106 protein-coding genes, 1 pseudogene and 2 riboswitches (1 of these 109 cut by a window edge) are annotated in these 115,343 nt (G+C 45.7%); of the genes and pseudogenes, 60 read left to right on the top strand and 47 right to left on the bottom strand.

Annotation, left to right across the window (positions count from 1 at the left end; genetic code table 11):
- The first annotated feature begins 99 nt into the window (after window positions 1-99).
- Window positions 100-1,062 carry a radical SAM protein gene (locus G9G54_RS11835; protein ID WP_165178204.1) on the top strand — a complete coding sequence of 321 codons (963 nt, stop codon included), beginning with the start codon at window positions 100-102 and terminating at the stop codon, window positions 1,060-1,062.
- A gap of 186 nt (window positions 1,063-1,248) precedes the next feature.
- On the top strand, window positions 1,249-2,223 hold the full coding sequence (locus G9G54_RS11830) for an aldo/keto reductase family protein (protein WP_165178202.1): 975 nt from the start codon (window positions 1,249-1,251) through the stop codon (window positions 2,221-2,223).
- Between the two features lie 16 nt (window positions 2,224-2,239).
- On the opposite strand, the gene G9G54_RS11825 is transcribed toward G9G54_RS11830, so the two are convergent.
- From G9G54_RS11825 to G9G54_RS11805, 5 genes are all read right to left on the bottom strand, one after another.
- The gene (locus tag G9G54_RS11825; RefSeq protein WP_165178200.1) at window positions 2,240-2,623 is read right to left on the bottom strand and encodes a hypothetical protein; all 384 of its coding nucleotides are present in this window, start codon (window positions 2,621-2,623) and stop codon (window positions 2,240-2,242) included.
- 186 nt (window positions 2,624-2,809) lie between these two features.
- On the bottom strand, window positions 2,810-4,750 hold the full coding sequence (locus G9G54_RS11820; protein WP_165178198.1) for an ABC transporter permease: 1,941 nt from the start codon (window positions 4,748-4,750) through the stop codon (window positions 2,810-2,812).
- Complete coding sequence (locus G9G54_RS11815; RefSeq protein ID WP_061829789.1) at window positions 4,740-5,501, bottom strand: ABC transporter ATP-binding protein; 762 nt, start codon at window positions 5,499-5,501, stop codon at window positions 4,740-4,742. Before G9G54_RS11815 ends, G9G54_RS11820 begins: the two co-directional genes overlap by 11 nt.
- Window positions 5,502-5,603: 102 nt before the next feature.
- Entirely contained in the window at window positions 5,604-6,608 is a 1,005-nt protein-coding gene (locus G9G54_RS11810; protein WP_165178196.1) for a sensor histidine kinase, read from the bottom strand.
- Entirely contained in the window at window positions 6,601-7,296 is a 696-nt protein-coding gene (locus G9G54_RS11805) for a response regulator transcription factor (RefSeq protein ID WP_165178194.1), read from the bottom strand. Before G9G54_RS11805 ends, G9G54_RS11810 begins: the two co-directional genes overlap by 8 nt.
- 219 nt (window positions 7,297-7,515) lie before the next feature.
- Here G9G54_RS11805 and G9G54_RS11800 point away from each other — a divergent pair, with 219 nt between their 5' ends.
- On the top strand, window positions 7,516-8,145 hold the full coding sequence (locus G9G54_RS11800) for a YfbR-like 5'-deoxynucleotidase (RefSeq protein WP_069290707.1): 630 nt from the start codon (window positions 7,516-7,518) through the stop codon (window positions 8,143-8,145).
- Between the two features lie 204 nt (window positions 8,146-8,349).
- On the opposite strand, the gene G9G54_RS11795 is transcribed toward G9G54_RS11800, so the two are convergent.
- Entirely contained in the window at window positions 8,350-9,534 is a 1,185-nt protein-coding gene (locus tag G9G54_RS11795; RefSeq protein WP_165178192.1) for an RCC1 domain-containing protein, read from the bottom strand.
- A gap of 116 nt (window positions 9,535-9,650) precedes the next feature.
- On the opposite strand from G9G54_RS11795, the gene G9G54_RS11790 reads away from it, so the two are divergent.
- Window positions 9,651-10,034, top strand: coding sequence for a hypothetical protein (locus tag G9G54_RS11790; RefSeq protein WP_238807981.1), 384 nt, complete (start codon window positions 9,651-9,653; stop codon window positions 10,032-10,034).
- Window positions 10,035-10,194: 160 nt separating this feature from the next.
- Here G9G54_RS11790 and G9G54_RS11785 read toward each other — a convergent pair whose 3' ends face one another.
- Window positions 10,195-10,902: a phosphodiester glycosidase family protein gene (locus G9G54_RS11785; protein WP_068939202.1), complete on the bottom strand. Its 708-nt coding sequence runs from the start codon at window positions 10,900-10,902 to the stop codon at window positions 10,195-10,197.
- Between the two features lie 240 nt (window positions 10,903-11,142).
- Here G9G54_RS11785 and G9G54_RS11780 point away from each other — a divergent pair, with 240 nt between their 5' ends.
- Entirely contained in the window at window positions 11,143-12,129 is a 987-nt protein-coding gene (locus G9G54_RS11780) for an aldo/keto reductase (protein ID WP_165178190.1), read from the top strand.
- A gap of 99 nt (window positions 12,130-12,228) precedes the next feature.
- Here G9G54_RS11780 and G9G54_RS11775 read toward each other — a convergent pair whose 3' ends face one another.
- The 6 genes from G9G54_RS11775 to G9G54_RS11755 all read right to left on the bottom strand — a co-directional run bounded on the left by G9G54_RS11775 (window position 12,229) and on the right by G9G54_RS11755 (window position 16,284).
- Window positions 12,229-12,528 (bottom strand): spore coat protein, encoded by a 300-nt coding sequence (locus G9G54_RS11775; protein ID WP_165178188.1) that lies wholly within the window; start codon window positions 12,526-12,528, stop codon window positions 12,229-12,231.
- Complete coding sequence (locus G9G54_RS25645; protein WP_238807980.1) at window positions 12,525-12,734, bottom strand: hypothetical protein; 210 nt, start codon at window positions 12,732-12,734, stop codon at window positions 12,525-12,527. The genes G9G54_RS11775 and G9G54_RS25645 overlap by 4 nt, the downstream gene beginning before the upstream one ends.
- A gap of 33 nt (window positions 12,735-12,767) precedes the next feature.
- The gene (locus tag G9G54_RS11770) at window positions 12,768-13,904 is read right to left on the bottom strand and encodes a zinc-dependent alcohol dehydrogenase (RefSeq protein WP_160788324.1); all 1,137 of its coding nucleotides are present in this window, start codon (window positions 13,902-13,904) and stop codon (window positions 12,768-12,770) included.
- The gene (locus tag G9G54_RS11765) at window positions 13,901-14,281 is read right to left on the bottom strand and encodes a spore coat protein (protein WP_165178346.1); all 381 of its coding nucleotides are present in this window, start codon (window positions 14,279-14,281) and stop codon (window positions 13,901-13,903) included. The genes G9G54_RS11770 and G9G54_RS11765 overlap by 4 nt, the downstream gene beginning before the upstream one ends.
- 40 nt (window positions 14,282-14,321) lie before the next feature.
- A complete protein-coding gene (locus tag G9G54_RS11760) occupies window positions 14,322-14,573 on the bottom strand; it encodes a spore gernimation protein GerQ (protein ID WP_165178186.1) in 252 nt (83 codons plus the stop codon).
- A gap of 172 nt (window positions 14,574-14,745) precedes the next feature.
- A complete protein-coding gene (locus G9G54_RS11755; RefSeq protein ID WP_165178184.1) occupies window positions 14,746-16,284 on the bottom strand; it encodes an FAD-dependent oxidoreductase in 1,539 nt (512 codons plus the stop codon).
- Between the two features lie 157 nt (window positions 16,285-16,441).
- On the opposite strand from G9G54_RS11755, the gene G9G54_RS11750 reads away from it, so the two are divergent.
- Entirely contained in the window at window positions 16,442-17,110 is a 669-nt protein-coding gene (locus G9G54_RS11750; protein WP_165178182.1) for a hypothetical protein, read from the top strand.
- A gap of 229 nt (window positions 17,111-17,339) precedes the next feature.
- Here the strand turns inward: G9G54_RS11750 and G9G54_RS11745 are convergent, their stop codons facing one another.
- From G9G54_RS11745 to G9G54_RS11735, 3 genes are all read right to left on the bottom strand, one after another.
- Window positions 17,340-17,633 carry a DUF1330 domain-containing protein gene (locus tag G9G54_RS11745; protein ID WP_016822569.1) on the bottom strand — a complete coding sequence of 98 codons (294 nt, stop codon included), beginning with the start codon at window positions 17,631-17,633 and terminating at the stop codon, window positions 17,340-17,342.
- 139 nt (window positions 17,634-17,772) lie between these two features.
- Window positions 17,773-18,144, bottom strand: a complete 372-nt coding sequence (locus G9G54_RS11740) for a winged helix-turn-helix transcriptional regulator (protein WP_185156292.1) — start codon at window positions 18,142-18,144, stop codon at window positions 17,773-17,775.
- A gap of 208 nt (window positions 18,145-18,352) precedes the next feature.
- Entirely contained in the window at window positions 18,353-18,976 is a 624-nt protein-coding gene (locus G9G54_RS11735; protein WP_069290703.1) for an acetate uptake transporter, read from the bottom strand.
- Window positions 18,977-19,193: 217 nt separating this feature from the next.
- On the opposite strand from G9G54_RS11735, the gene G9G54_RS11730 reads away from it, so the two are divergent.
- From G9G54_RS11730 to G9G54_RS11720, 3 genes are all read left to right on the top strand, one after another.
- Window positions 19,194-19,550 (top strand): nucleotide excision repair endonuclease, encoded by a 357-nt coding sequence (locus tag G9G54_RS11730; protein ID WP_165178178.1) that lies wholly within the window; start codon window positions 19,194-19,196, stop codon window positions 19,548-19,550.
- A gap of 108 nt (window positions 19,551-19,658) precedes the next feature.
- A complete protein-coding gene (locus G9G54_RS11725) occupies window positions 19,659-20,603 on the top strand; it encodes a helix-turn-helix transcriptional regulator (RefSeq protein ID WP_165178176.1) in 945 nt (314 codons plus the stop codon).
- 67 nt (window positions 20,604-20,670) lie between these two features.
- Window positions 20,671-21,192, top strand: a complete 522-nt coding sequence (locus tag G9G54_RS11720; RefSeq protein WP_165178174.1) for a DinB family protein — start codon at window positions 20,671-20,673, stop codon at window positions 21,190-21,192.
- Here G9G54_RS11720 and G9G54_RS11715 read toward each other — a convergent pair.
- The 4 genes from G9G54_RS11715 to G9G54_RS11700 all read right to left on the bottom strand — a co-directional run bounded on the left by G9G54_RS11715 (window position 21,125) and on the right by G9G54_RS11700 (window position 23,725).
- Window positions 21,125-21,661, bottom strand: a complete 537-nt coding sequence (locus G9G54_RS11715) for a Crp/Fnr family transcriptional regulator (protein WP_069290701.1) — start codon at window positions 21,659-21,661, stop codon at window positions 21,125-21,127. The genes G9G54_RS11720 and G9G54_RS11715 overlap by 68 nt on opposite strands.
- 36 nt (window positions 21,662-21,697) lie before the next feature.
- Window positions 21,698-22,438: an SDR family oxidoreductase gene (locus tag G9G54_RS11710; RefSeq protein WP_165178172.1), complete on the bottom strand. Its 741-nt coding sequence runs from the start codon at window positions 22,436-22,438 to the stop codon at window positions 21,698-21,700.
- 30 nt (window positions 22,439-22,468) lie between these two features.
- Window positions 22,469-23,047, bottom strand: coding sequence for a TetR/AcrR family transcriptional regulator (locus G9G54_RS11705; RefSeq protein ID WP_061829804.1), 579 nt, complete (start codon window positions 23,045-23,047; stop codon window positions 22,469-22,471).
- 132 nt (window positions 23,048-23,179) lie between these two features.
- Window positions 23,180-23,725 carry a glutathione peroxidase gene (locus tag G9G54_RS11700; protein WP_165178170.1) on the bottom strand — a complete coding sequence of 182 codons (546 nt, stop codon included), beginning with the start codon at window positions 23,723-23,725 and terminating at the stop codon, window positions 23,180-23,182.
- A 228-nt stretch (window positions 23,726-23,953) separates the two neighbouring features.
- Here G9G54_RS11700 and G9G54_RS11695 point away from each other — a divergent pair, with 228 nt between their 5' ends.
- Window positions 23,954-24,733 (top strand): YheC/YheD family protein, encoded by a 780-nt coding sequence (locus G9G54_RS11695; protein ID WP_165178168.1) that lies wholly within the window; start codon window positions 23,954-23,956, stop codon window positions 24,731-24,733.
- Window positions 24,734-24,848: 115 nt separating this feature from the next.
- Here the strand turns inward: G9G54_RS11695 and G9G54_RS11690 are convergent, their stop codons facing one another.
- A complete protein-coding gene (locus G9G54_RS11690) occupies window positions 24,849-25,559 on the bottom strand; it encodes an SDR family oxidoreductase (protein WP_165178166.1) in 711 nt (236 codons plus the stop codon).
- Window positions 25,560-25,721: 162 nt separating this feature from the next.
- Between G9G54_RS11690 and G9G54_RS11685 the strand changes: the two genes are divergently transcribed.
- Together G9G54_RS11685 and G9G54_RS11680 are read left to right on the top strand one after the other, a co-directional pair.
- Window positions 25,722-26,072, top strand: a complete 351-nt coding sequence (locus tag G9G54_RS11685; RefSeq protein ID WP_069290696.1) for a winged helix-turn-helix transcriptional regulator — start codon at window positions 25,722-25,724, stop codon at window positions 26,070-26,072.
- A gap of 161 nt (window positions 26,073-26,233) precedes the next feature.
- Window positions 26,234-26,722: a hypothetical protein gene (locus tag G9G54_RS11680; RefSeq protein ID WP_165178164.1), complete on the top strand. Its 489-nt coding sequence runs from the start codon at window positions 26,234-26,236 to the stop codon at window positions 26,720-26,722.
- An 87-nt stretch (window positions 26,723-26,809) separates the two neighbouring features.
- On the opposite strand, the gene G9G54_RS11675 is transcribed toward G9G54_RS11680, so the two are convergent.
- Entirely contained in the window at window positions 26,810-27,550 is a 741-nt protein-coding gene (locus G9G54_RS11675; protein ID WP_165178162.1) for an SDR family NAD(P)-dependent oxidoreductase, read from the bottom strand.
- Between the two features lie 157 nt (window positions 27,551-27,707).
- Here G9G54_RS11675 and G9G54_RS11670 point away from each other — a divergent pair, with 157 nt between their 5' ends.
- On the top strand, window positions 27,708-28,604 hold the full coding sequence (locus G9G54_RS11670; protein WP_165178160.1) for a LysR family transcriptional regulator: 897 nt from the start codon (window positions 27,708-27,710) through the stop codon (window positions 28,602-28,604).
- A gap of 102 nt (window positions 28,605-28,706) precedes the next feature.
- Here the strand turns inward: G9G54_RS11670 and G9G54_RS11665 are convergent, their stop codons facing one another.
- Entirely contained in the window at window positions 28,707-29,576 is an 870-nt protein-coding gene (locus tag G9G54_RS11665) for an AraC family transcriptional regulator (protein ID WP_165178345.1), read from the bottom strand.
- A gap of 316 nt (window positions 29,577-29,892) precedes the next feature.
- On the opposite strand from G9G54_RS11665, the gene rlmN reads away from it, so the two are divergent.
- The 3 genes from rlmN (at window position 29,893) to G9G54_RS11650 (ending at window position 32,748) form a co-directional block, all read left to right on the top strand.
- Window positions 29,893-30,990 carry a 23S rRNA (adenine(2503)-C(2))-methyltransferase RlmN gene (gene rlmN / locus G9G54_RS11660; protein ID WP_165178158.1) on the top strand — a complete coding sequence of 366 codons (1,098 nt, stop codon included), beginning with the start codon at window positions 29,893-29,895 and terminating at the stop codon, window positions 30,988-30,990.
- A 143-nt stretch (window positions 30,991-31,133) separates the two neighbouring features.
- Window positions 31,134-31,835 (top strand): dihydroorotate dehydrogenase electron transfer subunit, encoded by a 702-nt coding sequence (locus tag G9G54_RS11655; protein ID WP_061829811.1) that lies wholly within the window; start codon window positions 31,134-31,136, stop codon window positions 31,833-31,835.
- Window positions 31,816-32,748, top strand: coding sequence for a dihydroorotate dehydrogenase (locus G9G54_RS11650; protein WP_165178156.1), 933 nt, complete (start codon window positions 31,816-31,818; stop codon window positions 32,746-32,748). The genes G9G54_RS11655 and G9G54_RS11650 overlap by 20 nt, the downstream gene beginning before the upstream one ends.
- Before the next feature lie 652 nt (window positions 32,749-33,400).
- Here the strand turns inward: G9G54_RS11650 and G9G54_RS11645 are convergent.
- The 3 genes from G9G54_RS11645 to G9G54_RS11635 all read right to left on the bottom strand — a co-directional run bounded on the left by G9G54_RS11645 (window position 33,401) and on the right by G9G54_RS11635 (window position 35,344).
- Entirely contained in the window at window positions 33,401-34,144 is a 744-nt protein-coding gene (locus G9G54_RS11645) for an SDR family oxidoreductase (protein WP_165178154.1), read from the bottom strand.
- A gap of 284 nt (window positions 34,145-34,428) precedes the next feature.
- Complete coding sequence (locus G9G54_RS11640; RefSeq protein WP_165178152.1) at window positions 34,429-34,806, bottom strand: MerR family transcriptional regulator; 378 nt, start codon at window positions 34,804-34,806, stop codon at window positions 34,429-34,431.
- Between the two features lie 355 nt (window positions 34,807-35,161).
- A complete protein-coding gene (locus tag G9G54_RS11635; protein ID WP_165178150.1) occupies window positions 35,162-35,344 on the bottom strand; it encodes a DUF2524 domain-containing protein in 183 nt (60 codons plus the stop codon).
- 287 nt (window positions 35,345-35,631) lie between these two features.
- On the opposite strand from G9G54_RS11635, the gene G9G54_RS11630 reads away from it, so the two are divergent.
- Both G9G54_RS11630 and G9G54_RS11625 read left to right on the top strand, forming a co-directional pair.
- Window positions 35,632-37,218: an ATP-binding protein gene (locus tag G9G54_RS11630; RefSeq protein ID WP_238807978.1), complete on the top strand. Its 1,587-nt coding sequence runs from the start codon at window positions 35,632-35,634 to the stop codon at window positions 37,216-37,218.
- Window positions 37,215-37,952, top strand: a complete 738-nt coding sequence (locus G9G54_RS11625; protein ID WP_165178146.1) for a response regulator — start codon at window positions 37,215-37,217, stop codon at window positions 37,950-37,952. The genes G9G54_RS11630 and G9G54_RS11625 overlap by 4 nt, the downstream gene beginning before the upstream one ends.
- 50 nt (window positions 37,953-38,002) lie before the next feature.
- On the opposite strand, the gene G9G54_RS11620 is transcribed toward G9G54_RS11625, so the two are convergent.
- The gene (locus G9G54_RS11620; protein ID WP_075154953.1) at window positions 38,003-39,022 is read right to left on the bottom strand and encodes a 2-hydroxyacid dehydrogenase; all 1,020 of its coding nucleotides are present in this window, start codon (window positions 39,020-39,022) and stop codon (window positions 38,003-38,005) included.
- 17 nt (window positions 39,023-39,039) lie between these two features.
- A complete protein-coding gene (locus tag G9G54_RS11615) occupies window positions 39,040-40,095 on the bottom strand; it encodes an AEC family transporter (RefSeq protein ID WP_165178144.1) in 1,056 nt (351 codons plus the stop codon).
- A gap of 334 nt (window positions 40,096-40,429) precedes the next feature.
- Here G9G54_RS11615 and mmuM point away from each other — a divergent pair, with 334 nt between their 5' ends.
- The gene (mmuM, locus tag G9G54_RS11610; protein ID WP_165178142.1) at window positions 40,430-41,377 is read left to right on the top strand and encodes a homocysteine S-methyltransferase; all 948 of its coding nucleotides are present in this window, start codon (window positions 40,430-40,432) and stop codon (window positions 41,375-41,377) included.
- Between the two features lie 109 nt (window positions 41,378-41,486).
- On the opposite strand, the gene G9G54_RS11605 is transcribed toward mmuM, so the two are convergent.
- The 5 genes from G9G54_RS11605 to rhaB form a co-directional block, all read right to left on the bottom strand.
- Window positions 41,487-43,757 (bottom strand): GDYXXLXY domain-containing protein, encoded by a 2,271-nt coding sequence (locus G9G54_RS11605; protein WP_185156296.1) that lies wholly within the window; start codon window positions 43,755-43,757, stop codon window positions 41,487-41,489.
- 138 nt (window positions 43,758-43,895) lie between these two features.
- Window positions 43,896-44,789: an AraC family transcriptional regulator gene (locus G9G54_RS11600; protein ID WP_165178138.1), complete on the bottom strand. Its 894-nt coding sequence runs from the start codon at window positions 44,787-44,789 to the stop codon at window positions 43,896-43,898.
- A 197-nt stretch (window positions 44,790-44,986) separates the two neighbouring features.
- Window positions 44,987-45,832 carry a rhamnulose-1-phosphate aldolase gene (rhaD, locus tag G9G54_RS11595; RefSeq protein ID WP_061829820.1) on the bottom strand — a complete coding sequence of 282 codons (846 nt, stop codon included), beginning with the start codon at window positions 45,830-45,832 and terminating at the stop codon, window positions 44,987-44,989.
- A gap of 53 nt (window positions 45,833-45,885) precedes the next feature.
- On the bottom strand, window positions 45,886-47,142 hold the full coding sequence (rhaA, locus tag G9G54_RS11590) for an L-rhamnose isomerase (protein WP_165178135.1): 1,257 nt from the start codon (window positions 47,140-47,142) through the stop codon (window positions 45,886-45,888).
- Window positions 47,143-47,154: 12 nt separating this feature from the next.
- Window positions 47,155-48,636 carry a rhamnulokinase gene (gene rhaB / locus G9G54_RS11585; protein WP_165178133.1) on the bottom strand — a complete coding sequence of 494 codons (1,482 nt, stop codon included), beginning with the start codon at window positions 48,634-48,636 and terminating at the stop codon, window positions 47,155-47,157.
- Window positions 48,637-48,989: 353 nt separating this feature from the next.
- A riboswitch (purine riboswitch) is annotated at window positions 48,990-49,093 on the top strand.
- A gap of 157 nt (window positions 49,094-49,250) precedes the next feature.
- Between rhaB and G9G54_RS11580 the strand changes: the two genes are divergently transcribed.
- The 16 genes from G9G54_RS11580 (at window position 49,251) to G9G54_RS11505 (ending at window position 66,389) form a co-directional block, all read left to right on the top strand.
- Window positions 49,251-49,868, top strand: a complete 618-nt coding sequence (locus G9G54_RS11580) for a xanthine phosphoribosyltransferase (RefSeq protein WP_165178131.1) — start codon at window positions 49,251-49,253, stop codon at window positions 49,866-49,868.
- Window positions 49,862-51,169: a nucleobase:cation symporter-2 family protein gene (locus G9G54_RS11575; protein ID WP_165178129.1), complete on the top strand. Its 1,308-nt coding sequence runs from the start codon at window positions 49,862-49,864 to the stop codon at window positions 51,167-51,169. The genes G9G54_RS11580 and G9G54_RS11575 overlap by 7 nt, the downstream gene beginning before the upstream one ends.
- 751 nt (window positions 51,170-51,920) lie before the next feature.
- Window positions 51,921-52,124, top strand: a riboswitch (cobalamin riboswitch).
- A 217-nt stretch (window positions 52,125-52,341) separates the two neighbouring features.
- Window positions 52,342-53,922, top strand: coding sequence for an ABC transporter substrate-binding protein (locus G9G54_RS11570; protein ID WP_165178127.1), 1,581 nt, complete (start codon window positions 52,342-52,344; stop codon window positions 53,920-53,922).
- 15 nt (window positions 53,923-53,937) lie between these two features.
- Window positions 53,938-54,867, top strand: a complete 930-nt coding sequence (nikB, locus tag G9G54_RS11565; protein ID WP_039271928.1) for a nickel ABC transporter permease — start codon at window positions 53,938-53,940, stop codon at window positions 54,865-54,867.
- 14 nt (window positions 54,868-54,881) lie between these two features.
- Window positions 54,882-55,697, top strand: a complete 816-nt coding sequence (locus G9G54_RS11560; RefSeq protein ID WP_165178125.1) for an ABC transporter permease — start codon at window positions 54,882-54,884, stop codon at window positions 55,695-55,697.
- On the top strand, window positions 55,697-56,614 hold the full coding sequence (locus tag G9G54_RS11555) for an ATP-binding cassette domain-containing protein (RefSeq protein WP_165178123.1): 918 nt from the start codon (window positions 55,697-55,699) through the stop codon (window positions 56,612-56,614). The genes G9G54_RS11560 and G9G54_RS11555 overlap by 1 nt, the downstream gene beginning before the upstream one ends.
- Window positions 56,611-57,387 carry an ABC transporter ATP-binding protein gene (locus tag G9G54_RS11550; RefSeq protein WP_165178121.1) on the top strand — a complete coding sequence of 259 codons (777 nt, stop codon included), beginning with the start codon at window positions 56,611-56,613 and terminating at the stop codon, window positions 57,385-57,387. The genes G9G54_RS11555 and G9G54_RS11550 overlap by 4 nt, the downstream gene beginning before the upstream one ends.
- Before the next feature lie 142 nt (window positions 57,388-57,529).
- Window positions 57,530-59,155, top strand: a complete 1,626-nt coding sequence (nikA, locus tag G9G54_RS11545) for a nickel ABC transporter substrate-binding protein (RefSeq protein ID WP_165178119.1) — start codon at window positions 57,530-57,532, stop codon at window positions 59,153-59,155.
- A gap of 46 nt (window positions 59,156-59,201) precedes the next feature.
- Window positions 59,202-60,146, top strand: coding sequence for a nickel ABC transporter permease subunit NikB (gene nikB / locus G9G54_RS11540; RefSeq protein ID WP_165178117.1), 945 nt, complete (start codon window positions 59,202-59,204; stop codon window positions 60,144-60,146).
- The gene (gene nikC, locus G9G54_RS11535) at window positions 60,146-60,976 is read left to right on the top strand and encodes a nickel ABC transporter permease subunit NikC (RefSeq protein ID WP_165178344.1); all 831 of its coding nucleotides are present in this window, start codon (window positions 60,146-60,148) and stop codon (window positions 60,974-60,976) included. The genes nikB (G9G54_RS11540) and nikC overlap by 1 nt, the downstream gene beginning before the upstream one ends.
- Before the next feature lie 20 nt (window positions 60,977-60,996).
- Window positions 60,997-61,821: an ABC transporter ATP-binding protein gene (locus tag G9G54_RS11530; protein WP_165178115.1), complete on the top strand. Its 825-nt coding sequence runs from the start codon at window positions 60,997-60,999 to the stop codon at window positions 61,819-61,821.
- 38 nt (window positions 61,822-61,859) lie between these two features.
- Window positions 61,860-62,669 (top strand): nickel import ATP-binding protein NikE, encoded by an 810-nt coding sequence (nikE, locus tag G9G54_RS11525; RefSeq protein WP_165178113.1) that lies wholly within the window; start codon window positions 61,860-61,862, stop codon window positions 62,667-62,669.
- A gap of 143 nt (window positions 62,670-62,812) precedes the next feature.
- Complete coding sequence (locus G9G54_RS11520; RefSeq protein ID WP_165178111.1) at window positions 62,813-63,622, top strand: transporter substrate-binding domain-containing protein; 810 nt, start codon at window positions 62,813-62,815, stop codon at window positions 63,620-63,622.
- Between the two features lie 30 nt (window positions 63,623-63,652).
- Window positions 63,653-64,369 (top strand): amino acid ABC transporter permease, encoded by a 717-nt coding sequence (locus G9G54_RS11515; protein WP_016822612.1) that lies wholly within the window; start codon window positions 63,653-63,655, stop codon window positions 64,367-64,369.
- A gap of 4 nt (window positions 64,370-64,373) precedes the next feature.
- Window positions 64,374-65,141: an amino acid ABC transporter ATP-binding protein gene (locus tag G9G54_RS11510; protein ID WP_029518797.1), complete on the top strand. Its 768-nt coding sequence runs from the start codon at window positions 64,374-64,376 to the stop codon at window positions 65,139-65,141.
- Window positions 65,142-65,372: 231 nt separating this feature from the next.
- Window positions 65,373-66,389 carry an asparaginase gene (locus G9G54_RS11505; protein WP_039271910.1) on the top strand — a complete coding sequence of 339 codons (1,017 nt, stop codon included), beginning with the start codon at window positions 65,373-65,375 and terminating at the stop codon, window positions 66,387-66,389.
- Window positions 66,390-66,436: 47 nt separating this feature from the next.
- Here G9G54_RS11505 and G9G54_RS11500 read toward each other — a convergent pair whose 3' ends face one another.
- Window positions 66,437-67,384, bottom strand: coding sequence for a Gfo/Idh/MocA family protein (locus G9G54_RS11500; RefSeq protein WP_165178109.1), 948 nt, complete (start codon window positions 67,382-67,384; stop codon window positions 66,437-66,439).
- A 134-nt stretch (window positions 67,385-67,518) separates the two neighbouring features.
- On the opposite strand from G9G54_RS11500, the pseudogene G9G54_RS11495 reads away from it, so the two are divergent.
- Window positions 67,519-68,040, top strand: a pseudogene (locus G9G54_RS11495) (helix-turn-helix transcriptional regulator); the annotation flags it as partial.
- Between the two features lie 43 nt (window positions 68,041-68,083).
- Here the strand turns inward: G9G54_RS11495 and G9G54_RS11490 are convergent.
- The gene (locus tag G9G54_RS11490; protein WP_013312611.1) at window positions 68,084-68,329 is read right to left on the bottom strand and encodes a DUF6953 family protein; all 246 of its coding nucleotides are present in this window, start codon (window positions 68,327-68,329) and stop codon (window positions 68,084-68,086) included.
- Between the two features lie 213 nt (window positions 68,330-68,542).
- Between G9G54_RS11490 and G9G54_RS11485 the strand changes: the two genes are divergently transcribed.
- Complete coding sequence (locus G9G54_RS11485) at window positions 68,543-69,943, top strand: transcriptional regulator (RefSeq protein ID WP_165178107.1); 1,401 nt, start codon at window positions 68,543-68,545, stop codon at window positions 69,941-69,943.
- A gap of 210 nt (window positions 69,944-70,153) precedes the next feature.
- On the opposite strand, the gene G9G54_RS11480 is transcribed toward G9G54_RS11485, so the two are convergent.
- Window positions 70,154-71,890 (bottom strand): ABC transporter substrate-binding protein, encoded by a 1,737-nt coding sequence (locus G9G54_RS11480; protein WP_165178105.1) that lies wholly within the window; start codon window positions 71,888-71,890, stop codon window positions 70,154-70,156.
- A gap of 147 nt (window positions 71,891-72,037) precedes the next feature.
- Here G9G54_RS11480 and G9G54_RS11475 point away from each other — a divergent pair, with 147 nt between their 5' ends.
- From G9G54_RS11475 to G9G54_RS11460, 4 genes are all read left to right on the top strand, one after another.
- Window positions 72,038-73,624 (top strand): DUF4153 domain-containing protein, encoded by a 1,587-nt coding sequence (locus G9G54_RS11475; protein ID WP_165178103.1) that lies wholly within the window; start codon window positions 72,038-72,040, stop codon window positions 73,622-73,624.
- A gap of 13 nt (window positions 73,625-73,637) precedes the next feature.
- Window positions 73,638-74,204: a hypothetical protein gene (locus G9G54_RS11470; RefSeq protein ID WP_165178101.1), complete on the top strand. Its 567-nt coding sequence runs from the start codon at window positions 73,638-73,640 to the stop codon at window positions 74,202-74,204.
- A gap of 12 nt (window positions 74,205-74,216) precedes the next feature.
- On the top strand, window positions 74,217-74,363 hold the full coding sequence (locus G9G54_RS11465) for a hypothetical protein (protein WP_238807966.1): 147 nt from the start codon (window positions 74,217-74,219) through the stop codon (window positions 74,361-74,363).
- 161 nt (window positions 74,364-74,524) lie between these two features.
- Window positions 74,525-74,962: a hypothetical protein gene (locus G9G54_RS11460; RefSeq protein WP_069012257.1), complete on the top strand. Its 438-nt coding sequence runs from the start codon at window positions 74,525-74,527 to the stop codon at window positions 74,960-74,962.
- Between the two features lie 73 nt (window positions 74,963-75,035).
- On the opposite strand, the gene G9G54_RS11455 is transcribed toward G9G54_RS11460, so the two are convergent.
- Complete coding sequence (locus G9G54_RS11455) at window positions 75,036-76,151, bottom strand: WG repeat-containing protein (protein ID WP_165178097.1); 1,116 nt, start codon at window positions 76,149-76,151, stop codon at window positions 75,036-75,038.
- Window positions 76,152-76,345: 194 nt separating this feature from the next.
- Window positions 76,346-77,059, bottom strand: a complete 714-nt coding sequence (locus G9G54_RS11450) for an SAM-dependent methyltransferase (protein WP_165178095.1) — start codon at window positions 77,057-77,059, stop codon at window positions 76,346-76,348.
- A 317-nt stretch (window positions 77,060-77,376) separates the two neighbouring features.
- On the opposite strand from G9G54_RS11450, the gene G9G54_RS11445 reads away from it, so the two are divergent.
- The 5 genes from G9G54_RS11445 to G9G54_RS11425 all read left to right on the top strand — a co-directional run bounded on the left by G9G54_RS11445 (window position 77,377) and on the right by G9G54_RS11425 (window position 81,828).
- The gene (locus G9G54_RS11445) at window positions 77,377-77,694 is read left to right on the top strand and encodes a PTS sugar transporter subunit IIB (RefSeq protein ID WP_013312603.1); all 318 of its coding nucleotides are present in this window, start codon (window positions 77,377-77,379) and stop codon (window positions 77,692-77,694) included.
- A complete protein-coding gene (locus tag G9G54_RS11440) occupies window positions 77,687-78,019 on the top strand; it encodes a PTS lactose/cellobiose transporter subunit IIA (RefSeq protein WP_013312602.1) in 333 nt (110 codons plus the stop codon). Before G9G54_RS11445 ends, G9G54_RS11440 begins: the two co-directional genes overlap by 8 nt.
- 84 nt (window positions 78,020-78,103) lie before the next feature.
- On the top strand, window positions 78,104-79,432 hold the full coding sequence (gene celB, locus G9G54_RS11435) for a PTS cellobiose transporter subunit IIC (protein ID WP_023990964.1): 1,329 nt from the start codon (window positions 78,104-78,106) through the stop codon (window positions 79,430-79,432).
- 73 nt (window positions 79,433-79,505) lie between these two features.
- Window positions 79,506-80,915: a glycoside hydrolase family 1 protein gene (locus G9G54_RS11430; protein ID WP_165178343.1), complete on the top strand. Its 1,410-nt coding sequence runs from the start codon at window positions 79,506-79,508 to the stop codon at window positions 80,913-80,915.
- 202 nt (window positions 80,916-81,117) lie between these two features.
- The gene (locus G9G54_RS11425) at window positions 81,118-81,828 is read left to right on the top strand and encodes a GntR family transcriptional regulator (protein ID WP_023990962.1); all 711 of its coding nucleotides are present in this window, start codon (window positions 81,118-81,120) and stop codon (window positions 81,826-81,828) included.
- 95 nt (window positions 81,829-81,923) lie between these two features.
- On the opposite strand, the gene G9G54_RS11420 is transcribed toward G9G54_RS11425, so the two are convergent.
- A complete protein-coding gene (locus tag G9G54_RS11420) occupies window positions 81,924-83,465 on the bottom strand; it encodes a family 43 glycosylhydrolase (RefSeq protein ID WP_165178093.1) in 1,542 nt (513 codons plus the stop codon).
- A 404-nt stretch (window positions 83,466-83,869) separates the two neighbouring features.
- Between G9G54_RS11420 and hmpA the strand changes: the two genes are divergently transcribed.
- Window positions 83,870-85,099 (top strand): NO-inducible flavohemoprotein, encoded by a 1,230-nt coding sequence (hmpA, locus tag G9G54_RS11415; protein WP_165178091.1) that lies wholly within the window; start codon window positions 83,870-83,872, stop codon window positions 85,097-85,099.
- Window positions 85,100-85,400: 301 nt separating this feature from the next.
- On the opposite strand, the gene serS is transcribed toward hmpA, so the two are convergent.
- Window positions 85,401-86,690 carry a serine--tRNA ligase gene (gene serS, locus G9G54_RS11410; protein ID WP_165178089.1) on the bottom strand — a complete coding sequence of 430 codons (1,290 nt, stop codon included), beginning with the start codon at window positions 86,688-86,690 and terminating at the stop codon, window positions 85,401-85,403.
- A 717-nt stretch (window positions 86,691-87,407) separates the two neighbouring features.
- On the opposite strand from serS, the gene G9G54_RS11405 reads away from it, so the two are divergent.
- The 4 genes from G9G54_RS11405 to G9G54_RS11390 all read left to right on the top strand — a co-directional run bounded on the left by G9G54_RS11405 (window position 87,408) and on the right by G9G54_RS11390 (window position 94,834).
- On the top strand, window positions 87,408-89,960 hold the full coding sequence (locus G9G54_RS11405; RefSeq protein WP_165178087.1) for a DUF2339 domain-containing protein: 2,553 nt from the start codon (window positions 87,408-87,410) through the stop codon (window positions 89,958-89,960).
- A 162-nt stretch (window positions 89,961-90,122) separates the two neighbouring features.
- Entirely contained in the window at window positions 90,123-91,472 is a 1,350-nt protein-coding gene (locus tag G9G54_RS11400; protein ID WP_061829525.1) for a sodium-dependent transporter, read from the top strand.
- 274 nt (window positions 91,473-91,746) lie between these two features.
- Window positions 91,747-93,705, top strand: coding sequence for an acyltransferase family protein (locus tag G9G54_RS11395; protein ID WP_165178085.1), 1,959 nt, complete (start codon window positions 91,747-91,749; stop codon window positions 93,703-93,705).
- Between the two features lie 196 nt (window positions 93,706-93,901).
- A complete protein-coding gene (locus G9G54_RS11390; protein WP_165178083.1) occupies window positions 93,902-94,834 on the top strand; it encodes a polysaccharide deacetylase family protein in 933 nt (310 codons plus the stop codon).
- 78 nt (window positions 94,835-94,912) lie between these two features.
- Here G9G54_RS11390 and G9G54_RS11385 read toward each other — a convergent pair whose 3' ends face one another.
- The 3 genes from G9G54_RS11385 to G9G54_RS11375 form a co-directional block, all read right to left on the bottom strand.
- Window positions 94,913-96,040: a glycoside hydrolase family 88/105 protein gene (locus G9G54_RS11385; protein ID WP_103047202.1), complete on the bottom strand. Its 1,128-nt coding sequence runs from the start codon at window positions 96,038-96,040 to the stop codon at window positions 94,913-94,915.
- A gap of 49 nt (window positions 96,041-96,089) precedes the next feature.
- Window positions 96,090-97,622 carry an MFS transporter gene (locus G9G54_RS11380; protein WP_165178081.1) on the bottom strand — a complete coding sequence of 511 codons (1,533 nt, stop codon included), beginning with the start codon at window positions 97,620-97,622 and terminating at the stop codon, window positions 96,090-96,092.
- 112 nt (window positions 97,623-97,734) lie between these two features.
- Window positions 97,735-99,087: a right-handed parallel beta-helix repeat-containing protein gene (locus G9G54_RS11375; RefSeq protein ID WP_165178079.1), complete on the bottom strand. Its 1,353-nt coding sequence runs from the start codon at window positions 99,085-99,087 to the stop codon at window positions 97,735-97,737.
- 331 nt (window positions 99,088-99,418) lie between these two features.
- Here G9G54_RS11375 and lepB point away from each other — a divergent pair, with 331 nt between their 5' ends.
- Window positions 99,419-100,039: a signal peptidase I gene (gene lepB, locus G9G54_RS11370; protein WP_165178077.1), complete on the top strand. Its 621-nt coding sequence runs from the start codon at window positions 99,419-99,421 to the stop codon at window positions 100,037-100,039.
- 72 nt (window positions 100,040-100,111) lie between these two features.
- Here the strand turns inward: lepB and G9G54_RS11365 are convergent, their stop codons facing one another.
- Both G9G54_RS11365 and G9G54_RS11360 read right to left on the bottom strand, forming a co-directional pair.
- A complete protein-coding gene (locus G9G54_RS11365; protein WP_165178075.1) occupies window positions 100,112-100,942 on the bottom strand; it encodes a carbohydrate ABC transporter permease in 831 nt (276 codons plus the stop codon).
- Window positions 100,942-101,838 carry a carbohydrate ABC transporter permease gene (locus G9G54_RS11360; RefSeq protein ID WP_165178073.1) on the bottom strand — a complete coding sequence of 299 codons (897 nt, stop codon included), beginning with the start codon at window positions 101,836-101,838 and terminating at the stop codon, window positions 100,942-100,944. Before G9G54_RS11360 ends, G9G54_RS11365 begins: the two co-directional genes overlap by 1 nt.
- Before the next feature lie 122 nt (window positions 101,839-101,960).
- On the opposite strand from G9G54_RS11360, the gene G9G54_RS11355 reads away from it, so the two are divergent.
- The 8 genes from G9G54_RS11355 (at window position 101,961) to G9G54_RS11325 (ending at window position 110,782) form a co-directional block, all read left to right on the top strand.
- Complete coding sequence (locus G9G54_RS11355; RefSeq protein ID WP_165178342.1) at window positions 101,961-103,820, top strand: cache domain-containing sensor histidine kinase; 1,860 nt, start codon at window positions 101,961-101,963, stop codon at window positions 103,818-103,820.
- On the top strand, window positions 103,813-105,459 hold the full coding sequence (locus tag G9G54_RS11350; RefSeq protein WP_165178071.1) for a response regulator: 1,647 nt from the start codon (window positions 103,813-103,815) through the stop codon (window positions 105,457-105,459). Before G9G54_RS11355 ends, G9G54_RS11350 begins: the two co-directional genes overlap by 8 nt.
- A 106-nt stretch (window positions 105,460-105,565) precedes the next feature.
- Complete coding sequence (locus G9G54_RS11345; RefSeq protein ID WP_165178069.1) at window positions 105,566-106,870, top strand: ABC transporter substrate-binding protein; 1,305 nt, start codon at window positions 105,566-105,568, stop codon at window positions 106,868-106,870.
- 318 nt (window positions 106,871-107,188) lie between these two features.
- Window positions 107,189-108,217, top strand: a complete 1,029-nt coding sequence (locus G9G54_RS11340; RefSeq protein WP_185156291.1) for an NADH:flavin oxidoreductase/NADH oxidase — start codon at window positions 107,189-107,191, stop codon at window positions 108,215-108,217.
- Between the two features lie 173 nt (window positions 108,218-108,390).
- A complete protein-coding gene (locus G9G54_RS25640; protein WP_238807964.1) occupies window positions 108,391-108,915 on the top strand; it encodes an ABC transporter ATP-binding protein in 525 nt (174 codons plus the stop codon).
- A 50-nt stretch (window positions 108,916-108,965) separates the two neighbouring features.
- Entirely contained in the window at window positions 108,966-109,316 is a 351-nt protein-coding gene (locus G9G54_RS25635; RefSeq protein WP_238807952.1) for a hypothetical protein, read from the top strand.
- Complete coding sequence (locus G9G54_RS11330; protein WP_165178065.1) at window positions 109,309-110,019, top strand: ABC transporter permease; 711 nt, start codon at window positions 109,309-109,311, stop codon at window positions 110,017-110,019. Before G9G54_RS25635 ends, G9G54_RS11330 begins: the two co-directional genes overlap by 8 nt.
- Before the next feature lie 28 nt (window positions 110,020-110,047).
- The gene (locus tag G9G54_RS11325; protein ID WP_165178062.1) at window positions 110,048-110,782 is read left to right on the top strand and encodes an ABC transporter permease; all 735 of its coding nucleotides are present in this window, start codon (window positions 110,048-110,050) and stop codon (window positions 110,780-110,782) included.
- Window positions 110,783-110,986: 204 nt separating this feature from the next.
- Here G9G54_RS11325 and G9G54_RS11320 read toward each other — a convergent pair whose 3' ends face one another.
- Together G9G54_RS11320 and G9G54_RS11315 are read right to left on the bottom strand one after the other, a co-directional pair.
- The gene (locus G9G54_RS11320) at window positions 110,987-114,577 is read right to left on the bottom strand and encodes a family 14 glycosylhydrolase (RefSeq protein WP_165178060.1); all 3,591 of its coding nucleotides are present in this window, start codon (window positions 114,575-114,577) and stop codon (window positions 110,987-110,989) included.
- A gap of 307 nt (window positions 114,578-114,884) precedes the next feature.
- Window positions 114,885-115,343, bottom strand: the 3' portion of a protein-coding gene (locus G9G54_RS11315; RefSeq protein WP_165178058.1) for an alpha-glucuronidase family glycosyl hydrolase. 1,710 nt of this gene lie beyond the right edge of the window; 459 of the gene's 2,169 nt are visible here — the last part of the coding sequence; the start codon falls outside the window, past its right edge; it ends in the stop codon at window positions 114,885-114,887.

Raw genomic sequence — 115,343 nt, 5'->3', positions numbered from 1 at the left:
CCCCGCCGTTACCAATGTCATATCTACAAACCGCTCCTATTCTGTATAATCTCAAGGGGATTCAAGACTTAAGCCTGAGATTGGGAGGATCATGAGAAAGTGAGTATAGAGAACAAATATAAAGCACTTGAACTGGAAAAGCCGGGCATCTACGAGCTGGAGGGACTGGAAGTCGGGGTCACCTCTAATTGCAACTTCAAGTGTGATTACTGCTGCGCGTATCAGCGGAACGATGGGCAATGCATTAGCAGCAAAGAAGTCATTGATATTATCGATGACATTCCAACGTTAAAACGTGTGCGACTGTCCGGGGGAGAAGTGACCTTGAAATATGAGGATTGTCTGGACATCGTGAATCACTGTTCAAGCAAGGGAATCGCTACCCAGCTCAATACCAATGCCAGCTTGCTCAGCCCTGAACGAATTGAGAAACTACGTGATGCAGGACTTTCCAACATTCATATCTCTTTCAACTTCACGGATGCCGATAAATATGCAGCTTATTATCATGTTCATCCTCGCATGTATGAGAAAATTGTACAGAATATTCGGTTATGTACCGAAGCCAAGCTGGAAACGGTGCTGGAGACGTTGCTGTTTGCGGAGACGCAGAACAACATGCCCGCTATTAGCGAAAAGGTATATGAACTCGGTGTACGTATCCATGAAATCCAAAACAGCATCGTGATGGATCATACCAACTGGAACGCTATTTCTACCAAGGAAGCGCTCGTTCGTTCCGTTCATGACCTGATTGCGCATAAAAAGGACGATACTGTGTTGTATTTCACCTGTATGGACCGTTTTGCAGAAGCACTGGGCTTCAAGGAGCAGCCGGGTGTTTATTTTTCCAACTGCGTTGATGGTAAAAAACAACTCCATCTTCACGGGAACGGGGACATCCTGATCTGTGAGCTATGCCATCCTGTGGTCATCGGCAATATTTATAATGGAACATCCTTAAAGGATATTTACAAAAATAAACCGAAGCAGCTTCAGGAGTTTCTCGACAAACTGCCTTGTCCTGCCTATGATGCGCTTTTCCCTGTAGGAAGCAAGTAGACATGATTTGAGATTGTGAGGCTATGAGCGTCTACCATCCAAATAGGTTGGATGGTAGATGTCCTTCATGTAACTACATGAATCCTTTATTATTTCAGGATTTTGCAAAATCCTCATTTGTTTTAATGAAAGGGTTTACATGTTAAAATATAAAAATATGATCTTCTTATGAAAGAAGGAGTAGGTATGAAATATAGAAATGTAGGCAACAGTGGTCTTAAAATTAGTGAAATCGGTCTAGGGAGCTGGTTGACGTACGGTACAGCCGCCGAGCAGGAAGCAGCTCATACCTGTATTGCCAAAGCATTTGAACTTGGGATTAATTTCTTTGATACCGCGAACGCGTATAACCGGGGAGAAGGCGAGAAGGCTATGGGAGCTGCCTTGAAGCCTTATCGAAGAGAGAGCTATGTGTTATCTACCAAGGTGTACTTCCCTATGGACTCCGGTCCCAATGACAGGGGACTGTCACGCAAGCACATTATGGAGCAATGTGAAGCGAGTCTGAAGCGTCTTAGTACGGATTATATCGACATGTACTTCTGTCATCGTTATGATTCGGATACTCCTTTGGAAGAGACGCTGCGAGCGCTCGATGACCTTCAGGCTCAGGGTAAGATTCTGTACGCTGCTGTCAGTGAATGGAGTGCTGCCCAGCTCACGGATGCCTATGGGATTGGAAAAAGGCTGAATTTGCGCCCGCTGATTGCCAATCAGCCAATCTATAATATGTTCGAACGTTATATCGAACATGAGGTACTTCCTGTATCCGGGCAGATAGGTATCGGCCAAATCGTATTTTCGCCTCTGGCTCAAGGGATTCTCACGGGTAAATACAAGCCGGGACAGCCTTTACCGACGGGTAGCCGCGGGGCTGATGCCTCTGTCAATAATGTCATCAGCAGTTACATGAACGATACCGTTCTAAACTGTGTCCAGGAGCTAGAAAAGTTGGCGAAGGGCTTGGGTGTCACCCTGTCACAGCTCGCGCTTGCCTGGATTCTGAGAGAACCGGGTATCAGCGCTGCACTCATTGGGGCTACTAAACCGGCACAAATCGAAGAAAATGTGAAAGCAGTCGAAGTGACGCTACAACCGGAGACATGCGTGAAAATTGAGCGAATTCTGAAGCAAGCAGAGGGTTTTGCACCTTTGCGTTAAGCATTTTTAACTTGCTTCAAGCATGGCAAATACCTGAACCCACACTAAATACAATCCCGCTCACTAAAACAAGGATCTGCTTTTTACTGAGATCCAGCGGATCAAAAAAGATGGGCAACAGCCATTTTAGGCTGATGACAGCCCATAAACCCTCCAGTAATCCTAGCATCAACACCTTTTGTCCCCAGTGAAACTTCATTTGCGGTGTTAGCGGACCTTCAAGAAACAGGTCGCCTGAAGTATGGAGGTTCCAAGAAACGATAACTACGAATATAAGAAGAGTTAATAGGGTTGACATAATATAGGTGATATCTTTTTTAGCCTCCTTCGTAAGTCTCGGCGATTTTTTAAACTCAGGCAAGCCAATCAGGAAAAAGACGATTCCTACGATAATAGCCACGCCTACAGAGGAACCAAGTATGATATTGGCTAAGATACCGATGCCATTGATGATTAATAATAAAATAAGCTCTCTCCCTTTGGGGTTACGATGATAGTTATTTTATTGTACATGTAGGAACGAAAATGCTCAAATATTTGAAAAAGCCCCAGCACTTTCGCCTGGGACTTTTTTGCTTTTTACCAATTACAATGCTGATTTAATGACCTTTTTATAATACAGGATGGATAGTATCCCAAAAATGGAATATAAGGCGGTGTACAGCACCATAACGATGATCATAGGCATCCAAATTTCAGTTCCAAACAAGAACCAGCCGGATTGGACGGCGAAATAGCTATGTGAAAGGCCAATCACTAATGGGATGCCGAAGTTAAAGAGTTGTTTTATTTTAATGCCTCTAAGCAGGTCACTTTGAGTGAACCCTAACTTTCTTAACACGGTGTAATTGGCTTTTTCGTCTTCGCTCTCATCCATTTGCTTAAAATAAAGGATACAGCCTGATGTAATGAGAAAGGTGAGTCCTAAAAATCCAACTACAAACATGATCACTCCCATGTTCCGCTTCTGATTGCTGCTCATTTCAAGGCGTGATGTTTGTTGATCATTAAAATCCGCAGCTGCAAAGAGACGATTCGCTTCTTCAATCTGTTCTGCATTTATCATATCAATTCCAATATATAAGGATGATTTCTTTTGAATCTCAGGATTTACATCTTTCTTTAACCGCTCAAATATGGTTTCGTCTACAATGGCAGTGGGTAGTCCCCCGGCTGTAAAATAGTAGGGAATCACATACTCCTTTTTTAAACCCAAATATTGTTGATGTATGACTTCTTTTTTTCCCTTCAAATCCAATGGACCAAAGTTTTTCAAGGACATAAATTTCTGTAACAGATCATTATAGCCCATTAAAATTGCTTGACCTGGAGATACATCCGTACCCTCCACAGATTGATCGCTTATGACAGGCAACGTCATGGAATTCGCACCGATATTTAACCCTTCCAGAGGAGTCTCCATGATTTGCGCGGTGTCCACACTGACTTGAATAACTTCAATTTTCTTCTCACGATACTTTATGTCATGCTTCTGAAGTAACGTTTTGAATTTCTCAGCATCCGGTTCATTCGTCATTGCAAAATGGGAAGGTACATTGTCCTCAGCTGATTGATCCGCAGAATAATAGGCGATATAGCTTAAGGAAAGTAAACCGATGGCAAGTGCCGATACTGTTGTAATAATGGTCAACAACAAAGCATTGGATTTCATGCGGAACATAATGGATGAGAGAGATAGCACCTCATTAATGTTCAAATAGCCGCCTTTACTTTTTCTGATGATATTGGAAATAAAGCGGATAGATCCTTTGTAAAAAAGTAGTGTTCCGATGATGACAGTGCCCAAAATAAATACCATAGCCATAAACAACTCATTCATGGATGTAAAGTCTCCGCCAAATAATTTGGAGGAAACATAGTAACCTAAAGCGATGAGAGAGATGCCAATGATCCCGATGATCATCTCATAGATCGTTATTTTCTTGATTTTTCCTTCGGTGGTTGAGTTCACTCTGAACAAAGACAAAATACTTTGTCTCTTGATAAAGGAATAATTCATGAGCATGATCAACAGGTAGATGATACAAAAAACGATGAGTGTTTGAATCAGTGCTTGGTTAGAGAAATATAGAGTGGCAATGGCTTCGACGCCTGTTGTCTTAAATAAGATCATGATCACTAATTTGGAAAAGGAAAATCCAACTCCGATTCCAATAAACAGGGAACTGAAGTATAGAATTAAGTTTTCAGCACTCAGGATGCGAAAAATTTTGTTTTTGGTCATTCCGATCAATTGAAATAGGCCAATTTCTTTGCTGCGTCTTTTTATAAAGATATTATTAGCATATAAAAGGAAGATACAGACAATGGCGACCAGTAAAACGGAAGCTGCCCTTATGGAAGCTGCCCCTTTAACAGAACCCTTCACTTCGTCCATGGAAGGATCGTATTGTAATGTGACGAAAGCGAAATAGAGCGCAACACTAAAAATGAGAGCAAAAACATACAGGTAATAATTCTTTAGATTTTTTTTCAAATTCTTTAGAATGAGCAGATTAATGTTCATATTGGACCCCGCCTAAGACCCCTTGGGTTTTCATAATATCCTGGAAGAAGCTTTGTCTTTCCTGCTCGCCTTTATGAAGCTGCGTATACATCTGTCCATCCTTAATAAAAATGACCCGACTGCAATGGCTGGCTGCGACAGGATCATGCGTGACCATAATAATGGTCGCCTTGCGTTTTTGGTTCAACTGGCCCAGCTTATTTAATAAATCGGAAGCAGACTTGGAATCCAGCGCACCCGTAGGTTCATCGGCAAAAATAATACTGGGCTCATGAATAAATGCTCTGGCCGCAGATGTCCGCTGCTTCTGTCCACCCGAGATTTCATTGGGGTATTTGTCCTTGAGCTCATAAATTCCCAGTTCTGTAGCTACTTCCTGAAATTTTTGATTGGCTTCTTTTTTAGGCGTTTTGGTGATGGATAACGGTAAGAGAATGTTCTCCTTCACGGTTAGCGTATCCAGCAGATTATACTCTTGAAAAATAAAGCCTAAATGCTGTTTGCGAAATTCAGCCAGTTGCTTTTCTTTCATTTTCGTCATTTCGATATCATTGATTTTAATGGAACCTTGGCTCACTTTATCAATAGAGGAAAGAACATTCAGCAGTGTGGTTTTACCTGAGCCGGAGGCTCCCATAATACTGACAAATTCCCCTTCTTCAATGACGATATCAATTCCCTTCAAAACCTCCTGCATATTTAACTTATTACCGTAGCTTTTATGAATTTTATGGGCTTCTAAAATATTCACTTCGATGCACTCCTTATTGTTCTTGTAGCCTTATTATAAAAATAGAGCCGATGTTTTTCCTTTGATTGGGCGAACAATGCATAAAAGCATGTGACATCTCTGTCACATGCTCACCATGCTCACGAAATCATTTCGTTTGGGAAAAATTAAAGTGAAGCTTGTACCCACGTTCGGTTTGGAGTGCACATCTATATGTATGAGCAAGGACTGGGCTGCCTTTTTCGTTAAATATAACCCCATGCCCGTTGAAGTATGATCAGAATGTTGGGTTGTGGAGGTAAAACCTTTCTCGAAAATACGGGGTATATCCTTCGGATCAATACCGCGCCCAAAGTCTTGGATCTCAAGCTGTATTCGATCCCTCTGTTCATAGCTGTGAATGATAATATCACTGGCATCGCTATATTTGATGGCATTAGTTAAGAGCTGTCTGATGATAAAGGCCAGCCATTTGGCATCACTCAGCACTTCCATGTGCTCCAATTGGATGTCAAAACCGATCCCTTTTTGGATGCACCATGACTGTAATGCTTTGATTTCATTAAAAACCAGAGATTTTAAATTCACTTGCTCGACATACAGATCATTTTCAATAAAGGATATGCGTTTGTGATGGAGCTGCTGATCCAGCAGTAAGTGGATTCGTAGCCATTCATAGGTTAACTGAGCTTTTAGGGGCTTATCGTCCAACCGCTCAATCATCAAATGCATGGTGGTCAAAGGCGTTTTTACCTCATGAATCCAGGATAATAGTTCATCTTTTTCATGTTCAAGTGTCAATTGATTTTGCGAGATGATCTGTTGTAACCGTTCGGTCTGGTCAGTGATTTTTTGTTCAATGATTTGCTCAAACGGACTCTCCGGTTCGCCTATACCCGTTAGTTCAAGAGGGCTCCTCCATTCTTCTAGTGTTGTATAGAATTTGGTTTCCTTGGGATAGCGAATGATTAAAAAAACCAAGAAAATCATCATGGATAAGAAGACGATATAAAGGATGGGCATTAACGGAATTGCTGCATCCACATAAGCAATGAACAGGATCAGAAACTGCTGGCATACAAACAGTAGAATCCAGCTCCGCCTCTCTATAAGATATTTTTTAATCATAGGAAGGTGTCTCTTCTATAGCCATGTAGCCTTGCCCGACTTTCGTTTCAATGAAACGGCCCAAATCCAGCTCGTCTAATTTTTTACGCAGGCGGTTCAAGTTGACGGTCAGGGTATTGTCGCTGACAAAACGTTCATCATCCCAGAGGCTTTTAATTAATTCTTCTCGTGCGACAATTTTATTTTTTTGTTCGATTAGCAACTTCAAAATAAAAATCTCGTTCTTGGTTAATTCGATGGAGCCAGCCTCATTGGCTACTACATTTTTTTCATAATCGACCGTCGCTCCACACCATGTTTTCAGGGAGACGGGTTCTGTATTGTAATTATATACGCGGCGGAGTGTCGCCTGTAATTTTGCAATGAGTACATCAAAATGAAACGGTTTTTGGATAAAATCATCCGCTCCAAGCTGCATCGACATCACCATATCCGTAGGATGATCTCGTGACGATAAGAAAAGGATGGGGACGTTAGAGTGGGATCGAATCATTCGACACCAATGAAACCCATCAAATTTCGGCAATTGAATATCTATCACGACCAGATCAGGTTTTATCGTTGTGAATTCCTGAATGACTTTATTAAAGTCATGGATGCCATACACATCATAGTTCCATTGAGTTAACCGCTCCTTCATTTCATGGAACAAAGTTTCGTCATCTTCAATTAGTAAGATTTTGAACAACGATTTCACCACTTTTTACTTTTTTTTGGTTTTTGGAAAATTCGATTCCAGTCGCTTATTGGATTTTGCAAACTCCTCTTTTATAAAGTGTATAGCAAAAATTGTGTATGTGCTACATGGTGGACTCAACTTGATATTGCGATAATCTACTGTTAATAGTTGAGGTTTATAGTGGGTTTATATTGACTATCTCATATATTTTAAAGGATGGATGCAATGATGGGAATTCACACGTATTTTCGGTCGCTAAATGAGCTGGAAAGAATCATCCGTTGTCCAGGTAAGTTTAAATTTGAGGAACACAGCGTATCGGCTCATTCCTGGAAAGTGGTGCAATATGCTAAAACGCTGGCTGATATTGAAGAAAGAAATGGTGTCAGTATTGACTGGAAAAAGCTATACGAGATTACGAGCAGTCACGATTACGGGGAGATTTTTATTGGAGACATCAAAACGCCAGTTAAGCATTCCTCTAAGGAACTACGGCTATTAATCCAGCAGGTCGAAGAAGGTATGGTTGAGTATTTTATTGAAGAGAATATTCCCGAGGATTTTAAAGCCATTTTTCGCAAACAGCTAAGGGAGGGTAAAGATGATTCTGTAGAAGGTTTAATCCTTGAAGTTGCGGACAAAATGGATCAGGTGTACGAAGCATTTGCTGAGCTTCAGCGGGGAAATACGGAAAAGGAATTTATAGTCATGTATCGTAATGCACTTGTGAAAATCAAGAATATTCAATTACACTGCGTTAATTATTTTTTGGAAAATATCCTGCCTGATATGGTCAAGGAAGAAACGCCCTCATCTATTGATATCAAAAAGATTACGGAAGAAGCCTTAGCTCTGTAAATGAATTTCTCTACCGTCCAGAAGCTACTGAAGCGCTTCTGTTCATACATAATCATAGTTTTATTTGTAATAAAGTAGCTTCTATATGAAAATAAAGAGCAATAAGGGCAGTTGATTGAACTGCCCTTATTGCTTTTTTGGGGTTGGAAAAACGGAGGGCTAAGCGTATTCCTTAAACAATTTATTAAGGTATAAGAATATTAGTTATTCCGAAAAAGGATTTGGGAAATTCGTTTTCGTGGCAGCATATTGTTCCTTGGTGTTGCCGATTCCCAGTTCGCCGTTTTTGTTATATCCCCAAGACCAGACCGTTCCATCGGCTGTCAAAGCATGGGAGTGGGTTCCTGCTGCACTGAATGCTACTACATCGGTTAGTGGCGTGTTTGTGTCATCTACAACTTGGGATGGGACTTTAACAGAAAATACATCGGTCCCGTCACCTACCTGTCCCTCACTATTGGTTCCCCAGCCCCAAAGAGTTCCATCATTTTTAAGTGCAAAAGTTTGAGTTTTGCCTGCTTTCAGTCTACTTACATTGGAAACATTGATCAATACGGGTGATCTTCTAAAAGTAGAGGTTCCATCCCCAAGCTTTCCAGAAGTGTTACTCCCGGAAGCATATACTTCTCCGCTGTTCGTTAGTACATAAATGCGGTCAGCTCCGGCAGTAAAAGTTTTGATATCATCAATTCGATATTGAACAGGGGTAAGCTGGTTTTCTTTGTCATCCTGCCCCAGTGCGCCATCATAACCACGTCCCCATACCCATAGCTGATTATTTTTGTCCAGGGCTGCGCCAAAACTGTCACCAGCATCAATGGATACAATATCTTCTAAACCTTGTACCTGAACAGGCTTAACGGAAAAGGCGGAAACTCCTTTTGTGCCAATCCCCAGCTGTCCAAAGTTGTTTTCTCCATAAGCCCACACTGTGCCGTCATTTTTGAGCGCAAGTGTAAATTGACCTCCTGCTCTCACTTCCTTAACATTATCAATATATTTGTTTTTAACAGGTACTCTTGCCGTATCCCTCTTACTCCCTGTCCCTAGTTCGCCGTAACTTGCAAACCCCCAAGACCAGATGGTTCCGTCTTTTTTGAGCAGAGTTGAATGCAAATCACCAGCATCAATCATTGCGATGTCGGATACATCTGCTTTCATTGGGCTTGTTTTATTATTCCCTCCGCCAGCGCCTACGCCGAGCTTGCCATCACTATTACTTCCTGTTGCATAAAATGAAGATCCATCTTCCATGGCCAGGAAAGCGTTAGTGGTCCCTGCCGAGAGTAAATGATCGTAATTTACAGTAGAATCAGCGCTTGCCGTAATAGAGCTTCCTACTAAAAATGTTGATGCAGCGAGAGCTACCAAACTGAGTTTTTTTAACATATAATTGCACACCTTTCAAAATGTAATGGATAAATACAGACTAAAGCAACCAAATTGTTCCTGTCCGCGTCTTAATAGTGAACATATTCTATAAACCAGATTAGGGAGGATCACTTATGAAAAATAGAGTTTCTGCCCTTGTCCTTGTCTTGTTTGCGGCAGCATTACTGCCTGCATGTTCTACAACAGAATCGGCTACGCCGGTTAACGAATCTAATGGAGCGGTGGCTCAATCTATTTTTGACTTAGACCGTCTGGAAAGCACAACGGTATACACAGGGCGTGCCAAAATCGAAAGTATTGAAAGAATTGAAAAAGAAGTAGAACAACCCTTAGCAGCCCCCACCATGGACTATTTGGTCCGATTTGAACAGCCTGTTCAATTTGCTAAAGAACTACCCCAAAGTGATGATCCAACGGAAAAACCTATCCAATCGGTCTATATATCTGCCCAGATACACATATTTATAAGCAGATGGATGGTCAGCGGAGGCAATTAATCAATCCAGCAGAATTACAGGTAGGGCAACCGATTGAAGTTTCTTATGTGTATCCTGTAACACCTGTTTTCCTAGCATTGGAAATGGTCGTGCTGGATGAATTCTAGAGGAGGCCAGTAAGGCCTCCTTACTTCTATGAAAGCACGTCATATCATAAGGATTAGGTGATATTAATAAGTTTTACCATGTTGTAGATATAACGTGTTTGCTCATACTTAACCATAGTGCCTGCAGAGTTTTTAACTTGAATACCGGACGAGCCTCCACCATCAAGAAGAATGGCTTCAAAGCAATCCTGTTTAATAAAATAATTGCGAAGTTGTTTCAGTGTCGCATTTTCATGAACAACCAGGTAGACCTGCCAAACATTATTTACGACCTTGAAGCCCAGGCCAGTTCGCCCGGTGGAATCGGTGTATCGCAACGTTCCGTTCAAATCAAATTTTTCAATATCTTTTAAATCCTCAAGCCATGCTTCTTCCTCTTTCTTCAGCGACAGGCTTCCGCCGCTAATAATAGACTTATACGCAACCGAACTCCCCATTTGTTTTTTGAGATCCGTCACACTTGAAGCACGGGTAATCCCTATTTTCGTTTTGTTGCTCTCCGTGTATACAAATGCTGTACCACGGCTATTCCCTTTGGCATTCGCCTTAGTATCATGGGTATTATTAGGTGTGACCGCGATAGACAAACACTCGGTCGGCGCCTTTGTTGTGCTGATTGGGTTAAAGAAGCCCCCATTAATCCCGTAATCGGTTTGCTGTGTGATCCGGCTTCGAATATTTTTATTTTGAATATTCGAAGCTGGCGTGATGATAACATGGAAACCATCGGACGTTTTGGTGTAAGAGTAGTTTGCTGGCATGGGAAACCTCCAATTGGATTATTTTGAAACCGAATCTCGCGCGATAATTCGTTTCTCATATATATAGGAAATTTACAGCTGCCTCTTACAACCCGGAAATCAAATTTTTCTAAAAAATTTTGAAATAGCATATACAAGACAATGCTTGACTTCAAGTTAACTTTAAGTAGTAATATACGGGATGTGACGTGGTGATTAGGAAATGCGATGACTATTCTGATAATTTAGGAGTGATACAAATTGAAAAAGAAACAACTGAGTAACAGCGACCTTCAAGTATCTGCACTGGGTCTGGGCTGCATGGGAATGTCCGAGTATTACGGTGAGTTGAATGATCAGGAGTCGATCAAAACGCTTCATCGTGCGCTGGAGCTAGGGATAAACTTCTGGGATACTGCCGATGTCTACGGTGTGGGGAAAAATGAAAAACTGATTAGCCAAGTCCTGCGGAGCCGCCGTGACGAAGTGGTGTTAGCTACTAAATTTTCCATTATGCGTGGGGAAGATGGCGCATTTATGGGGGTAAGCGGTCGTCCCGAATATGTAAAAGAGGCATGTGACCGCAGCCTGCAAAGACTAGGAGTAGATGTGATTGATTTGTACTACCAGCACCGTGTTGATCCGAATGTACCTATCGAGGAAACGGTGGGTGCGATGAGTGACCTGGTTCAGGCGGGAAAAGTCCGCTATTTGGGGCTGTCCGAAGCTTCTCCTGGGCTCATTCGACGCGCTCACAAGGTACATCCGATTACAGCCCTGCAAACGGAATACTCCTTATGGAGCAGGGAAGCAGAAGATGAAGTTATACCGACGTGTAAGGAACTGGGCATCGAATTTGTGGCCTACAGTCCACTTGGACGCGGATTTTTGAGCGGGCAAATTCAGAAGTTTGATGATTTTGCAGAAGATGATTTCCGTCGCTCGGTGCCACGTTTTCAACCTGAGAATTTCCAGAAAAATCTGGATCTCGTGCAGCATGTTAAGGATCTTGCTGCCCAAAAAGGGGTCAAACCTTCTCAACTGGCGTTGGCATGGCTGCTTGCGCAAGAGGGAATTGTACCGATTCCAGGAACCAAGCGGGTTACGTATTTAGAGGAAAATGCAGGAGCCGTCGATGTGGTTTTATCCGCACAGGAAATGGAAGCTATTAACGCAATCATCCCCAAAGGAATGGCAGCAGGCCTTCGTTATCCTGCAGAACGGATGCCGAATTGGCAAGCTGAATAATGAAGATAATGAGATAAACCCAAAGCCGTCTTTCACGCGAATCGGCGTGAAAGGCGGCTTTGTGGGTTTCATAGATTAGCAAGAACGTACTTTTTCTTTTTACAAAACGGGAGCTTGCAATGCAGTATTGATATCTTGTAGATCCATCGAAAGCTGCTCTTTTACATTCCAAGGGTGATACCAGCCGCGTTCAATCATGTATGTGGAAATTTGCTCATGCGTATCAATAGCTTCATCCAGTTGCTTTGTAAGAATCGCCTTAATTTCTGGAGTTCCCGCTTCTGTTACGGCCATAGCGTAATTTCTCACACCGCTTTTGGCCGCGTTCAGAAAATCGGCTGCAATGACTTGGTCCGTTAAGGTATTCAGTCCGGTCAAATGCTCCAATAGTGTATTCATGGCTTAACCTCCTGTGAACTGGCTTGATCTAAGAGGGTGCCGAGTTCTTGTAATTGGCGGGTCGATAAGTCAACATCCTGCTGTAATATAGCTTTGAGAGTCGGATCAGAGATCAATGCTTGCATTGTTTTGGACTTGGTAAGACATACTGTTTTGAACGCTGACAGTTCATGGACTTCAAGGGTTTCGTGCAGGCCATACACCATATGACGTTTACCTCCAATACTCCAATATATAGTTTAAGGTTTAAGCACCACTTTGATGCAATTGTCTTGTCTGGTATCGAAAATTTCATATCCACGTTTGGCGTCGCTTAACGGAATGACGTGTGTAACAACGTCTCCTGGGTCCACCTTTCCCGTATCAATCAGCTCATACATATATGGCATATAGTGAATAACGGGAGCCTGTCCCGTACGTAAATTAACATTTCGCTGAAAAATGTCTCCCAAAGGAAAACCGTTATATCGTCCGCCGTATACCCCGGTAACTTGAATGGTCCCGCCTTTGCGGACAGCTTGTGTGGCTATGACCAATCCTCCTAAAGCTCCACCGTGAAGTTTGAGACCAGAAGCCAAGGATTCCAGCGGAGACATTTTACCGCTCATGCCGGAGCAATCAATAACTACGTCCGCGCCTCCTTTGGTCATCTCCTTCAGGTAGTTGCCAACGTTTTCTTGCGATTCCACATTAACGATCTCCACGTGATTGGTGCGCTTCGCGTGTTGCAGACGATAATCCAGATAGTCTGCGGCAATGACTCGTTTTGCCCCTTTGAACCAGGCGAACTTTTGCGCTAACAAACCTACCGGCCCACAGCCAATAACAATGACAGTATCCCCCTTCTTCACTCCGGCATTATCGACGCTCCAAAATGCAGTAGTCATGGCATCAGCAATCAGGCAAAGCTTCTCGTCAGGATGTTCACAACTCTCCGGAATTTTGAAGTGAGTGAAGTTGGCAAAAGGCACACGTAAATATTCAGCTTGTCCACCCGGATATCCACCAGTTGTTCCTGAATAGCCGAAAAAACCGCCCATATCTCCATGCTCATTAGAATGATCACATTGACTTTCCAATTGGTTTTTACAATAAAAGCATTCACCGCACGCTATGTTGAACGGAATGATCACGCGGTCTCCCTTTTTCAAGTTGGTTACGCCGCTGCCGACTTCTTCTACAACCCCCATCGGCTCATGCCCAATTACATAATCCTCTTGTAGATTCGGAATCATTCCATGAATGAGATGCAGATCTGAACCACAAATAGCGGTTGTTGTCAGTCTGATAATCGCATCATCGGCCTTTTGAATACTCGGGTCCGGAACATCTTTAACCACAACGTTTTTGATACCTTGGTAGGTCACTGCTTTCATGCCTGGTTTCCTCCCATATGTTCGTCCGGCATGCGATCAAACATACCCTTGCGGGTGGTATCGTCTGGGAACAGTTTCATTTTACTGATGTCCACCGTCTTGTTGGCTGATAGTTGATCCAATTGATACTGCTTTTGCAGATCATAGGGATGAAACCATTTTTTTCGTACCATAAGATCAGTGATTTCCTGATGAAACGCGATGCCTTGATGCAATTGATTGCGCAACAGAGTTCTAGCATCTGGAGAGACGGTTTCCGTCAAGGCTATGGCTGTATTTCGAACCCCTTCCTTGACGCGAATCAGAAAGTCCATCGCAAATGTCATGTCTGCCATTTCCGGCATATTTAATGAGTTTTTTGGATCCACATAATCCATTCTTGCGGACTGGGTCTGATTTAATGTCACATCATTCACCTCAATTTAAAATTGGTGTTGGTCGGAATTCTGGAACAGGTGCCTGAAACGGTGCTTTAACATACAATGCTTGCAAATCGGCAATAGCTTGTATAGATTGCTGAACATCTTTTTCCATTAAATCCTTTAGCTCTTGATCGAATACTAAGCCCTGCATTAATTTGGACTTGGCTAAGCATAACGTTTTGAAATTAAGCGCTTCGTGGATCTCTAGGGACTCATGCGCCGCTAATGTAGGCTCTTGGCTTATCATAGGATCACCTTTCTTTTATGATTCTCAAAGGTATGTTGTCCAGCGTAACTATGTTTATTCAGAGCTATGAAAAGGTTGGGTTGCCGAACGAGGGGGACTCTTTTGGAAGAACAGCGAGCGATTCCAGTAAGGCCTGTGCTCTTGAGTCTCCTTAAGCATACAAAGGTTGGTGCTATTCCCCTTCAACCTTGCCAAGCGATTTTTTGGCCGGACCTTCAATGACTTCGCCTTGATATGAAAAGCGTGAGCCATGACAAGGGCAATCCCATGTTCTTTCCGCCTCATTCCACTCGACTTCGCAACCCATATGGGTGCATGTTGTGTCCACTAGGTGTAATGCTCCTTGTGGGTCGCGGTATGCGCCCGCTCTTTTGCCGTTCACCCGAATGACCGCCCCTTCGTCGTGCTGCAGTTCTTCGGCTTTTTTGTAGTTGATCCCCAATTTCCCAGCAATCAAATGTTTAGCCACATTCGCATTTTGAGTCACAAATGTTTTAATGTCAGGGTCCATATGAAACCTTGAAGGGGAGAAAAGATCCTGATACGGGCTTTCCTCTCTGGTAATCAGATTCGTATTTAATAAAGCTGCCGCTACACTTGTGGTCATCCCCCATTTTCTATACCCCGTAGCAACGAGGATGTTAGAAGTGTTAGATAGTTCCTGCCCAATATAAGGGAGTTTGTCTAGCGTATACAAGTCTTGAGCCGACCAGCGATAAACAATTTCCTTTAATCCAAATGTTTGCTCTGCGAACTTTTGTAAAGCTTCATAGTACTGGAAAGTACAGATTCCTTGTCCCGTTTTGTGGCCTTCCCCACCGACGATAACCATCGGTTCTCCGTTAACCATTACGGAGCGAAGCGAACGTTTGGGGGTTTCCGCACTTAGGTACATACCACCCGGATAGGTTTTGTCCGTCTTGACCGCTAGTACATAAGACCGCTCGGCATGCAATCGCGCAAAATAAAGACTGTTTGGATCATTGAACGGAAAATGCGAGGAGGATACGACATAGTTGCAGGTGATTTTGTGCCCGTCGCTTGTATTAATAATGGAGGGGATTCCCTTATCCACACCCACAACGGTGGTCTGCTCATAAATCTTCCCGCCTTGCCGGATGACTTGATTGGCTAGATACCTTAAGAAAGGAATCGGATTAAACTGAGCTTGGTTTTCCATCATAATAGCTGCTTTAGTTGAAAAGGGCAGAGGCGTTTGTTCGACATAACTTCCCGGGATGCCAAGTTCCTCGTAGGCTTTATATTCGTCGTTGATTTTTTCCACATGCGTATCCGCACATGTATAAACGTAGGCATCTTCTTCTGTAAATTGACAATCGATATTAAACTCTTCTACCGTTTGCTTGATAAATTGAAGAGCATCACGGTTGGCTTCGTAATAGAGCCGGGTTTTTTCCTTGCCAAAATGTGAAAAAAACTCGCTGTAGATCAAATCATGTTGTGCGGTAATTTTGGCGGTCGTATGGCCCGTTGTTCCATGAAGTATCCGCCCTGCGTCGACGACTGCGACGTTTAGTCCTTTTTTAGAAAGTAAATAAGCAGTGGTAATACCAGTAATCCCCGCACCTACAATGGCAACATCCACCTGAATATCTTCACTGAGCTTGGGAAAACTGGGGATGTCAGTTGAAGCTAACCAATATGATTCTGGAAATTGCGGAAAGGCGACATGATTTTCATCTTGTTTCATTTTCACAAGCACCCCTTTGATTACAATTATTGTATACATTGTTATCATTCTATGATTTTATATACCCTAAAAAGGGATACTTTCAGCTAGCTTTCATCTTCTTTTCAGCTTGACCGGGTACAATCAAGGCAATTTTCCCGGGGAGGATGCATAACTAATGAAAACAAAAGTGAAAAAGAAGGTTTGGATTCCGGCGATTATCGCAGTTACGGTAGCGGCTCTACTCGTAATCTACTATTACTACATGTCCTCGGTTTCCGGCGGCAAGCCTGGCATGCGACCTCCGGGAGGCGGCAATCTACCAGAACACATGGGCGGACGGCCCGGCGGAAGAGATGGCGGGGGCAATGGGGAAATATTTAATACCTTGGGTACGATCTCCGTTTTTCTTGGAGCGGCCACTTTCTGTTGGTTCTGGTTTAAGAAGAAACTGAGATCGCCGTCGATGTTGGTTCGAAAGGCCGGAAAGTTGTTTCACTCCCTGCATAAACTGCTGGGTTGGGCGACCTTGATTCTTATTGCCGTTCATGGTCTCTATTTCCTGATTACCAAATTTCAAGACCACAAAACCTTTTCCGGACTGGCGGCTTTTGCTATTATACTGGCTATCTCCGGGTACGGCTTCTATATTAATAAAGTACGTAACAAGTGGATGCGAACCATCCATCGTATACTTGGACTGCTGTGGGTTCCCGTGCTGCTGCTGCATGTCGGCGGATCAGCAATTATGGCGGTCATCGCCACTCTTGCCGTGGGGGGACTAGTCTGGACACTCGAAAGAATGGCGGAGAAAACGATGAAGCCTGTCGCAGCGGACACTCTATAATTTTATGGAATGGTGTTACCTTCATCCGGGGGAGAACAAGATGCTGGCGAGGTGTACGGTTACATTTTTTACGTTGTACTAGAAAAACTGCTACGTCCTTAATAGGACGTAGCAGTTCCTTAATAGGACGTAGCAGTTTGTTTTATTTAATGACTATGAAATTAAATAAGCTAGTTACCTAATTCGAGTGCGAATTGTCCTAGTATATGAAAAGTAGCAGAACAGGAGTTTATGCTCTTCCGTTAACCAGAATAACGTTAGCTTGAGTTCCTGATTGGCGCAGCTTAATTAAGGGCGCGTAGTCATCGGAATAATAGAACTGCTTGGCAGCCTCGTAAGTTGGGAATTCGTGAACTACGACTATTGACGGCTTCCATGTGCCTTCCAGTGTCTCAGGCTGTGGATCTAGCGTAAGGTTGCGGAATCCCGGAACTTTCTGCAGCAGCGCATCTGCTAGCTCTGCGTATTGTTTGAAAACAGCTTCTTCCTCTACTTTTATATCTACGATAACATATGCGCTCATATCCATTCTCCTCTGTATGTCGGACGGTGATCATACGTCCTAGGATTTCGCCGGCGAGCATCTTTAGCTTAATCCGACACGCGGAGATTGTAAATTAGGCACTTTTTTTATCCTCAGTTTCATTTATTACACCGGTTCGTTATTTCAGGTTTGAAAAGTCAGAGAGATGATGTTTGGCCTGAAATCGTTCTCCCCAAGCCTTCATTTGGGTGAGTATTGACTCAAGCGAAGCTCCGAGCGGGGTTAGCGAGTATTCCACTTTAGGCGGAACAAGGTGATGAACTTCGCGGTGAATGAGACCGTCTGCTTCTAACTCTCTCAGTTGTAGGGTCAGCATTTTTTGAGTGGCCGTGGGAAGTGCCCGCCGCAGTTCTTGAAACCGCTTAGTTCCACCCAGCAATTCGTACAGAATGATTCCTTTCCACTTTCCGCCGATAATGCTTAAGGTTACTTCCACCGGACAGCCTTTAGTCGGCGTGCAATTAACTCCATTGTTCAGCCGTTTTCTCAACGGTATCATCTCCTTTCACTTTGTTATTATACCAATATTGCACTTGGCAGTTTAGTTCAGATACAGCGACACAAGGCAGCACTTGACTTCAAGTTAACTTTAATAAGCAGCATCTAGTAGCAAGCCGAGTAATTCCAGCCTTGTATCCCCAAAGCCGTCCTTAACGCGGATCGGCGCGAAAGGCGGCTTTGTGGGTTTACATATACAGCTAAGGACGTGGCTTGAAAATACCGAAAGGACGCCCGACGGGCAGGAATGTACGGCCAAAATGAGCATTCAGAACGGCAGCTCCTGTGCCATACAGTGAGAGTAGACCAATGCCCATTTCAGCATAAGCGGCGATGGTATGGAACACCTCTGGGGCAACGCCAAATGCATCGAAGCTAAGACCGAGGAACAGAAAATCAATCAACACAAAAATAAAGAATAAGACTTTATGCGTCTCCATCGCTCCAATGGTCATGAAAAGCGTAAAGATGAGATAGCCCGCAAAGGCAAAGCCGAGCTGTTTGCCATCTACAGCAGATGCCAGCTCTGAGCCGAATACGCCCATTTTAATCATCCAGCTACTGGCTACGGCCAACCAGAAGAAGGCGTAAGCACCAAATGCCGTCATGCCGAAGGTGTTGTTATGTTTTGCATCCTGAATGGAGGCAAACAGCTGTGCAAAAGCACCGAGAAATATAGCCCAAGGGATGATGAAGCTTAAGCCTTCGGTGAGGCCAAGCTTTTGGGATGAAGCCACAAGCGTTACAATAGCCAAGCCAAACAGGCCGATCGCACTCGGATCGGCCGTTATGATTTTTACGTTAGAATGAGATTCATTTTGCATGAAAAAATAGGAGCCTCCAATAATATTCAAGTACGCGTCAATCTGCCGATGCCAGAATCACACTGACATATTGTAACGGAAACCAACCTACTCGCATAGTAGGTAAATCATAAAATTTCTAACGATCTGTCTTGTGATGGGGCAAGGATTTATTAAATGGTGTTACCGCAGGATTTGTGATAATATTTACACCTATATAGAATGAGGAAGTGACATAGTGATTAATATAACGATTCCAACTCCGGATATCACGATTACCAAACAGGTTAACCCTGAGCTCAGCCATATTTACGGATTTACCGACTTTCACCTGATCCCTAGAGATAAGGCTGGTATCTTTATGTTCTACAACACACAGGAGGAATTGCTGTTTGTTGGTAAAGCAAGAAAGCTGAGACCAAGAATCAAAAAGCATTTTGAAGATACCGTATCGCCGATCAAGGACAAGCGGAACGAAGTAGCGATTATTGAGGTTTGTATTGTGGAAGATGCGGTAGAGCGAGAAATTTATGAAACCTACATCATCAATTCACAAAGGGCTAAATATAACGTCGAAAAAGTATTTTTTAAGTAATGAAGTAACTTCCGTATGAAAAAAGAGCAATAAGTCGCAGTGACTGTACTGTCCTTATTGCTTTTTTGTATTTCTACATTTTTGATCCTTCCAGAGAGGGGCCGTGGCATGAATAAAACAGATCGTTTGCTAGCGATCTTGCTAGAGTTGCAGCGTAAGGATATTGTACGAGCCGAGGATTTGGCAGCCATATTCGAAACGAGTGTGAGGACCATCTATCGGGATGTTCAGGCTCTAAGTGAATCGGGCGTACCGATTGTAGGAGCACCGGGCATTGGATATTCCTTGATGGAGGGGTACTTCCTGCCCCCCTTGAGCTTTACCGCAGAAGAGGCTGTGGCGTTGCTAATCGGAACGGATTTTGTCGAACAAAAATTTGATACAGACTACGGCATCAAGGCGCAAACCTCCCGCAGGAAGATTGAAGCTATATTACCGGAGAGCGTCCGCAGGGAAGTCTCCCGGGTGCGTACGACCATCAGACTGCTCGCGGTGGGTGAAGGAGCAAACCATAGAGAGAAAACCTGTTTGGAAAAGCTGCGTCTCGCTGTATTGGAAAAACGGAAAGTACAGTTTGGCTACTCCAAAAGAATGCCAGAGGCTGACGGGAATCGTCAAAGTGTGCGTGTGGTCGCTCCTTATGGTCTTGTCCTGCTCCGTGGTTCTTGGGTGTTAATTGGGCAATGTGAATTGAGGCAGCAGCTTCGCCATTTCCGTCTGTCACGTATGGACGAGCTTATCGTGCTGGAGGACAGGTTTCAGTTGCCTGTCGATTTTCATTTGCAGGATTATAAGCAAACCGATGACCGTCATGTAACTGTTCGCATACTAGCACGTTCGGATATAGCAGATAAGGTGAAGGAAGCGAACAACTTTTATATGGAGGCCATAGAGGAGCGTGCAGATGGACTGCATATACTCTTCCGCGTCAGACAGCCGGAGGAATTATTACAATGGGTACTTGGATGGGGCGCGGATATGGTTGTGCTGGAGCCTGAGTCGCTCCGGGAGCGGATACGTACAGAAGTGGAAAAAATGTTGAAATGCTACTGACATAATGCTGTCAGTAGCATTTTTGTATAGTAAAGCTACTTTGATAGAGAGGGGCAATTATTAATATATGAATACAACTGAAACATTACAGCGTTTCGAAGAAACGGCACAACACTATCTTCTTGAATTGGACAGCTTTAGCTTGGAGCAACTGCAGTACACACCTCAGGAGGGTCAATGGTCGCTTGGACAAATGTATCTTCATTTGGTGAACTCTGCACTGTATATGCATCTTAAGAACATTGATCTTTGTCTACAGCCTAATGGGGAGACCGGAGTTAAAACGGAGGCAGGCACGGCCATTTTTAATCTGGGGAGCTTTCCACCAATGCGTATCCAAGTTCCACCATCCTCGCAGTACACTCCCCAACAACCCACTAGCAAAGAAGAAATTGTGGAGGGATTAAACGTCGTGATCCGCAAGATGAGAGAGATTGAGCCAACCGTTGGGAAATCAACAGGGCCGTCTACCGTCTCTCATCCCAGTTTCGGCGCGCTGAATGCTGGAGAGTGGTTTTCACTCATCGAGATGCATTATCGTCATCATCTTTTGCAGAAGGAGCGCTTGAAGCACGCAATAGCCGATTAATCGTCTCCCGACGCAGCCCTATAAACTGGCCGATTTCCTCCTGCGTCAGCACGTCCGTTAACGTGGCGGGTGCGATGTAGGAGTGGAACCAGCGTTGAAGCTTCCGAAGCTTCTCGGCAGGTGACACCTCGGTGAGCTGGTCAATTCGTTGCTGCATCATGCGCAATTTGTCCTGTAGCTGCAAAGCGATCTCCCGACATTGAGCTGGGTCTTGCTCCAGCTTTAGATACCATTCTTTTTGCGACAAAACCCCAATCTCAGAGGTTACCAACGCCACCGCTGTACCATAATAAGGATTGGGGCTGATCAGGGAGTGGTGCGGGATGATTTCATCGGGCACAATCACATTAACTAAAATTTGCGAGCCGTCTTCATGGACTCGGACAATTTTTAACAAGCCGCTCTTTAAGTGATATAAAGGACCGGATTCTCCTTGTCGAAATAAGGTCTCGCCTTTGTGTAATATCATGAACGTAAACAGCCTCCATTCCATGTATTCCAGCTTTTAGATGAACCCGCCATTGACGCGGATCGTCTGCCCGGTAACCCACTGTGATTTGGCGCTGACCAGGAACTCAATCACATCAGCGATATCTTCCGGTTCGCCGAGCCGACCCATAGCATTCATTTTTTTCATGCCTTCGATTTGCTGCTCGGTTTTTCCTGCTTGGAAAAGCTCGGTGTTCACAGGACCGGGGGCCACGGCGTTGATCGTAATTTGCTTGCTTCCGAACTCCTTGGCTAGCTGACGTGTAAATTGCTCCACTGCGCCCTTGGTACCTGCGTATACGCTATATGCCGGGAACATTTGTCCGATTACGGATGTGGACAGGTTCACAATTCTTCCGTAGTCCTCCATATATTTCATGGCTTGCTGACAGGCAAAGAAAGTGCCCTTTACATTCAGTGCGAATTGTTTGTCAAAATCAGCTTCGGTTACCTCAGCCAGAGGTTGGGTGATCATCAGCCCAGCGTTGTTAACCAGAATATCCACTTTACCAAATTCAGCAATCGTATTTGTAAATAATGCTTCAATATCACTCATTTTTCCCAGATCAGCGTGAAGTGCTATGGCTTTGCCGCCTTTTTGGATAATGCTCTCCACGACTTCTTGGGCTTTGTCCGGACTGCTGGCATAATTGATGACTACATTAGCGCCTAGATCAGCCAGTTGCTCGGCAATGGCACGTCCAATCCCTCTGGAGGACCCGGTGATAATTGCTGTTTTTCCGTCCAAATGCTTCATATGTGTTCAGCCCTGCTTTCCATATCTATTTTAAGTGATTCCTTTTTCTAAAAGCGTCCACACATCCGAAAACTCCTGATTAATCACAGGGCTCTTCCATTCGTAAGCATGAGCGGGATGATGAAAACGGGCTGTGGCATAGAAAAGGGTACGCGCCAGTTGGGCTGGCTGATCTGATATGATGTCCCCGCGTGCAATGATATCAGCGAGATGATCCACAATGTGGGCGATATGCTGGTCGATTAAATCAGCGGCTTGCTCGGTGACCCTCGTATACATCTCGAACATTTCCTCGTCGTCGCGAGCATAATACTGTTTGAGTTCAACCAAGGTCTGTATATATCGTTTTAAATGTGGCGTTCCCAGTATAGATGAATTCTGACAGACCTCCGTTAACGGGCCAATAATCTTTTCATTCAGCCATTTCTCGGTCACGCCTTCAAGAAGCTCGGCCTTACTTTTAAAGTGTCGGTAAATGGTGCCATGACTTACTCCCAATACTTTGGCAACATCGGTTACGGAGGTTTTGGCTACACCAAAACGCCTAAGTGTGTCTTCAGTAGCAATGAGAATCTGTTCCTTGGTTAGCACATCTGAGGATTTTTCCATAGGGACACGGTCAAGTGCCGTGTGAGTCACCTCCTTGAAGTCAGGATAACACAAAGAGTATCAAATGACAAATATTCATTTTTGTCATTTGATACTCTTTTTTTTAAGAATCCAAAGAAGTGAACAGAAAAACTACAATAGCGATTCGATCACAGGATCAATGGCGCAGGGCTCCGTTGTTACTTCAAACCTTCCTTTTACCTGGCCATCGCGATCGACCAAGAATTTAGAAAAATTCCACTTGATACCGTCGCCAGCGTATATTTCTGGATATTTATCCCGCAGAAAATCCTCCATCCATTGACCGTCTTTGGTCTGGGTATCGAAGCCTTGAAACGGTGCCTGTTGGGTCAGATATTGAAATAAAGGATGAGGAGATGAGCCTCTTACATCCGTCTTCTCAAAGAGCGGGAAGGTTACTCCATGGTTAATTTGACAGAATCCCTGAACCTCCGAATGGCTGCCCGGCTCTTTTTCATTGAATTGGTTACAAGGAAACGCAAGGATTTCAAAACCTTGTTCCCTCCGTCCTTCGTAGAGCCTCTGCAGATCAGCGAATTGACTGGAGAAGCTACACTTGCTGGCTGTGTTTACAATGAGGAGAACCTTTCCTCTGTAGTCTGAGAATTCAATCGGTTCCCCGTTAATTGAGGTTGCTTGAAAATCATAAATAGACATGTTAACGTTCCTCCTCACGTTATTATTTAATACATCATATATCCAGAATTATTATTGGTCTAATATATTATTGGGATCAACTTTATAGGTATTTACAATAACTTCGTCATGCAGAACACATTGTCCATCTCTCTCTTGAAATCAAAGAAGGCTCGCCTTAAAGAAAGTAGGAGATTTGCCTCTTTCATAGCAAACTGTGGCATTCGCCGTTACCAAGATAGAATATAGATGCATATTCATGTAATGTGTGCAAAAACCCAACAGAATCGAGGGATATTCGTGCCCATTGGAAAGATGATTCAATACAAGGAAATGCAACAACATCCCATTTTACGTTCTCACTTGCCCGAAACCCGCTGGATCAGTAATGCAAGGATTTTACGGATGCTGGATTCCTATCGCACAGTCTTTATCAAGCCTAATTATGGGAGTGGAGGAACTGGCATCATACGTGCGAAAAAGCTGGGGAGGAAATATGAGGTTCGTTGTGGCTCCAGTCGCAGAGTCGTTAGATCCCACGCCGTAAGAAGAGCAGTTAGAACCTATCGGAGACCTCATCGTCGTTATTTGGTACAGCAAGGACTTAAGTTAGCCAAGTACAAAGGTTCCATTTTTGATGCCAGAGTGTATATGCAGAAGCCGGAATCGGAATGGGTCATTTCAGGAATAACCGGTCGTGTCGCTGCACCTCGAAAAGTCGTTACCAACTATCGGAAGGGAGGACATGCGGCGCCGTTGTCCAAAGTGCTTTTAAGGGTCTTTAAAAATGACAGAATAAAAATGAAAGAGATTCTGGACCAGATCATCGAGCTTTCTAGAATCATTGCCGACACGATAGATAAAAATCATCCGGTTCGCGAGCTGGGTATCGATCTTGCTATTGAAAAGAGCGGTCAAATCTGGATTATCGAGGCTAATCCGCATCCCGGACATATGTTGTTCAGGCAGCTCCCCAATCACAAGATGATTCGCAACATTTTGAGAAACAAACGTCGTATTCATCATTAGGATAAAGTTTTTGAAATCATTCATTGATAAGAAAAGGAGGAGAACGCCCAAGCAAAGGTGCGGGAGCGTTCTCCGTTTTTTTTGTTAAATGACTGACGGATTTAAGACGAAGCTTTTATGTTAAAATATGTCCGCCATCCACATGAAGGACGGTTCCGGTCACAAACTGATTTTGAATCAAATAAAGTACACCTTGTGCAACATCCTCCGCAAGTCCAACTCGCTTTACAGGAAGCTTATGCGCGACCGTATCATAGAATTGATTACGCGTATTTTCAGGCATTTTGCTGCGGGAAGGTGTATCAATAATGCCGGGTGAGACGACATTCACGCGGATGGGAGCAAGTTCTAACGCCAAGGTTTGACCAAGATTCGAAACCGCTGCATTCACAGCACCGAGCGCAGAGGAGCCAATCATCGGCTTGTATGCCACCACTCCTGAAAATAAAGTAATGGAACCCTTGGTTGAGAGTTGGGAAGCCCCGTATTTAGCTGCATAATATTGGCCCCAAAATTTGTTTTCGAATAGCTTGCGGGCTTGATCCGTCTCCAACTGAAGGAATGACCCGCCTGATGTTTCTGCGGCGCTAACGATAAGATGATCATAGGGACCGACTTTTTCGAAGAAAGATTTTACCTGCTGCTCATCTGACGTGTCCAGCACATATATTGCAGCACGAGGGCCCAGCATTTCTTTGGCCTTGTGCAATTTATCCTCCGAGCGGCTGGCGATTACCACTTCCGCTCCAAGCGAAATGACTTGCTTAGCTGTTTCTAAACCGATACCTGAGCTTCCACCAATAATGACAATCTTTTTGTTTTGCAAATGGATTACCTCCTAGTATTAGAGAAAACATGACTTGCTACAGCGATATTGTATATGTAGTAAGTTTATTTAGGGAAGTAGTGATATTTAATTCATATAGTTTCCAAAAAGGAACTATTGTGATACCATTGGTTTTAACAGATGATTTTTGGAGGAGTTCCCATGCACGCCCAAGAACCTATTGAATTGACCAAAGGAATACCAGGCAAGCCGTGCCCTATTGCCCAAACACTTGATTTGATCGGAACGAAATGGACTTTTCTAATCATCCGTGATCTGCTTATCGAAGGAACACTGAGATTCAGCCAACTTCAGAAATCCATGAAGGGGATTAGTCCCAAAACGCTTTCCCTACGCCTGAAGGAACTTGAAGATAACGGCCTGTTAGAAAGAAAGGTATATGCCGAGGTTCCACCGCGAGTTGAATATTCGTTAACGGAAAAAGGGAAGCGACTGGAAAGTGTTTTTATTGAGCTGAAGAGATTTGGCTTAGATTTAGAAGCAGATCATTGAGGGATATGACTGCAACATTCCGAGGTATCGTTGAGCTGAACGATGCCTATTTCTTATATATATAAAGGGAAGCGCTTACTATAAAGTTCACAGAAAGTTCACTTATGTGGAGGTTTCGACTATTTATATAATTACCAAGGTACACAGAAGGGATGATGGAATTGCCAACAACGAAGAAAGAAAATTTTTATTTTGGTTTAATGATGTGCTTGGGGATGGTCGTATTCATGACATTTTATAATCTATATACAAATGACTTGATTGGCACAATATCTCTAAAAGTAATGTTTCTTCAATTTATTTTATGTTTTATCATTGCTTTCGTATTGGAATTATTTATTGTCGGTCCACTAGCAAAGAAAATAGCCTTCTCATTACCATACGACAAATCTAAAAAGGTATTTGTGATTCTGTCCCTTTCATGCTGTATGGTCATTGGAATGGTTCTTTGTATGTCACTTTATGGATTGGGGACAGCTTACTTTTTTAATGGTCTTTCGGGAGATTCATTATTTAAAAATTACTTATCTTTAGTTTTTAAGAATTTTATTTTTGCTTTCCCTCTGCAGCTCTTAATTGTAGGGCCGCTTGTTCGGTATTTATTTGCTAAATTCGTGAAAGGTACACGAATTGCGGTATCTATAAGCTAAAACATAGTCAACGACGTTATACGATAGCTCAAAAGCCGCCTTCTGTCTGAGAAGGCGGCTTGTTTTTACCCAGAAGTCTCAGTATCTTTACAGTGTTTGTCCGCTGTCCACCGTAATAATCTGGCCTGTCATGGCTTCCTGTTCCAAAGCAGAGCAGATCATGCTGGCAATGTCCTCGGGCGTAGAAATGCGCTGTAGGAGTAAATGAGGAAACAGCTGCTTCATTTGTTCTTCCCGGCCTGACCACCATCTTGTCGCTACGGCTCCCGGCACGATGCAATTGACGCGAATATCCGGTGCCAGTGCTCGTGCTAAAGATTTGGTCAGCCCGTGGACGGCCGCTTTGGATACCGCATAGGGAAGAGAGGAACCTAGCCCTGTTTGTCCTGCTATACTTCCAAGATTGACGATAGCCCCTTGTTTACTACGCTTCATAAAAGGAGCTACGGCTCTGGCACAGTAAAACATGCCTTTTACATTTACATCAAATAGATCATCCCATACCTCTTCCGTGGCTGACTCCAGATCATCCATAGGAATGTGATGTGTAATGCTAGCGTTATTCACGAGTATATCAATCGTACCGAATTGCTGGACAATCTGGTCAACCATAGTTCGAACTTCCTGATCTCGGGAAACATCTGCCTGTAATGCGATAGCACGTCCGCCCTTTTCAAGGATCATACGTACAGTTTCCTCAGCATCGTTTTTAGAGCGGGAATAGTTTACGACTACTGTAGCTTTTCGATCTGCCAAGGCCATGCATGCGGCTCTCCCAATTCCTGTACCTCCACCTGTAACCAGTGCTACTTTTTGATGTAAATCCATAGATATTCGCTCCTTCTCCAACCAGTTCATTTTGCGTCTGAAAATAATATGATCTGATATGTATCATTGTAGAGGAGGTATTGTGTTCTGTATAATTGAATTAACTGAATTTATGATTCAATAAAATTGAATTAATTGTGCATATAGGAGACTGAGAATGGACATTAAAACACTCAAAACATTTCAAATGATTGTGAATTACGGGAGTTTTATGCGTGCAGCGGAAGAGTTGAATTATGCACAGTCTACCGTGACGATGCAAATACAGAAGCTGGAGTCCGATATGGGAATTCAACTGATCGAACGGGGCAAGAAAATAAAGTTAACTGAAGCGGGCAGGATGTTTTACGAGCAAAGTCTACATATCGTAAAGGATATGGAGCAATTGTATGAAAATATGGACAATCTGCAAAGAGGGACTACAGGTAACATTCGTATAGGAGTGACCGAACCGACTGCCAGTTATCGACTACCAGAAATTTTAAAACGCTTCTTAACCCATTATCCGAATATTCGGGTTTCTGTTGAGTTTGGGAATACCCCTACCTTAAGCGAGCGTATTCTCAAGGGAGATATTGACTTAGCGCTGTGTTCCACACCGGATGTGGGCACAGAGCTATATTTTGAACCTTTATTTAAGGAGAATTTTGTAGTTTTAATGCCTGAAAATCACCCGCTTGCGGAAAAAGAAAACATTGGGCCAGAGGATTTACAGGGGCATCAGTTGCTTATTACATCGGCCACCTGTCCATATCGTCGCAAACTTGAAATGGTCATGAAGGAATATGGAATAACCACGCTAGACACGATGGAAATTGGCAGCATGACGGCTCTGAAATTTTATGTGGAAAGCGATTTGGGTATTGCCCTTGTGCCACAAATTCTGGTCAGTCCTATTCCGGCAGGAGTAGCGGTGAGGGAATTAAGCGGCAGCCTGATCGATATGACTTTCGGCCTTCTTTGCAAAGCAACAGACTATCCGCTAAGGCTGGCAAGCTCAAGGCTATATTCTGTGTTGAAGGAGGAGCTTGGGGAATGGTCCTCGGTGCATTGAGCTAGAGTAGCGAGTATGCAGGGAATTGTGTTTTCTGTCACCTTATGATGTAAATGCAGTACGGTATAAAACCGACTGCGATACGCAGTCGGTTCGGTTTGTTTACTTTTTCTTAATCGGAATCCAAACTTCACTTCGGTAGTCTTCAGCATGTGAATCTCCCATAGTATACACTTCCAGTTCCGGGCCGCCTGAATGCTCATAATTACTGGCAGGGAACCATTCCTGAAAAATTCTTTGCCATACCTTTTGGATCGAGTGAGGCATAGGGCCGATGGATGTAAACACTGCCCAGGTTGAAGCCGGAATGGTTCTGGATTCCAGCCCATTCGCGGTCGCTACGTCTTCGCTGCCTTCTGCGGCGATTAAGTAACTAAACGTCTCCTCCCCATGTTTCATGTCCAAGCATATACCGAGTATATCGTCGCCTGTCCCCAAGGCATGAATCCGATCCGATGTACCATCCGCATTCAGTTCGTTCCAGAATTTTGGGATTTCTCGAAGATTATCGCCGTTCTTAGTGGTGACTTGAATGGACTTGCCAATGACCGTAAAGGCCGTTTTCTCTACAATTTTGTAATCCATTTCCTGATCTCCCTTCAACGATAGATGGAAGGTGATGCGTGGAAAGGCTTTCAGGTTTACCCCAGGGCTTCTGGCCTCAGAGGGAGAAATACCGTGTACCTTACGGAACGCTTTAGAAAAAGATTCGGGGGAATCATATCCGTATTTGAACGCTACATCCAGCACCTTGGCGGAAGAAAGACTCAATTCCTGAGCAGCCAAGGTCAATCGACGTTTGCGCACATATTCTGCTACCGTGACGCCGGTTAGCATATGAAACATACGCTGAAAATGGAAAGGAGACGAATAGGCTGCCGTTGCAATTTCATCGATATCGAGTGGCTGCTGCATTCTCTCTTCCATCAGATCGAGTGCGTTCTTGATCCGAAGCAACCATTCCAACCGTATCACCTTCCTTAGCTGTAATCATATCATTAGGAGTATCTGTAATCCTGTCTTTGCGTGCTCTAGTTGAACAGGTTCTGTCGCCTAGTTTAATGTGGCTTGTACTTGGTTTCAAGACATAATTTCACAATGAAATTTTGGAGAAACAATGTGCCTGCCCCCTTGTGTTCATAATTAAAATTTGGGACAATGAAAGAGGCGTTTAAATAGCGCAGATTGCTTAAACATGCTATGATGCAATGATGGTTGAGACGAATGGTGCGTGCTTAGTTTTATATAGAGGAAGACGAATTTGAATGTTTTGAAAAGAGGATCGAACATGAAAAAAGAATCCATTTATGGATTAACGCTAGATCAATTGACAGCATGGCTCATCGAGCATGGACATAAGAAATCCCGGGCATTGCAGGTGTGGGACGCATTGTACCGGAAGCGGGTTACTGATTTTGCAGCGATGGCAGAGGTTCATGAGAATTGTACCCGCCTGTTGGCAGAGCACTTTTCCATTGAAACACTTGAAGAACACGTGAAGCAACAGTCAGCAGACGGGACGGTCAAGTTCTTGTTCCGGCTTCAGGATGGTAATTTGATTGAGACGGTATTGATGCGGCATAAGTTTGGCTTATCCGTATGTGTGACTACGCAGGTAGGATGTAACATTGGGTGCAGCTTCTGTGCGAGCGGATTGTTGAAGAAGAGCCGTGACCTGTCCAGCGGTGAAATTGTAGAGCAAATTATGAAGGTCCAGCTGTATCTGGATCAGGAACGTCCGGGGGACCAAGTCAGTCATGTTGTTGTAATGGGAATTGGCGAACCGTTTGATAACTTCGTGAACCTGTCCGATTTCATTCGGGTCATTAAGGATCACAAAGGGCTGGCGATTGGGCCGCGGCATATTACCGTTTCCACAAGTGGACTTGCTGATAAAATCATTGAATTTGCAGATTCCGACCTGCATGTCAATCTGGCGATCTCCCTCCACGCTCCGAATAATGAGATTCGTACTCGCATTATGAAGATCAACCGTGCGATTCCGATTGAGAAACTCATGCAGGCGATTGATTATTATTTGGACAAAACAAATCGTCGGATTACGCTGGAGTACATCTTGCTGAAGGATGTTAATGACGGTAAGGAGCATGCGCTCGAACTGGCTGAGCTGGTGGGCCATCGTCGTAATCTGGCCAATGTAAACCTGATTCCGTACAATCCGGTGGATGAGCATAGCCAATACCAGCGGAGTGAGTCGGAGTCGATTACGGGCTTCTATGATGTGCTGAAAAAACAAGGCATTAGCTGTAGTGTTCGGCTGGAGCATGGAGTCGATATTGACGCAGCCTGCGGACAGCTACGTAGCAAGCAAATTCGCAAGGATGCCAAGGGTAGCCGCAATGCGGAGCGCGAAGCCATTAGTTAAATAAATACACAAGCGTACTCTCTAACAGGAGTACGCTTTTTTATATCACGAGTCGTAGGGCGAAACGTTGCCCTAAAATGTGAAAATAGTCACGTAATAGTTGCTGCTTTTACGTTATAGTGAGTGGTTAGTGGAGGGGTTATATGGCTAACGTAATTTCAAATGTGGCGCTCGTTCCGGGCATCTATGTGATGAAAATAGAGGGAAAGTTTAAAGGGAACATGGGGCAGTTTTACATGCTGCGCAGTGGGACAGGTTATCCACTGCTGCCCAGACCCATCAGCATTTATGATATCGGGGAAGAGAGTATTTCCTTTTTGTATCGGGTTGTTGGAGAGGGGACAAATTTGTTTTCCCAATTACAGCCTGGTCAGGAGATTCAGTTAGAAGGACCTTTCGGAAACGGTTTTCCGCAGGTAGAGGGTAGTTTGGCTTTAATCGGCGGTGGCATGGGTACAGCTCCGTTGCTGTTGGCTGCAAAGTATTACCCGCATGCGCATGTTTATCTGGGGTTTGCACAGCAAGCCTTCGGGGTTGAAGCGTTCGAAGCTGTGGCGGCATCTGTACAGGTCAAGGTAGGGGGAAGCATCGTCGAACAGATCGATCCGACGCTCTATGCAAATATGTTCTCCTGCGGGCCAACTCCGATGTTGCAAGCACTCGCCATGAAAACGGTGGATACGTCGTCCCGTTTATATATTTCAACTGAAAGACACATGGCCTGTGGTATTGGCGCATGTTTGGGCTGTACGATGCGTACCCGTGGAGGCAATCGGAGGGTATGTAAAGAAGGACCTGTATTCCCGGTGGAGGAGGTGGAGTTCGATGATCTCCATGGCGTGTAATATTGCGGGTGTACCGTTCAAGAACCCGATCATCATGGCTTCCGGTACGTTTGGATTCGGACGTGAGTATGCAGAATTTTATTCTCCTGAATTATTGGGCGGTATCGTCGGCAAGGGACTAACCCTGCATCCGAAGGCTGGTAATACGGGATCACGAATACATGAGACAGCATCCGGCATGCTCAATAGTGTAGGGCTGGAGAATCCGGGGGTTGCCGCCTTTTTGAAGGATGAACTGGATGACATGACTCACTGGAACACGGCTGTTATTGCCAACGTGGGCGGCTCCAATCTGGAGGAATATGTTCAGGCCGTAGCGATGATTACGGAAAACGCACAAAAACGACGCACGATGAACCGCAGAGGCGTTGATATGCTGGAATTGAACATTTCATGTCCCAATGTGAAGCAGGGGGGAATGCAATTTGGTATCCGGACGGAGGTAGCGCGGGAGGTTGTGCGTCAGGTGCGCAATGTGACGGCGCTTCCGTTGGTCGTCAAGCTGTCTCCAAACGCAGAGAACATCACGCAGATGGCGGTTATGTGCGAGGAAGAAGGCGCAGACGGAGTTTCGCTGATCAATACATTTTCTGCGATGAAAATAGATATACGCCGGCGTCGCAGTGTCTTCGCCAACACGTATGCTGGTCTTTCCGGCCCGGCAATTAAGCCAATTGCCTTGCGCATGGTTCACCAGGTGGCGCAGGCGGTGTCGATTCCGGTGATCGGGATGGGCGGGATTAGCTCGGTAGAGGATATTATTGAATTCACCATGGCAGGGGCCGCTGCCATTCAGGTGGGAACGTACAATTTTGTTCATTTACATGCAGGGGCTGAGCTGGTACATGGCCTTGAACAATGGATGCAGCTGGAAAAGGTGCAGTCATTGGATGAGATACGAGGAATTTTGTAATTTGGTATCTGCTTATGCATAAACAAAAGCATACAAAACTGGTATTATCCCCTTTAAGTAGACAAGAGAAAAGAGACATCTGGTAAGATAGATGGATTTAATCTTGTTGAACGGAGGGGTTTCTTCATGGACAAAAAAGACAAGCCTTTCGCCAGTACTCTGAGATTTTAGAAGCAAATCGTCGCTTGGCGTCCTTCACAACGAAACAATCTTCCTCGTTAACGAAACACTAGACACACTAAGTAAGGATGTAAATCTGGAGAGGGAAAAGCTCGGAATCCTCGAATGCCATTCCAGGTGAGGAAACTGTCTGGACAATGCCTGCACAGATAAGCAAACCTGAAACCTTAGCCGAGGCAGAACAACAGGTATATGAATATATCTCATTGTATAACCAAAGTGGATTCCAGGAAAATGAACAACCGTTCCCCGGTTGAATACCGAGAAACGGATGCTGCTTCAAAGTGTCTTTTAGCCCTGTTACTTTACAGGAATATGACCTAATAGCGACTTTCAACGGTACCATGTTCTTGTCCTCGACAAGTGTCGGGACAACATCAGTACAAACTGGCCTTCCTCAGAGGAATTACTTGTAATTTCTCTATCTTTTTTAGAGGAGAAGATTGGAACCGCTGCGGCTGTAGCGACAGCTTTATAAGCTTTGAGACGTGGGGCGGACAATCAGTTCGTTAATCGTTACGTTAGTCGGCTGCTGGATCGCAAACAGTATGGTTCTCGCAATGTCGCTAGGGTCAAGTTGACTCCATTCCTGGCTGCCCAATTTCTCCAATGCCGGATAAATCGAGTTGTCGGTGATGGTATCGTACAGCTCGGTCTCCACCGCGCCAGGGGAGATGAGAGTCGTCCGAATATTTTGCATGGGTCCTAATTCGGTTCGCATACCTTCTGTTAAAATCCGTACGGCATGCTTAGTCGCACTATAAATAGAGCTTGAAGGGAAGATGATATGTCCCGCAATGGACGAGAAATTAATGATATGTCCCTCATTACGTTCTTCCATATGTTTGTACACTGCCGCCATCCCATAGAGGACGCCCTTAATGTTCACATCGATCATTCTCTCCCATTCGTCAACTTTCAAATTTTTGAAGAACGAAAGTGGCATTATCCCAGCATTATTGATCAAAATGTCGATTTGTCCATAGACTTTAATGGTTTCATCTACCAATGCTTCCACGTCGGCAAACGAGGTGACGTCAGTCACCTTGTAGCTGGCTTCACCTCCAGCGTTACGGATTTCTTCTTGAAGTTGCTGTAATCGGTTTTCCCGGCGAGCAGCAAGCATGACTTTAATGTTGTGTTGAGCGAGAAGTTTAGCCGTTGCCGCTCCCATTCCGCTGCTTGCACCTGTGATGATTGCTACTTTTGTATTCATGTGTACTTCCCCTTTGTTCTTATATTAGCCAGTAATCGTTGGCTTGATTCCAGGTTATCAATTAGAGTTTAATATAAGTCAAGCTTCAATGATTTAATAATTCGCACAGGCAAAATCCCCACAAATCCGTGGTTTTTTAGATAATGAAGAATAATAAATAGGAAAAAACGGAAAACAACTACATGAAATATATTAGAGTTTACTCTAATATATGCGCTAAAAAAGACGCGTTCTCCATCCGGGGAACGCGCTCCACTTAGAGTGAAATGTTGCAAAAAGACGATCTAGGGCAGCATCTTGGTCAATCCTTTTTCCTGCATGTCATATAATGCCAGCTTGTAATTGATTTGCTCCAAATATTTAATAGTTTCCGAGAGGTCCTTCTCCACTTTTTCCTTGTGCATAAGCATCATTTGTTTACGTATTTTAAGCGTGTTCTCGCCTTTTTGGTATAAATCTACATATTTCCTGATCTCGGCAAGTGGCATGCCCGTCGCCCGCAGCGCCAACACAAAATTCAACCAGTCCATACTCTCTTCGTCATACAATCGATTGCCACTCGAATCGCGCTTGACGCATGGTAGAATTCCTTCCCGTTCATAAAACCGAAGAGTATATGGGGTAATTCCAGTTTTCTCCGAAATTTCTTTAATCGTGGACATCACTTTCTCCTCCAGTCATCAAAGTAAACTCTAACCTTTATCCTTCATTCATTTCCATATTACTGGCATTAATAGCTGATTATTAAGGGGATACCCTAGTCTAATGGTGGATTTAACAAGCTTTTAACTTAGAGTTTACTGTATGGATTAAGATGTATTCAATACATTATTTACAGAAAGAAGATATTGTTTATGTCAGATCAATTTTAAACTGGACACTTGATGACGATCTTGCAGTTTACTGTTTAACCAGGAGCGATTCCTGAAAAAATTAACGACCTTTTCTCGGCAGAGTACCAGGAAAAGGTCGTAGCTAAAAGTTATCTTTTTTATTTAACTCAACAGCCAAACTCGACTAATGGTTAATATCGCACTTGTTCAAGATGAACGAAATTTGATTTTCCAGCCGATGAATGGCTTCCTCGGACGCCTGGTCGTTCGCACCTTGTTCCTGAAGCGCAGCGAGTTCCTGCTTGAGCTGATGAAGATCCTGCCCTGCATTGGCGCAGTTGTAGTTACTTTCGAGATTTTCGATCATCCTATATCCTCCATTCGTTAGGTATACGTCCTTATTATGGAGAGTTGATACTTCCTTATTCAGCATATTGTCTTAATTCAGATAAAGTTTACGTTGTTGTCGCTGGAATGCATAGAGCTTACGAAATAAGAAGGAAATTGTCAAACGGTGTCGAATAACAAGGGGTTATAGGGGAAGAGATAGGCTCTTTTTCCTAATGGAGAGCTTGACAAAGAAGCTGGGTGATGGGATTGCGGTTAATAGGTAAGTCGAAGCCGAGACGACAATTCAAGGTTTCGCTACAATTCATGATTATTATTTTGGTTGTTTTAGTTATTATTATTTCCTTGATTATATCCTTGCTTCTCATTCGTAATTTCGTAATTAACCAACATTTTGATAATACGAAGGAAAAACTTTCGGGTATTGCCAAGGTGGTTGCCAGTGACAACGATGTGATTCGTAATGTTGAGCGAGGAGTTCCTGTGAGACAGATCCAGGATTACTCGCTTGGAGTCATGCATAACGTTAATGTAGATTTTGTAGTCATACTGAACCACGATTTAATTCGGCTATCCCATCCTAATGCAACCATGATTGGCAAGCCGTTCTCTGATCTGAATGATGCCAGAAAGGCGCTATCCGGTCAGGGACATTTCTCTGAGAATATCGGTGTTTTGGGTCAAGGCTACCGATATTTTACGCCGATATTCAATCAACAGAATGAGGTCATTGGCATTGTATGTGTAGGACTGACCATGAGAACGCTAAATCATGATTTGATGCAGGCGCAGTATACCATTTTTGGAGGACTGATGCTGGGGCTCTTTAGTGGAGTTCTGGGGGCGATCATTCTGGCTCAGAAAATCAAAAAGATTTTATTTGGGCTTGAGCCGCAAGAGATAGCAACACGATTGCGCGAAAAAGAAATTATTGAAAATGAGGTCGCTGAAGGAATTATAGCCATTTCGGCGGACAAGAAAATTATGCTCATGAACAAAGAAGCTCAGGCCAAGTACCAACTGGCGAACCAAGAGATGAAAGCCCCGATTGGCGAGCAGCTAGATACCAACTTTTATAATGTGCTCTTCAAGAGAGTGTTTGATGATAAGAAGAAGATCAAGGATCGCTCGTTTTATGTGAATGGTATAGAAGTCATTGCGACAGTAACCCCTATACATGTTGAAAATGAGTTTTTTGGGGCAGTTGCCACACTGCGCGATCAATCCGAAATGATTCATCTTAGTAATCAGTTAAGTGGCACCAAATATTATATTAACTCTCTTCGCGGACAGACGCATGAGTTTATGAACAAAATGCACGTGATCTCCGGACTGATTGAGATGAGGAAATATGAAGAGGTCAGTCAGTATATTCAGCAGCTAAATCACCGGTATCAAAATGAAGTAGGCTTTCTAACAGAGAGAATTAAGGTTCCGGCGTTAGCAGGTTTTATTATGGGGAAAATCAACGAAGCACGCGAGCAGAATATTTCGGTGTTACTGGAAGAAAGCTCGAATGTCTCCAATGTAGAGATGCAGGACATTGTTCATGATGTTATACACATATTGGGCAATTTTTTTGATAACGCGATAGACTCCATTTTACAAAAAAAACAACCCGGCAAAATTGAATTAAAATTGAATTATGAGTGCGAGGGAAATGTGTTCATTTTGAAAGTGAAGGATAATGGGTTGGGGATTGATTCCGAAATGCAACAAAGAATATTCGAGCATGGCTTCTCAACCAAAGGAGAGGACAGGGGTTACGGCTTGAATCTGGTTAAAACCATGGTGGATAATCACCAGGGCATCATTGAAATTGACAGCCAACCTGGCCTGGGAACAAGTATCTATGTAGAGTTGCCCTGTACATTGGAGGTGACGAGTGAATGAAGGTACTCATTGTTGAGGATGATCCCATGGTTGCTGAGCTCAACCAACAGTTTATTGAGCGTATGGACAACTTGGATGTGGTAGGTAAAGCAGATACCGTCCAGAAAGCGCAGGATTATCTTCAGAAACACACACCGGATTTGGTATTGCTGGACGTGTATTTACCCGGAAAAAGCGGATTAACCTTGCTATCCCATATGCAGGAGCATCAGTACCATGCTTCGGTTATTTTAATTACGGCTGCAAAAGATATTCAGACGGTGAAGGAAGCTGTTTTTTATGGTGTTGCAGACTATTTAATTAAACCCTTTACATTCGAACGCTTTAGACTGGCTGTTGAGAAAATCCAGCGTCTAGCCACGGTGATGGAGGAAGGGAACGGAATTAATCAAGCTGTTATTGACCATTATTTTAATAAAGAAGAGCATACGGGTGTGGAAAAGAAAAAACCTGTTGAACATCCACCGCATAATCTATCGAAAAACCTGTCTAAAAATTTGTCCAAACTGACCATGACCACGATACTGAAGAGTATTCAAGAGCTGGACGGCCCCTTCTCGGTTGAAACGTTAGCTAGAGAAGTGGACTTGTCCCGTATCACGGTCAAAAAATATATTCAGTTCCTGGTGGACGATGGCTTTCTCGTTGAATCGATAGAATACCACAAGGTTGGCAGGCCGCTAATGCTCTATCAGTTGAATCCTGATATAAAAGAACCGCCATTTCCATTGTAATCTGGAAATAGCGGTTCTTTTTTTGTTCACAAGAGTACCGAGCTTCCTAATTATTTCATAGAGAGAACAGGAAGTGGGACTAGGTTATCTGAAGAATGAGTTGTAACGATATCATGGAAGTTGTCGTAGCTAGTTTCAATCATGTTGGATAACGCCGTAACGGTATTCGAGCCAGCATGAGGCGTTACCAAAACTCTTGGATACAGCTCCACAAGCTTCTGGATCGTTGGGTCCGGGAGCATTTGCCATGGTTCAAATGCTCTAAAGAATAATTCATCTTCTTTAGGGAAGACATCCGTAGCGAAGCCTTCCAGATGGTTACTGAGCAAAGCGTCCAAAATGGCTTGGTTATCTTGTAATTCTCCACGTGAGGTATTGATGAGAATAGATCCTTTTTTCATTTTTGCTAAAAAGCTGGCGTTAATCATTTTGTCGTTCTGTCCCGGCAGATAAGGAACATGCACACTAACGACATCACACTCTGCCAGTAATTCATCCAAGGTTGTGAATGGAATGACTTCCTTGGCCGCGTCAGATTGGTACACATCATAGCCGATAACAGAAGCACCTAATCCTTTAAATAATTTGGCTTCCGTCAGACCGATGCGGCCGACCCCAATAATCCCAACTTTACAATTGTGAATCTCTTTGCTGAATGTATGCTCGTCCACAATGAAATTTTTGAACGAGCTTTTGGTAGTCATATAAGCGGTGTGTCGGAACAGCATCATTGCTAAGGTTAAGGAGAGCTCGGCGATGGCATTCGGAGAGTAGGATGGCACGCGTGCCACCTTCATTCCGAATTCGCTGCAGGCATCCAAATCAATGTGGTTGATTCCGACTGTTCTGGTAAAAACATATCGAATGCCGTATTCATTGAATTTTGTGATATTTTCCCGATTGGCAGCACAGTTTCCTCTTAGCAAAACGGCATCGTGATGCTGTGCCAATTCTGCATTGCTGGTGGTTAACAACTCTTCTACCAGCGTTAGTTGAAAGTTATATTTATTGAGATCCTGGAAATAGGGTTTCTCATAAGAACGGACACCATAGCAAATGATTTTTAACATGTTGTTTTCCCCCTGATTTAGAAAATTCCAATTTTATCAATGACATTGAGCGTAACGATCCACACTGGAATCATGACGACAGAAGTAATAGTTGAGAGAAGCGATGCATTGGAGGTCAATATGGCTTCCTTATCAAAACTGATGGCATAGGCTGCGGCTACGGTAGCTGTAGGAGTTGCCATCATGATGACAATAGTAGCTAAAGCGACTGAATCGACTGACAGAATATGAGATACAGTCAACAAAGCCAGCAAGACGATGTTAACAATAGGTACAAGCCAAACCTTAACTATGCTGTAATACCAAGAGGTCTTATCAGTAGCTGCCGACTTGAAGCTGATCTCCCCTAATGTCGAGCCAATCGATAACCAGGCTAACGGAGAAGCTAGTCCAGCAAGGTAGGTCATGGGCTTGAACAGCCAGACAGCGGTTTGATCAATTCTCAGAAAGGCGAACTGCTGAATGGCCCCATCCTCTGTAGCTACTCTCATCTGTGGCAAATAACCTTGAAACAACCAAACAAACAAGCCTAGAAACGTGGCGATAACGATTGGATTCAAAAACATGGTTTTGAGATTTTTAAGCTCCATTTTCAAGCCGCTCATTTTGATATAGCCATAGGAGTATAAGAAAATGCGGTACCCTATGTTAAAAATGGAACTGTACATCACTCCGGTAGGACCGTAAATGGCTCCGACAATTGGAATTCCGAAGAAAGTCGTAGAACCGAAAATGGTTAACACCCGCAAAACATCCTGTTTATCCTTGTTGTAGCTCAGAAAGAACGGTTTAGAAATAAAGATGAGAATAATATAAATTAGAACTCCCCATATTAAAACATTCATTCCTTGTTTTAACATTGTAGGATTAATGTCCTGCATGAAAGAATTAAAGGCTAGTGCTGGTAGAGCCACGGTTAGAACAACCTTGGATAACAACTTTCCTACTGCTGCGTTAAAAATCCCCTTCTTACGGCAAAAGAAACCAAGAAGGATAATAAAAACGGTGGAAGCGATAGAACTGACAATTTTGTTATCTGTTAAGGTCGCTGTAATCATTTCTAGTAAAGACATAGATAAAACCCTCTCTTGTACCTTTTTTCACATAAATGACGATGCAGAATGTGACGATGCAATTCCCTGATCTTTTGGCCAAAGTGTTGGTTTGCACTTTTATAGTAAAATGACTTTGTGAAAAAAAGAACAATATCTAATTAATTTAACTTATGAAACTAATTTAAAAAATTTATACGTTACATCAGATGGCAAATGAAACGAGAGGGGACGTCTTCACGGAATGATTATTTCTTGGCTTTGTGAGTGCCCATCAACATCCGTGCTATAATGTAAATCATTAAACCCTACTTGATTAGTGGGTTAAATAGAAAAGACGAGCAGGAGGGGCCTCATGAATCCGATACAACATATACTGGACGAATTTCAGCTGATCGTGCTGGACGGCGCGATGGCGACCGAACTGGAGCGTCATGGACATGATCTGAACGATAGCTTATGGTCAGCTAAAATCCTCCATGAGCATCCGGAGTCGATCAAGCGTGTGCATAGAGATTATTTTGAGGCTGGGGCAGACTGTGCGATTACTGCGAGCTATCAGGCTACCGTTGAAGGCTATGTTAAACGAGGCCTAAGCGAAAATGAGGCGCTGGAGCTGATTCAATCATCGGTGCGGATTGCTGTGCAGGCACGCGATGAGTTTTGGGCTGACGTGACGGCTACTGCAAGTCAGCGGCATCGTCCCAAGCCGCTAGTCGCGGCCTCTGTAGGCCCTTACGGGGCGTTTTTGGCAGATGGATCAGAGTATCGCGGCGATTACAAACTGAGCGAGGAACAGCTAGTGGAGTTCCACAGGCCGCGTATGAAAGCTCTGATTGAGGCGGGTGCAGATATTTTAGCTTGTGAAACGATACCCTGTCTGGTTGAAGCCAAGGCCATCGCCCGATTGCTGAAGGAATTCCCTGGCACGTATGCCTGGATCAGCTTTAGCGCAAAGGATGGGCAGCATATCAGCAATGGTGAGTCTGCCGCTGCATGTGCTGAGTGGCTGAATGGGCATGAGCAAGTGGCTGCTGTAGGAATCAATTGCACTTTGCCGAAATTCGTCCCATCGCTTATTCACGAAATACGCAGCCACACGGATAAGCCTGTGGTGGTATATCCCAATCTGGGGGAGGAATATGACCCGGTCACCAAGACATGGCACGGCAGCACTTGTGCAGAGACATTCGGACAAAGTGTCCGACAATGGTATGAAGCGGGAGCTCGTCTGATTGGCGGTTGTTGCCGGACTCAGCCGCAGGATATTGAGGAAATAGCATCATGGTCGAGAGATGAATAAACGGAGATAAGCGATGGTCCAAAAAAAACAAGCAGGCTGAACCAAGTTGTGCTCCAGTAATGGAGGGGCTTGGTTCAGCCTGCTTTGTTTACTACCTTCGCCGATCCGGTCAGCTTTCTGCCAAACGTTCTAGCAGCGCGTCTCCATTGCGGCTCACCCGAATATGGGCAAAATGTGCGTTCTGTTCTACAGTACGTCCGGTTCCCTCAGGAATGAAATAATTCTCAATACCGTACAGAATACGGGAACCATACCATTGTCCATTTAGAATGACCTCATGGCTGGCAAGTTTTTCACCATCTTGATATAGGCGATCCGCGACGTATACTCCTTGGCTATCTGGTGTGAGAACGACTTTGACCTTGCCTCGGCTCCATTCCTCCTCCTGAAGAAGGGGCTTGGAAGGCGGGGTAGATATGTCGTAATTCAGTGCCACATAATCGCCTTGCAGCAGGGAGCGCGGGTCTACAGGAGCCAGTTTGAGCTTAATGGAAGCCCCTGTGGCGAGCAGGGTTTCACTTCTCGCCGTCTGATAGCCGATGATCCCCAGCTGTAGCACGATGACAATGGCGATGAGTAACGGGCTTAAGCGCATAAAGCTAAAGCTGCGGTGGTCAGCATCGAATGCTGCTTTGCCGCTATGGGCCATTCGCCGATCCGCCCACCAGGTAATTCCGAGCGCAATGATCCCCAGTAGCGCCAGCGTAAAAGATTTATACAGTAGCGTCCACAATAAATCATAATATTTGAAGCCGATAAAAATAAACCAGAAGACAACGCTCGTGATAGCCTCCGATTTTTGTTTCAGACGGGCAAAGGCAAAGACCATCCCGGTAACGATAACAAAATAAAAAATGTTAATGAACATATAAGAGTGTGGAACGACATCCTCGAAAAACGTCGCCCAAAACAGGAACAGCAAGCTGAAAAATAATGAGCTATTCCGTAGATGTTCTTTTAACTCCGTCTTGGATATAAAGTAACTTACCCCATATAACACGGCATTGACGATGAAAAGAGAGAAGATGATGAACTTATAGGTCCAGTTCCAACCATCCCACTCCTGATACTGCTGAAATAAAATGGTCGCCAGATTCAGGTTTACAAAGGTGTAGGCAAAAAACAACTGCCTTTTCCCCTTGGAGCGAAACCATCCAGCGATGGAAACGATCAGAAATAATACCGAAAGCAGCGACTGATCTGACCATAGAATGGCCGCCAAGCCTGTAATATAGCTGATGGTCAGCAGTGTATAACGTATTACCGAATCCAGCTTGGATTCCGGTATGACAATCATCAAAATCATAAGCAGCAACGACACAACCAACAGTACATATTCGGTGTGGTTTACATTCGTGCTAATCATAATCAATCCGATGAGAGATATACTACCGATCAGCACTCCAACCACTTTGATCACACGGGATACGGTTTTGCTAATCCATTCACTGCCATGTTCCTCGTGGACGGTCGCCTCATTCTTTGATGTACTGATGTCCGTTGTCCCTGAATCCGGCAGTGTTTTCCCCAAACGATTCAAATAGCGGAAAAACCACACGTTACCCGTCAGCAGCAACGCCACAAAAATCAAACCAAAAACAAAAAACAGAGATGAGGAGTACGCCTCAGCCAGCTCTATAAATTTAAAGACAGCAAACGCCGAAAGTGCCAATGCATTCAAGGTCAGTAGCGTTTTATTCAGCCGCACCTTGATAAATATATAAAATCCTAAAGCAATCACAGCAATATGCGGTACATTCATGATCAGGCCATACTCATCAAATGCAAAAGAATTGGTCATCGCTAACATGGCTATATGGAAAACCGTAAAGCTCATATATTGTAGTGGAGCAGAATGTATACGATGGAGGAACGTCAATAAAAATAGCAGCAGATTGACTATTGCGAACACTCCGGCAATGGACAACGATTCCAGCTCGCTATAAGGCACACTTTGCATCGTAGGGTAAAAATAAAGCCACAAACCAAGATGAATTAGTACATAAGACAGCATATAAAAAGGATTGTAGCGAGTAATCCAGCTAAGCAGTAGAGCCGGCACCGACCAAATGAAAAACAATCCGTAGCTGTCCGCATGGGAATTGTAAATTTGACCGAGCAATGCCACGGAAACGCCAAAGGCTATACAGCCAGCCACCAAAAACATATTAGACAGGAAAGCTTGTTGACCGGGAACAGCACGTATCCGTGCAAATACAAAAGACAAGCCATAGAACAGAACAATAAGCGCAGCAGCAAGTACAATCTTGAATGTCCGATCCAGTCCGCCCCAATTGGAGGCGAAAAAATAAATAATTGCGGCCAGTATCAGTGAGATGCCCAGCAGATAGCCCGTACGTATCGCATTGAATCGCAGCATGGATTTCACGTACCTTTCCTGTTGGTTTGATGCCTATTATAGCGTTGAAAGGGCTCAGAACCAAGTGGGAATTAGGATCAGGTCATAAAAAGAGAGACACCGTATACGGCGGCTCTCTTTAACGTTACTGGATTCCGACTAAGCGTTGACGGTACGAATCTCTTGCCGGGACTGATGTCGGAAGCGATACTCACGCGGTGGAATCCCTGCTGTTTTCTTAAATGCCTTGGAAAAGGTGGACATATCGGTATAGCCGATGGACTGGGCTATGATCGATAAATTGTAAGTCGTCTGCTCCAGTAATCTTTTGGCTTCGTTAATCTTGAGGTTTTGCAAATACTTGGCGGGAGAGATGAGGAAGGTGGAATGGAATTTACGTGAAAAATGCGCACGATCCACACCTACATGCTCGGCAATTTGTTCAATCGTAACACGGTCACAATAATGCATTTCAATGTAATCTTTCCCCTGCTGGAGCCAATAATCAGAGCATACAAAGTTGCGCAGCACGTCAGATGTGTTGCGGGATAACTCCTCGAAGATCTGGTGCAGTGTAATCAAGCGGGCCAGATCGCTGCCCTGTCTGCTGTTGTCGTGTACGATGGAAAACAGGTTGGAGATAAGTCTGAGGATTTCCTCGCTCACTGCGTTAGCCATAAATGGCGTAGAGGGATTAATTCCGATCCGCTCCAGCAATGCGAGGGACTTGGGTCCCTCAAAGGCAATCCATACCTTTTGCAACGGGTGCTCCTGATCGGTGTAATATTCATGGGCAAGATGCGGAAAAAAACAGAATAAATCAGACTTTTGGACGCGGTACTTTTGTTGCTTATAAATAAACTCAGCCTGACCTTCAAGTACAAATATCAAATAAAAATAAGGAACAGCCTTGGGACCGACATGGCAGCTTGTTTTCGAAATATCCATACCTAGTCTGACAGGCCAAACGGCGCTGGATTTTTCCAATTCGGTGGCTGTAAAATAATGGTCTTCCACGATGTCGAAGTGATCTTCATTTTTCGCTCTTTTCATAACTTGTCACCTCTCCTTTGGTGGAGATAAGGGAATTTTGATTTTATTGTATATAAAGGAAAGCATAATTACAAGTTAATTCATTGGAATTGAGGGTTATATAATTAAAACTAGGTATGCCAAGGGCTCCATGGCCGGTTGAGACGAGCCTTGGAGCCTTTTAAGTTCTATATTATGAGATGGAGATTAGTCTATATTTATACGTTCAGGATTCCTTCTTTTGGAGTAACGTTGAAGGCTTTGGCCAGATCGGCCAATTCCTGATCTGTAATCCGTTGCTGAATATCATGGTGAGCAATGAGCATATAAATTTGCGCTGCTTTTTCAATCGTTTCAATCAGGCCAAATGCTTCATCAATGGAGCTGCCCGTTCCGAAAATGCCATGATGAGGCCATAATACAGCGTGATGATCCTTCATTTTTTTAGCCGTTTCGCGGCCGATTTCGCTGGAACCCGGTACCATCCAAGGGATTACACCGATACCGTCTGGGAAGACGACAATACATTCAGTACACATTTCCCACAGCGTTTTGGTGAATTGGTTTTCGTCCAGACTATGAATGAAGGTCATGGCAATAACATGGGTGGCATGATTATGAATCACAACACGATGGCTAGGATCGACCTTCAAGCGCTCAATGTGGCTCATAAAATGGGAAGGCAACTCACTGGTAGGCACTGCGCCATGTTTGAGGCCCCACAAGACTTCCAATTGCTCGCCATCCTGGGAGACACGAAGGACTCCTAAGTTAGCTTCTGGATCTGCAATTACGTTTTTGAAATATTTCCCTGATCCGGTGACGATAAAATATTTACCAGCCAGTTCATTCACCGGGAAAGCAGGTTTAATCGTCCGAATGACCTGATGAATATCTATATATTTTGCAACCTCAGCTTCATCCAGAATATAGCTTACATTACCTCCATTGCGTTCATCCCAGCCGAATTTCCACATGTTTTGTGTAATTTCCGCCATCTCGCGAACAAATGGGATATCCAGTCCCGATTTTCGTTCTTTTTGATTCTCCAGTACAGTAGTCATGGATAATCTCTCCCTTTTGGATGATATGAATATAAGCATTATCAGTACAGTGGTTAACGTTTCAGCAGTACCTGTTGTTCATAATTTTTAACTTCGGCCAGCCATTCCTCACGAACAGGAACGCCGTTTTGAGCGCAATAGTAATCCCATATGGCACCAAACGGATACGATTTAAACTCTTCGACCAGAGCAAGACGAGTGGTAAAGTCCCGTTCCTCTTCCGCCTGCTTTAATGCTTCAATCGGTTCGAGCATAGCGCGAAGCAGCGCTTTGATCGTGTTGCGTGTTCCGATGACCCATGCTGCTACATGATTGATACTTCCATCAAAGAAATCAAGACCGATATGGGTTCGGGAAAGCAATTCACCGCGAACCAGCTCACGGGCAATGTCCAGCAATTCGTCGTCCATCGTCACGACATGATCACTGTCCCAGCGAACCGGTCTGCTGACATGGAGCAATAATTGATCGGTGAACATCAGCAAAGAGGACAGTTTGTTCGAAATGACTTCGGTTGGATGGAAGTGACCAGCGTCGAGACAGATGGATTTGCCGCGTGTCAGGGCGTAGCCCATATAGAATTCATGGGAGCCCACGACATAGCTTTCCGAGCCAATGCCAAACAGCTTGCTTTCAACCGCATCGATGTTGTATTCCTCGCTGATTTCCTCGCTGAAAATTTCGTCCAGCGCATCACGCAGACGTTCTCTTGGAGCTAACCGATCAACCGGAGTATCTTTATAGCCATCCGGCATCCAGTGGTTTGTGACACAGGGCTGACCGAGTTCTTTTCCAAAATGCTCTGCAATCCTGCGTGATTTTTTGCAGTGTGTGATCCAGAAATCACGGATTTCCGAATCCTTATGGCTCAATGTGAAGCCGTCTTCCGCTTTGGGATGGGAGAACAGTGTTGGATTAAAATCAAGCCCAAGCCCTTGTTGTTTGGCCCAGTCTACCCAGTTCTGAAAATGGCGTGGCTCCAGCTGATCCAGATCCACTTGTTCTGTGGTGTCCGCATAGATTGCGTGCAAATTGACCTTGTGTTTACCCGGAATGAGTGCTAGAGCTTTTTCTAAATCCTGACGTAACTCATGCGGCGTGCCTGCTCTGCCCGGGTAGCTACCCGTTACGGCAATCCCCCCGCTAAGCTGTTTGTCTTTGAACAGAAATCCCTGAACATCATCTCCCTGCCAGCAGTGCAGTGATATTTTGATTTGTGAAAGCTTCCGTAAAATGTCGTCAACTTGAATACCGTGGCGGGCATACAGCTTTTTCGCTTCGTTATAACTGGCTTCAATAGCTTCGTTCATGGCTTTACTCCTTTATTGAGATATGTGAATAGAGGATGTTGCTTGTATCTTAAGGTGCTCCCAGCGACCCAAAAGATCTTGCACGTCTTCCACCGATTGTGGCTCATAGAGCCGAGTCGGAAAGGAGCGGGCGATGGTTCGGCCAGCAGCTTTGAGATCCTCAAGAACACCAGAGCTAATTAATTGCACGACAATATTGCCGATGGCCGTAGATTCGGAAGGACCTGCCTGAACCTCAATTCCCAAGAGATCGGCGGTTAGCTGACATAGTAATTCGTTGTTAGCGCCTCCGCCAACAATGTGCAATCTGGTAATTGTTTCGTCTGTTAAACATTGCAGTTCGTGTAAGGCATCGCGGTAGCTTAAGGCCAGACTGTCAAAAATACAGCGGGCGAGCGAACCCGGCGTCCTGGGGATGGGCTGGCCTGTTTCTTCACAGAATCGCTGGATTTCAACGGTCATACTATCTGGGTTTAAAAAGGATGACTGGTTACAGAGGACGAGACTGACAAACGGTGCCTCTGCTGAAGCCAGTTCGGCCAATTCGGCAAAGCTATGTGCGGAACCGCCCTCTCTCCTAACCTCCTGAATCATCCATAATCCCATAATATTTTTCAGAAAACGGTACGTACCGTAAGCGCCCCACTCATTCGTGTAGTTCGCCTGCATGGCTGCCTTGGTATTCAAGGCTTCGGATCGTTCCATTCCCAGTAGTGACCACGTTCCGCTGCTAATATAAGCCCAAGGTTCTTCCCGCTGTGACGGTACACCTGCAACAGCCGATGCAGTATCGTGAGTCGGCGCAAGAATGATCTGACAGTCCGGAAGATCGTATTTTTGAACAAGCTCCGGCAAAAGAGAACCCAGAACCCGTCCAGGCTCGGCAAGCTCTGAAAACTGATTGCGTCGCAGTTGGAGCAGGGAGAGAAGGTCTTCATCAAACTCTCGGGAGTTCACGTTGAGAAGCTGCATCGTGGACGCATTCGTCATTTCATTGATCATGATGCCTGTCAGGCGATAGTACAGATAATCGGGGACCATCAATATTTTATCCGCCTGGGCAAGCTGTTCCCGATCATGGACGAACAGTTGATACAGGGTATTAAAGTTTAATTCCTGAATGCCTGTTTTCTCATACACAGCCTCTCGACTGATGAGCTGATGCAGCCTGTCTGGTGCATGGAGGGTACGTGCATCCCGGTAAGCGTATACCTCATGAATGCGGTTACCTTTCTGATCAAGCAGCACGTAATCTACAGCCCATGTATCAATGCCGAGCGTACAGGAATGAATCCCTTTTTGTTTAGCTTTTTGCAAGCCCTGAATAATCTCATTCAATAGTTCGTCGATATTCCAGTAATCGTGTCCGTCCTTTTCGGTAAAGGAGTTGTTGAAACGGTGAAGCTCTTGCAAGTGTAGCTGGTCACCTTGCAGAGTTGCACTTACGAGCCTTCCGCTTGAAGCTCCAATATCAACAGCAAGATAATTATTCATATCCAATCTCCTTGCATGGATAAAATACGGGCAGCCTGAAAGTCCGCCTTTTGTTTTCTTAACTAACTCCATACTACTTCCGTTTTTCTTTGTGGTCAACAGAAACAGAAGTATAATTTGTGGTTTTATTTTTGTTTTTTAAAATTATAATTAAAATTAAATGTTGTTTTGTGTGCATTTTTGTTTTTTTATCTGTTTTCTACAATCAGGATAATGCAAAGTCCTCACAATATATATACCTTGAACAAAGGTCGATTTGATTTTACGATATTCCAATTGTGGAAGGTTCTCCAAATGCCGCTGTCTGTATGAAAAATAGTCTTGAAACCGCCCGCCAGAGGGTGTAGTATACAAGATATCAATTTCATATGACTCGTATAATATTGGGGATATGGCCCAAAAGTTTCTACCGGATGACCACTGTAATCGTCCGACTATGAGTGATAGCGCATCGGCTTTGGATGAATGCGGGCATTTATTTGTGCGCCAATCCGTCAGGGATGACAACCCCAAGGACAGGCTTCACTTGAGAAACAACTCAAGGGAGCCTGTCCTTTTTTGGTTTTGGCAGGTTTTATACTATTTTAAAGTACAGAAGGAGCGATACTCGCATAATGAAAGCTTTGGAGGAACGTATTCGTCAAGAAGGACAAATTTTATCTGACACCGTATTAAAGGTAGATTCATTTTTGAATCATCAGGTAGATACAGCATTAGCTTTGGAGATTGGTAAGGAGTTTGCACGCCTTTTCGGCAGTGCTCCGATCACCAAGGTGCTTACAATTGAAGCTAGTGGTATTCAATTTGCTATGGCTACTGCTATTGCCTTGGGGGTCCCGTTCATTTATGCGAAGAAAAAGAAGGCCATCACGCTGAATGAGCAGGTATACTTCGCAGAGGTTCATTCGTTCACTCGGCAGGAAACCTATCAGGTGAGCATTTCTCAAAAATATCTCAATGCCAGCGACCATGTGCTGATCGTAGATGATTTTCTGGCTACTGGCGCAGCCTTGGTTGGACTTACGGATATTGTGAAGGAAGCAGGAGCGGAGCTGGCCGGGGTTGGCTGTGTAATTGAGAAGAGCTTCCAGGAAGGCCGTGGACTGTTGGAGCAAAGAGGCATTGCCGTCCGTTCTCTTGCGCGTATCGCTTCCATGGCACCAGGCGAGGTTCATTTTATAGAGGAAGCTGGCGCGGTGATTCCTCCCGTTAAGGAGAATGTGGGATGCTAAGTAAACAAAAGTTATTCGCGCTGGGCTTCCAGCATGTCATGGCGATGTACGCTGGAGCCATTGCTGTACCTCTAATTGTAGGGGGAGCATTGCACCTGACGCCAGCCCAGATGGCTTATTTGGTGGCTGCCGATCTGTTCACTTGCGGGATTGCTACGTTATTACAGATTATGGGCACACGCTTTTTCGGTAGTAGACTGCCTGTCATTTTAGGTTGTACGTTTACGGCAGTAGGGCCCATCATCGCGATTGCTTCGACCTCAAATTTAGCGACAGCGTATGGTGCCATTATTTTGTCTGGTATATTTGTGGTGTTAGCGGCACCGTTGTATGGCAAGCTGCTACGCTTTTTCCCGACGGTGGTTACAGGTTCGGTTGTTACGATTATCGGCCTATCTCTTATTCCGGTGGCGATGAACAATGTAGCAGGGGGCCAGGGCAGTTCGGACTTTGGACAGCCACGTAATTTGCTGTTGGCGTTAGTTACATTACTGGTTATCCTGCTTGTGAATCGGTTGGCAAAAGGCTTCTTGCGCTCGATTTCCGTGCTTATTGGTCTGTTCGCGGGTACTGTAGTCGCTTATGCAATGGGAATGGTGCATTTTGCCCCTGTGGCGGAGGCCTCATGGGTGAGTGTTGCGCAGCCGTTTTATTTTGGTAAGCCAGAGTTTAGCATGATGGCAGTTTGTACGATGATTATCGTCAATATTGTCAGTATGGTTGAGTCTACAGGCGTGTATCTGGCAGTAGGCAAGGCGATTGATCAGAAGGTGGAGCAGAAGCAGATCGTCAATGGTCTGCGTTCCGAAGGACTTGCGATTATGCTCGGGGGGATTTTTAATGCGTTTCCTTATACAGCTTTCTCGCAAAATGTGGGTCTGATCTCACTCACACGCGTCAAATCGCGGAACGTTATTTTTGCTGCGGGCGGGATCATGGTTGTTCTTGGTTTGCTGCCTAAGCTGGCTGCCTTAACGACAGTGATTCCTAACGCTGTGCTGGGCGGGGCGATGATCGTCATGTTCGGCTCGGTCGCTGCATCAGGCATGTCTATTTTGTCAGAAGTGGATCTGCGGAAGGAAAGCAATCTGCTGATCGCAGCATGCAGTATTGCCGTGGGCCTAGGCTCTGCCGTTCTGCCACAAATGTTCGACCAGCTGCCGAGTTTTGCTAAAATGCTGCTGCAAAATGGTATCGTTTCGGGTTCGATTACAGCGATTGTCTTGAACATTGTTTTGACGAGAAAACAAGGGGAATCGGTCAAAAGCGTGACGGTTCAGGAGGTTCCACAGAAGGTTTGATGATTAGGAATAAATAAAGATAGCCGGAGAGAGGACGTATGCCTCTTTTCCGGCTTTTTGGCATGGAGTTATCCAGATAGTAGATACCCTTGCCGTCTGGGGACATATAGATAAAGCTGCGGGATGAAATAGGTAGCTCTAATTTGGTGCGTTTTCCAGTTTATGCGCTAGAAGAATTTGCTAGAGTGGTAGGAAGGGGCATGGTATAATCTAAATTATGGATTTTGAATAGTGGTGGATGTTTTCGGACCACGGTGCAGCTTCCCGAAAGGGGGTGAAGCCGATGGTCAACCTTGTGTCGTGCTACGATGTGTTGCGTTGGATGGTTACGTTACTAAGCCTGGTGTTTAGTATTCGTAAACTTTATCGCTGGCTACGTCGAAAATTTCGGAACAAGCGAAAACCCACCGCGTAATTAGGTTAGGCGCCTAACGGTGGGTTTCGTTTGCATTAACCATTAGTTATGCAGCGCGCCGTGGGTGATCCACAGCCTTTCAAGTCCTAAGAGTCTTTGCCGTTGGCGCGGCGAAGACTCTTTTTAGTATACGGACACGGTGGTTTACTCTATACCTAATTTTAACACTTCAATTGCGTGCACGCAATTGAAGGTTATGTCTTGTTTCTTCCTTATCGTTCAAATTTAAACTATTGTGCAGCATTTATTGACAAGCCCGTGACAACAAAATAAGATCGTAATGGAAAGAAATAAAGGAAGAAAACAGGTGTGAGCCGGACGACTCTATGTACGGGGTTTTGTTAAGACCATGTGGATAGTTGTTGAGCGTGTTCACTTAAAAGGGAAGTTCGGTTGATTCCGACACGGGCCCGCCACTGTATACAGGCATCAGCAGGATACTGCTGGAGCTTTCAGAACAGCCACTGGAACTGTGAAGAACCGGGAAGGCCTGAAAGATACGCCTGGAGTCAGGAGACCTGCCTGTTTTGACATCACTGTCAGACCCACGGGATGCTGGGGAGGTGGTTAGGCGTGCTGCATACGGAATGTCTGAAACCGATCTGATCCCTTCTATGTTTTTGGAGTTGGCTTCGAGGTGTGTTTTGACATTTTATAATGAAAGCATTTCTGACTGCTGATCAAGTGGTCCGGAATGCTTTTTTCGCGTTTTGCGTTAGGTTTATATGATTTTACAAGATAGAGGGGGATTCATCGAATGATTAGCAATCATAGCAGGCGCTCATGGTTGATATGTACAGGGGTGATGCTGTTACTGGCAGTTATGGCTCTTTCGGGATGTACTAGCAATAAGACGTCGAATAGCTCCGGCAAAGATGAGAACGCGTCAGCACAACAAACAGCGACAGGTAAAAAGCTGGTAATGGCGTATACATGGAAACCGTCAGGTGTTGACCCGCACGGAGATAATAACTGGGATGTGATGCGATCCGGTGCAGGTGAGACACTGGTACGTTTGAATGAAAAGCTGGAGCCTGTGGCTTGGCTGGCAAAGGAGTGGAAGCAGGATAGTCCTACAGTTTGGACGTTCAGCTTGCAGGATAAAGTCACTTTTCATAATGGAAAAAGTATGGATGCAGCAAGTGTAAAAGCATCTTTGCTACGCTCTATCGAGAAAAGCCATCTGGCGAAGGATTTACTGAATGTGAAGTCCATTGATGTAAGCGGCCCGCTGGCCTTAAAGATCACGACAAACCAGCCGAATGCGGCGTTGGTGTCCAATCTAGCTGATCCATCGACGACTGTACTGGATGTGGCATCGATGAAAGATGAGCAGAGTTACCCAGCGATGACAGGCGCCTTTAAAATTAAAGCGTTCAGCAAGGACCAATCCTTGGTCGTAGAGCGTTATGACGGATACTGGGGCGAGAAGGCCCGATTGGCTGAGGCGACAATGAAGTTCATTACGGACGGGAATTCGCGCCTGATGGCGCTGCAATCCGGCGAGGTGGACGTAGCGACGGATATTCCGGTTGATAACGCAGAGGTACTGAAAAAGAACGACAGGCTACAAGTGCTGTCGGCTCCCTCCTTGCGCACCCATATGCTCGTGTACAATATGGAATCCCCAGTATTCAAGGATGCGGCGAACCGTAAGGTGGTGGACAGCCTGATTCCACGCACATCGATTGTGAGCGCCGTCATGAGGGGCTTCGGTACGGAAGCAAGCAGTCCGTTCCCGAGCATTCTTCCCTTCGGTAAAGTTGAGCGTAAAGCGCTGGACGGAACGGCGGATCAGCTGTTAACGAAGGATGGCTGGCAGAAGGACGCCCAAGGGACATGGACTAAGCAAGGCAAGCCGTTCGAGGTTACGCTGCTGACTTTTCCTCAGCGTCCGGAACTCTCTGTTATGGCTGAGGTCATCCAAAGCCAATTGCTAAAAGAGGGAATCCAGGTCAAGATTCGCAAGGTGGAAAATATCGACGAGGCGTTGACCAAAAACGATTGGGATTTTGCTATGTACAGTATGCTTACTGCTCATACAGGAGAGCCGCAATATTTTATGGACATGTTTTATTCTTCGAAAAGCGAAGCCAATGTAAGCCGTTATAGTTCCAAACCGCTAGAGAGTATTCTTAACAGCTTGAAGCTGGCGAAGGATACAGCGCAGCGTAATGCCGTGACACTACAAGCGCTGGATATCATCAATACGGATTTGCCACAGTCGTTCATTGTGCATCCTGACAATGTGTTTGGTGTGAAAAAAGGGGTAGAGGGTTTTACACCCCATCCGATCGAGTATTACTACATTACAGCGCAATCCGATATTGCGGAATAACGAGCGGCGTATCCTATGATTCGTTTTATACTGGAACGTGTGGCGCAGCTGCTCATCATTGTATTCGTTGTATCCACGCTGACTTTTGTACTGATGCGCCTGGCTCCTGGAGACCCTGCTACCATTTTGCTCACCGCGCATAATGTCCCTGCCTCTGAGGAGGCGTTGACGACGCTACGGCAGGAACTGGGCTTAAACGAACCGTTTCATATTCAATATGTGAACTGGCTGCGGGATGTGTTCACAGGGCATTGGGGCACCTCGTATGTATCCAAGGAATCCGTGCTAGCCGAACTGTGGAACAGACTGCCTGCTACTGTGGAGCTAGCTGCTGCGGGCTTTGCCGTCATGACGGTGCTTACGCTGGGGTTGGGGCTGGCTGCCTCGCTAAAAATCAGCGGTCCACTGGATCGCCTGGGTAGGCTGTTTGCCCTGCTGGGATCGTCGATCCCCTCTTTTTGGCTTGGGTTTCTGTTGATCTATCTATTCTCCGTTCGCTTGGGCTGGCTCCCATCCATGGGAAGGGAGGATTGGACACATTTAGTGCTCCCTGCGCTGACTCTTGGTGCAGGTTTGGGAGCTGTGCAAGCCCGTGTACTACGCGCTCAAATGCTAGAGCTGGGTGACCGGAATTTTGTGAAAGCAGCGAAGGCTCGAGGCTTTTCCCGAATGCATATCCTGTTTTTTGAGATATTTAAGCATGCGGTTCTGCCTATAATTACACTGCTAGGTACCAATCTATCATTTATGCTGGCAGGTAATGTCATCGTAGAGACCATTTTTTCATGGCCGGGGTTGGGCAAGTATTTTATAGATGCAATTACACAGCGAGATTATCCGGTGATTCAGGGGTATGTTATTTTTGCCGTATTTTTAATTGTAGGAGTTCAGTGTTTGGTGGATGTGGTCCAGACGGCGATAGATCCGAGGCTACGTTTGCGTTAAGGGGGAAGCTGAAAATGAAAAAGATACGGCTTTCCTTTCAAGGGAGCTTGCTGGCAGGAGGCGTACTGTTTGGTCTGATCGTGCTGCTTGGGTTATTGGCTCCATGGGTCGCTCCTCATGATCCTCTTCAAGTGGATCTTTTGAACCGTCTGGCACCACCCAGTCGGAAATATCCTTTCGGTACGGATCATCTGGGTCGGGATGTGCTGTCACGGCTAATTTACGGAATTCGGATGAGCGTGCTAATCGCATGTGCAATTACTGTAGCTACGTTGTGCTTCAGTCTACCTATAGGGTTGCTCATTGGTTATGTGCGCGGACGCGTGGATCAGCTAATCATGCGGGGAATCGACGGCGTACTGGCTTTTCCTGATATTATTTTAACGGTGGCAATTGTGGGCATTTTGGGCCCAGGTTTTGTTAACATGACCCTTGCGATTATTGCGGTACGGTGGGCGGGTTATGTCCGGTATATCCGTAGTCTGGTTCAAAAAGCCTGTCAGGAGGACTACGTTCGATATGCCCGTTTATCCGGCAATTCACACGTACGTATACTGAGCCGTTATGTATTGCCACAAGCATTGCCGCAGTTGTTGGTTTATGCGGTATGGGATATCGGGCGCGTGGTGCTGATGATCGCTGGGCTGTCCTTTCTTGGACTGGGTGTACAGCCGCCCAAGCCAGAGTGGGGCGTGATGCTGCATGATGCAACCTCATATTTTCAGGTGGCTCCGCATGTCATGATTTTCCCGGGCTTGGCGATTATGCTATTCGTACTTGCCTGCCAGCTTTTGGGCGACCGCTTTTCGGAAAAGGGGGCGGCCAAATAGTGGAGGATCAAACAGCCCTTGGGTGCAAGGATACGATAGAGCAAGTGGCAGGGCGAAAACCGTTGTTACACGTGGAACATTTGGAAATCTGCCGCACAGGCGTAGGAGCAAGCGGAAGCGGGAGCAAACCACTGCTGCGTGATGTGAGCTTTTCCGTATATTCAGGGGAGATTGTGGCCCTGACCGGACCGAGCGGATGCGGCAAGAGCCTGACCGCCCACGCAATCGCAGGCATGCTGGAGCCAGGTATTAATGTTACGCAAGGGCGTATCTACTATAACGGGGAAGACATTCTCCCGTTCCAGGAACGGCGCTGGCAAAGGCTGCGCCGAGAGGATATTGCCCTGCTCATTCAACAGTCGCTGAGCGGGTTGAACCCGATCCGGACTGTCCGCGCCCAGCTGATGGATACGCTTAGACTGCACGGGCGGCGTCGGATGCCGCATGACCAGATGGAGCCGGGGCACGCTGATGCTGTCCCATCCCATACTGCACCGCAGCAAGTCCACCCGCTGGGCGTGCTGCCACGGATGCGGCAGATGCTGAGCCGTGCCACGGAGATAGCCAGAGGAGGCGCTACTCCAGTGCGGGAGGCCTATTTGCGCTCTCTGCTCCGCAAGGTTGGATTTGCAAATCCTGAGCATATTTTGTCGTCATATCCTTTTGAACTAAGCGGAGGCATGTGTCAAAGGGTGCTGCTGGCTGCAATGTTAAGCTCCGGTCCGAGCCTCTTTATTGCCGATGAGCCTACTACGGCGTTGGATGTTATCAACCGCGATAAGGTTCTGGCATTGTTGCAACAATTGAGAGAAGACTTTGATCTCACCATATTGTTGATTTCACATGATCGCCAGGGTATGAGTCGCATAGCAGATCGAGTGTTGGAGATGAGCCCGGAAGGAAGGATGCACCAGTGATGCTGGAATTGAAGAATGTGACCAAAGCATACCCTGTCCGCAAACGGAGAAAAGGCTGGTCCAGCACGCAAGATAGCGAACAGGCCGTGAAGAAGGTGAGTCTGGAGTTACAACAGGGGGAATGTCTCGGACTGGTTGGAGAAAGTGGAAGTGGCAAAAGCACGTTGGCACAATGTATTCTAGGGCTGGAGTCGTTGACCTCAGGAGAGATTTGGCTGGATGACCAGCCCATTCACACCGGAAGGGTGAAGGATATCCATCTGTACAAACGAATCCAACTGGTCGCACAGGATTCGTCTTCCTCGCTCCATCCTCGCATGACCATACGAGATATTTTGGAGGAGCCAATCCACAACTATTTTCCCGGACGAAAAGCGCAAGCACTGGATATTTGCCAGTCTTTACTGGAATCTGTGGGGCTGGACACGGAATGTCTGGAAAAATACCCAACACAACTAAGTGGCGGGCAAAAACAGCGGGTATGTATTGCCCGAGCGTTGGCGGTGGAGCCGGATATTATCTTGTTCGATGAATCGATCGCCAATCTGGATACGACAACGCAGTTTTCCGTGCTGGGTATGCTTAAGAGAATGCAGCAGGAACGTGAGTTGTCCTACCTATTCATCACTCACGATCTCCAATCTACTCGTCAGTTTTGTGACCGCGTTGCTGTTATGGTTCAGGGGGAGATCGTGGAAATATTTAAGGAATGGGATAAAGACTTGTTACAGCATGAGTACACACGTACTCTGTTTCAAACGCTGGCGAATTAATCCATAAATTTAATATTATACAAATTTAAAATAAATAAGAGGATTGCTTGTCGAATGTTGTTGACAAAATAGAACGTGGTACCTATTCTAAATATGATTATGATAATCATTATCACATATATAGAAAAGGGGAAATACATTGATGTCCGTTCGACACCGCAAGACTGCCACCCTTATGTTGGTGGCGCTCCTCTTATTATCCGTTGTTTTGGGCTGCGCGAAGCAGGAGAACACACCTGCATCCACCTCTACTGACGGAGCTGCCAATGAAAAGTCGATCACGCTATCGTGGCCGCGTGACATTGGTACGATGAATCCTCACGTATACAATCCTTCCCAACTTTTTGCACAATCCATGGTTTATGAGCCGTTAGTCAGCTACAAGCAAGGAGGCAAGCTGGAGCCTGCTTTGGCTGAATCCTGGACCATTTCCAAGGACGGCAAAATATATACATTTAAGCTGCGCAAAGGTGTGAAATTTTCGGATGGAACGCTATTTAATGCAGCCATTGTCAATAAGAACTTTGACGCTATTATGAAAAATGAGAAAACGCACAGCTGGCTTGGTATAGTAGGCGTTCTCGACAAAACTGAAGCTGTAGATGACAGCACCTTCCGAATGACACTCAAAGAACCATACTACCCAGTGCTTCAGGATTTGTCTGTCGTTCGCCCGTTCCGTTTTCTGGGTGAAGCGGGGTTCCCGGATGATGGAGATACGTCCAAAGGAATCAAGAAACCTGTAGGTACAGGACCTTGGATGCTGGATGAATACAAGCAAGATGAATATGCAACCTTTAAGCGTAATCCAAATTATTGGGGTACTGCACCCAAGGTGGATAAAATTACGGTAAAAATCATTCCCGATGGCGAAACCCGTGTAATGGCCTTTGAAAAAGGCGATCTGGATCTGATTTATGGAGAGGGTGTCATTAGTCTGGATGCTTTCAAACAGCTTCGCGACACGAATCAGTATGTTACCACGCTGTCCGAGCCTGTCGGTACAAGAAGCCTGTTACTCAACTCATCCAATCCCAAGCTGGCAGACCTTCGGGTACGCCTGGCACTCCAACATGGCTTTAACAAGCAGGCAATGGTAGAAGGTGTAACCTCAGGTCTGGAGGAAACAGCGGATACGGTTTTATCCAAAAACTATCCGTATACGAATGTAAACTTACAGCCTGTTAGCTATGATGTGGAAAAATCCAAATCGTTGCTGGATGAGGCTGGCTGGAAGCTGCCCGCAGGCGGTACAGTACGGGAAAAAGACGGACAACAGCTTGATTTTGAGCTGATTTTTGATAAGACTGATCCGATCCAAAAGGCGATGGCTGAAACCATTCAGGCTGAATGGGGAGAACTGGGTGTCAAAGTGAACCTGACCGGACTGGAGCTGACGGTTCAAATTAAGCGCCTTAGATCCAACCAGTTTGATCTGTACTTCTGGTACAACTATGGTGCGCCTTATGATCCACATTCCTTTATTAATGTTATTGCTAAGAAGAGCTTCGGAATTTCCGAGGTGCTGAGCGCCCTTCCGATGAAGAAAGACCTGGATCAGCAAGTACACCAAGCGCTCTCATCGACAGATGAAACCAAGCGCCAAGAGCTGTATGCTTCGATTCTGAAGACGCTCCAGGAGCAATCTGCCATTGTACCTATTTCGTATATTAAGAAAACGGCAGTGTACCAGAAAAAGATTACAAACTTTGTATTCCCGGCTAATCGGGATGAAAATCCGTTTGAGGGAATTGAAATCGGAAAGTAGCTGAAGCCGATGGGTAACGGTAGTTTACAGGATAGGAGGACAACTCATGATCAGCTATATCGGGAAGCGAATGGTAGCGGTCATTCCTATTGTTCTCTTTGCCACCCTCGTTACCTTTGCACTCATTCATATTTCACCAGTTGATCCGGCCGAGGCCTATTTGACGGCTGCTCATATTTACCCTACTCCAGAGATTCTGGAGCAGAAAAGACATGAGTTCGGGCTGGATCAGCCTTTGCTGACGCAGTATATGCATACACTTCAAAGAATCAGTCAATTGGACTTTGGTACTTCGTATCTGACCAACAAGCCGGTGTGGGATGAGGTCAAGGTTCGGCTGCCCGCCACTTTTGAATTGGCTGTGAGCAGTATGTTGCTATCCATTGTGGTAAGTATTCCGCTGGGCGTGCTGGCGGCGATGCGTAAAAATGGCTGGATCGACCTGCTTAGTCGAGGAATTTCATATTTTGGCGCGTCTATACCCCAGTTCTGGCTGGGATATTTGTTAATCTTCTTTTTCTCTGTCCGATTGGATTGGCTCCCTGTAGAGGGGCGAGGAACGTGGCAGCATCTGGTGTTGCCCACGTTAACCCTGTCGCTGGTTCTGATTGCTTTATATACGCGCCTGCTGCGTTCCAGTGTGTTGGAGCAGCTTCAGGAAACGTATGTGCAGTATGCCAGAACTAGAGGAATCCGCGAGCGGGTGATCATGCTCAAGCATGTACTGAAAATTGCCATTGCTCCACTGATTACAAGTATGGGTATGAATCTGGGCAAGCTTCTGACCGGAACAATTATTGTGGAGCAGGTGTTTTCATGGCCCGGGTTTGGCCGTTATTTTGTGGAAGCGATTTTTAACCGGGATATTCCCGTCATACAATGCTATGTGTTTTTGGCGGCATGCCTGTTCATCGTATGCAATTTGCTCGTTGATCTGGTGCATTTGTATATGGACCCCCGAATTTCATCGAAGGGACGAGCAGAGCAGTGATGATAAGGTTGCGTACAATGTTCAAAGGTCAAAAGGTAATCGTGGTCTGCTCTGTCGTACTGGCTGCTATTTTTATCATTATGGCGCTAGCTCCTTGGCTGGCTCCCCATGATCCGGTTAAAGTCAATTTACTGCACAAGCTGGAGGGACCTTCGAAAGAATACTGGCTGGGGACCGATCATTTGGGTCGATGCAATTTATCCCGGTTGCTGTATGGAGCGCGGATTTCCCTCGGCTTTGCGACATTAATTTTCCTGTCCTCGCTTAGCATCGGCGTTGTGATCGGGTCGCTTGCAGGTTATGTGGGTGGCTGGGTCGATAGTGTGTTGATGCGGTTTTGCGAAGGTATTATGGCGTTTCCGAATTTGGTGCTTGTGCTGGGCATTGTCGGTATTTTTGGACCGGGCCTCATGCAGGTGCTGCTTGCTTTAATGATGGTGCAGTGGGTGTATTATGCCAGAATGTGCCGCAATATGGTCGTCAGTCTGAAAGAACGGAATTTTATAGCTGCCGCAAGGATTAGCGGGTCCTCCTCAGGGGCCATTATCCGCCGGCATATCATTCCAAATGTACTAAGGCCGATTGTGGTCATTGGTACGCTGGAAATGGGCTGGGCGATCATGGATATTTCTGCATTGTCTTTCCTCGGTTTGGGCATCCAACCGCCGACTCCCGAATGGGGAGCGATGATTCATGAGGGAACGGGATACATCCGCAGTCACCCGGAATTAATGATCTATCCGGGGGTTATGATTCTGGTGGTGGTGATGGCCTTCAATATATTGGGGGAGGCGCTGTCCGACCGATACGGAATTGCCAAACGTCAGTAAAACAGGAGTGAGTTACAACGATGGACGACAGGGCGAAGGTGCTGGAGGTCAGCGGCTTACAGGTGAAGCTCAAAACCGATGCCGGGGCGGTATCTCTGCTGGAGCCAACTCATTTTGAGCTGAAAAGGGGACAAGTTCTGGGTCTTGTCGGTGAGAGTGGAAGCGGCAAAACGGTGACTTGTAAAGCGTTGCTCCAATTGCTGGATCGCCAGACGATGGACGTGGAAGGTAGTGTCCGTCTGAACGGGCGTGAACTGAACGGAATGGCGGCCGAGGAAATGCGGCGTATTCGGGGCAAGGAAATCGCGTTTATTATGCAAAATCCGATGAGCGCCTTTACGCCAGTGTATACGATCGGAACTCAGTTTATGGAAACGGTCCGTACGCACACTGGATTAACCAAACGACAGGCGCGTGATCTTGCCATTACGGCTCTGGAAAATATGAATTTGCCCGATCCAGCCAAGCTGATGAAGCGTTATTCGTTTCAGTTGAGCGGCGGGATGCTGCAACGGGTCATGATTGCCATTTCCATGTGCCTGCGGCCAGCAGTGGTTATTGCGGATGAACCAACGACGGCGCTTGATGTGGTCAATCAGCTACAGGTGCTAAGAGAGCTGGATCGCTTGCGTACGGAATACGATACGTCCATTTTGCTGATTTCGCATGATCTGGGTGTCATTTCCCAATTGGCGGATGAAGTGGCTGTCATGCAGCAGGGTCGTATTGTTGAGCAGGCTGAGGTCCATCAGTTGTTCGATCACCCGCAGGATGAATATACGAAAATGCTGCTGCATGTCAGACCCAAGTTGTCCATTCGGGACATGAATCAGGTAGGTGATTAGTCGCCTGTTCGACAGTTACACTTTCAAAAGGGGAGCGAATGCGTATGCTACAAGTGAAGAAAGTAACTCATAGCTATGGAAGGCGCAAATGGCTGGGCCGTTCTGAACCACGCCCCCCTGTGTTGGCTAACGTTTCACTTACTATAGAGAGTGGGTTTTGCCTAGGCTTACTTGGAACCAGTGGAGCCGGTAAAAGCACGCTGGGCAAGGTTATTCTGGGGCTGGAGAAGCCGCAGGAGGGTCAGGTGCTGTTCCAGGGACAGGACATTTATAATGCGAGCCCTCAAGTCCGCAGGGGAATGCGACGGGATATGCAGGTCGTATTTCAGGACTGCTACTCTGCTGTAAACCCCCGAATGACCGCCGGGCAGATTATTGGGGAGCCATTGGACAATTACGAACGGTTATCGGTGCAGGAACAAAAAAGAACGGTCGAAAGCCTACTGGAACGGGTCGGCCTCAAGCCGGAGGATCGGATTAAATATCCGCATCAGTTCAGTGGCGGACAATTGCAGCGGATCAATATTGCACGGGCGATTGCGCTCAAACCAAAGCTGATCGTGCTGGATGAGTCCGTCAGCAGCCTCGATATGGTTCACCAGATGCACATTTTATCCCTGCTGGGAGAACTGAAATCTTCGTTTGGATTGTCATATCTGTTCATCACGCATGATATTCGGGCAGCTTATGCTGTCTGCGATGGCATTGCTGTGATGGAGCAGGGGAGACTGATCGAGCGCTGTGATGAGAAGGATCAGATTTTTGAATCTGCTCATCCGGTTGTACGACGGTTGATCTCGTCCATTTTGCCGGAACATCCAGCAGAGCGTTTTCCGCTTCATGGATGACATTGGACCCGCAAGGGTCCTTTTTTTGTGCAACATATAGCTAAATAATCAATATGAAATTTACTTGTTGTATTATTTGAATAACCCGTTATAATATAAAATCATAGTAAATTACTTGGATATTAAAAAGGGGATGTCATAATATGAAGAAATCTGCTTTGGTAGCAGCGATTGGCCTATCTCTTGTGTTATTAACGGGTGCCTTGAGTGGATGTTCCTCGAAGGATGCGGCATCGGGGGATAAGGTCATCTATGTCGGCACACAAAATGACTACCCGCCGTTTGCTTTTACAAATGATAAAAATGAGCTGACCGGATACGATGTGGAAGTAGTCAAGGAGATCGACAAGAAGCTGGACGGCTATAAGATTGAATTTGTACCTTCGGGTTGGGATGCGATATTCCTTGCCCTGGATTCGAATAAAGTTCAGATGGTCGCAGATGAAGTTGCCAAAAATCCTGAACGTGAGAAGAAGTATTTGTTCTCGGATGAGTCTTATTTCTCGGCTCAGTCGGTTATTATTGTGAAAAAGGGTAGAACGGATATTCATTCCCTCAAGGATTTGGAAGGCAAGAAGGTAGCAGCCTCGGTAGGTGATTCCTATACGCAGTTGCTGGAACAGTATAATGCGAAGAACGGGAATAAAATTATTTTAAAATACAATGATACAGGCACTTCATCCGATAACCTTCAAGACGTGCAAAATGGCCGAGTGGACGCTTATGTGAATGATCCGGTTATGGCGGCGGCAACGATCAAGAAGGAAGGCTTGCAGGTGGAAGCTGTGGGTGAGCCGGTGCAAAGCGATAACATCAACCTGGTGTTCAAAAAGGATAAGCAGGGCGAAGAGCTGAAAGCTAAAATCGACCCGATTATTAAAGAGCTGAAAACAGACGGAACACTGAAAAAATTGTCTGAACAGTGGACAGGTGGAGAATTTATTCCTCAGTAATAACAATGTAAAGGGTAAAGTGGGGTTCCTATGGAAAAGCTGTTTGATCTTGATTATATGCTGAAAAGTCTACCCCAAATCGTCGAGTATCTCCCTGTGACCTTATGGATTGCGTTTGTGTCCATGCTGCTGGGTGCGATCATCGGGTTAGCTACGGCCTTAATCCGAATATACAAGGTGCCTGTCTTGGCACCATTGTCTACGTTGTATGTCTCGTACATTCGGGGAACACCGCTCATTGTGCAGCTGTTTCTCGTATATTACGGAATACCTAAGTTTTTGTATTATTTCCAGAGCGAATATGGATTCTTACAGCAATTCAATGTCTATGTCATTCCGCCCGAGCTGTTCGCGTTGCTCTCATTTTCATTGAACCTCGGGGGATATTTGTCGGAGACGTTCCGGGCGGCGATTCATTCCGTCGACCGGGGACAATTTGAGGCTGCCAATTCCATCGGTATGAGCCAAACACAAATTATGCTCAAAATTGTATTGCCGCAGGCGTTGACGGTCGCTTTGCCCAATTTGGGAAACACGCTGATCAGTACAGTGAAGGATACGTCTTTTATTTTTATGATTGGTGTCGTCGATATGATGGGACAGGCTAAAATTATGGGCGCGCGAGCGTTGGCTTTTTTTGAGGTATATGTTGCGGTGTCTCTGATTTACTGGTTGGTGTGCATTATTATTGAGCGCGGGCTTGTCGTGCTGGAGAAGCGTATTCGAATTTACGAAAGAAGTGAGTAAGGGTATGATTCAACTTCATCAAATTCATAAGCATTTTGGACAGCATCACGTATTGAAGGGCATAGACCTGACGGTGGGCAAGGGAGAAGTCGTAGTGATCCTAGGCCCAAGCGGATCGGGGAAGTCCACGCTGCTGCGCAGCATTAATTTTTTGGAACAGCCGACCAGTGGTGTCATTGAAATTGACGGTGTAAAGGTAGACGCGGCCAAGGCGGGAAAAAAGGACATTCTCGGACTACGGATGGCAACGGCCATGGTATTTCAGCAATATCAGTTGTTTAAAAATTTGAATGCACTCCACAATGTGATGATTGGTCTGACCAGTGTGAAAAAGCTGGATCGTAAGCAGGCGAGAGAGATCAGTGAAGGCATTTTGGAAAAGGTCGGGTTAAAGGATCGTATGACCTATTATCCTGCCCAGCTTTCGGGCGGACAGCAGCAGCGAGTTGCGATTGCCCGTGCTTTAGCACTAAATCCACAGGTGTTGTTGTTCGATGAACCGACATCCTCACTTGATCCTGAACTGGTGGATGAAGTACTGTCCGTGATTCAAAAGGTGGCGAGTGAAGGCAATACGATGATTATTGTCACGCATGAGCTTGGTTTTGCGAGAGATGTAGCAGATCGGGTTGTACTAATGGAGCATGGCGTGATCGTGGAGCAGGGACCCGTGGAGCAGTTTTTCACCAATCCGAAGGAAGAACGGACACGGCAGTTCCTGGGCAAAGCGTTGGTACAGAGAGCGCCACAGGAGCAGCCTGTATCCCCATAAGAAGTACGTGGATGGGTTATAGGTATGTGCAGAGCTGTAGAGTATTGCACCTATAGTAAAAAGCACGTTAGACAAGTCGCAGGAGGAAGGAAAGCCCGCGCTTGTTTGTCGTGCTTTTTTGGCCCCTCATACCCCAAATTCTTTTCCATTGCAAAGTAGCTTATCACACTTATTCATGATAAATTCTAAGAACAATACAGTGAAGATGTAATCGGGAAGGAACATTGGCATATGAAAAAGGTTTTGTTCATTAATACCGGAGGGACCATTTCTTCCTCCTATCAGGAAAACGGCCTGACACCGACCCAATCGGCTGAAAATATTTTGGCGGAAATTCCGGAGCTGAAGGAGATTTGCGAGATTGATGCCCATAATCTGATGAGCATTGATAGCACAAATACACAACCTGAGGATTGGGCTTCTATCGCCCGGATGGTACATCGTTCGCTCGATCAATACGACGGTATTGTCATTGCACACGGCACGGATACGATGGCTTATACGGCTTCAGCCTTGAGCTTCATGCTGGGAACCGTAGACAAACCCGTCGTCGTGACAGGTTCGCAGGTTTCCATTTTGGCGGAGCACAGCGATTCCAAAAAAAATGTAATCGACTCATTCCTGACCGCATGTGGCGAGGTGGCCGGGGTTTTTGTCGTGTTTAACGGCAAAATTATTAACGGCAGCCGCAGCTCGAAGATCAGAACACGCAGCTATAATGCTTTTGAGAGTATTAACTATCCGTATATCGGACTCGTGGAGAACGGTAAGGTGGTCTATACGGAGGGCGTATTTGCAAATCGCGGTACCACTCGTCACCCATACAACGACGGGTATGCTTCGGAGGTATTTCTGCTCAGGCTGATTCCGGGCACGAATCCGGCGATTTTCGATGCCATTCAGGGCTTGGGCTATAAAGGTATCGTCATTGAGGGCTTTGGTATGGGTGGCGTTCCTTTTAAAGAAAGAAGCCTGATCAGCAAAATCGAGGAGCTGATGAAGGACGGTATGAGTATTGTCGTGACTACTCAATGTCCTTATGAGGGCGGGGATTTGACGATTTACGAAGTGGGGCAAAAGGTACTGGAGAAGGGCGTTATTCCGGGGTATGACATGACAACGGAAGCGCTGGTGACGAAAATGATGTGGGCGTTGGGGCAGACGACCGACCCGGCAGGGGTAGCCAAGATTATGGCAACGAACTACGCGGACGAAGTTTCCTTGCCTGCGGATACAGCTTCCTTATAGGAAGCTGATTTCCGTAGATAAGAACAGGCATAAGAAAAAATACGGGGTTAACGCTGGGCTTGCCCCAGTCTGCCTTTAATCTCAACAGCCACTTTCAGCGCTTGTACAGCCGATTCCAGTGGAATCAGGCTTTCCGAATGTCCGCCAAAGCATTCAAGTGCATGATCCAAACTTTTTTCATAGGGATTGGCAGATTCGAGGTTGATTTTTTGCTGTCCTGATGCGGTATACTCATATAATGCGGTAGGTATAAGATCGTTTTCATCGCTTTCATGAAATACCAGCTTGGCCTTTTCAAAATAAGCCTCATAGGCCACTGTGAAGGGGTAGCTTCCCGGCATGTGGGATGAGGCGATGACTTCTGTGAATGTATCCCGATGCTGAAAGTAAGCCCGAACCTGTGCTTGTTCAGGATGGGTAACTTCTGTACCCCAGACTGTATATGGATCACAGGGGCCTAATAGCCAGGTCAATAAATCCAGTTCATGAATCATGAACTGAGTAGGAATGGAGCTTAGTCCAAGATCCCCCCACAGAGGAGGCGTTTCTCTTTTCAAAGATAAGGAGATGAGCTTCCCGTATTTCTGTTGGCGGTATGTCTCATACAGATAGGTATAGGCGGGGTCAAACTTAATGAACTGGTTGACCAGAATCTTTTTGCCATATTGCTTCTCAGCTTGTTGCATAAGAAGAGCGTCTTCGAGATCAAAGCAAACCGGTGTTTCACAAAATACATGCTTACCGTGCTTCAGCGCATCCACGGCATAGGACCTATGCAGCTGGGAGGGCAGGCATAGATCGACGATATCCACGTCTGGGTCCAGCAGAATATCCTCTATATTTTGTGTGACTTCTACGTTTAGCTCCTCTTTCAGCTTTTGCAGCTTGGTTTCGTTCCTTCCAAATACCATGATTCTGTTTACTTTGGGATGGTTGTTTAACAGTGAGGCATGATACGCGCCGAATCCCGTCCCCAATATTCCAATATTCATCATCCATTACACCCCTTTACTTCTATGATACACACCTATTACTGCCAACAGGGTGTCAACAATCTTTGCATCATCTTTTCAAGGTTCGGGTTACCCATCTATTGTGGAGGTATGATTGTGAGACTGCATCGTTCGCGATTTTATTATGTATCGAATCTAGAGGGAGAATGAAGGCTAAAGAATTGGCGTTGGCACTGGAAACCTCTGTACGCTCTATTTACAGGGACATCGATCTCCTGGCTGAAGCCGGCGTTCCGATTGTTACCGCATCCGGCCCGAAGGGCGGAATTTATTTAATGGAGGGTTATACGGCAAACCTGAAACAGTTGAATGGCGGGGATGTTATTCAGTTGTATTTAACAGGGATGGGCATTTATACAGGCGGGCCCACGGAATCGGGTTTAAAGTTAAAGAATGCTCTGCTCAAACTGGAACAGACGATGCCAGACCCGTATCAGTCCGATATTAAGAAAGCCAAAGCGCGGTTTTATTTTGATGATACGCCGTGGTGGACGGAACGTATAGCCATTCCTTGTCTTGAGGCCGTGAGAACTGCAGTGTGGGGTTCACACAAAATAACTATTCAATATGAGAAAGCTGACGGAATCTGTTCTTCCCGTCATGTGCATCCCTATGGACTTGTGGTGAAAAAAGGAGATAAATTATTAAAAAAACACCTGCCTAGGGCAGATGCTTTGCTTGTTAAGTCCAGGCCCAGAGAAATCCGTCACGATCCCAGGCAATTCTGCCACCATGAAGCTTGCGGAATGCTTTTTTGATTTCTTTTTCCAGAGATACATGACCATGCTCGCTTATAAACACATACTGCTCTCCATACTCAGAGCGTACATATGCAATTGCATCTTCTTGTTTCAGGGTGCCCACTTCACGGATCTGCGCGACCATCCATTGTGCAATCTCTTGTTCTGTTGTAGGGGTGTTGTCCATTTGTCGTATCCTTTCCTGCGTACCGATTGGGTGTAGCTGTTCGGCTCACCTCCCCGTAGTATACGGCAATTCGGAGAATTATTGAATTTTTTGATATAAATTTACTTGAGCGGTTGGCTAAGTGGGCTTTCTTTTGTATAATTAAGGGAATATTCACGGGAATTTTCTTTTTTTGTATTGTAATCATGCAAGTAATCCCTGGGGGTGCCTGATTTGAAGGAAACAACCACAATTCGCGCAGAGCTGGAGCAGTACATCAGACGAGAAGGAATTACGATTAGTAAGTTTGGGGAGAACACAGGTATTAATGCAGGAACGATCAGTGCCATTATTAACGGTAATCGTCCGATTGCGATGCTGCTGTTGGATCGGATTGGTGCAGGCATGGGGCTTGAAGAAGGGAGCCTCTATGAGTTATACATTGATGAATTTATACGGAATACGGCACCGAATTGGCGACGGGTTCGTCCCTTTTTGCATCGCTGTGCAGAGCTGAACAAACTGGATTGTATTAAGCAAGTCGTGGAGTTTATGATGGACTATCTCATATACGCCCCAGCTTTGTTTGAGACAGCAGAAGAATTATTCAGTGAAGGTAAGCTTGAGGCTGCGGCAATTATTTATAAAAATGTTTCCGAAAGTGAGAAGTACCAACATTCAGAGCGTCTGGCGCTCTGCCAATATCGTTTATTTACGATTGCCGTTGGCGATGACCAGGACGAAAATTTATGGGCAGCCACACACTTCGAAAGCTTTGTGGACCGACTGGGTGAAGCAGACCAACTGGATGCCTTAAGAGACCTGGCTAATACCTATGCCTCCTTGCGGCGTTGGGATAAAGTAGAATGGTTTGCTGAAAAAATGGGTCACAGGGCCAAGGTACAATACGAGCAAAAATACGGGAATACCAGAAGATCAGAGCGTGGCAAGGAACCCAAGGGTCCTTTGTTTATGTATATTGTATACTCTTACGTGTTGCGTGCCGGGGTGTGGGATGAGCGCGGGGATTATCAGAAGGCGCTGGAGTATGTATCGCTATACTCTGATTTGAGCTGGGTGCAAGAGGATACGGAAGAAGCTCGGCGTTTGAAGGCCCTTTGTAGCAACTGGGCTGAGGCCAACGGGTATTTGTATCAGTTGATGTCAGGCAGCTTGGATGTGATTCCACAATATGTGGATTATTTGGAAAAAAACGAAGGCGAAATTCTGGTGGGGTTGCATAAAATTATGGTAGCGGCCAACCGTTATGATTTTAATGTGGATCATGTACTGCAACGTTTTGAAAAACAAATTGAGGCATTTGCAGATCAGCATGTCAAGGTAGGCACCTATACGGAGCAAATGTCAGCAGATCTTTATGCACGAATTTTGGCAGAGATGGCTTGTTATGATCTCAACAAACACCGTTATACCAAAGGCATGAAATTCTTGCTTGAGAGTCTTTCCTATTCTGTAGTGCTGAATGGTAATCCTGTCACCATTAAATGTGTAGGACTATTTGAAAAGTATCGGCATACTGCCACTTCTGAGGACAAAGAGGAATATAAAAACTTACTTGGAGAGGTAGAGTACATCCATGATAAAAAAGATCGTTTTTTCTCTGCTCGCATTTAATGTTTTTGTCCTATTGAATTTTTCACCCATTACTCCCCCTATGGAAGATCCTAGCGACGTCCACAGTCATGGGTTGGGGGGATGGGCTTTTTCATCCCTTGAACCATCCGCTTAGAGGATCTAGAAAGCGGCATTCAAAAAGGTATTCTCTTATGAAGAAGAGGATACCTTTTTTTGATGTGAAGTGCATTTAAAGGAGCACTTTTGCCGTCAAGAGTGGGGAGCTGGAAGTTGAGCAGGCGGAAACCAGACATGACGCAGATCCACCCAGCCCTGACTGTTAAAAGATACGCCACGTACAGAAGGGAGATAGGCCGTCTGAACGGGCTTTTCATATAAAATATGCAGCTGGTGCTCATCCATGAGCCGAGTTTCGATATGTTCGAATTGCTGCGCCCTAACAGTATGATCGGCCTCCCGTGCAATTTCACGCAGCAGTCTTTCGATATCCACACGGCTATGAGGCTCCACATGCCCAGATACATTGAGATACAAGTCAAACAGGCGTAATTGCTCATCACGGTCACGAAAGAGAGAAAAGATGATTAAGTCTGACTCCATACGGATAGATGAGCTTTTGAATTCGTTCATAGATGCAGCCACGATGTTACAGGTATACCCACAGGATTCGAGCTGAGCCGCAACCCGGTCTGCGTCTGCTTTATACTCGGGAATGGTAGCAATTTGCAGCGCCGCCAGTGGTTCATAAGAATCGTTAGATGAATCCACTGCTGGAGGAAGGGAGCGATGATCCAGACATGCTACAATGCGGGCACGTATTTCTGGATTGCGTAGTGGTCCATCCTTGTGTGTATTGCATGTGATAAATTTGCGTACCGAAGCCGCCGAGTGAATCTGGCTCCATGCGGTATCCGTATCTCCCGCCGATACGGGATTATGGATAATGTGAAAAGAAGAAGCGGTGTCTTCCGTATCCGACGATTCCAGCTTAGTCGCCCATGGGAGTTGGACAATTTCCACTCGGTCCAGATGAGCCCGGCCTTGAAAATAAGGTGCGAAAGCCTCCAGTGTACACAGGCTTTCGTTCATTTCCGTGACTTTGAATGCCCCTGTACCGACAGGGCGGATGCCAAAGGCGGCTTCACCCACCTGATTAAGTTCACGCGGCACAATCGCAGCCCGGCTGGTACACAGGAAGGATAGAAACAGCTCGTTCGGCTCCTTTAGTACGAAGCGTACTATCGTTGGACTTAGCGCCTGGACGTGCTGAATTTGCCGGACGATAAAATGGTAAAGTCTCCTCCCCGGCGCCCGACTCAGTCGCTCAAAGGTATAGACGACGTCTTCAGCGGTCAGTATTTTTCCGTTATGAAACAACACTTCTTTACGCAGGAAAAAGGTCCACTGTGTACGAGTGGTATCCACCTCCCAAGCGTGCGCCAATCCCGGCAAAATCTCGCCGCTTTCGTTCGCCCGGCGGGCCAGACCATCAAAGACGTGGCTGGATACGAAGGACTCGGCGAGCCAGTTCAAATACAACGGGTCCAGCGTATAGAGCTGCTGGCGAATAGGCAGACGCAGCGTGTCGATCTGCTGCTGATCACTGCGCACCTCTGCGTGATGCCCAAAATAATTCAGCAACCAGCCTTGCAAATGCTCCTGCATGGTGGAGGAGCGTGAATGAACTCGAATTTCATCCAGCGCGCGTTTGATATCATGGCGGTCTATGGCTTGCATCATGGATTGCACGGCAATGTCTTCCGGTTGAATGAGGAAGCGCAGACTGGAGCGACGACCTCTGCCTCGGCGGGGAGTCCATTGTATCCAGTCATGCTGCTCCATTTTCTGAATGATCATCAAGGCGTTGCGGTGAGTACAGTCAAAAATAGCCGCAAGCTCATCCAGCGTCGTCTCTATGGTATGGTTTTCGTCCTTGTTGTCAGCTGCGTGTGAGTGAAGCCGTAAAAATTGGGCATGGAGTTTCATTCAAGGTTGCTCCGTTTCCTCTATATTTGATTAAAAGCGTAGTCACTTTTATAAAATAGGAAATTTTGTTTGAATTAATTTCTCTTTATCTTCTTATTTTATCATCTACAATAAGGGTTATAAAGCATATTTGTGGAGGTATTTACCATGCATGACAAGATGAATGGAACGTCTTTGCCGAAAACGTCGTTTCTGTCCGCCTTTGCTGGCGCAATTGTGTTGGCGCTGGTTCATCAATATCTGTTTTACGGACATGGGCTGGGCGTGTCTGTGCCAATTTTTGTTATTGGGTTTTACGCCTATATGTATGCCTTTAATCGAGATCGTTTCCAGTCCAGATCATGGATAGGGCGTTTGCTGTTTGTGATCATTTTCATGCTGGCATTGACATACGCGCTGTTCAATAATCCGGTCCTATACGTGTTAAATGCGCTGGCGATACCTGCTCTGATTAGCGTACATATGGTGCTGCTGTTCGGGGAGAAAAGGCATGGCTGGTCAGAACCCGGTATTATCGGTCAGGCGTTAAGCCATTGGTTTTATCAAAACTTTCGTCATATCGTGACCCCCTTTCGGATGGTCAAGACAGTAGCCCTTCGAAATGTAAAGGATGAGCGTAAGCGTGTATTGGGAAAAGTGCTGATCGGTTTACTTATTGCCTTGCCGCTACTGTTCATTATTATATCTTTGCTGGCTTCGGCGGATGGGATGTTCGAAAAGTTGTTAGCTGGAGTACCCGAATGGATCGGCACACTGTCCTTTGGGAGTGGCATGCTGCGCCTGATCTGGACCTGCTTTTTCACCTTCTGTTTCTTCTGTTATTTGTGGGGATTTGTACAGCCTGCTCCGCGTAATACGCAAAGAGATACCCAATCATGGCACGGGTTAAATGAGCGCACGAATGGCCAAACCACCGAGCATGATGGTCACTCTTCAGTGATGATTGACCGACCAACGGTGCCTTACCACGAGCCGGTCGCGATTAAATTTGACCCTGTCATTACCGCTACGGTGCTGATTGTCATGAATCTGGTGTATGTTGTGTTCGTTGTGTTGCAGTTCGGATATTTGTTTGGTGCATGGGAAGGTGCTCTGCCCGAAGGAACCTCGTATGCCGAATATGCGAGAAGAGGATTCGGGGAGCTGGTTATGGTAACAGGTATCAACTTTGTGCTGATGATCAGTGTATTGAAGTGGACTGAATTTGGCTCAGGTATAGTGAAAAAAATGAACAGCGGCCTGCTGTACATACTCGTGGGTTGTTCGGGTGTGATGCTGTATTCGGGATATACCCGGCTGGTTATGTACGAAGAAGCATACGGCTATACGTATACCCGCTATTTGGTACACGCGTTTATGATTTTTCTGGGCTTGCTACTGCTTATTGCAGCAATGCGCATTCATTTCCGTCAACTGCCGTTGGCGAAATATTATATTGTACTCGCTCTGGTCGCCTATGTCGTCGTGAACTATGTGGGCATTGATATACGGATTGCTGAAAATAATCTCGAACGGTATCGCACGACATCGGTGATAGATAAGGAATATTTGAGTGAGCTATCGGCGGACGCGATTCCGCTGCTGATTGACTTTAGCCGTAAGGAACATGGATCACTAGATGAGTTTTTACAAGCCCGTTTGACGAGCATGACGAGAGAAGAATCGGCTTGGCCTGAATTCAATTGGGCAAAGTATCGAGCGCAACGGGAATTGCACGACTATATTTTGGAATGAGAGGTGTTTGGGAATGATCGGAACAGAAACGGCACAGGGTATGGTACTGGAGCTACAGGATGAAATGTCACAGTATCAGCATCAGTTTGGTGTAAGACGGAACGATTTTCTCGTGGAGGCTATGTCTTACGGAATGAGTGAGGAGGAAGCTCGGTCTTATGCTATCCAGAGTATCGGTCCGGTCGTTCCCGTCGCCTATATGCCTACGTTGGCTCCCGGTAAAATCCAACCACTCAGTCCAATGCTGGCAGCGCGGTACCGATATGCGGGGGATTGGAAGGATATCGACGAGCATCTGCTCCTACCTGATGAAGTCCTGCGGATCGCAGGTACAGAGCAGTTCCGCAGCTGGATCAGCGATATGCGGAATTACTGGGTGGAATCGGCTCCATACCGATTCGGGGATGATCGTCTTTCGCTGCTGTCGGTTGCGAGCGAGGAAGAGGGTCACTTTTCCATGCTCGTCTGGAAGGAGCCCGGTGAAGAGCCAGAAGTATGGACGTACGCTTCGCAGCATGAATACCGATTCAGTCATCTGCTCCATTGGTTCAAGTGGCTGAACGGGCGCAGTGAAGAATGAGAGGTACAGATGATGAAAAAGAATCGTAATTGGGTTGTGCTATTTATCGGCATCGCTCTGATGATGGGGGCAGCAGACTATTTAACACAAGCTAATCCTACGACTACTCCTGAGCTTATCGTTCCAACCGTAATCAGTGAAGAAAGCCTTCAGTTATGAGAATGAAGTTAATTTTTTGTAGTATTACGTTGTTAAAGTAAGCCGGAAATCACCCTAATAGTTGAGAGGGAATTGAGGCCAACATCAATGAATGTGGAGCCATTCAGATGTTCAAGCGACTCCGTCGTTTCCTCTACAACTTATATTCAGGGGGAATTTCAATGGCTAGAAGTGCAAGTACTTACGCATCTGTAATTGACGGTTTTAAGGTAGAAACGAACAAAAAGTATTCGCCAGTAGGTGGAACGAAGTGTAATATTTTTGCACAAGATGTGATGTCTGCGATGTCGGCTTCCCTGCCAAGTGGCTTAGCCAATCAAATGGCTGATGCTTTACTGGGCAACAATGCGCCGGGATGGTACACTGTAACCTTTCAGGATGCTCAAAAAAGAGCAAATCTCGGGTATCCTACCATCGGAATCAAAAAAGCAGATGGGCATGGTCATGTGGTCGTTGTCAGACCGAAGGGTTCATCGATCACGATTTTGAAGGAGGTACAGGTTGCACAGGCGGGGACCAAAAATTACAACAGTAATACCATTAATTATTCGTGGGTGGCAGCAGATCTGCCTGGGGTAAAATTCTACACACACGACTAATTGTATACAAGATATTGGAAATCTAATGACCCCGGAAGCAGATCCACTCGATCTGCCTCCGGGGTCGTCTTTTTTATTTTGAAACGGAATGTTTAGATATAATAAACGCTTTGCCTGGTTTGATAAAAGCAACAGCATAGCCATTGGAGAAGGAAGAAGATTCGGATCTGTACTCAAGTTTAGTTAGCAGTTGCCCTTGACGATTGATGTAACCGAATTTGCCGTCTGAGACGGATGATTGTGTTTGTTTACCGACTAAAGCTAAGCCTTCCTTGAATGGAGAGGTAACGTCAAATTTTTGTTGATATTTAATGACCAATGCTCCGGTTTTATCAATAAATCCAACCTCATTTTTTGCATTTTTCACACTCGCCAAGCCTTCACTAAAATCCTGTGCATCCGTAAATTTAAAGGGAATTGCGACTTTTCCCTGTTTATTGATGAATCCCCATTTTCCCTTGGTATTTTGCACCGGGGCCAATCCTTCCGAGAAGTCTCCACCGGATTGATATTGAGGAGGAATAACTTCTTTTCCTGCTGTATTGATATACCCGTACAGCCCTTTGCTATTTTGAACAATAGCCAGGCCATTCGAGAAACCACGACTATATTTGTATTGATAAGGAATTTCTAATTGACCAGAAGCATTCACAAAACCGATCTTGCCAGTGTTGGGGGCGTAGGCGAGGGCCAGACCGTCTGTAAATACATATTCTGACTCCCCATTTTCTTTAAAATGAGAAAGGATTTTTCCCGTTCGATCTATAATTGCATTTTCTTTGGTGTCTGCTATGGTAACCTTGGCTTTTCCTTCGGAAAAGAAATTGGCTTCGGTATATTGGCAAGGGATGACCAGTGTCCCTTTGGTGTTAATGTATCCATAGAGATTGGTCTTTGTATTTTTGACTACGGCTCGCTGCTCATGAAAATCACCAATGGGTTTAAGCTCGGCGGGAAGTGAGAAAGCTTTCTCTCCTTTGGTATTGTAATACACGAGGTTTCCAGCAGATGTTTCAGCAGCCAATAAGCCATCATGAAAAGCACCATCGCTCAGCGGGCGAGCAACGTTGTAATCCAGAGCAGTTTTAGAAACTTCAATGGTTGTTGTGCCGGATGCGGCCCAGCCTGTTCCAATAACAGAGAGGCTAGTAACCAGAATCAATGCAGCTAATCCTAACTTTTTTAACATGCATAAGCTCCTTTGTGAGTTGATTTTTTAACTTCGGGCTTCGAAAAATCTTACCTTCATACGTAAGGTATTCCATAATATAGACGATAAAAATGTAGGAATGTTTCTTAATATTCTAAATTTTTCTAATTTCCATCTCGATAACCAGAAAGGGAGCAAGCTAATCGCTTGCTCCCTCTACACCTAAACCTGCCCTATATCTTTCGTATGCTTAACAGAGAGTTGCCGTTACGCATAAACTCATACGGAACCTTGGCCTCTGTCACCCGTAAGCCTTCTGCCTCCAGCTCAAGAATCAAACGATCTAGCAGATCGTAACGAGTTCCCGTTAAATCGGTCAGAGGAAAAATGCGGACTTCCTCTGAAGCCACTCGCAGCAGTTCGTGTACCGTATTCTTATGAAACTCATAGTCGAGTCGATCACTATACATAAACAGAAAATGGGCAGACAGCACGATATTAAACTGTTCATCTTCAAAGGGAAGCTCCGGCAGTACCGCAGCAACGTAGCGTTCTGGGTGCTTCCTCATATCCTGCGTGCAATCCTGCAGTGCTTGATGGCGCTGCTCGCTAAGCCCTTGCACATCTCCATAACAGCTCCAAACATAATTATCTTTTGCACGTTCTAGCGTTTCCATTGCATGCTCAATATCCAATAGGCCTTTGCGTTTCAGATCATCAATCTTGTGGTCGTAGGCGATATCACTTGCGGTGATATCCAGCGAGGCTTTGGTGCCCAGAGCGGTGAAGGAACATGCTCCCGCAGGACAGTCCAAAATCTTTTTGCCTACAAGTTCAGGAATGTGCAAATTGAACATTTGGACGTATTCCTCAAACGTGCGGCCGATGAACACGACCCGGTCTAACTCTTGCTTGGTTTTACTTTGACTCTTCTCATCTCTACTCATCTCTTCTCACCTCAGCTATTCTTTGGCTACGGAGGAGCAATCAAGTTTACTCCGTAAGCTCATGTTAACATTTTACAGAATCGAATAATATATCATTGGCAGAACCTCTTATAGTTAAAATCGATTCTATTGAGAGATTAAAGATAAGAGATCACGTTCATTTTCAAGAAAAAAAGTGAAGAAACAGTGTCATTTTAAAAAAAGTCTATACATATATATTAAATGTATAGACAAATCAAAAAACTGGATTTATAATTACGCTGTAAACGTTTTCTAGTAGTTAACATCCAATCAGACCTTGAAGGGAAGGAACAATCATGAAGAAAATTTTGCTGGCGTGCAGCTCAGGTATGTCTACAAGTTTGCTGGTTACTAAGATGCAGGATTATGCTAAGTCCATTGGAGACGAGGCTGAAATTTGGGCAGTAGGTCAAGATCAGGCGGCAGAAGACATGGCTAAGGCTGACGCAGTATTGATTGGCCCGCAAATGAGTTTTCTTAAAGGACAGCTGGAAAAGGAAGCAGCCCAATATGGTATTCATGTAGAAGTGATTGACATGATGGCCTACGGGATGGTTGACGGTAAGAAAGCCTATGAGCAAGCAGTGAAGCTGGTGGAACGCAAAAATGGATAAAGTCAATATAGCTGAACTGACGGAAGAGCAAATTAGTTTCCAACTTATTCTTCATAGTGGAAGCGCTCGCAGTAAAGTGATTCAGGCGCTGACCGAATACCGAAATGAGAATGTAGAAGGTGCGGACGAACTGCTCAAACAAGCCAAGCAGGATTTACGTGCTGCGCATGATATCCATTTTCAAATGGTTAAGAAGGAAGCGGGAGGTACCCAAACTCCTTTCTCGCTCCTTCTAATGCATGCCGAGGATCATCTGATGTCCACGGTTACCATGAAGGATCTGGTTCTAGAATTGCTGGAGCTGTTCAAATCCAGAAATTTATAACGAAACATATAAGTATGTGAAATTTGGGACATGAAAAGCTTGCAACCCTATTGATGCAAGTCACTTCGCGGGGAGGAATAGGCTTTGTTTGAGAAATTAAGCCGGATACTGATACCTATTGCCGGTAAACTGAACAACAACCGCTATCTTACTGTACTGCGTGATGCATTTATGCTGTCATTTCCATTAACTGTTTTTGGCTCCATTATCGTCGTTATTATCAATCTGCCGTTTCTAAAAGGGTGGATGGGCGACGGCAATTATGCGACTTTTAGCAGTCTGCTGAACATTGCGCCTAATGCCACACTGAATATCATGACCTTATTTGTAATCGTCGGGATTGGGTATTATTTATCTCGAAGTTATAAGGTCGAGCCCATATTCGGCGGGATGATTGCGTTGGCCAGTTTCTTGATGCTCACCCCGTTTGTGCTGACACAAGAAAGCGGTGCCACGATTGCTGGTGTCATTCCGGTTGATCGGATCGGTGCCAAAGGCATGTTCCTTGGTATGATCGTCGCTTTTATCGCGGCTGAGATATACCGAAAGGTGACGCAGCGGAATTTTGTCATTAAAATGCCTCCAGGTGTTCCGCCGGCAGTTGCCAAATCATTTGCCGCTTTGCTTCCGGCATGTATTACATTGGGCATATTTTTGATCATTAATGTTGTAGTTACACTGACCCTTCATAATAACCTGCATGATCTGATTTATCATGCTGTACAGGCACCTCTGGTGCATTTGGGTAGTGGCATTATACCTACATTGATTGCTATTTTCTTTGTTCAGCTTTTATGGTTCTTTGGGCTTCATGGTCAAATTATTATTAACTCGGTTATGGACCCAATCTGGAATACGCTGGCACTTGAAAACTATGAAGCGTACTCCAAAGGAGCAGAACTACCGCATATCATCACCAAGCAGTTTGTGGATATTTACACCGTAGGTATCGGTGGTACAGGTATGACACTGGCTGTCGTGCTTTCGATTCTGATCTTCCTGAAGAGTAAGCAATTGAAGCAGGTCAGTAAGCTGGCCCTTGGACCGGGTCTGTTTAATGTCAACGAACCCGTCATATTCGGTTTGCCGATTGTGATGAATCCGCTTATTTTTGTTCCATGGGTTATTTCTCCAATGATCGTTACGCTGATTACTTACTTTGCCATGACCACCGGGATTGTGCCGCCGCCAAACGGAATACAGGTTCCTTGGACGATGCCGTTGTTCTTTAGTGGAATGATGGCTACGGGCTCCCTGATGGGTGGCGTGCTGCAGTTGTTTAATATGGCTGTCGTCTTTGTCATCTGGTTCCCGTTCCTGAAAATTATTGATCGGATGAACGTTCGTAAAGAGCAGGAAGAGGAGCTTAGCCAAGCAGCCATTGCAGGTAAGGATCAAACTGTTGGAATGTAATGTGAATAAGCTGCTAGATTAGCAGTTTATTCACTGCAAAAGAGAGAGGAGTAGAGCTGTGAATCATACCGAAATGAAAGATATAGAGCAGCAAACCATTCAATACCGTTTTCCATCCGACTTCTGGTGGGGTTCCTCAGCTTCGGCTACCCAAACAGAAGGAACCGTGGAGGGAGACGGCAAAGGACCGAACATTTGGGATTATTGGTTTGAGCAGGAGCCGAACCGTTTCTATGAGGGGGTTGGCCCTGCCGATACGTCCCGTTTCTATACCCGCTATAAAGAAGATATTGCACTCATGAAAGAGCTTGGCCACAACTCTTTCCGGTTCTCTATTTCCTGGTCACGCCTGTTTCCGGCAGGGAAAGGTGCAATAAACCAGCAGGCGGTTCAATTCTATACTTCCGTCATTGAGGAGTTGCATCAGGCGGGTATTGAGCCGTTTGTGAATCTGTATCATTTTGATTTGCCGATGGCTTTACAGGAAAATGGAGGCTGGGTGAACCGGGAGACGGTCGAAGCTTACGTGGATTACGCTAACACTTGTTTTGAGCTATTCGGGGATCGTGTAGCCAAATGGTTTACGCATAACGAGCCGATTGTCCCGGTGGAAGGCGGCTATCTATACGATTTCCACTATCCGAATGAAGTGGATTTCGGTAAAGCCGTACAGGTGGGATATCATACCTTGTTATCGAGCGCGAGTGTCATTAAGGCTTACAGAGAGGGCGGTTATAAGGGCAAAATCGGAATTATTTTGAACCTGACGCCGACTTATCCGCGTAGCCAGCATCCGGCAGACGTGCAGGCTGCTGAAATATGCGACGCGTTCTTTAACCGTTCCTTTTTAGACCCATCTGTGACGGGAGAATTCAATCCTTTGCTCGTGGAGCTGTTACGCCAAGAGGGATATGTACCAAGCATGGAAGACGGAGATCGGGAGATTATACGCCAGGGCACTGTGGACCTGCTGGGTATTAACTATTATCAGCCGCGCAGAGTCAAGGCTCGTGAAAGTCTGCCGAACCCGGATGCTCCTTTTGTTCCGGAACGTTTCTTCGATTATTACGTCATGCCTGGCCGCAAGATGAATGAGATGCGGGGCTGGGAGATTTATGAGAAAGGCATTTACGACATTCTGACCAATGTCAGAGAAAATTATGGCAACATTGAATGCTTCATTTCAGAAAACGGAATGGGTGTTCAAGGTGAAGAAAAGTTCAGAGATGAACAGGGCATGATCCGCGATGACTATCGCATTGATTTTATCCGTGAGCATCTAAAGTGGGTTCAACGGGCCATCTCAGAGGGCTCCAATGTGAAGGGCTATCACTTATGGACGTTTATGGACAACTGGTCCTGGACGAATGCTTATAAGAATCGCTATGGTTTTGTGTCTGTCGATCTTCAGAACGGTGGCAAGAGATCCGTTAAACAGAGTGGGCACTGGTTCAAACAGGTGATCGAGAATAACGGATTCTAAGGTGGTCCTCTGGACCACCTTTTTTTCTTCATCATCGTCATAGAACTGTGCTGTACGCCGCTGGTGAGAAAGTATAATGTTCGGTATACTTACTTATACCGTGATACCTTAACGTCCCGCCTGCAGAACCAAAAGAACCAGCGCTACCGATGTTTTGGTAAAATGCTGACATAAAATAATTTTTAGTACAGGTGGTAGACCAATGAACAAATACGAGCGGATTGCACAAGAGGTCAAAGAGCGGATTATGAATAAGACCTATAGCAGTGATGATCCGATTCCCGATGAGATCTCACTGGCAAAAGAGTTTCGTGTAAGTCGGATGACGATTAAGCGGGCATTGGACACATTGGTGATGGACGGGTTGCTAAATCGTAAAAGAGGACATGGAACCTTTATCGTCAAATCGGTTCACAATGGCCCTGTTAACGTTGTCGTAAATGAAATGCTGGGGCTAACCAACGTACTGCGCGGAAAAGAAATCAAAAATAAAATTGTCGCCTTTGACGTTCAATTTCCATCCGAAGAGGTAGCGACTCATCTGTTTATTGATGCCAATTCTCCTGTATATCATGTGATCCGTCTGCGTGTGGTGGAGGGGGAGCCCTATGTTATCGAGCGCACATACATGCCTACGAAGCTGATCAGCGGTATTACCGAGGAGGTGCTGTATGGCTCGGTGTACAAACATATTAAGGAGGAGTTGGGACTTAATATTGTCGGTTCACACCGTACCATCCGGGCATCCAAGTCGACGGAACTGGATCGGGAGCATTTGGACTGTGCAGCGGATGATCCAATCTTGGAAATTGAGCAGGTGGGTTATCTGGATACCGGTATACCATTTGAATACTCGTTCTCGCGGCATCGGTACGATAAATTTGTGTTTACCACAGTGAATCGGATGCGTTGAGCGAGTGAGTACCAAACGGATAGTAAAACAAACATGGCAGAAGAAGCCTATCTTATGTGGATGCTCTCCTGCCATGTTCTTTTTAATGAAGCAAGTTAATTGCCAAGCAATCTTACTTCATGCACTGTCGGGGTATACCAGTTGTTCGGATTATTGAATAGCACTGCATTTACAAGGTTGATTCGCACGTAGCGAGCTTGAAAATTGACTTTGTCACTGGTAAAACCATACGTGGTATTACCTGTGCGGTCAATCGTGGAGTAGTTAACTCCATCCGTGCTGTATTCAATTTTATATTTGTAATACGCTTCAGATCCTTTGTACATAAACCATGAAATATCCACTTCGCTGATGGTCTTGGTACTGCCCAAATCGACCTGCCACCAAGCGGGCCAGGATGCGGAAGCAGCTTTCCACGAGGTTTGGGCGTTGCCATCGTTCGCCAGTGAAGCTGGAGAACTGGATGCGGCTGAGCTCGCAGTCGCTGTTTTGCCCTGTGCGTGATTCACAAGGGACGGTAGGATTACTGTGCCTGTCGCAGTATCCAGATCCCAGCTACTGTACCAGTTCAGGGTTGCTGTTTTGTTGGAGTCATTCAGAGTTAGTGGCAACCAGATGAATTTGTGGTCGCTCAGGTTGAGCGGATTCCAGCGGTCGCCCATATAGATGTAGCTGGTTCCTGCGCTACCCGTAATCGTGGCGATGGAATGGATTTGCGAGCCGTAAGCCGCCGGATCACCGAAGGGTGACAGAGCAGACCAGCTTCCAGTCATGGAGCTGGCGGTTGCGTAAGCGCCCTGATTCGGATACCAGCCAGATGCCTGCGAGGTGAACAGGTAGTAGGTATTGTTCTTTTTCACAACAGCAGGAGCTTCGCGATAGCCATTTTCAAAAATCCAGCCAACGAACGATTGCACGCCTGTATAATCGGCTGTCAGCTTGAAGATCGCCATCGTATCGTTGGCGCCGCCATTTTTACGGGAAGCTGTAATAAGGTAGCCGCTACCGTCAGTATCCGTGAACACCGTCATATCCCGAGACTCGTAATTCAGCGGGCGGAAGCTGCCTTGGTAGGCAAAATTTCCGTCGGGTGTATCGCTGGTAGCGACGGCTACACGACCTAGTGAGTAGTCCGTGCCATTTTCATAGTGCGCCCATAGTACATATTTTCCGGTGGTTTTGTTGTAGATGACTTTGGGGCGCTCGATTTTGCTGGAATTCAGCTCAGGGGCAGAATCTTTGGTGAGAATACTGCTGCGGAAGGACCAATTTTTCAAATCGGTTGAGGTATATACGTTCACTTTTTCAAATTTCCAGTTTTCGGCGTGCTCGCCGTACCAATAATAAGTAGAACCTACTTTTAGAATATTACCGCTGTTCGCCTGAATCGGGTTACCTGCGGTGTCTTTCCAATCCGTTCCGTTCGTAATGGCTGTGCTTGCTGTTGCGCTCAGGGATAGTTCGGCATTGGCGACGTTCAAGCCATTCAGCGCTTGGTTCACCTCGATCCCGTAGGTTGCTTGCGTAACGCCTGTTGTATTGGCATGTGCTGCACAGGGTTGAAAACTCGCACTGGCCACTGCGAATAGGATACAAATCCATGCGGCTAACCATTTGCTGCTGTTGATCCACTTCACGATATCGTCTGCCTCCTTTAACACGGATAGGATGGGCCGAAACGGCTTGTCCGGCACCTCATCTTCGATTTTATCCTAATTGTAAGCGTTTACAAGTGGAATAAATTGAAGTCTTTAGCATGGTGAAACTGTTGTTAGGAGAAAGGACAAATCTGATCATTACATACAAAATAGGTATATAGATATTTGAAACTTTGGGGAAAGCTCGTCAGTTATGTGGGAAGTGTTTGTGATTGTGTGTTTTGTCATTGACACGTTCACATTATTTCAAATTTAAAGTGACTGGAATCACATAAACGGTTACTTTATGTGGGTATACTGGGTTTTAAATTGAGGATTAACAAATGGGACATATGTTGAAATACCCTTTGTTATCTTATTTTGGAGAGAAGAGGGATACAAAGATGCTAAGTGAGCAAACCATTGCAACGATCAAATCGACTGTACCTGTTTTGGAGGTACACGGAACTACAATCACCAAGCGTTTTTACCAGATGATGTTTGAAGCCCATCCCGAGCTTCTCAATATATTCAATCACGCGAATCAGAAGCAAGGACGTCAACAGGGAGCGCTGGCCAATGCTGTATATGCGGCTGCACAGCACATTGACCGCCTGGAGGAAATTCTTCCGGTGGTACGCCAGATTGCACATAAACATCGCAGTTTGGGAATTAAGCCAGAACATTACCCTATCGTCGGAAAATATCTGCTCGCTGCGATCAAGGACGTACTGGGGGATGCTGCTACAGACGAGATCATTGCCGCATGGGCCGAAGCCTACGGTGTGATCGCTAACGTATTTATAGACATGGAAGCTGAAATGTACAAGGAGGCTGGACAGCAGCAGGGAGGCTGGTCAGACTTTAAGAGCTTTGTTCTGCAGAAAAAGGTTAAGGAAAGCGACCAAATTACGTCCTTTTATTTGGTGCCGCAGGATGGGCAGGTGTTGCCTGAATTCGAGCCTGGGCAATATATCAGCTTAAAGATGGAAATTCCGGGCGAACACAATACCCACATTCGTCAATACAGTCTTTCGGATGCACCGGGCCAATCCCACTACCGGATATCTGTAAAGCGTGAGGATGCTGTGGAGTCCCGCCCGGCAGGTAAAGTATCCGTGTATCTGCATGAGCAGGTGCAAGAGGGCGATGTGCTTCAAGTATCTGCACCGGCGGGTGATTTTACGCTGGATCGGACAGATCGCAGACCTGTCGTGCTGATCAGCGGTGGGGTCGGGCTAACCCCGATGGTTAGTATGCTGGCTTCCTTGGTGAAATCTGCTCCGCATCGGCCTATCACTTTTGTCCACGCAGCAGTCAATGGGGATAACCATGCTTTGCGTAATGAGGTAGAAAAGCTGGTCGCCACACATGCACAGGCTGCAGTTCGCTGGTGTTACAGCAGACCAACGGAGCAGGATCGGCTGGCACAGGCTTTTCACAAGGAAGGCCGTTTGGATCTGGCCTGGTTACAATCCGTGATACCGGATCGGAACGCCCAATATTATTTTTGCGGCCCTGAGGGATTCATGCAATCGGTATACGGCCTGTTGAAGGAGTGGAATATCCCCGCTTCGGATATCCACTATGAATTCTTTGGCCCCGCCAGCGCATGGGAAGCAGAAGCACAATGAGACATCAAAAAAGACGAAGGATATTTGTCCTTCGTCTTCAGGCTGTCGAGAAACCCCCTGTTTTTTTGCAGGGGGTTTAAAACTGTCTTAGTGGTCTAAAAACTAGGGTCCTCAGATCGTTTTAAATCGATTTTTGTTTTAAAAGATGCGTCTCCCCATATAAAAATAGAAGTGTCGAAAAGTCCTCTAGACTTTCTCGACACTCTGAAGACGAAGGATATTTGTCCTTCGTCTTTTTTGCGATGATTACGATCGAAAATCCTGCTCATTGGGTACTACTTTTCAAAGTGCGCTCCTGTTTTCATAACAAGGGAGTACGCAAAAATTCCATACCTCGCGGCATATATGGGCGTAAAGCCTCCGGAATACGGATCGAACCGTCCTCTTGCTGATGATGCTCCAGCAACGGAATCAGAATCCGGGGCGAAGCGACCGCTGTGTTGTTGAGCGTGTAGCAATATTGCAGCTTGCCATCCGCATTGCGGTACCGGATGTTGGAACGGCGCGCCTGGAAATCAAGCAGCTGGGACGACGAATGTGTCTCGCCGTAAGCTTGGCGGCTGGGCATCCATGTCTCAATGTCCACCTGCTTGTAGGTTTTTTGCGCCATGTCGCCTGTACAGACAGCCATCTTGCGGTAGGGCAGTTCCAGCAGTTGAAGCAGGTCTTCCGCATTGCGCGTAATCTCCTGAAACATCTGTTCCGAAGCGTCCAGGCTAGCTTCGCAGATGACGACCTGCTCAACCTTGGCAAACTGGTGGACACGATACAGTCCGTGTACATCCCTTCCGGCTGAGCCGACTTCATTGCGAAAGCATACGGACACGGCTGCCAGCCGAATCGGGTCCGCAACATCCACGATCTCACCGCTGTAATACGAGACCAGCGGCACTTCCGAAGTGCCTACAAGCCACTGATCCTCTCCTGTGATGCGGTACGTCTGATCCAGTCCGAGCGGGAAAAAACCAGTGCTGCGCATGGCCTCTGCACGTACCATCAGCGGAACATCCAGCAACTGGAATCCACGTTCAGTCAGCAGATCCACCGCAAGCTGCTGCACAGCCCGATGCAATGCAACCCCTGCTCCCGTCAGATAGTAGTTACGGGTACCGGCTGTTTTGACACCCCGAGGGACGTCGATTAGCTTGTGAAGCTCACCGAGCGCCATATGATCCTTTGGTTCAAATCCGAAGTTCGGACCCGACCCGACCCGCTCCAGTTCTACATTATCCTCATCCGATCTTCCCCGTGGCGTATCTGGCGATACGATATTAGGCATCAGAAGCAAAAGCTGTTGAAACTGTTCCTCTACTTCCTGTTGTGGCGCTTCCAGAAGATTTAGCCGTTCGTTAATTTCTTTGACCTGCCGCTTCGCCCCTTCTGCCTGTTCACTCTGGCCGGCATGGATTAGCGCGCCAATATCCTGACTGCACTGATTACGCTTCTGCCGAAGCTGTTCCACTTCCTGAAGTAGCTGCTTTCTGCGATCATCCAGGGTCAATAGCTCCGCGACCGATACCTGTATTCCTTTGCCGTCTGCTGCTGTCTGAACCTGTTCTTGATGCTCTCTGATCCATTTGATATCTAGCATGACACCGCACTCCTTTTCGGATAAAAATACAAAAAGCGCCCTCATCCACATGGGACGAGGAGCGCTTTGATCTCGCGGTGCCACCCAAATTGACCGGACAGCATGACAGATGTCATGACTCTCCAATCCACTTTGCTCCGCTGTAACGGGCGGGTCCGGTTTACTTAGTTACATATCGCCATATCCTACGCTAACGTATGGTCCTTGGCGTAAACGCCTCCGAGTTGGATGCTCTTCACAGGCATAATATCGTTTGCTTTTTTGTTAGTATACGGATTTTCGGCAGGGTAATCAAGGGCATGAGTCTGCACATTGGATTAATTCCTTTTTTCATCGTGATCTTTCCAATAAAAATAAATACACAGCGTAATTAAAATAAGTGGAAATAAGTAAAAGGCATCATTATAGCCTACAGAATGGCTGACTCTCAAATCGTATAAAAGCCAAAACATGGACATGCTTGCTATCAAAGCTATGGTGCCACTTATTGAATACATGTATATCTCCTTTCAATTTGGATTTCATGTTTGCGAAGGGGAAAGGTAGGCTTTATTTCATATGTATATCCATCCTACTTCATCTGCGCTCATAAAACTGGAAGAATATTTAAGTAAAAGCCCCAATTTAACGCCCAAAATGGGCTATAGTCTCTATAATGACTTTTTAATTTCATGTAAAATGTAATGATTACCAAAATGGACAGCGATGGAGGGGAACATGGAGGATTTTAAAGATCGTTTACATACGATCCGCCAAGAACAGAACAAGCTGCTCAAGGAGTATCAAACATTAATCGCGGACTATGAAGCCTCAGATATCATTCTGGAGAATGAGGTTCTGCGAAAAAAGTTCGAGGATTATCAGGCTCGCTGCATTCACTTGGAAGAGCGAGTACGAAATATTGAGCAGGAAAATGGAAAGCTGCGCACTGCGCTGACGGAGCAAATGTTGAGTGAAAAGGCGAATATGATCCGCATTTCGCGTGAAAAGCTGGAGACCTATTTTGCCTCCAGAACTAAAGAAGGGGAAAATCGGCTGACAGCCTTTGAATATGGGGCTAAAAACCGGGTGGACCAGCTTATTCAGCAAACTATGCATGAGCTTAAAGAAGATCAGGACGAGATCGTCGCCAGATTACGACTGTTCTCAGAGGAGATTCGAGACCGAATTATGGAGCAACGCAGGCGGTTTCAGGAGGCCGAGCGTAAATTGCTTCATCAGACGGCAAGCGAGTTCCAGCAGTTCGGAGAAGAAGAGATCAGCGAAGAAACGATGCAGAAGCGCATGAAGCAAAATCAGTTTGAAATGAAGCTAGGCTTGAACTGGATCAACAAGCTGGGGATTTTGCTCATTATATTGGGTGTGGGAGCCGCTTTTAAATACTCATACTCCAACTGGTTCACAGGAAATATGAAGGGCGTGGCCTTCTTTCTGCTAGGAGCGCTGATGCTAGGAGGCGGCGAATGGCTGTATCGCAAGCAGAAGCAGACCTTTGCGCTCGGTATTTTGGGCGGCGGTATTTCTGTACTGTACGGATCGATTTTTTACAGCTACTTTTTGTTAGAAATCATAGGAATGTATACAGGCATAGGCTTGTCCGTACTAGTTACGGTGACCGCTGTGCTACTGTCATTAAGGTATGAATCCCGAACGATATGCTCTTTCGGTTTAGTAGGGGGGTATCTTCCGCTCTTTTCTTATATGGCAGCGAACGGGCTGGAAGGGAACGCCGTGTATATCGCCACGGGCTATTTGTTCCTGTTAAATCTGCTGATTCTGCTTGTATCCTTCCGCAAACGGTGGGTCGTCGTGCAATATATCAGCTTTCTGCTTAATACGCCCTTGATGATTGTGCTGGCGTGGTTATCGGAAAGCACCGTAGCGAGCATGCTGTATGCAGTCATTACATTTGCGATGTACCTCGGGATGACACTGTGGGTGCCGTTCCGTTTAAAAACAAAACTGTCATGGCTGGATTTCTCCCTATTGGCTCTGAATACAGTCGTGAGCTGTTCCGTTCTGTATTCTCTATTCGGCGATGCAGGCCTGGATGATTATAAAGGCTTGCTGGCTCTGGTCTTTTGCTTGGTGTACGGAGGTCTGGGACAATGGGTCCGTCGATATATTCCAGAGGAGAAACAAACCAAAATATTATTTTATGCGACTTCTTTGACCTTTGCCATCCTCATGATTCCGTTCCAGTTTGGAGTTAGATGGTTATCTATGGGGTGGTTGATCGAAGCAGTTCTTCTTACATTATATGGACACCGTTACCGGTTGAAGGAATTGGAACGAGCTGGCTGGGGCATTTTATTACTGTGTCTGGGCGCATTCTTTTTCGTCGATTTCCCTATATATCTATTGTCAGGATTTGAGACAGACTATTTTGGACTCAAATATACGCTCATTACACTGGGAATGTTGATCGTTACCGTCTTCTATGCGATTGAATTTAGCCGTCCGAATGCTTTCAAAAACAATCGGTTGTACGAAATGCATATCATGCAAGGATTTAAATATGTAGCTTTGGTGAACGTGTATTTCTACCTTTTGTATGAAGCCGGGCATTGGTATAACATCGTCTTATCCGACGAGTTTGCTCATTACACCTTGTACAAAGTATTGTTGTATGCCTGCGTATCGCTGGTGTTGGCTTATTTCCTGCCTAAGGTGAGGTTGCTGTATGATCGGGTGATTAAATACTACAGCTTGGCGTTGTATGTCATAGGCTACGCGCTGGCACTGGTGGTTACTGTAACGGTTCCGACCTTGCATGAAAATTATGCGCAAAATACGGCTGCTGATTATGTGGCATTGGTGGTCCTCGCAGCCTTTAATGTGCTGGTATTCTTCAGCAGCAGGGATTTCCTGAACGCACTGATGACCCGACATTATAGAAGTAATGAGTTGTATCCGGTCATTATGGGTGTATATTTGCTGGGCATCATAACGGCCTTTCTCGGAGTTCAGTTCCGTCTGGGGGATGCTGGTCTTGTGTTCAGTCTGGTGTATTTGCTACTAGCCATTTTGTATATTGTATACGGCTTCCTCAAGCGAGTGGTCTACATTCGCAGATTTGGATTGGGCTTGACCTTGCTGTCGACAGGTAAGCTGCTGTTGTATGATCTACATCTGTTAACAACTGGAAGCACGATTGTAGCCTACTTCTCTTTTGGTGTTGTACTGTTGGCGATTTCGTATATTTATCAAAAAGTATCTAATCGCATGGGAGAGACCATAATAAAGAAGGATGTTGAAGAAAATATGTAGTTTTCTGTTGTATTTTGTAGATACCGAACATTATGAAAATAAATCCGGTAATAGTGAAAAATTATGCATGACCTTACATCCTACTTACGCTATAATGAGTAAAAATTATTTATGTACGCATGCTCATGTTTATGCGTAAGTAGAGAGAATGAGGGGGATATAATGAATTTGAGCAAGGGGCAGAATAGCCTGTCTGATAAAAATGAACGCTTCTCGTCTGCTGGATTTATATTGGCGGCGATCGGGAGTGCGGCAGGACTAGGTAACATATGGAAATTTCCGTATATTACAGGACAATATGGTGGAGCTGCATTTTTCTTATTGTTTATTGTCTGCCTGTTGCTTGTTGGTTTGCCTGTACTTTTAGCGGAGCTTGCGCTTGGTCGTGCAGGTCGAGGAAGTGCTGCTTCTGCAATGGTAAAAGTAGGCGGTCATCCGATTTGGGGCAAGATGAGCATCATGTTTGTTATCGTGCCGTTTGTTATCTTGTCGTTCTATGCCATTGTAGGGGGCTGGACACTGCATTATGCCGTTGAGGCATTTAGCGGAAATCTGTTTTCAAATAATGATTTTGCTGGACAGTTCGCTTCTTTTTCCTCCGGCTATGCGCCGTTGGTTTGGCTGTTAGTTGTTTTTGCATTTACAGCAGTCGTGGTAACTCTTGGGGTATCGAACGGGATTGAAAAGTTCAATAAAATTTTGATTCCTGCCAAGGTCATCCTGTTGCTCGTGTTGATGATTAACGCTCTTATGCTGCCAGGCTCTGGCGCGGGCGTATCCTTCTTTCTGAATCCCGACTTCTCTAAGCTAAGTATAGAGTCTGCATTGGTTGCTTTGGGACATGCCTTCTTCTCACTCTCACTGGGGATGGGAATTATGATCACGTACGGTGCGTACGTAGATCGCCGTCAATCGCTGGGTGGAGCTATGCTGGCCGTTGGTGGCGGAGATTTAATCTATGCGTTTATCGCAGGTATGATTATTTTCCCTACAACCTTCTCCTTCGGAATTAATCCGGCTCAAGGACCATCGCTGGTTTTCATTGCTTTACCGGCTGCTTTCTCGGCAATGCCTTTTGGTGCATTCTTCGGCGGTTTGTTCTTCGTACTGCTGGCGGTTGCTGCATTAGGTTCTATGGTATCCTTGCTGGAAGTTCCAGTAGCCTATGTCATGGAGCGTATGCGTTGGAGCCGGGTTCGCTCCGTTCTTGTCGTATCGGTCCTGTGCTTGATGCTGGGCGTCCCTTCTGCATTGTCCATGGGGCTGGTGCCGGAACTAAAAGTAGGGGATAAATCATTCTTTGATTTCGTAGACTTTACCGCATCCAACATCTTCTTACCGTTAGGCGGTTTGTTGATTGTTATATTCACAGGTTATTACTGGAAGACTGCGGCTGAGCATGCGAACATCAAACCCTTCTGGTTCAACGTATGGTTATTCGGTCTTCGGTATGTTGCACCGATCCTGATGTTGTTGGTCTTCCTTCATACTTCAGGTATCATCAAATTTTAAGAGAATAGAATACTAATAAAAAGGCATTTTCTTCCTAAGGGAAGAGATGCCTTTTTTTGTATATCTATCAGTGGTTACCTAACTGTGGAAAGGAATGATATAATAAAAACATTGTCATTAATTTTAACTTCATTGAAATCATTACGATTATGAAGTTTTATATAATGAATGAAAAGGCTACAGGGCATCGCAGACGATGTGCAGGAGAGGGAAAGGGCAGAAGAGCATTGAAACAGACAGGGAGCTTGAATTTGCAAGAAGGACGGCGGCTGAAATGAAGTCTAATCGGTTGTCGTCACAACGTCGTTATATGCCAGGTTTGGATGGTTTAAGAGCGCTGGCGGTCATCGCAGTCATTGTGTATCATCTGAATCCAGATTGGTTGCCGGGTGGTTTGTTGGGTGTAGGCGTGTTTTTTACTTTGTCGGGGTATCTGATTACAGATATTTTGGTTAGTCAGTGGGATACATATCATAGTTTTAAAATGAAAGATTTCTGGTTGCGTCGTGCCAGAAGGTTGCTGCCTGCCATGTTGACGGTTGTGGCTGTCATTGTCCTGTGCTCGTTGCTTTTCGATCCGTCACGGCTAACGGCCTTGCGCGGAGATGTACCTGCCGCATTGGTGTATATGAGCAATTGGTGGTTTATTTTCCATCAGGTTTCGTATTTTGAAAGTTTCGGCCCACCTTCTCCGCTTGGGCATCTGTGGTCGCTGGCGGTGGAGGAGCAGTTTTATATCCTGTGGCCCTTACTGCTGGCGCTCGGGCTAAAATTCATGCCCAAGCGTATTGTGCTCGCAGGCTGGGTAACTTGTCTGGCATTAATATCTGCGCTCCTGATGGCAGTGATTTACGTACCGGGAAGCGACCCGAGCCGGGTGTATTACGGCACGGATACGCGCGGATTTGCTTTGCTGATTGGTGCGGCACTGGCCTTGGTGTGGCCAAGCGGCAAGCTGAAAGAGCAAGCTTCTGCTAAGGCGCGTATGCTTCTGGACAGCATCGGTGCAATAAGCTTGCTGTTGCTTTGTCACTGGGCGTGGGCCTCGAATGAATATGACCCATCTCTGTACCGGGGCGGCCTACTGGGCATAGCTTTAGTCACTGCTATTGTGGTTGCAGCGTTGGCACATCCGGTAAGCCACCTTGGTCGTCTCCTTGGAATCAAGCCGCTACGTTGGATTGGAGCCCGTTCCTACGGACTGTATCTGTGGCATGTTCCGGTTATCACGCTAACGACGCCTCAGGTAGATACCGATGGCGTGCATGTGCTGCGTATCATTTTACAATTGCTAGCTACCGTATTGCTGGCGTCTCTCTCGTTTAAATATATCGAGGAGCCGATCCGCCATGGAGGATTCCGCCACTGGATCACAGGAATCCGTTCTGCGGTTCGTAGACAGGCGCGGTGGAGATGGATGCCTACAACTACAGCGGCTGTGCTGTTTGTAGGTATTCTCGTGGGTACCGTCCACCTGTACGTGGCTTCTCCTGACGCAACTATTCAGGCGGCATCAAGCGATGAGAATCCAGTCGCAAAGGCAAAGGCGATGCCGCCGCTTCACGGAACGGTATCCGTGGCTTCCAAGGAGCCCCAAGCCATCAAGCTGCAAGGGTCCGAGGGCAGCAAGGCGCAGACCCCAGTCCCGTCTCAAACCCAGACGCCTAAGAATACGGCGGTCCAGGCTGGTACTACGGACGATGTTACGAAACCGACGGAACCTTCGGACAAACCCAAAGAAGCTACGCCTATGACAGGTGATGGCTCGAGTGTTACCGCCATTGGAGACTCTGTCATGTTGGATGTACAGTCGTACATTCAGGAATCCTTCCCGGGAGCTGTTGTAGATGGGCGGATCGGCCGTCAGATGGCGGAGGCGCCTGCCGTACTGGAGCAGCTAAGACAGAACGGACAGTTGGGTAAGACGGTTATTATTGAGCTGGGCACGAACGGCGCTTTCACCAAGGATCAGTTAGCAAATTTGCTCGCCAGTCTGAAGGATACGAAGCGTATTATACTCGTGAATACCCGTGTACCTCGGCCATGGGAGAGCATTGTGAACAAGCATCTTGCCGAAGCGGCGTCCCAGGATTCGCGAATTACAATGATTGACTGGTATGCAGCCAGCTCTGGTAAAAATTCATATTTCGAGCATGACGGAGTACATTTAAAACCTAGTGGTGCTAAAGCTTATGCGTCCTTGTTGGCTCAGGCCCTAACGAAGCAATCGTAATAAACTGCAATGATACTCATAAATTATGTAAATGCAAGACAAGAAAGCCACCGGGAGTAGGTTGTCCTCTGGTTGAAGTGCATCCCTAAATTTTCATCGGCTAAACCTAAGGGTTTTTCCAATGTCTATTCTGAGGTGTATACATCAACCCCGATCCGGTGGTTTTTCTTATTTTAGTATGGAGGTACATAAGCTAATGGAAAAGGGCTATTCACATAGTAGGACAATGGAGCACCGCTTGAAGAGGAACAGAAAAAGACTCATTTGGATTGCTATTTTATTATTTGTGGCAGGCTGTACTACTTTCATTGCGATAAAGGTCTCAGATAACAAAACACATGCGCCAACACAGGAGCTTGCTAAAAAAACAGATTCCGTATCCAAAGACTCATCAAAAGGTAAAGCGGTCTCTCCAAAAAGCGACCCCGAAGTAGAAGATGGTGCCTTTGTCGAAAAATATTTAAAGCAGCAAATGCTAGGGCAGATGCCCGATGGAGCCGATGGTAAAAAAGTGGCCTACTTATCCTTTGATGATGGTCCATCCGTGACGGTAACACCTAAAATATTGGACATTCTGAAAAAACAGAAGGTCAAGGCAACCTTTTTTATCGTAGGAAAAGAAGCCGATGAAAATGAACATACCAGGAACATTATCAAAAGAATTGTTAAAGAGGGTCATGCGATAGGAAACCACACGTACTCTCATAATTATAAGTATTTATATCCTAACAGGCGGGTAAGCACGGACCATGTTATGCAGGATATTGAGAGGAACAATAAGGTGTTAAAAAGTATTCTGGGGCCAGAATTCACCACAAGAATGGTGCGGTTTCCTGGGGGCCACATGACATGGAATAGAAGAGATCCACAGGGGATGGCTGCTTTGGATAAAGTCTTACTTCAGAAGGACTATCATCAGGTAGATTGGAATGTACTAACGAAGGATGCAGAGGGAGCATCCAAGAAAGCCCCTGGACTAATCAACCAATTTATGAGATCAGTGAAAGGTCGAGAAAAAGCCATCATACTCATGCATGACACCTATGGTAAAGAAGAAACAGCAAAAGCTTTGCCGCAAATTATAGAATATCTAAAAAAACAGGGATATGAGTTTAAGGTTATGAAGTAAGATATGTTTATATATAAGAAAAGGACGGGGCTGATGGCCACCGTCCTTTTTGCTAATAAGGTATATCGTTCGGGTGTTTTAGATACGCTCTGCTTCACCCATTGCCTGAATGAAAGCTCCGATACCTTTGGGGTCGTTGGTTATAATCGGCTCACTGATATAGTAAGCGAAGGTACCGTCCCGACGATCTTTGCCACCCAAACCGCTTACTTGCACCGTTTTGTTCAGATTCACGAGTCCTTCTTCAGTGATCGTGATAAATTCATCGATAATACCCTTACGGATGATTTCTGCCTCTTGACGATATTGCTCTGGCAGATAGCCTTTGCGAACGCCCTTGGCAATAGCATAGAGAATCATGCAGGAAGCAGAGGCCTCCAGATAGTTGCCTTTCACATGGCCCAGGTTGAGCACTTGATAAAAGACTCCACTTTCTTTATCACGCACTTTCAGCAGGGCTTCCAGTGTTTCCGTCAGCATATCAATCAGGACGGGACGGTCTGCATGATCCTCTGGAATATAGTCCAACACGTCAACGAGTGCCATAACGAACCAACCCATCGAGCGTCCCCAGAAATTTTTAGAGCAGCCTGTTTCCGGGTTGCACCAATGCTGCTCACCCTTCTCATCCCAAGCATGGTAGAGCAGACCTGTTTCAGGATCACGCGTATGTTCGTAGCAGAGCTTGAATTGCAGGGTCACATCGTCAAACTCTGATGGATCTCCGAATTCGCGGATGAATTCAGCATAGAACGGGGCACCCATGTACAAGCCGTCGAGCCAAATTTGATACGGATAAATTTGCTTATGCCAGAATGCGCCCTCGCTTGTGCGTGGGTGTTTTTCCAGCTGACTGCGTAATTGGTAGGCTGCCTTTTTGTATCGTTCATCTCCTGTGGCACGATACAGCGAGAAGAGCAGCTTGCCGTTATTCACGTGGTCAATATTGTACTCATCTACTTTATAGCGCTGAATTACGCCATTTTCGTCAACAAAATGGTCCATATGTTTTTTTATAAATTCCATGTACTTGGGGTCGCCTGTCAGTTCGCCAACCCATTCCAGACCTCTGTAAATGACACCGTGATCATATTCCCATTTTTCATAAAATTCCGGGCTCCGTTGCAGAACGGAATCGCTCATACGTACAGCCCAAGAATCTGTTTTTGTAGGACTGGTGGTTGGTTGTGATGTTGGATTTGCCATGATACAGTCACCTCTTTAGTAAATGTTTAATCTGTAATTGTTATTGTTGTTACATAGATGGAGTGTGTGTCTTAGGGTCAACCGGTTTGTTCTTGAAGCCCACGTTATTGTTACCCCAGCACCGATCGTAATGGAAGCCTGTCAGTTCCTCGAATACCTTCCGGGCTTCCGGTTTGGCTGATTTCATGGAGCCACCGTTTTTGAGGCGGTCAATTTCGGCGATTAGCTTCTTGTGGCTGTCAATATCCAGCTTCATCACGACAGAAGCAATCATACCGATGATCGCAAGAATGATAGTACCAACCACAAGTACATAAAAGATGGCGTGCTGAGCAGCGACGGGCTGACTATCAGCCCCGGATACAAAGCCAAAATGCTGTAACACCCAGCCGAGAATGAAGACGACAACGGCCCGCACCATTTTTCCGGCAAAAGTCATCATACCTGCATAAATACCTTCCCGGCGACGGCCGGTCAACGCTTCATCCACATCGGCAAGGAACGTGTATTGATTCCAAGGGATGTAGTAGACGCCCCCAGTACCAAGCCCCATGAACAGGGTGATGACATATAGCCATACCATCGTATTCGAGGCTCCCGTTATATAGAGCAGGCCATAACCTGCTACGCTAAAGCAAACGACAACGAGTGCGGCGATGAAAGGCATACGGAACCCTTTACGCACGCAGAATTGGATGAAGAAATAGGTAGAAATCAATTGAATGACAGAGTTAAAGCTGTTCAAATTGGATACCATCTCCGAGCTTTGGAACAAGGAGAAGACAATAAAGTACGTAAAAGCAGAAGTAAACAGCCACTCAGCTGAAAAGCCGCCCAGGTACATCCCGAGATGATGACGGAACGTCTTGACTCGGAAGGTAGAGGAAATGTCGACAAACAACTTTTTCATCGAATCTATAAAGGAAAGCGGAGCTTCACCTTCCAGTTCCTTTTGCAGTTCCTCACTTGGACGTTCCCAGGAGTTTTTGTACAAGAATGCCATCGCAATCAGCAGAATAGCTGCAAAAACGAGACCGGTATAAAAGAAAGGCAATGGAGAGTCTTTGCCATACTCGGCAATAAAGCGACCAGGGATAAAAGCGGCAGCGAAATTGGCAATTTTGCCAAACATGGCCTTCCATCCAGTCAATCTGGAGCGTGCGCCGAAGTCCCGTGTCATCTCTGACGCTAGTGCTTCATACGGCACCATGACAGAGGTATACACCAGTTCAAACAGCACGTACGTACTCAGGTAATACCAGAAGCCCAACCCATCTACCCAAAGCATCGGATACACGAGCATCAGCGGGATACCCATCATGATGAAAAAGCGTCGTCTGCCGAATTTACGGCCCAAGCGGGTCCGGTGAAAGTTATCGCTGATAAAGCCCATGACCGGATTGCTGACTGCATCTATGATGCTGGCAACAGAGAAAATGGCCGCGGCCTGAACGGGAGACAGTCCGCAAAAGGTTGTATAAAAGTACATTAACCATGCACCGCTAATCGCAAGTGCGCCACTTCCCAGCATGTTACCGCTTCCATAGGCGAGTGTATGTTTCAGTGTGATTCTTCGTTCCATGATCTGTTCACCTCATATTTTGTCTGGTTATGAGGACAATCACCGGTCGCTATATTATGCAGAATTGTCTAAGTTGGTAGATGGGCCAGGGCGTCCTGATTAGGCGGGGCTTTTAACGTGCCCCTATATTTTTTCCGCTCGGAGTACCCGAGCCGATCAGATCGCTTCCTTTGGCCAGCTTAAGGAAATCACCGAGCTGGATGGAACCGTCTGCACTTCGAGTGATAGAAGGCGTGAGGCTAACAAAGTCGTCTGCACTGACTACCAGACCTTTGGCATTCGTCGATTTCTTGTTTTTCCACCAAACGCTAGAGTTGTCTTGATCTGTACCGCTTGTTTTATCACTTGCTGTTCCTTCAAAAGAAAGATTGTTAATGAACACGTGATCACCCTTGTCAAAAGCAAAATTACTTTGTCCATTGTCCCACGAGGTATTATTGGTCAACGTAATGCTGCCGGGGTTGCTATTGTAGGTGAAGCCGTGCTTTTTGTTCTGGAAAGCAATACTGTTTTTCACAATATGGTTGACTTTGATTTTGTCTCCACCCAGCTTAAAGCCATTGCCGTCGCTGTTCGCGGTAGACGTTCCATCTGCGGTCTGCCCGTTGTGGTGGGCCACACTGTTCAAAATGGTTACTTCGCCGATAGGACCCGTTTCGGTTTTGCTATACAAATCCCAGCCATCGTCTACGTTGTACGCAGCCAAGCAGTTATCAAACACATTGCCTGATCCCACAGTCAATTTGGCAGCGAAGCCATCGGCATCCTCACCATTATCGGGATCAGCGTTATCGTGAGAGTAAGAATTCAAAATCAAATTGTTCGAAGGCCACTCACTAGTGGAAGCGTTAGGGGAGTAACGTCCAAGCTGAAGTCCAGTATCCCGGTTGTGGTGAGTTTCCACGTTTTCGATTCGGTTATTGCTGCCGCCGATATAGATACCATTATCTCCGGCACCCTTTACTTCAAGGCCCTTTACCAGCCAAAAGTCTCCGTTAAGCTGAAGTCCACGATTGGCTGAACCAAAGGCTTGAGCAGAGAAATCAAGTACCGGCTTTTCACTACCGTAAGCGACCAACCCTTTGAGTGAGCCGTTATTGCCGCTATTTTCACGCTGAATTGTAACCGTTGAGGAGTAGGTGTAGTTACCACCGCGCAGGTAAATGGTTTTACCAGGAGCAATTTGCGTAAGTGCTGCTTCGAGCGTGGTAGGACTGGATATTGTACCCGGATTGGACACGTTACCATTTGGCGCTACATACAAATCACCTGCCGCTAACGTTGTGGAGACGGTGGTTGAGTCGGTTGTACTAACTGCCTCTTCTGTGAGTGCGGAAGAAGGGATGTCATTGGATAACGTATCTGCGTAAGCGGTTCCAACAAGGCAAGAAGAAGCAAAAACAAAAGAAACACCGAGTCTTAGAGCGTTAAAGCCGGTTTTTGGACGATCATTTCGTTTAAACATGTAATTTCCTCCTTATTTGAGCTCATATTTTAAAAGAAGATAGCATCTATAAAAGTGACTCATGCTGTCTTTCCACTAAAAACAGGACACCTCCTGGGGGAATAGATTAATCTACCATTAGTCCAAAACGCTCTAAGAAGTATATGCACAGTGTAATATATGTTAACGTTTGCATCAACAGTTTTTTACTGTTTTTTTGATATTGTGAAAAAAAGTTCACACTTTTGTTTCAACTAAAAATGTAGTTTTGCCAGACTGGGAAAATTTGATTATACTTAAACATTATACATATAATAGGAATGAAAACTGTGGGAAAGGGTGGGTTTAGCGCATGGAGAGTGGAAATCATTTGACGGATTCAACTGTCGAACAATTGCAGAAAAAGCAGCCACGAGTGAAAAATGAGATGATCGATTGGCTTAAGGCCATTATTGTAGCCATTGTGCTCGTGTTCATTATACGTTGGCTATTATTTGCGCCATTTATTGTTGAGGGAGCATCCATGGAACCGAATTTCAAGACAGATGAACGAGTGGTCGTGAACAAGGTGATTTACGATTTTCGTGATCCCAAGCCGAGTGAGGTTGTTGTATTCCATGTGAGAAGGGAACAAAGAGACTTTATTAAGCGTGTTATTGGAGTGGCTGGAGATACGATTCAGTATCAAGGCGACAATCTTTATGTGAACGGTAAGAAAGTAGAGGAGTCATACATTCAGGGAGCTATTCAGGATGCGCACGCCAAGGGAGAACTATATAACAATGTTGATTTTCCAAATGGAACCATAACCGATTCCAAGGTACCTGAGGGGTATATTTTTGTGATGGGTGACCACCGCAATAATAGTAGGGATAGTCGTGCTATTGGCTTTGTCTCTATTAAAGATATTGTTGGCCGTGCGGATGTGATTTTTTGGCCGGTGGATAGCGCACAATGGGTTAAGCATAAATAATATAAGAGCGCCTAAGAGGGGGGAATTCCTCACTTAAGGCGCTTTTTATTTTATAAACTTCGAATATTTGACTCAGCCTTTGACGGCTCCAGCGACGACGCCTTTAACAATGTATTTTTGCAGAAAAATAAATACGATGATCGAAGGCAGCACAGCCATTACCATCGCGGTCATGGCGTATTGCCAGTCTGACGTATACTGTCCGACAAAGGTGTAGGCGGCCAGCGTAAGCGTTTTGGTGCTGGGTGAGCCATTAACCATAAGTAGCGGAAGCAGAAAATCGTTCCAAATCCACATCACGTCGATAATGACAATGGTGGCGGTGACTGATTTCAGCAAGGGAAAAATCACGGAAAAGAAAAGCCGGAAGCCCGAGGCCCCATCGATTTTGGCGCTTTCATCAATCTCAGCCGGAATACCTTTCACGAAGCCGTGATAGATAAACACTGCCAGCGGTGCGCCGAAGCCCCAATACAGCAAGCCAAGTCCCCAAGTGCTATCTGCCAGATTTAAGTCTTTCGCCAGTCGCAAGACAGTGAGCATGATGGACTGAAATGGGATCAGCATCGGCATAATGCACAGCATGTAAATCACGGAGCTCCATTTGCCTTTGGTTCTTGCCAGCTTGTAAGCCGCGATGGAAGATATCAGTACGATACCTGCCAGTCCGACGACGGTGATAATGGTGTTATTCAGAAATAGGCGCGGATAGTCAATGAATTTCCATACATATACATAGTTATCCAGCGAAAGCTGCTTGGGCAGCGCAATAACGTCGGTCATGACCTCAGCGAAGCTTTTGAACGAATTGTTAATGGCGAGAAACAGCGGGTACAAAAATAACAGTGATAATACAATCATGCCCGCTTCTAGCAAAATACGTCCCGTACGGCTGCGTTGCATCAGGCTTCAACCTCCCTGCGTTTGAAAATAGACAATTGAATAATCGTAATGACCAGGACTGCAACGAATAAAATCAATGCTTTGGCTGTTCCGTAGCCATACAGATTGTTTTGGAACGTGTCCCGGTAAATATCATACGCAATACTGTATGTCGTACCACCTGGCCCGCCGCCGGTCAGAGATAAAATGACGTCGAACACTTTGATCGAGTTGGTCAGTGCCATGAAGACTGAGATCGTAATGGAAGGTGCGAGCATCGGTAGAATAATACTGAAAAATCTCCGAATCGGCCCCGCGCCATCGACAATGGCAGCTTCTTTTAAATCCTCTGGCACAGATTGCAAACCTGCAATATAAATGACCATGTAAAAGCCAATGGATTGCCAGATCGATACCGCCAAAATGGAAATAAACGCGAGCCCTTCCTCACCCAGCCAGCTTAGCTGGAAGATGCCCCAGCCTGTACTGTGTCCCAGTGACTCAAAGCCTTGCATGAAGATGAATTTCCATATAAAGCCGACAATCACGAGACTGAGGATATACGGGATAAAGAAAGCCGCCCGCAGCCAAGCCGAGCTTTTCAGCTTCATATCGAGAACGAGCGCCAGCAAAATGGCCAGCACATTCACCAATACAATGTAAAGAATGGCATACTTGACGGTAAACCAGGCTGCATGTGCAAAATTGGCGTCCCCAAGCAGGATTTGCTTGAAGTTATCCAGACCTACAAATTTCGGATGTTTGGATATGCCGTTCCACTTGGTCAGGGAATAGCGTATCGTCATCAAAAACGGAATATAAAATGCAATCGTAATGCACAGGATTACGGGCAGTGTGAATAAACCGAATTCCAGTTTACTGCCCTTATCGCCCCAAGTTCCCCTTTTTTTCAGCATAACGCACCTCTTTTTCTCAACATTTTCCGCTCTTTCGCTCCAAGCTGTTTAAGATATAATGAAAGTATAGGATAGCCCCTAGGGCCGGACCAATGGATTTAAGAAAACAGTTGAGGGTAAAAATGTGTACGCTTTCAAAAGGGGCGATTATCATGATGTCAGAGCGTGTAGGAACGTTTCTTCGCTCTATGTGGAGGAGGATCACGCAAAAATTAGTGAACAAGCTCATTCTACTTTTTACCTCGGTGATTATTCTGGTGGTGGGCTCACTCACAATTATTTCCTATCAGATGATTGAAAAGGAGTCGGTTAACCATAGCATCGCCAGCACGACCAATAATCTGTTGCTGGTCAATCAGAATTTGGAGGATTACTTGGAGGGAATGCAGCAGTTGGCTCTTCCGCAGCTTCGTTATAACGATATCATGAACGCCATTGCCAATGAGAATCGGGACTATGCTTCGAGAATGGTCATTGAAAATTACTTGCGCAGCATGTTTTATTCACGTAATGATCTGGAAGCGATCTATCTGTATGTGGCGGACCGACATCAATACTATGTGGTTACCAGGGAGACGTACAACATTACGGTGCGCAAAGGAATAAACACAGATATTCCCAAGCTTCCTTGGTATAAAGAGGCGATGGCTAGTACCACGAACGAATCATTTCAATCCTTTGTGGGGTCCCGCTCTGATATGGGTTATGTGGCGCCACAAGCCAGCTTTATGGCATACCATCGAGTGCTGAGGTCGATTGCATCCCGCCACCCGCAGGCGGTGCTGTCCTTTTATTACAATACGAGCGCCGTGAATGAAATCATGCAGAACATTCCACTGGGCAAAGGGGACCAATTGATGCTAATGAGCCCTAAAGGGGTTCCCTTTTATGTGAACAGCTTTCCGCTATATGAGCGGATGCGTGATTCTGGAGTGTTGACACAGATCGGCAAGGGAGGAAGCGGGCGAGTAACGTGGTCAGATAGCAGTGGGGATCAGGAGTATTTGGTTGTCTATGATGCTGGTGAAAAAGATGGGTGGCAGCTCATTAAGCCCATCCCATACCGCCAGATTTATGAAGCAGCTACGACAACACGGAATTGGAGCTATGCCATCGGGGCTTTATTTTTAGGTGTGTCTATTATATTAGTGACACTGACCTCGAACGCCATTACCCGACCTTTACATAAGCTGTCCACCCAGATGCAGCGGTTTAGCACCGGAGATTTTGGAGCAGCAGCTCCTGTGAAGGGACATGACGAGATTGCATATTTGTCGCTGCATTTTAACGAAATGGTCCAAAGAACCGAAGAACTTATTAATGAGCGCTATCGCATGAAGCTGGTCGAAAAGAACGCCATACTCAAGGCGTTGGAGGCTGAAATTAATCCTCATTTTCTGTACAATGCCCTGCAAGCCATATCCACGCAGGCATTAAAGCGGGAGATGTTCGACATGGCGGATATGGTGGATGCGTTGGCCCAAACGTTGCGGTATTCCATCAACGGCAAGGATATCGTAGTTGCCCGCGAAGAGCTCAAGCACATTGAACGGTATATAGGTCTGCAAAAAGCAAGGTTCGGAGCGAGATTGCGGGTCGAAGTGGTATGGGAAGAAACGCTGATGGAGCTGCCGATTCCGAGATTATCTGTGCAGACGTTGGTGGAAAACGCTATCAAGCATGCGTTGGAAAAAGTATCAAGCGATATTCTGATCGTCATTTCAGCCGAATCGAGTTCTACAAATGCCACAATTGCAGTCAGGGACAACGGACCTGGAATTTCAGAGGACAAGCTGAAAATGGTGCTGGATTCGTTTCATGAAAAATGGGAAGACCGGGAGAGCGAGCATATCGGCTTGAAGAATCTGAACACACGCTTGAAGCTTTTGTATGGAGAACAGGCAGGATTATTCATACTTACGGATGAAACAGGAACGGAAATGAGAATGCAAATTCCCCGGGGAGGAGTCAGCCATGTATAACGTATTGATTATTGACGATGAAGAACCGTTACGCGAAGCCATTCGTATTGTTGGAGACTGGGGTAATCTGGGCATCAAGCATATTTATGAGGCAACGAATGGAAGGCTGGGAATGGAACTGTTAGGTCAACATCACATCGATGTGGTGATGGTAGATATGAAGATGCCGGAAATGAACGGTATCGAATTTCTACGTGCTATCGAAAAGGCATATCCCCATATGCTGACGATTGTCATTAGTGGCTACAATGACTTTGAATTTACACGGCAGGCGATTCAATCCCGGGTGGTGGACTATCTGCTCAAACCTATCAATCGTCAGGATCTGAATCAGGCACTGCGCAAAGCAGTGGACATTCTGGAAAGTCGAGAGCAAAGCAAAAACAAGTTCATTAGCCAGAACATTACGCTGAATATGTCACTGCCGAAGCTGAAAGAGAAGCTATATTTGTCCATTTTGGACGGTAGCTTTAAAAGGCAGGCCAATACGACGTTGCTCCCATTGATCGGAGCGGATCAGCCGGGGAATCGCTTTGGGGTGATCGTGCTGCGGATGCTGAACAGGGATGAGATTCGCAGGACGCGTTTTCATGGCGATGCCGATCTGATGGATTTTGCTGTGACCAATGTGTTAGCTCAGACATCAGATGAACGGTTGAGTTGTTTTAGCTTCTCCCATCCGCGACGGGAGCGTGAGATCGTTTCGATCTGTACCTTGGCCCCAGGACAAGAAGAACATATGGCCTTACTATTGGCACAAGTGACACAGAAGGCGGTGGTGAACCTGCATGGGCTGTTCAGCATGGTGGTAGTTGCCGGATTGGGTAAGCTCTGCACAGATGTATTGGAGCTAGCGTCTGCTTATATGGATGCCAAGACGCTCATTCACAGCACAGATGTGTTGAAGCTGGAAGGAGAATCTATTCTCCATACGGTGCCCCGGCAAATGGGTACGCTAGAGGAAATATCATGGACGGAGCGACTGTTGTCGATCCAAAAGGATGCTCAGACAGGCCAGGCGAACCGGGCAAAGGTATTGTTGGGCGATCTGCTGAAACAATTGGCATCAGGCCCTATTTTCCGTTTACAGGATGCGGATCGAATGATGAAGGAGTTCCATTTTTTACTGAGAGAAGCTGCTGTTGAGTTGGGCGCGTCTGTGTCAGCGTTGAATCAAGAGGAAGTTCTGGTAGAACAGGGACGGGTGACTGAAGGCGATTTGTCTGCTGATTTTACGAGCTTTGCCCACTACGTTCAGAGATTGAATCGAATGCTGGAGCTTTACATTGCCGGGGTCCAACATGCTCAAGCGGGGAACCAGCCCTTTGACATAACGGACATCAAAAGGCACATCGACCGTTATTATTTTGAGGATATCAAAATTTCGTTTTTTGCCGAAACCTATTTCTTGAGTCGGGAATACCTGATGAAGCTGTTCAAACAGCAGTTTGGTTACGGTATTCACGAATATGTACAGAAGGTTAGAATGGACAAGGCGAAGGAGCTGCTGGGTGATTCTAGCCTGAAAATACAGGAAATCTCGGATATGCTCGGCTACAAAGATAAAAATTATTTCAGTAAGGCTTTTCGTAATTATTATCAGGTGTCACCGTCTGAGTATCGCGTGAGCCTGCAATAAACCACTTTTTTACCCTTAACGCTTCACTAATCTGCCTTTTTAAATGGGAGTATATTTTTTAGAATGATCGCATGGACGTTGATCACAAACAAATGGGGGAGTATCCATGTTAAAGAAGATGATGGCGTTATCCGGCAGTTTGCTTTTGACGGTCGGTTTGTTGAGCGGATGTGGAAGCAACGGCGGCACGGATGGGTCGAAAGAAAGTGCTGGCGGCAAAGAAGATTTGAAAACGGTTACAATAAACATGTTCACAGCTTCACCAGAGTATACCGATGCTTTTAATGCGTATATCGAGGAGTATAAGAAGGTCAAACCTAACGTGAAGATCAATCTGGAGATCATGCAGGCAGACTACAACACGATTCTGAAGTCGAAAATAGCCTCAGGTAGTACACCGGATGTATTCCAAACGACGGCAGGAGGCGACATCGACACGTATGCGGATTATAGCGCTGATCTGACCAATGAGCCGCTGGCAGCAGCCATGACGGATGCTGTTCGAGCGAATATGAGCTCCAGTGACGGCAAAGTATTAGGACTCCCGGTAAAAGGGAACCTGTTTACGCTGATTTACAATAAGGATTTGCTTACCAAGGCTGGGGTAACCTCCCCGCCGAAGACGATTGCAGAAATGCAGGATGCGGTCACCAAGCTAGAGGCGAAGGGCATTACTCCATTTGCCAACGCATATAAAGAGTGGTGGGTATGGAAACATATCTTCCAACACTATGTAGATGCTGCCGCGCAGGATGCAGGCGTGGAACCGAAGCAACTCGTTAGTGATTTTATCGCAGGCAAAGCAAAAATCAAGGACTACCCCGTGCTGTACAACAACTTCTTTAACTTCATTGATTTGACGGTGAAACATGGCACAGATAAGCCACTGGAACGGGACAGCAATGCGGAAGTAAGTGATTTTGCATCTGGAAAAGCTGCATTTATGACGGGTAAAGGTGCATGGGATGAGGAAGCAATCAAGAAAATTAATCCTGATCTCAAGATTGGCATCATGGGATATCCGGTGAGTGACAAAGCTGATCAATCGGTTATCATTACCGGTGCGGATCAGGCGCTACGTATCAACAAGGATTCCGAAGTATCCAAGGAAACAATTGAATTTTTCAACTGGCTGTACACTTCGGAATACGGTAAGAACTGGTTCTCCCAGGTAGCGAAGGTGATTCCTCCAATTAAGGATGCACCGCTTCCTGATCTGGAAATGCCTAAGGAAATGGAAAGCATTTTGAAAACGTCGAAGTCCGGTGATCTGTCTGTTAACTACTCGCTGGATACGTTCCACCAAAAATTTGGTGAGCTGATGCAGGCATATATCAGCGGTAACATGAACAAGGATCAGGCGGTTGCAGAGATTGAGAAGGCATGGGTACAATTAGGTTCAGCACAATAAGATTGGTATTGCAGAGGCGTCCGTAAGGGCGTCTTTTTGTATTATAGCTAGGAGGCGGAGAGGGGAAGGACAAAAAAATATTTAATAATATTTAAATATTTACTTGCAAAAAGTTATTGAGTTGTGGATAATAGGTTGTGTGCAATATATCTACACCATACGACATACATAATGACTGCAAGTTGCAAATGTGAGAGATCCCCCGTTGGAGGGAATCTCTTTATTCCGTTTGGACTATGCCGATTATGTCTATAATAGACCGTGTAATTTGGAGTGTATTTTCGTTTATGTGACGAAGATAAAAAGGAGATGAACGTTTTGACGAATTCGTTGTTTACACCGTATACACTGAAAGATTTGGAATTAAAAAATCGTGTGGTGATGCCCCCGATGTGCCAATACTCGGTGACAGCCAAGGACGGGATTCCGAATGATTGGCATCATGTCCATTACCTGAGCCGGGCTATTGGAGGCACGGGCCTGATTATTATAGAAATGACGGACGTGGAACCGGATGGACGGATTACAGATTATGATCTGGGTCTTTGGTCAGACGAGCATGTCCCAGCTTATAAGAAGCTGGTTGACGGCATTCATGCGCACGGGTCCAAGGTAGGCATCCAGATTGCTCACGCGGGCCGTAAAGCTGAGGATGCAGCTGAGCCAGTTGCTCCTTCCGCGATTGCATACCCGGATGCGAATTATAAACAGCCACGCGCGCTTACGACGGAGGAAGTCCGTGGCATGGTGCAGAAATTCGCAGACGCTACCCGGCGTGCAGTTCAAGCGGGCGTGGATACGATTGAACTGCACGGGGCACATGGTTACTTGATTCACCAATTCCATTCGCCAGTTACAAACAAGCGGGACGACGAGTACGGTAAGGATTTATCCCGTTTCGGCGTTGAAGTCATTCAGGCTGTACGCAAGCAAATGCCTGCGGGTATGCCGTTAATCTTACGCATCAGCGCGGTGGAATACGTAGATGGTGGGTACGATGTGGATCATGCCATTGAGCTGAGCCGTGCATATCAGGCTGCAGGCGTAGACGTGATCCATGTTAGCTCGGGCGGGGAAGGCCCTGCTGGCGCCAGAAAGCCGGGCAACTATCCGGGCTATCAAGTGCCGTTCGCACGCCAAATTCGCGAGGCACTGAACATCCCGGTGATTGCTGTAGGCTCGTTGGATGACCCAGCCTTGGCGCAGTCTATTATCGGCAACGAGGATGCCGATCTGGTCGCTGTGGGACGCGGATTGCTGCGCGATCCATATTGGGCGATTCATGCAGCAGTGACGCTGCGCGGCGAGGAGCCTTCCATACCTGAACAATATCAACGTGGCTACTGAGGCCTAAGTAATCCCACGTTGTTTATATATAAACAAGGCACCTGCAACGAAGTGTACGCTTCGTCAGGTGCCTGTTTTGTTTTATGGACAGATGGTACAGTGTAAGCAATCTTACAGGTAGTAGTGGTTATATTTTGTATACTTGTATTATTTAGTGATTAGGAGGTTTGAAAGTGGATTATATTATCGAAACGAAAAAGCTCCGCAAACAGTTTGGGGGGTCTGTAGCCGTAGACGACATATCCTTACATGTGGAGCGTGGCAGTATCTACGGTTTCCTCGGTGAAAATGGAGCTGGTAAGACAACCACTATCCGCATGCTAATGAGGCTAATTGAGCCTACAAGTGGGGAGGTTTTTTTATTTGGCGAGCGGCTGGAGAAAAACCATCCTTCTATTTTCTCGAAAATAGGTACAATTATCGAAACGCCTGGTTTATACGAAAATTTGAGCGCACGCGATAATTTAAGGATTTGCTGTATGTACATGGGAGTGCAGGATGATGGAAGAATTGAACGTACATTAACGACTGTGGGATTAGAGCATACCGGCAAAAAAAAGTTTAAGAATTTTTCCCTAGGAATGAAGCAAAGATTAGGGATTGCAAGGGCGCTTGTTCATGACCCAGAGTTGCTTATATTGGATGAGCCGACGAACGGACTGGACCCTCTGGAATTAAGGAAATTCGTCAGCTATTGAAGCGGTTGTGCGAGGAAGACGGGAAAACAATTCTTATTTCCAGCCACATCTTGAGCGAAATTCAGCAGTTAGCTACACACATCGGGATTATACATAATGGAAAACTGTTAGCGGAAGATCGTTTGAGCCGATTAGAGGAAGGTTTTGAGCAATATACAGATGTAAAGGTAGACGATGCAGAAGCAGTGCAAGCATTTCTGCAAGAGCACATGAAGCAACTTCAATCTAATGTGATATCCCCACAACAACTAAGAATTCATAGTCAGATTGAGAATACAGCTGCGTTAAATAAGCAGTTAATAGATCATCAGTTTTCAGTCTATGAGATACACACCACAAAGCAGACACTGGAGGAGTACTTTCTAACACTCATTTCAGAAGAGGGTGAGCGGCATGATTAGAGCAGAACTTATTAAGCTTAAAGGCTCTAAAGCCTTCTTGTTGAGCTATATTATATTACTGGCTGTTGTACTGTTGATGTTTGGATTGAGCGCTATTTTTTACAGATATTCAATTGATAAACGGGGTTGGACTTACTATTTCGAGGGCATAGTTCTCTTCGTCAATGTTGCAGCCGGATTTATCAGTTACTACATATTAACCGGTCATATTTTTGCAAGAGAGTATCAGGAAAACACGCATCTATTTATGTTTACAACGCCTGTCACCAGGGTTAAATTTTATTTTAGTAAATTGATCATTATTTATGGATTTATTATTGTATCCTTATTTCTCGTTCTGTTTTTGTCTGCCTTATTAGGCATGTCCATTACAGATCGACCTTTAACGATGGCTATCTGGGTATACCAAATCCAAGTGTTTGCTAAAATGTGTGTGATGCATGCGATGTTAATCCCAATCGCCTCTTTTTTTGCTATACGCTGGAAGAGCATCATGGTGGTTGTACTCCTAGTTTGTACTGCAATATTTTTAAATTTTATATACAAAAGTGAATGGTACCCTTGGATTGTGCCCTATCTCTTATCTCCTAATGAAAGAAATGCGACTATACCTACCAATGTTTCAATAGCATGGCTCAGCTTATCCGTGATCTTTCTTCTTGGATTGTTTTTATCCATATGGACATATCAAAGAAGAGCCTAAATGGAGATTTTTTGAAAGGAGGGCTACTATGTTTGACCTGTTTAGAGCAGAGTGCTTGAAGCTGAAAGGAACTAAAATTCTTTTTCTAAGTGTGTTTATTTTAATAGCAACCGTATTTTTGACTTTTAGTACTTACGCCATAAATCCTAAACTTTCCTTGGATCGTGATGGATGGAATGAATACTTTATGGATTTGGTATCCTCCATTAATTTAATAACTGGATATATGAGCTATTACATTTTGACCTGCTATATCTATGCGAGAGAATACCAGGAGAACACTCATATTGCACTGTTTACAAACCCAGTTCGCCGAACTCGGATTTACTTCAGCAAGCTGCTCGTTATCTATATGTACATCGCTGTTAGCCTGCTGTTAGCATTTGTGCTATCTGCGATATTGGGTATGTTTATTACGGCCAGACCGCTAACCTTTGAAATCGTTATGTATCAGCTTGGGGTATTTGCTAAAATGATTCTTATGCACGCTATGCTCATCCCGATCATCACGTTCTTCGCTATTCGTTGGAAAAAATTTGTGCCTGCTATTATGGGAATGTGTACGGTCATGTGTTTAAATTTTGTTTTAATTAATATACCGGGGAATACCTTTTATCCATGGACAGTGCCGTTATTGTTTTCTCCCCATGGCGACATGGGCAGAACATTTACGTATGTTCCTGGAGGATTCATCAGTATTTGCTTCATTTTTGTGCTGGGACTTTTTTTAGCATTGCGAAGTTATGTTCGTATAGAAAAATAAGTAGAGTATAACAAAAAGAAATAGACCGCCCTGGAGAGGGAACACGGTCTATTTCTAATAGATAGCCCTTTTCAGCCGACCACTCTTCAAAGCGGCAGCTGCCAAGAGTAGGGATGTTACCAGCATCCTTGCTCTTTTTTAGTATATCCTTCTATCATTTATTTTTAGCATATCTGAATAACCAATATAACTGAATGCCGCTGTTTACTTGGTGAAAATTTTAACTTCCTTTGGAGCAAGAGTCACGGTGATCGAACCGTTGTTAATCTGAATGGAGTCGTTGCTTAATTGGTTGGTCAGGCGAGTGCCGTTGGACAGATTGTCGAAGTTGCCAATCGTGCGGGTTTGACTGCTCCACGAGTTGTTGATAAGTACGATGGCCTCGTCGCCATTTTTAGAGCGCTGGAAGCTGTAAAAGGAGTCGTCCACCCATTTTTCCTTTTGGTTGCCGTTTTGCAGAGCAGGGTGGTTGTTGCGCACAGAGTTCAGCTTAGCGATGTACTGATACAGGTCATGATTGGCGTTAAACACAACGTTTTCCCGGTTGGCAGGATCATCTCCGCCACTAAAGCCTTGCTCGGTGCCTTGATAGATGATAGGAATCCCGCGTGAGGTCAAAGTAAAGCCCAAGGCAGCTTTGAGCTGAGGCCATTTGTCATAGTTAGCACCCGGCTTGCCGGAGGCGTCATTCAGGAAACGTTTTACATCATGATTGTCGATAAATACGCCGTTGGTCTGGGCATCGCGATAGTAACGATCATCGGAGTAGCGCTCCTTGATTTTTCTCATGGATTGATCGTGTCCGAACACATCCTTGATTGTATAATACATCGGAAAATCTAATGCGGCATCGAGATATCGGGTGTAATCCCCCACATAGGCAGGGTCGCCATGGAAAATTTCACCCATGGTGAAGGTATTGGCGGCTTGATCAAAATCCTTCAGGAACCCTTTGGGTACATGCTTCACAGTGTCCACCCGCAGTCCGTCGACCCCCGACTCGTTCAACAGCCATTTGATCCAGTTTTTGAGCTCATTTGCTGTTGCAGGGTTGTCCTGATTCAGGTCATCTAATCCAGCCACATCACCGTTTTCGATTTTCGATTGGTTGTTGGAGCTGTAGTCTGCTCCTGTGATGTCGCCATTGTGATGATACCAATCTGCTTTGTCGAAGGGAGCCTTGGCGATGCCGTTCCCAGGTTGAAAATCGCCGGTGTGATTGGGAACTACGTCCAGCATAACAGCGATATTTTTGTCGTGTGCCTTACCAACCAGCTCTTTGAACTTGTCCATGGTACCGAGATGTCCGTCTACCGCATAAAAATCATACGTATGATAGCCGTGGTAAGCGTATTCGCTCTTTTGCATCGTTACCGGAGTAATCCAGATGGCGGTAAATCCCATATTTTTAATGTAGTCTAGTTGGTTAATAATACCTTGAAAATCGCCGCCATGCCACTTGCGCTGATCGCTGTTGTTGGAATTGAAACCACCGTAATTATCGTTGGATGGATCTCCGTTGCTAAATCGGTCTGTCATGATAAAATAAATGCTCTGTTTGCTCCAGTCTGTGCCAAGGGGAGTGGGCTTGGAGAGGGTACCCGGATCTATAGAGGTGAAGGCGCTCGAAAGCGCCTCCGTTTGAGCAGTTACTTCAACTCCGTTAACATTGGGTGTGTAGGTAGAAGTGCTTACGTTTAAGGATACACCCGAAAGTTTTTCTGTTTGGATAGGCCCTGCCACTTCGTTGAGGTCGGTTGCGTAGGTGGAAGTCACTACGCTGACGGCACTTCCTGAAGGTGCCCCCGTTCGGATAGATCCTGCAGCTCCGTTCAAGCCGGGTGTGTAGGTAGAAGTTCCAGTGCTGAAAAGGTAATTTTTAGTATTGTTGCTGTCCCAGTTGTTATTACCGTCATTAAAAGCAACTTCCAATTGGGAGGCAGAACCGATATCGACGGTAATTTTAGCATAGTTGCTAATTTCGGCATCCTGCATTTTCACACCCGGTGCAGCAGTCCAGCTACCACCAGCCGGACGGTAGTGAATGTAAGGTGAGTTGAAGCCTTTTTTGTAGTATACCGTTACTTTGTTAGTTGTACCGCCGCCATCCCCGGGATTCGCGCCCGATGGAGCGCCTGAAGTGATCGTTCCTGCATTGCCACTATTACCGGGCGTGTACGTAGAAGTGCCCGTGCTGAAGGAGTAGTTTTTGGTGTTGTTGCTGTCCCAGTTGTTATTGCCGTCGTTAAAAGCGGCTTCCAATTGGGAGGCAGAACCGATATCGACGGTAATTTTAGCATAGCCGCTAATTTCGGCATCCTGCATTTTCACACCCGGTGCAGCAGTCCAGCTACCACCAGCCGGACGGTAGTGAATGTAAGGCGAGTTGAAGCCTTTTTTATAGTATATCGTTACTTTGTTGCCTGTACCGCCATTATTGTCAGGCTTGGCTTTGCTGATGATATATTGTTTGAATCCACTCAACTCACCGGTTGGTGAGCCATCATTGTTGACGAGATTGTTGATGCGCAATAACGTAAACCCGTGATAACCGAACTTCGTGATTTTCTCCTCGATTTTTTGGAAGCCGCTGCCGCCTGTCGGGAGTGCATTTTCACCATTCAGGCGAACACCCTTGGCATTCGCGATGGAGGAGACAGTATCAACCAGGGTGGACGGCAACGAATAATTCGGTGCTGTGCCACTGTCACTCATCTCCAGGCAAGTAAATGTCAAGTCTAGATCGGCATCCTTGAATTTCTGAATGAGACGGTTGTAATCATAATATCCACCCGCTTGTTCTGTGCTGTGCGGCATGGCAGGATTGTTCATTTGCCAGTGCAGACCGGAAATTTTGGCCCCGATCCGGACACCGAACACAGAATCGAAGTTTTTGTGGGCAGCTGCTCCGATGACACCTAGATGCTTCTCAAGCACACTTTGGTACCACGACAGAAAATCCTTTCCATACGTGGAATTATATCCTCCATTCGTGTAAAATCCGTCCCCATCGGTCGGCGGATTGATTTGGCTAAGGCTACTCAGCTTGGTACCCCATGCTGCATTAATCTTGTCCATTGATCCATACTTTTCATTCATGGCCGTGCGGAACGCACTTTTGGCTGTTTCAGTGTAGGCTTGGAATTTGCCCCGTGCAGGATAACTCCATCCCGCTGCCGGATAGTATGAAGGATATCGCAATTCTCCAGAGGGCCCACCGCTTAAATAAATTTTGGGAATGATGCTTTTGTAGCTAGCAAAGGTTTGAGCAAATGAGGCATATAGCTCGTCATATTGTTTACCAGTCCCGTTCCATAATGGAGAGAGGGCTTCGTTATTGGCAAAACCGCTTTCGTCCTTGAACTGCATTTCATCTGCACTGCCCTTGCTCGACAGCCAGCTTGGCAGTGGGATGTTGCAGTCATCTCCCACATTTCCTCCACACTTATGCGTTGAGATGATAGGAACCCACTTCAGTCCCGCTTCTTTCACGGCATCTGCATAGGTCTTGTAGTAGCTCCAATCGAACTGGTTATCTCCTGCGCTCTCCACATAGCCCCACCAGACGTCGGTAGTGATGGCATAAACACCGTTACTTTTCAGCGTTTGCAGTTGCTTTTTAAAGGAACCCCAGTCATTAATTTTCGCCAGCGGCCCCATGACAGAAGCTTGAAAATCATCTGCAACCGCAGCGCTCGCCGTATTAGAGGGTGAGCCAATGAAGGCGGTCAGAGACAGCACAAGGCTTAGTAGAAGCATACACCCTTTTTTCCATAGACTTCGATACAAGGTCAAACCGATCATCCTCCCCAAAGCATAGTCTAATTCGACAACATTTTGTAAACGTCTACAAAAATAGTATAAAGCAAGCGGTTGCATAGAAAGAAGAATTTATTGCACACTCAGAGTGGACAAATATGACATTTTACGTAAGCAACCGTGTGCTTAAAAGTTTCCAGGCAAAAAAATAAGGCATAGGTCTGAGTAAGACGCATGCCTTTTAATGATGTGCGGATAGACAATGCCAGTATAGGAGAAAGCGAACCTAGGCGTAGAGAAGCCTTGTTCCAGTCTGTATGAAAGTATTGCCGAGGCAGCTTGCTTAATAAATAGGGCGATTCTTCTGGTCCGGAATGCCACTTTTACGGTAGAAATACGTATTGATCCGATCCCGCCATTCTTTGGCATGCTCAGCCTGATGCTCCAGCCGCTCCAGCACCTGTTCATACATGGCATCACTCAATTGCCCTCGTAGACTAACCCATGTGTCTCGGAGATGGGCCGCACGTTCTGCACCTTCAAAATGGGTATCATAAATGTGCTGTATGACAGTTTGGCCGGAGTGGAGCAAGTGTGTATAAGGAACATGGTGAAAGAATAAAAGCAGCTCATCCGGGCAGGTGTCCGTAGATTCGTAGATATTAGTATTGGGAGAAAAATATTGTCCTGCATAGCCCGTTCCGGTTGCGGACGTGCGATCTACCCCGATCCCCCGACAATCAGCAAAATGGTAGGTGCCCCACATAGAATATTCGTACCCGTCTACATCCGGCCCATAGTG

This window comes from Paenibacillus sp. EKM212P, from assembly GCF_011066115.1.
Lineage (GTDB): Bacteria > Bacillota > Bacilli > Paenibacillales > Paenibacillaceae > Paenibacillus > Paenibacillus polymyxa_B.
Note: the sequence above shows the minus strand (reverse complement) of the source record. Positions and strands in the feature narration are given on the sequence as shown.

Bases quoted from the DNA above. Each gene is read 5' to 3' on its own strand.
- G9G54_RS11830 (WP_165178202.1), top strand. From the start codon at position 1,249: ATGAAATATAGAAATGTAGGCAACAGTGGTCTTAAAATTAGTGAAATC.
- G9G54_RS11820 (WP_165178198.1), bottom strand. From the start codon at position 4,750: ATGAACATTAATCTGCTCATTCTAAAGAATTTGAAAAAAAATCTAAAG.
- G9G54_RS11810 (WP_165178196.1), bottom strand. From the start codon at position 6,608: ATGATTAAAAAATATCTTATAGAGAGGCGGAGCTGGATTCTACTGTTT.
- G9G54_RS11800 (WP_069290707.1), top strand. From the start codon at position 7,516: ATGGGAATTCACACGTATTTTCGGTCGCTAAATGAGCTGGAAAGAATC.
- G9G54_RS11795 (WP_165178192.1), bottom strand. From the start codon at position 9,534: ATGTTAAAAAAACTCAGTTTGGTAGCTCTCGCTGCATCAACATTTTTA.
- G9G54_RS11790 (WP_238807981.1), top strand. From the start codon at position 9,651: ATGAAAAATAGAGTTTCTGCCCTTGTCCTTGTCTTGTTTGCGGCAGCA.
- G9G54_RS11785 (WP_068939202.1), bottom strand. From the start codon at position 10,902: ATGCCAGCAAACTACTCTTACACCAAAACGTCCGATGGTTTCCATGTT.
- G9G54_RS11775 (WP_165178188.1), bottom strand. From the start codon at position 12,528: ATGAATACACTATTGGAGCATTTGACCGGACTGAATACCTTAACGGAC.
- G9G54_RS25645 (WP_238807980.1), bottom strand. From the start codon at position 12,734: ATGGTGTATGGCCTGCACGAAACCCTTGAAGTCCATGAACTGTCAGCG.
- G9G54_RS11770 (WP_160788324.1), bottom strand. From the start codon at position 13,904: ATGAAAGCAGTGACCTACCAAGGTATCAAAAACGTTGTGGTTAAAGAT.
- G9G54_RS11765 (WP_165178346.1), bottom strand. From the start codon at position 14,281: ATGGATTATGTGGATCCAAAAAACTCATTAAATATGCCGGAAATGGCA.
- G9G54_RS11760 (WP_165178186.1), bottom strand. From the start codon at position 14,573: ATGATAAGCCAAGAGCCTACATTAGCGGCGCATGAGTCCCTAGAGATC.
- G9G54_RS11755 (WP_165178184.1), bottom strand. From the start codon at position 16,284: ATGAAACAAGATGAAAATCATGTCGCCTTTCCGCAATTTCCAGAATCA.
- G9G54_RS11750 (WP_165178182.1), top strand. From the start codon at position 16,442: ATGAAAACAAAAGTGAAAAAGAAGGTTTGGATTCCGGCGATTATCGCA.
- G9G54_RS11745 (WP_016822569.1), bottom strand. From the start codon at position 17,633: ATGAGCGCATATGTTATCGTAGATATAAAAGTAGAGGAAGAAGCTGTT.
- G9G54_RS11735 (WP_069290703.1), bottom strand. From the start codon at position 18,976: ATGCAAAATGAATCTCATTCTAACGTAAAAATCATAACGGCCGATCCG.
- G9G54_RS11725 (WP_165178176.1), top strand. From the start codon at position 19,659: ATGAATAAAACAGATCGTTTGCTAGCGATCTTGCTAGAGTTGCAGCGT.
- G9G54_RS11720 (WP_165178174.1), top strand. From the start codon at position 20,671: ATGAATACAACTGAAACATTACAGCGTTTCGAAGAAACGGCACAACAC.
- G9G54_RS11715 (WP_069290701.1), bottom strand. From the start codon at position 21,661: ATGATATTACACAAAGGCGAGACCTTATTTCGACAAGGAGAATCCGGT.
- G9G54_RS11710 (WP_165178172.1), bottom strand. From the start codon at position 22,438: ATGAAGCATTTGGACGGAAAAACAGCAATTATCACCGGGTCCTCCAGA.
- G9G54_RS11705 (WP_061829804.1), bottom strand. From the start codon at position 23,047: ATGGAAAAATCCTCAGATGTGCTAACCAAGGAACAGATTCTCATTGCT.
- G9G54_RS11700 (WP_165178170.1), bottom strand. From the start codon at position 23,725: ATGTCTATTTATGATTTTCAAGCAACCTCAATTAACGGGGAACCGATT.
- G9G54_RS11695 (WP_165178168.1), top strand. From the start codon at position 23,954: ATGCATATTCATGTAATGTGTGCAAAAACCCAACAGAATCGAGGGATA.
- G9G54_RS11685 (WP_069290696.1), top strand. From the start codon at position 25,722: ATGCACGCCCAAGAACCTATTGAATTGACCAAAGGAATACCAGGCAAG.
- G9G54_RS11675 (WP_165178162.1), bottom strand. From the start codon at position 27,550: ATGGATTTACATCAAAAAGTAGCACTGGTTACAGGTGGAGGTACAGGA.
- G9G54_RS11670 (WP_165178160.1), top strand. From the start codon at position 27,708: ATGGACATTAAAACACTCAAAACATTTCAAATGATTGTGAATTACGGG.
- rlmN (WP_165178158.1), top strand. From the start codon at position 29,893: ATGAAAAAAGAATCCATTTATGGATTAACGCTAGATCAATTGACAGCA.
- G9G54_RS11655 (WP_061829811.1), top strand. From the start codon at position 31,134: ATGGCTAACGTAATTTCAAATGTGGCGCTCGTTCCGGGCATCTATGTG.
- G9G54_RS11650 (WP_165178156.1), top strand. From the start codon at position 31,816: ATGATCTCCATGGCGTGTAATATTGCGGGTGTACCGTTCAAGAACCCG.
- G9G54_RS11645 (WP_165178154.1), bottom strand. From the start codon at position 34,144: ATGAATACAAAAGTAGCAATCATCACAGGTGCAAGCAGCGGAATGGGA.
- G9G54_RS11640 (WP_165178152.1), bottom strand. From the start codon at position 34,806: ATGTCCACGATTAAAGAAATTTCGGAGAAAACTGGAATTACCCCATAT.
- G9G54_RS11635 (WP_165178150.1), bottom strand. From the start codon at position 35,344: ATGATCGAAAATCTCGAAAGTAACTACAACTGCGCCAATGCAGGGCAG.
- G9G54_RS11630 (WP_238807978.1), top strand. From the start codon at position 35,632: ATGATTATTATTTTGGTTGTTTTAGTTATTATTATTTCCTTGATTATA.
- G9G54_RS11625 (WP_165178146.1), top strand. From the start codon at position 37,215: ATGAAGGTACTCATTGTTGAGGATGATCCCATGGTTGCTGAGCTCAAC.
- G9G54_RS11620 (WP_075154953.1), bottom strand. From the start codon at position 39,022: ATGTTAAAAATCATTTGCTATGGTGTCCGTTCTTATGAGAAACCCTAT.
- G9G54_RS11615 (WP_165178144.1), bottom strand. From the start codon at position 40,095: ATGTCTTTACTAGAAATGATTACAGCGACCTTAACAGATAACAAAATT.
- mmuM (WP_165178142.1), top strand. From the start codon at position 40,430: ATGAATCCGATACAACATATACTGGACGAATTTCAGCTGATCGTGCTG.
- G9G54_RS11605 (WP_185156296.1), bottom strand. From the start codon at position 43,757: ATGCTGCGATTCAATGCGATACGTACGGGCTATCTGCTGGGCATCTCA.
- G9G54_RS11600 (WP_165178138.1), bottom strand. From the start codon at position 44,789: ATGAAAAGAGCGAAAAATGAAGATCACTTCGACATCGTGGAAGACCAT.
- rhaD (WP_061829820.1), bottom strand. From the start codon at position 45,832: ATGACTACTGTACTGGAGAATCAAAAAGAACGAAAATCGGGACTGGAT.
- rhaA (WP_165178135.1), bottom strand. From the start codon at position 47,142: ATGAACGAAGCTATTGAAGCCAGTTATAACGAAGCGAAAAAGCTGTAT.
- rhaB (WP_165178133.1), bottom strand. From the start codon at position 48,636: ATGAATAATTATCTTGCTGTTGATATTGGAGCTTCAAGCGGAAGGCTC.
- G9G54_RS11580 (WP_165178131.1), top strand. From the start codon at position 49,251: ATGAAAGCTTTGGAGGAACGTATTCGTCAAGAAGGACAAATTTTATCT.
- G9G54_RS11575 (WP_165178129.1), top strand. From the start codon at position 49,862: ATGCTAAGTAAACAAAAGTTATTCGCGCTGGGCTTCCAGCATGTCATG.
- G9G54_RS11570 (WP_165178127.1), top strand. From the start codon at position 52,342: ATGATTAGCAATCATAGCAGGCGCTCATGGTTGATATGTACAGGGGTG.
- nikB (WP_039271928.1), top strand. From the start codon at position 53,938: ATGATTCGTTTTATACTGGAACGTGTGGCGCAGCTGCTCATCATTGTA.
- G9G54_RS11560 (WP_165178125.1), top strand. From the start codon at position 54,882: ATGAAAAAGATACGGCTTTCCTTTCAAGGGAGCTTGCTGGCAGGAGGC.
- nikA (WP_165178119.1), top strand. From the start codon at position 57,530: ATGTCCGTTCGACACCGCAAGACTGCCACCCTTATGTTGGTGGCGCTC.
- nikB (WP_165178117.1), top strand. From the start codon at position 59,202: ATGATCAGCTATATCGGGAAGCGAATGGTAGCGGTCATTCCTATTGTT.
- nikC (WP_165178344.1), top strand. From the start codon at position 60,146: ATGATAAGGTTGCGTACAATGTTCAAAGGTCAAAAGGTAATCGTGGTC.
- G9G54_RS11530 (WP_165178115.1), top strand. From the start codon at position 60,997: ATGGACGACAGGGCGAAGGTGCTGGAGGTCAGCGGCTTACAGGTGAAG.
- nikE (WP_165178113.1), top strand. From the start codon at position 61,860: ATGCGTATGCTACAAGTGAAGAAAGTAACTCATAGCTATGGAAGGCGC.
- G9G54_RS11520 (WP_165178111.1), top strand. From the start codon at position 62,813: ATGAAGAAATCTGCTTTGGTAGCAGCGATTGGCCTATCTCTTGTGTTA.
- G9G54_RS11515 (WP_016822612.1), top strand. From the start codon at position 63,653: ATGGAAAAGCTGTTTGATCTTGATTATATGCTGAAAAGTCTACCCCAA.
- G9G54_RS11510 (WP_029518797.1), top strand. From the start codon at position 64,374: ATGATTCAACTTCATCAAATTCATAAGCATTTTGGACAGCATCACGTA.
- G9G54_RS11505 (WP_039271910.1), top strand. From the start codon at position 65,373: ATGAAAAAGGTTTTGTTCATTAATACCGGAGGGACCATTTCTTCCTCC.
- G9G54_RS11500 (WP_165178109.1), bottom strand. From the start codon at position 67,384: ATGATGAATATTGGAATATTGGGGACGGGATTCGGCGCGTATCATGCC.
- G9G54_RS11490 (WP_013312611.1), bottom strand. From the start codon at position 68,329: ATGGACAACACCCCTACAACAGAACAAGAGATTGCACAATGGATGGTC.
- G9G54_RS11480 (WP_165178105.1), bottom strand. From the start codon at position 71,890: ATGAAACTCCATGCCCAATTTTTACGGCTTCACTCACACGCAGCTGAC.
- G9G54_RS11475 (WP_165178103.1), top strand. From the start codon at position 72,038: ATGCATGACAAGATGAATGGAACGTCTTTGCCGAAAACGTCGTTTCTG.
- G9G54_RS11470 (WP_165178101.1), top strand. From the start codon at position 73,638: ATGATCGGAACAGAAACGGCACAGGGTATGGTACTGGAGCTACAGGAT.
- G9G54_RS11465 (WP_238807966.1), top strand. From the start codon at position 74,217: ATGAAAAAGAATCGTAATTGGGTTGTGCTATTTATCGGCATCGCTCTG.
- G9G54_RS11460 (WP_069012257.1), top strand. From the start codon at position 74,525: ATGGCTAGAAGTGCAAGTACTTACGCATCTGTAATTGACGGTTTTAAG.
- G9G54_RS11455 (WP_165178097.1), bottom strand. From the start codon at position 76,151: ATGTTAAAAAAGTTAGGATTAGCTGCATTGATTCTGGTTACTAGCCTC.
- G9G54_RS11450 (WP_165178095.1), bottom strand. From the start codon at position 77,059: ATGAGTAGAGATGAGAAGAGTCAAAGTAAAACCAAGCAAGAGTTAGAC.
- G9G54_RS11445 (WP_013312603.1), top strand. From the start codon at position 77,377: ATGAAGAAAATTTTGCTGGCGTGCAGCTCAGGTATGTCTACAAGTTTG.
- G9G54_RS11440 (WP_013312602.1), top strand. From the start codon at position 77,687: ATGGATAAAGTCAATATAGCTGAACTGACGGAAGAGCAAATTAGTTTC.
- G9G54_RS11430 (WP_165178343.1), top strand. From the start codon at position 79,506: ATGAAAGATATAGAGCAGCAAACCATTCAATACCGTTTTCCATCCGAC.
- G9G54_RS11425 (WP_023990962.1), top strand. From the start codon at position 81,118: ATGAACAAATACGAGCGGATTGCACAAGAGGTCAAAGAGCGGATTATG.
- hmpA (WP_165178091.1), top strand. From the start codon at position 83,870: ATGCTAAGTGAGCAAACCATTGCAACGATCAAATCGACTGTACCTGTT.
- serS (WP_165178089.1), bottom strand. From the start codon at position 86,690: ATGCTAGATATCAAATGGATCAGAGAGCATCAAGAACAGGTTCAGACA.
- G9G54_RS11405 (WP_165178087.1), top strand. From the start codon at position 87,408: ATGGAGGATTTTAAAGATCGTTTACATACGATCCGCCAAGAACAGAAC.
- G9G54_RS11400 (WP_061829525.1), top strand. From the start codon at position 90,123: ATGAATTTGAGCAAGGGGCAGAATAGCCTGTCTGATAAAAATGAACGC.
- G9G54_RS11395 (WP_165178085.1), top strand. From the start codon at position 91,747: ATGAAGTCTAATCGGTTGTCGTCACAACGTCGTTATATGCCAGGTTTG.
- G9G54_RS11390 (WP_165178083.1), top strand. From the start codon at position 93,902: ATGGAAAAGGGCTATTCACATAGTAGGACAATGGAGCACCGCTTGAAG.
- G9G54_RS11385 (WP_103047202.1), bottom strand. From the start codon at position 96,040: ATGGCAAATCCAACATCACAACCAACCACCAGTCCTACAAAAACAGAT.
- G9G54_RS11380 (WP_165178081.1), bottom strand. From the start codon at position 97,622: ATGGAACGAAGAATCACACTGAAACATACACTCGCCTATGGAAGCGGT.
- G9G54_RS11375 (WP_165178079.1), bottom strand. From the start codon at position 99,087: ATGTTTAAACGAAATGATCGTCCAAAAACCGGCTTTAACGCTCTAAGA.
- lepB (WP_165178077.1), top strand. From the start codon at position 99,419: ATGGAGAGTGGAAATCATTTGACGGATTCAACTGTCGAACAATTGCAG.
- G9G54_RS11365 (WP_165178075.1), bottom strand. From the start codon at position 100,942: ATGCAACGCAGCCGTACGGGACGTATTTTGCTAGAAGCGGGCATGATT.
- G9G54_RS11360 (WP_165178073.1), bottom strand. From the start codon at position 101,838: ATGCTGAAAAAAAGGGGAACTTGGGGCGATAAGGGCAGTAAACTGGAA.
- G9G54_RS11355 (WP_165178342.1), top strand. From the start codon at position 101,961: ATGTGTACGCTTTCAAAAGGGGCGATTATCATGATGTCAGAGCGTGTA.
- G9G54_RS11350 (WP_165178071.1), top strand. From the start codon at position 103,813: ATGTATAACGTATTGATTATTGACGATGAAGAACCGTTACGCGAAGCC.
- G9G54_RS11345 (WP_165178069.1), top strand. From the start codon at position 105,566: ATGTTAAAGAAGATGATGGCGTTATCCGGCAGTTTGCTTTTGACGGTC.
- G9G54_RS11330 (WP_165178065.1), top strand. From the start codon at position 109,309: ATGATTAGAGCAGAACTTATTAAGCTTAAAGGCTCTAAAGCCTTCTTG.
- G9G54_RS11325 (WP_165178062.1), top strand. From the start codon at position 110,048: ATGTTTGACCTGTTTAGAGCAGAGTGCTTGAAGCTGAAAGGAACTAAA.